The 114,205-nt window shown below is 64.3% G+C and carries 105 protein-coding genes and 1 pseudogene (2 of these 106 running past the window's edge); 57 read left to right on the plus strand and 49 right to left on the minus strand.

The window, feature by feature from the left end; all coding sequences use genetic code 11:
- The 3 genes from ENHY17A_RS06840 to ENHY17A_RS06850 form a co-directional block, all read left to right on the plus strand.
- Positions 1–1,385 carry the 3' portion of a type I secretion system permease/ATPase gene (locus tag ENHY17A_RS06840; protein WP_159711287.1) on the plus strand. The gene continues 406 nt to the left of window position 1, outside the view, so 1,385 of the gene's 1,791 nt are visible here — the last part of the coding sequence; the start codon falls outside the window, past its left edge; its stop codon occupies positions 1,383–1,385.
- A gap of 4 nt (positions 1,386–1,389) precedes the next feature.
- Positions 1,390–2,712, plus strand: coding sequence for an HlyD family type I secretion periplasmic adaptor subunit (locus ENHY17A_RS06845; protein ID WP_159711289.1), 1,323 nt, complete (start codon positions 1,390–1,392; stop codon positions 2,710–2,712).
- 650 nt (positions 2,713–3,362) lie between these two features.
- The gene (locus ENHY17A_RS06850; protein ID WP_159714261.1) at positions 3,363–3,890 is read left to right on the plus strand and encodes a FecR family protein; all 528 of its coding nucleotides are present in this window, start codon (positions 3,363–3,365) and stop codon (positions 3,888–3,890) included.
- A 30-nt stretch (positions 3,891–3,920) separates the two neighbouring features.
- Here ENHY17A_RS06850 and ENHY17A_RS06855 read toward each other — a convergent pair whose 3' ends face one another.
- Positions 3,921–4,934, minus strand: a complete 1,014-nt coding sequence (locus ENHY17A_RS06855) for a glycosyltransferase family 4 protein (RefSeq protein ID WP_159711291.1) — start codon at positions 4,932–4,934, stop codon at positions 3,921–3,923.
- Positions 4,931–6,502: an alpha-amylase family glycosyl hydrolase gene (locus tag ENHY17A_RS06860; protein WP_159711293.1), complete on the minus strand. Its 1,572-nt coding sequence runs from the start codon at positions 6,500–6,502 to the stop codon at positions 4,931–4,933. The genes ENHY17A_RS06855 and ENHY17A_RS06860 overlap by 4 nt, the downstream gene beginning before the upstream one ends.
- A gap of 143 nt (positions 6,503–6,645) precedes the next feature.
- On the opposite strand from ENHY17A_RS06860, the gene ENHY17A_RS06865 reads away from it, so the two are divergent.
- A complete protein-coding gene (locus tag ENHY17A_RS06865; RefSeq protein WP_159711295.1) occupies positions 6,646–7,062 on the plus strand; it encodes a CopG family transcriptional regulator in 417 nt (138 codons plus the stop codon).
- 41 nt (positions 7,063–7,103) lie between these two features.
- Positions 7,104–8,156, plus strand: a complete 1,053-nt coding sequence (locus ENHY17A_RS06870) for an extracellular catalytic domain type 1 short-chain-length polyhydroxyalkanoate depolymerase (protein WP_159711297.1) — start codon at positions 7,104–7,106, stop codon at positions 8,154–8,156.
- Between the two features lie 64 nt (positions 8,157–8,220).
- On the opposite strand, the gene paoC is transcribed toward ENHY17A_RS06870, so the two are convergent.
- Genes paoC through paoA form a run of 3 tightly spaced genes read right to left on the minus strand, consistent with a single transcriptional unit; the run spans position 8,221 to position 12,007 of the window.
- Complete coding sequence (gene paoC, locus ENHY17A_RS06875) at positions 8,221–10,422, minus strand: aldehyde oxidoreductase molybdenum-binding subunit PaoC (RefSeq protein WP_159711299.1); 2,202 nt, start codon at positions 10,420–10,422, stop codon at positions 8,221–8,223.
- Positions 10,419–11,372 carry an FAD binding domain-containing protein gene (locus ENHY17A_RS06880; protein WP_159711301.1) on the minus strand — a complete coding sequence of 318 codons (954 nt, stop codon included), beginning with the start codon at positions 11,370–11,372 and terminating at the stop codon, positions 10,419–10,421. The genes paoC and ENHY17A_RS06880 overlap by 4 nt, the downstream gene beginning before the upstream one ends.
- Positions 11,369–12,007, minus strand: coding sequence for an aldehyde dehydrogenase iron-sulfur subunit PaoA (gene paoA, locus ENHY17A_RS06885; RefSeq protein WP_159711303.1), 639 nt, complete (start codon positions 12,005–12,007; stop codon positions 11,369–11,371). The genes ENHY17A_RS06880 and paoA overlap by 4 nt, the downstream gene beginning before the upstream one ends.
- Positions 12,008–12,303: 296 nt before the next feature.
- Between paoA and ENHY17A_RS06890 the strand changes: the two genes are divergently transcribed.
- The 10 genes from ENHY17A_RS06890 to ENHY17A_RS06935 all read left to right on the plus strand — a co-directional run bounded on the left by ENHY17A_RS06890 (position 12,304) and on the right by ENHY17A_RS06935 (position 23,938).
- Positions 12,304–12,747 carry a DUF2231 domain-containing protein gene (locus tag ENHY17A_RS06890; protein WP_159711305.1) on the plus strand — a complete coding sequence of 148 codons (444 nt, stop codon included), beginning with the start codon at positions 12,304–12,306 and terminating at the stop codon, positions 12,745–12,747.
- The gene (locus ENHY17A_RS06895) at positions 12,744–14,075 is read left to right on the plus strand and encodes a PQQ-dependent sugar dehydrogenase (protein WP_159711307.1); all 1,332 of its coding nucleotides are present in this window, start codon (positions 12,744–12,746) and stop codon (positions 14,073–14,075) included. The genes ENHY17A_RS06890 and ENHY17A_RS06895 overlap by 4 nt, the downstream gene beginning before the upstream one ends.
- A 42-nt stretch (positions 14,076–14,117) precedes the next feature.
- Entirely contained in the window at positions 14,118–15,788 is a 1,671-nt protein-coding gene (locus tag ENHY17A_RS06900; protein WP_159711309.1) for an MFS transporter, read from the plus strand.
- A gap of 73 nt (positions 15,789–15,861) precedes the next feature.
- Positions 15,862–17,415 carry an N-acyl-D-amino-acid deacylase family protein gene (locus tag ENHY17A_RS06905; protein ID WP_159711311.1) on the plus strand — a complete coding sequence of 518 codons (1,554 nt, stop codon included), beginning with the start codon at positions 15,862–15,864 and terminating at the stop codon, positions 17,413–17,415.
- 78 nt (positions 17,416–17,493) lie between these two features.
- Positions 17,494–18,564, plus strand: coding sequence for an ABC transporter ATP-binding protein (locus tag ENHY17A_RS06910; protein ID WP_268894006.1), 1,071 nt, complete (start codon positions 17,494–17,496; stop codon positions 18,562–18,564).
- Positions 18,565–19,485, plus strand: coding sequence for a carbohydrate ABC transporter permease (locus ENHY17A_RS06915; RefSeq protein WP_159711315.1), 921 nt, complete (start codon positions 18,565–18,567; stop codon positions 19,483–19,485). It begins immediately after the preceding gene.
- The gene (locus ENHY17A_RS06920) at positions 19,485–20,309 is read left to right on the plus strand and encodes a carbohydrate ABC transporter permease (RefSeq protein WP_159711317.1); all 825 of its coding nucleotides are present in this window, start codon (positions 19,485–19,487) and stop codon (positions 20,307–20,309) included. Before ENHY17A_RS06915 ends, ENHY17A_RS06920 begins: the two co-directional genes overlap by 1 nt.
- Positions 20,306–21,607 carry an extracellular solute-binding protein gene (locus tag ENHY17A_RS06925; protein ID WP_159711319.1) on the plus strand — a complete coding sequence of 434 codons (1,302 nt, stop codon included), beginning with the start codon at positions 20,306–20,308 and terminating at the stop codon, positions 21,605–21,607. The genes ENHY17A_RS06920 and ENHY17A_RS06925 overlap by 4 nt, the downstream gene beginning before the upstream one ends.
- Before the next feature lie 18 nt (positions 21,608–21,625).
- Complete coding sequence (gene arfA, locus ENHY17A_RS06930; RefSeq protein ID WP_159711321.1) at positions 21,626–23,134, plus strand: arabinosylfuranosidase ArfA; 1,509 nt, start codon at positions 21,626–21,628, stop codon at positions 23,132–23,134.
- A gap of 45 nt (positions 23,135–23,179) precedes the next feature.
- Positions 23,180–23,938: a FadR/GntR family transcriptional regulator gene (locus ENHY17A_RS06935; RefSeq protein ID WP_159711323.1), complete on the plus strand. Its 759-nt coding sequence runs from the start codon at positions 23,180–23,182 to the stop codon at positions 23,936–23,938.
- 3 nt (positions 23,939–23,941) lie between these two features.
- On the opposite strand, the gene ENHY17A_RS06940 is transcribed toward ENHY17A_RS06935, so the two are convergent.
- From ENHY17A_RS06940 to ENHY17A_RS06950, 3 genes are read right to left on the minus strand one after another with little or no spacing between them, the layout of a single operon-like run.
- Positions 23,942–25,249: a sugar MFS transporter gene (locus ENHY17A_RS06940; RefSeq protein WP_159711325.1), complete on the minus strand. Its 1,308-nt coding sequence runs from the start codon at positions 25,247–25,249 to the stop codon at positions 23,942–23,944.
- Between the two features lie 14 nt (positions 25,250–25,263).
- On the minus strand, positions 25,264–26,280 hold the full coding sequence (locus ENHY17A_RS06945; RefSeq protein WP_159711327.1) for an arabinan endo-1,5-alpha-L-arabinosidase: 1,017 nt from the start codon (positions 26,278–26,280) through the stop codon (positions 25,264–25,266).
- Positions 26,277–29,093 carry a TonB-dependent receptor gene (locus ENHY17A_RS06950; protein WP_159711329.1) on the minus strand — a complete coding sequence of 939 codons (2,817 nt, stop codon included), beginning with the start codon at positions 29,091–29,093 and terminating at the stop codon, positions 26,277–26,279. Before ENHY17A_RS06950 ends, ENHY17A_RS06945 begins: the two co-directional genes overlap by 4 nt.
- Positions 29,094–29,360: 267 nt before the next feature.
- Between ENHY17A_RS06950 and ENHY17A_RS06955 the strand changes: the two genes are divergently transcribed.
- From ENHY17A_RS06955 to ENHY17A_RS06975, 5 genes are read left to right on the plus strand one after another with little or no spacing between them, the layout of a single operon-like run.
- A complete protein-coding gene (locus ENHY17A_RS06955) occupies positions 29,361–30,935 on the plus strand; it encodes an aldehyde dehydrogenase (NADP(+)) (RefSeq protein WP_159711331.1) in 1,575 nt (524 codons plus the stop codon).
- A gap of 39 nt (positions 30,936–30,974) precedes the next feature.
- Positions 30,975–31,964 carry an AraD1 family protein gene (araD1, locus tag ENHY17A_RS06960; RefSeq protein WP_328799150.1) on the plus strand — a complete coding sequence of 330 codons (990 nt, stop codon included), beginning with the start codon at positions 30,975–30,977 and terminating at the stop codon, positions 31,962–31,964.
- On the plus strand, positions 31,961–32,887 hold the full coding sequence (locus ENHY17A_RS06965; RefSeq protein ID WP_159711335.1) for a Gfo/Idh/MocA family protein: 927 nt from the start codon (positions 31,961–31,963) through the stop codon (positions 32,885–32,887). The genes araD1 and ENHY17A_RS06965 overlap by 4 nt, the downstream gene beginning before the upstream one ends.
- Positions 32,888–32,911: 24 nt before the next feature.
- A complete protein-coding gene (locus ENHY17A_RS06970; RefSeq protein ID WP_236547792.1) occupies positions 32,912–34,450 on the plus strand; it encodes an alpha-N-arabinofuranosidase in 1,539 nt (512 codons plus the stop codon).
- Positions 34,447–36,765 carry a glycoside hydrolase family 127 protein gene (locus tag ENHY17A_RS06975; protein WP_159711337.1) on the plus strand — a complete coding sequence of 773 codons (2,319 nt, stop codon included), beginning with the start codon at positions 34,447–34,449 and terminating at the stop codon, positions 36,763–36,765. Before ENHY17A_RS06970 ends, ENHY17A_RS06975 begins: the two co-directional genes overlap by 4 nt.
- A 71-nt stretch (positions 36,766–36,836) precedes the next feature.
- Here ENHY17A_RS06975 and ENHY17A_RS06980 read toward each other — a convergent pair whose 3' ends face one another.
- The 10 genes from ENHY17A_RS06980 to ENHY17A_RS07025 form a co-directional block, all read right to left on the minus strand.
- The gene (locus tag ENHY17A_RS06980; protein ID WP_159711339.1) at positions 36,837–37,709 is read right to left on the minus strand and encodes an SMP-30/gluconolactonase/LRE family protein; all 873 of its coding nucleotides are present in this window, start codon (positions 37,707–37,709) and stop codon (positions 36,837–36,839) included.
- An 11-nt stretch (positions 37,710–37,720) separates the two neighbouring features.
- The gene (locus ENHY17A_RS06985) at positions 37,721–39,526 is read right to left on the minus strand and encodes an IlvD/Edd family dehydratase (RefSeq protein ID WP_159711341.1); all 1,806 of its coding nucleotides are present in this window, start codon (positions 39,524–39,526) and stop codon (positions 37,721–37,723) included.
- A 19-nt stretch (positions 39,527–39,545) separates the two neighbouring features.
- Complete coding sequence (locus tag ENHY17A_RS06990; protein ID WP_159714267.1) at positions 39,546–40,643, minus strand: aldose epimerase family protein; 1,098 nt, start codon at positions 40,641–40,643, stop codon at positions 39,546–39,548.
- Positions 40,644–40,821: 178 nt separating this feature from the next.
- Positions 40,822–41,442: a LutC/YkgG family protein gene (locus tag ENHY17A_RS06995; protein ID WP_159711343.1), complete on the minus strand. Its 621-nt coding sequence runs from the start codon at positions 41,440–41,442 to the stop codon at positions 40,822–40,824.
- Entirely contained in the window at positions 41,439–42,833 is a 1,395-nt protein-coding gene (locus ENHY17A_RS07000) for a lactate utilization protein B (RefSeq protein WP_159711345.1), read from the minus strand. Before ENHY17A_RS07000 ends, ENHY17A_RS06995 begins: the two co-directional genes overlap by 4 nt.
- Positions 42,830–43,591 (minus strand): (Fe-S)-binding protein, encoded by a 762-nt coding sequence (locus ENHY17A_RS07005; protein ID WP_159711347.1) that lies wholly within the window; start codon positions 43,589–43,591, stop codon positions 42,830–42,832. Before ENHY17A_RS07005 ends, ENHY17A_RS07000 begins: the two co-directional genes overlap by 4 nt.
- Entirely contained in the window at positions 43,588–44,541 is a 954-nt protein-coding gene (locus ENHY17A_RS07010) for an alpha/beta hydrolase (protein ID WP_159711349.1), read from the minus strand. Before ENHY17A_RS07010 ends, ENHY17A_RS07005 begins: the two co-directional genes overlap by 4 nt.
- On the minus strand, positions 44,538–45,293 hold the full coding sequence (locus ENHY17A_RS07015; protein WP_159711351.1) for a rhamnogalacturonan acetylesterase: 756 nt from the start codon (positions 45,291–45,293) through the stop codon (positions 44,538–44,540). The genes ENHY17A_RS07010 and ENHY17A_RS07015 overlap by 4 nt, the downstream gene beginning before the upstream one ends.
- Positions 45,290–46,054: an SDR family NAD(P)-dependent oxidoreductase gene (locus ENHY17A_RS07020; RefSeq protein WP_159711353.1), complete on the minus strand. Its 765-nt coding sequence runs from the start codon at positions 46,052–46,054 to the stop codon at positions 45,290–45,292. The genes ENHY17A_RS07015 and ENHY17A_RS07020 overlap by 4 nt, the downstream gene beginning before the upstream one ends.
- Before the next feature lie 25 nt (positions 46,055–46,079).
- Complete coding sequence (locus ENHY17A_RS07025) at positions 46,080–46,919, minus strand: IclR family transcriptional regulator (protein WP_159711355.1); 840 nt, start codon at positions 46,917–46,919, stop codon at positions 46,080–46,082.
- Between the two features lie 153 nt (positions 46,920–47,072).
- On the opposite strand from ENHY17A_RS07025, the gene rhmD reads away from it, so the two are divergent.
- From rhmD to ENHY17A_RS07055, 6 genes are all read left to right on the plus strand, one after another.
- Positions 47,073–48,293: an L-rhamnonate dehydratase gene (gene rhmD, locus ENHY17A_RS07030; protein ID WP_159711357.1), complete on the plus strand. Its 1,221-nt coding sequence runs from the start codon at positions 47,073–47,075 to the stop codon at positions 48,291–48,293.
- A 13-nt stretch (positions 48,294–48,306) separates the two neighbouring features.
- Positions 48,307–49,164: a fumarylacetoacetate hydrolase family protein gene (locus tag ENHY17A_RS07035; protein WP_159711359.1), complete on the plus strand. Its 858-nt coding sequence runs from the start codon at positions 48,307–48,309 to the stop codon at positions 49,162–49,164.
- Positions 49,161–49,907 carry an SDR family NAD(P)-dependent oxidoreductase gene (locus ENHY17A_RS07040; protein WP_159711361.1) on the plus strand — a complete coding sequence of 249 codons (747 nt, stop codon included), beginning with the start codon at positions 49,161–49,163 and terminating at the stop codon, positions 49,905–49,907. The genes ENHY17A_RS07035 and ENHY17A_RS07040 overlap by 4 nt, the downstream gene beginning before the upstream one ends.
- Before the next feature lie 75 nt (positions 49,908–49,982).
- Entirely contained in the window at positions 49,983–50,927 is a 945-nt protein-coding gene (locus ENHY17A_RS07045; protein WP_159711363.1) for an amidohydrolase family protein, read from the plus strand.
- On the plus strand, positions 50,924–51,982 hold the full coding sequence (gene rhaT / locus ENHY17A_RS07050) for an L-rhamnose/proton symporter RhaT (protein ID WP_159711365.1): 1,059 nt from the start codon (positions 50,924–50,926) through the stop codon (positions 51,980–51,982). Before ENHY17A_RS07045 ends, rhaT begins: the two co-directional genes overlap by 4 nt.
- Positions 51,983–51,994: 12 nt before the next feature.
- Positions 51,995–53,077 carry a glycoside hydrolase family 43 protein gene (locus ENHY17A_RS07055; RefSeq protein ID WP_159711367.1) on the plus strand — a complete coding sequence of 361 codons (1,083 nt, stop codon included), beginning with the start codon at positions 51,995–51,997 and terminating at the stop codon, positions 53,075–53,077.
- A gap of 3 nt (positions 53,078–53,080) precedes the next feature.
- Here ENHY17A_RS07055 and ENHY17A_RS07060 read toward each other — a convergent pair whose 3' ends face one another.
- Genes ENHY17A_RS07060 through ENHY17A_RS07070 form a run of 3 tightly spaced genes read right to left on the minus strand, consistent with a single transcriptional unit; the run spans position 53,081 to position 57,611 of the window.
- A complete protein-coding gene (locus ENHY17A_RS07060) occupies positions 53,081–54,478 on the minus strand; it encodes a rhamnogalacturonidase (RefSeq protein WP_236547793.1) in 1,398 nt (465 codons plus the stop codon).
- Between the two features lie 35 nt (positions 54,479–54,513).
- Entirely contained in the window at positions 54,514–55,743 is a 1,230-nt protein-coding gene (locus tag ENHY17A_RS07065; protein WP_443018291.1) for a rhamnogalacturonan acetylesterase, read from the minus strand.
- The gene (locus ENHY17A_RS07070; RefSeq protein WP_159711371.1) at positions 55,740–57,611 is read right to left on the minus strand and encodes a rhamnogalacturonan lyase; all 1,872 of its coding nucleotides are present in this window, start codon (positions 57,609–57,611) and stop codon (positions 55,740–55,742) included. Before ENHY17A_RS07070 ends, ENHY17A_RS07065 begins: the two co-directional genes overlap by 4 nt.
- Positions 57,612–57,845: 234 nt before the next feature.
- Between ENHY17A_RS07070 and ENHY17A_RS07075 the strand changes: the two genes are divergently transcribed.
- From ENHY17A_RS07075 to ENHY17A_RS07085, 3 genes are all read left to right on the plus strand, one after another.
- On the plus strand, positions 57,846–60,575 hold the full coding sequence (locus tag ENHY17A_RS07075) for a TonB-dependent receptor (protein ID WP_236547794.1): 2,730 nt from the start codon (positions 57,846–57,848) through the stop codon (positions 60,573–60,575).
- Between the two features lie 124 nt (positions 60,576–60,699).
- Positions 60,700–61,341 carry a DUF6250 domain-containing protein gene (locus ENHY17A_RS07080; protein ID WP_159711373.1) on the plus strand — a complete coding sequence of 214 codons (642 nt, stop codon included), beginning with the start codon at positions 60,700–60,702 and terminating at the stop codon, positions 61,339–61,341.
- 24 nt (positions 61,342–61,365) lie between these two features.
- Entirely contained in the window at positions 61,366–64,017 is a 2,652-nt protein-coding gene (locus tag ENHY17A_RS07085; RefSeq protein ID WP_159711375.1) for an exo-rhamnogalacturonan lyase family protein, read from the plus strand.
- Here ENHY17A_RS07085 and ENHY17A_RS07090 read toward each other — a convergent pair.
- The 3 genes and pseudogenes from ENHY17A_RS07090 to ENHY17A_RS07100 all read right to left on the minus strand — a co-directional run.
- Positions 64,014–64,301, minus strand: a pseudogene (locus tag ENHY17A_RS07090) (SDR family oxidoreductase); the annotation flags it as partial. The gene ENHY17A_RS07085 and the pseudogene ENHY17A_RS07090 overlap by 4 nt on opposite strands.
- A gap of 43 nt (positions 64,302–64,344) precedes the next feature.
- Positions 64,345–65,286 (minus strand): methylenetetrahydrofolate reductase [NAD(P)H], encoded by a 942-nt coding sequence (gene metF / locus ENHY17A_RS07095; protein ID WP_159711377.1) that lies wholly within the window; start codon positions 65,284–65,286, stop codon positions 64,345–64,347.
- Entirely contained in the window at positions 65,283–66,242 is a 960-nt protein-coding gene (locus ENHY17A_RS07100; RefSeq protein WP_159711379.1) for an ArsR/SmtB family transcription factor, read from the minus strand. The genes metF and ENHY17A_RS07100 overlap by 4 nt, the downstream gene beginning before the upstream one ends.
- Before the next feature lie 208 nt (positions 66,243–66,450).
- Between ENHY17A_RS07100 and ENHY17A_RS07105 the strand changes: the two genes are divergently transcribed.
- The 4 genes from ENHY17A_RS07105 to ENHY17A_RS07120 all read left to right on the plus strand — a co-directional run bounded on the left by ENHY17A_RS07105 (position 66,451) and on the right by ENHY17A_RS07120 (position 68,809).
- Complete coding sequence (locus tag ENHY17A_RS07105; RefSeq protein ID WP_159711381.1) at positions 66,451–66,762, plus strand: hypothetical protein; 312 nt, start codon at positions 66,451–66,453, stop codon at positions 66,760–66,762.
- An 89-nt stretch (positions 66,763–66,851) separates the two neighbouring features.
- A complete protein-coding gene (locus ENHY17A_RS07110) occupies positions 66,852–67,025 on the plus strand; it encodes a hypothetical protein (protein ID WP_159711383.1) in 174 nt (57 codons plus the stop codon).
- A 2-nt stretch (positions 67,026–67,027) separates the two neighbouring features.
- A complete protein-coding gene (locus ENHY17A_RS07115) occupies positions 67,028–67,963 on the plus strand; it encodes an aldo/keto reductase (RefSeq protein ID WP_159714276.1) in 936 nt (311 codons plus the stop codon).
- Between the two features lie 87 nt (positions 67,964–68,050).
- Positions 68,051–68,809, plus strand: a complete 759-nt coding sequence (locus ENHY17A_RS07120; protein ID WP_159711385.1) for an energy transducer TonB — start codon at positions 68,051–68,053, stop codon at positions 68,807–68,809.
- Here ENHY17A_RS07120 and ENHY17A_RS07125 read toward each other — a convergent pair.
- A complete protein-coding gene (locus ENHY17A_RS07125) occupies positions 68,775–69,842 on the minus strand; it encodes a DUF2332 domain-containing protein (RefSeq protein WP_236547795.1) in 1,068 nt (355 codons plus the stop codon). The genes ENHY17A_RS07120 and ENHY17A_RS07125 overlap by 35 nt on opposite strands.
- 90 nt (positions 69,843–69,932) lie before the next feature.
- On the opposite strand from ENHY17A_RS07125, the gene hisG reads away from it, so the two are divergent.
- From hisG to nusB, 3 genes are all read left to right on the plus strand, one after another.
- A complete protein-coding gene (hisG, locus tag ENHY17A_RS07130; RefSeq protein ID WP_159711387.1) occupies positions 69,933–70,595 on the plus strand; it encodes an ATP phosphoribosyltransferase in 663 nt (220 codons plus the stop codon).
- On the plus strand, positions 70,592–71,881 hold the full coding sequence (gene hisD, locus ENHY17A_RS07135) for a histidinol dehydrogenase (protein WP_159711389.1): 1,290 nt from the start codon (positions 70,592–70,594) through the stop codon (positions 71,879–71,881). The genes hisG and hisD overlap by 4 nt, the downstream gene beginning before the upstream one ends.
- Positions 71,882–71,994: 113 nt before the next feature.
- Positions 71,995–72,453: a transcription antitermination factor NusB gene (nusB, locus tag ENHY17A_RS07140; RefSeq protein WP_159711391.1), complete on the plus strand. Its 459-nt coding sequence runs from the start codon at positions 71,995–71,997 to the stop codon at positions 72,451–72,453.
- Positions 72,454–73,099: 646 nt separating this feature from the next.
- On the opposite strand, the gene ENHY17A_RS07145 is transcribed toward nusB, so the two are convergent.
- The 3 genes from ENHY17A_RS07145 to uvrB form a co-directional block, all read right to left on the minus strand.
- A complete protein-coding gene (locus ENHY17A_RS07145) occupies positions 73,100–73,612 on the minus strand; it encodes a hypothetical protein (RefSeq protein ID WP_201296355.1) in 513 nt (170 codons plus the stop codon).
- A gap of 90 nt (positions 73,613–73,702) precedes the next feature.
- Positions 73,703–74,833 carry a sensor histidine kinase gene (locus tag ENHY17A_RS07150; protein ID WP_159711393.1) on the minus strand — a complete coding sequence of 377 codons (1,131 nt, stop codon included), beginning with the start codon at positions 74,831–74,833 and terminating at the stop codon, positions 73,703–73,705.
- A 64-nt stretch (positions 74,834–74,897) separates the two neighbouring features.
- Positions 74,898–77,087, minus strand: a complete 2,190-nt coding sequence (uvrB, locus tag ENHY17A_RS07155; protein ID WP_159711395.1) for an excinuclease ABC subunit UvrB — start codon at positions 77,085–77,087, stop codon at positions 74,898–74,900.
- A gap of 67 nt (positions 77,088–77,154) precedes the next feature.
- Between uvrB and ENHY17A_RS07160 the strand changes: the two genes are divergently transcribed.
- Entirely contained in the window at positions 77,155–77,709 is a 555-nt protein-coding gene (locus ENHY17A_RS07160; protein WP_159711397.1) for a DUF3617 domain-containing protein, read from the plus strand.
- Between the two features lie 137 nt (positions 77,710–77,846).
- On the opposite strand, the gene ENHY17A_RS07165 is transcribed toward ENHY17A_RS07160, so the two are convergent.
- Positions 77,847–79,022: an MBL fold metallo-hydrolase gene (locus ENHY17A_RS07165; protein ID WP_159711399.1), complete on the minus strand. Its 1,176-nt coding sequence runs from the start codon at positions 79,020–79,022 to the stop codon at positions 77,847–77,849.
- 7 nt (positions 79,023–79,029) lie between these two features.
- On the minus strand, positions 79,030–79,530 hold the full coding sequence (locus ENHY17A_RS07170; RefSeq protein WP_159711401.1) for a hypothetical protein: 501 nt from the start codon (positions 79,528–79,530) through the stop codon (positions 79,030–79,032).
- A gap of 102 nt (positions 79,531–79,632) precedes the next feature.
- Between ENHY17A_RS07170 and ENHY17A_RS07175 the strand changes: the two genes are divergently transcribed.
- The 4 genes from ENHY17A_RS07175 to ENHY17A_RS07190 are packed head-to-tail and all read left to right on the plus strand — an operon-like array spanning position 79,633 to position 81,391.
- Positions 79,633–79,869 carry a helix-turn-helix transcriptional regulator gene (locus ENHY17A_RS07175; protein ID WP_236547796.1) on the plus strand — a complete coding sequence of 79 codons (237 nt, stop codon included), beginning with the start codon at positions 79,633–79,635 and terminating at the stop codon, positions 79,867–79,869.
- Complete coding sequence (locus ENHY17A_RS07180) at positions 79,869–80,384, plus strand: hypothetical protein (protein ID WP_159711403.1); 516 nt, start codon at positions 79,869–79,871, stop codon at positions 80,382–80,384. The genes ENHY17A_RS07175 and ENHY17A_RS07180 overlap by 1 nt, the downstream gene beginning before the upstream one ends.
- Positions 80,385–80,879: a hypothetical protein gene (locus ENHY17A_RS07185; RefSeq protein WP_159711405.1), complete on the plus strand. Its 495-nt coding sequence runs from the start codon at positions 80,385–80,387 to the stop codon at positions 80,877–80,879.
- Positions 80,876–81,391: a hypothetical protein gene (locus ENHY17A_RS07190; protein WP_236547797.1), complete on the plus strand. Its 516-nt coding sequence runs from the start codon at positions 80,876–80,878 to the stop codon at positions 81,389–81,391. The genes ENHY17A_RS07185 and ENHY17A_RS07190 overlap by 4 nt, the downstream gene beginning before the upstream one ends.
- A gap of 10 nt (positions 81,392–81,401) precedes the next feature.
- Here the strand turns inward: ENHY17A_RS07190 and ENHY17A_RS07195 are convergent, their stop codons facing one another.
- Positions 81,402–82,922, minus strand: coding sequence for a fumarate hydratase (locus tag ENHY17A_RS07195; protein WP_159711409.1), 1,521 nt, complete (start codon positions 82,920–82,922; stop codon positions 81,402–81,404).
- A gap of 149 nt (positions 82,923–83,071) precedes the next feature.
- Between ENHY17A_RS07195 and ENHY17A_RS07200 the strand changes: the two genes are divergently transcribed.
- From ENHY17A_RS07200 to ENHY17A_RS07210, 3 genes are all read left to right on the plus strand, one after another.
- A complete protein-coding gene (locus ENHY17A_RS07200) occupies positions 83,072–85,153 on the plus strand; it encodes a putative bifunctional diguanylate cyclase/phosphodiesterase (protein ID WP_443018306.1) in 2,082 nt (693 codons plus the stop codon).
- Positions 85,154–85,187: 34 nt separating this feature from the next.
- Positions 85,188–87,305: an NAD-dependent DNA ligase LigA gene (ligA, locus tag ENHY17A_RS07205; RefSeq protein WP_159711412.1), complete on the plus strand. Its 2,118-nt coding sequence runs from the start codon at positions 85,188–85,190 to the stop codon at positions 87,303–87,305.
- Positions 87,306–87,444: 139 nt separating this feature from the next.
- Positions 87,445–89,934 (plus strand): TonB-dependent receptor, encoded by a 2,490-nt coding sequence (locus ENHY17A_RS07210; protein ID WP_159711414.1) that lies wholly within the window; start codon positions 87,445–87,447, stop codon positions 89,932–89,934.
- Between the two features lie 84 nt (positions 89,935–90,018).
- Here ENHY17A_RS07210 and ENHY17A_RS07215 read toward each other — a convergent pair whose 3' ends face one another.
- Entirely contained in the window at positions 90,019–90,615 is a 597-nt protein-coding gene (locus ENHY17A_RS07215) for an HD domain-containing protein (RefSeq protein ID WP_159711416.1), read from the minus strand.
- Between the two features lie 275 nt (positions 90,616–90,890).
- Between ENHY17A_RS07215 and ENHY17A_RS07220 the strand changes: the two genes are divergently transcribed.
- The 7 genes from ENHY17A_RS07220 to ychF all read left to right on the plus strand — a co-directional run bounded on the left by ENHY17A_RS07220 (position 90,891) and on the right by ychF (position 97,015).
- Entirely contained in the window at positions 90,891–91,985 is a 1,095-nt protein-coding gene (locus tag ENHY17A_RS07220) for a sensor histidine kinase (protein ID WP_159711418.1), read from the plus strand.
- Complete coding sequence (locus ENHY17A_RS07225; protein ID WP_159711420.1) at positions 91,982–92,788, plus strand: LytR/AlgR family response regulator transcription factor; 807 nt, start codon at positions 91,982–91,984, stop codon at positions 92,786–92,788. The genes ENHY17A_RS07220 and ENHY17A_RS07225 overlap by 4 nt, the downstream gene beginning before the upstream one ends.
- Positions 92,789–93,195: 407 nt before the next feature.
- Entirely contained in the window at positions 93,196–93,885 is a 690-nt protein-coding gene (locus tag ENHY17A_RS07230) for a 50S ribosomal protein L25/general stress protein Ctc (RefSeq protein WP_159711422.1), read from the plus strand.
- A 201-nt stretch (positions 93,886–94,086) separates the two neighbouring features.
- Entirely contained in the window at positions 94,087–94,656 is a 570-nt protein-coding gene (gene pth / locus ENHY17A_RS07235) for an aminoacyl-tRNA hydrolase (protein ID WP_159711424.1), read from the plus strand.
- 65 nt (positions 94,657–94,721) lie between these two features.
- The gene (locus ENHY17A_RS07240; protein WP_159711426.1) at positions 94,722–95,174 is read left to right on the plus strand and encodes a hypothetical protein; all 453 of its coding nucleotides are present in this window, start codon (positions 94,722–94,724) and stop codon (positions 95,172–95,174) included.
- A gap of 55 nt (positions 95,175–95,229) precedes the next feature.
- The gene (locus ENHY17A_RS07245) at positions 95,230–95,835 is read left to right on the plus strand and encodes a TIGR02466 family protein (RefSeq protein ID WP_159711428.1); all 606 of its coding nucleotides are present in this window, start codon (positions 95,230–95,232) and stop codon (positions 95,833–95,835) included.
- 79 nt (positions 95,836–95,914) lie between these two features.
- Positions 95,915–97,015 carry a redox-regulated ATPase YchF gene (gene ychF / locus ENHY17A_RS07250; RefSeq protein ID WP_159711430.1) on the plus strand — a complete coding sequence of 367 codons (1,101 nt, stop codon included), beginning with the start codon at positions 95,915–95,917 and terminating at the stop codon, positions 97,013–97,015.
- Between the two features lie 3 nt (positions 97,016–97,018).
- On the opposite strand, the gene ENHY17A_RS07255 is transcribed toward ychF, so the two are convergent.
- Positions 97,019–97,531 (minus strand): hypothetical protein, encoded by a 513-nt coding sequence (locus ENHY17A_RS07255; RefSeq protein WP_159711432.1) that lies wholly within the window; start codon positions 97,529–97,531, stop codon positions 97,019–97,021.
- A gap of 245 nt (positions 97,532–97,776) precedes the next feature.
- Here ENHY17A_RS07255 and ENHY17A_RS07260 point away from each other — a divergent pair, with 245 nt between their 5' ends.
- A complete protein-coding gene (locus tag ENHY17A_RS07260) occupies positions 97,777–99,030 on the plus strand; it encodes an alkaline phosphatase family protein (RefSeq protein WP_159711434.1) in 1,254 nt (417 codons plus the stop codon).
- Positions 99,031–99,062: 32 nt separating this feature from the next.
- Positions 99,063–99,512, plus strand: coding sequence for a MaoC family dehydratase (locus ENHY17A_RS07265; protein ID WP_159711436.1), 450 nt, complete (start codon positions 99,063–99,065; stop codon positions 99,510–99,512).
- 41 nt (positions 99,513–99,553) lie between these two features.
- On the opposite strand, the gene ENHY17A_RS07270 is transcribed toward ENHY17A_RS07265, so the two are convergent.
- From ENHY17A_RS07270 to petA, 5 genes are all read right to left on the minus strand, one after another.
- The gene (locus ENHY17A_RS07270; RefSeq protein WP_159711438.1) at positions 99,554–100,081 is read right to left on the minus strand and encodes a hypothetical protein; all 528 of its coding nucleotides are present in this window, start codon (positions 100,079–100,081) and stop codon (positions 99,554–99,556) included.
- A 170-nt stretch (positions 100,082–100,251) separates the two neighbouring features.
- Entirely contained in the window at positions 100,252–100,797 is a 546-nt protein-coding gene (locus ENHY17A_RS07275) for an adenine phosphoribosyltransferase (RefSeq protein WP_159711440.1), read from the minus strand.
- A 7-nt stretch (positions 100,798–100,804) separates the two neighbouring features.
- Positions 100,805–101,671 (minus strand): cytochrome c1, encoded by an 867-nt coding sequence (locus ENHY17A_RS07280; protein ID WP_159711442.1) that lies wholly within the window; start codon positions 101,669–101,671, stop codon positions 100,805–100,807.
- 16 nt (positions 101,672–101,687) lie between these two features.
- Positions 101,688–102,983: a cytochrome b gene (locus ENHY17A_RS07285; protein ID WP_159711444.1), complete on the minus strand. Its 1,296-nt coding sequence runs from the start codon at positions 102,981–102,983 to the stop codon at positions 101,688–101,690.
- A gap of 5 nt (positions 102,984–102,988) precedes the next feature.
- Entirely contained in the window at positions 102,989–103,579 is a 591-nt protein-coding gene (gene petA, locus ENHY17A_RS07290) for a ubiquinol-cytochrome c reductase iron-sulfur subunit (protein ID WP_159711446.1), read from the minus strand.
- A gap of 190 nt (positions 103,580–103,769) precedes the next feature.
- On the opposite strand from petA, the gene ENHY17A_RS07295 reads away from it, so the two are divergent.
- Positions 103,770–104,219, plus strand: a complete 450-nt coding sequence (locus ENHY17A_RS07295; RefSeq protein WP_159711448.1) for a tRNA (cytidine(34)-2'-O)-methyltransferase — start codon at positions 103,770–103,772, stop codon at positions 104,217–104,219.
- Positions 104,220–104,230: 11 nt separating this feature from the next.
- Here the strand turns inward: ENHY17A_RS07295 and ENHY17A_RS07300 are convergent, their stop codons facing one another.
- The 7 genes from ENHY17A_RS07300 to ENHY17A_RS07330 are packed head-to-tail and all read right to left on the minus strand — an operon-like array spanning position 104,231 to position 109,736.
- Positions 104,231–105,478 carry an adenosylmethionine--8-amino-7-oxononanoate transaminase gene (locus ENHY17A_RS07300; RefSeq protein ID WP_159711450.1) on the minus strand — a complete coding sequence of 416 codons (1,248 nt, stop codon included), beginning with the start codon at positions 105,476–105,478 and terminating at the stop codon, positions 104,231–104,233.
- Positions 105,475–106,104, minus strand: a complete 630-nt coding sequence (gene bioD / locus ENHY17A_RS07305) for a dethiobiotin synthase (protein WP_159711452.1) — start codon at positions 106,102–106,104, stop codon at positions 105,475–105,477. The genes ENHY17A_RS07300 and bioD overlap by 4 nt, the downstream gene beginning before the upstream one ends.
- On the minus strand, positions 106,101–107,213 hold the full coding sequence (locus ENHY17A_RS07310; protein ID WP_159711454.1) for an 8-amino-7-oxononanoate synthase: 1,113 nt from the start codon (positions 107,211–107,213) through the stop codon (positions 106,101–106,103). The genes bioD and ENHY17A_RS07310 overlap by 4 nt, the downstream gene beginning before the upstream one ends.
- Positions 107,214–107,268: 55 nt before the next feature.
- A complete protein-coding gene (locus tag ENHY17A_RS07315) occupies positions 107,269–107,730 on the minus strand; it encodes a DUF1178 family protein (protein WP_159711456.1) in 462 nt (153 codons plus the stop codon).
- Entirely contained in the window at positions 107,727–108,554 is an 828-nt protein-coding gene (locus tag ENHY17A_RS07320; protein WP_159711458.1) for a carbon-nitrogen hydrolase family protein, read from the minus strand. The genes ENHY17A_RS07315 and ENHY17A_RS07320 overlap by 4 nt, the downstream gene beginning before the upstream one ends.
- A gap of 7 nt (positions 108,555–108,561) precedes the next feature.
- Positions 108,562–108,816, minus strand: a complete 255-nt coding sequence (gene grxC / locus ENHY17A_RS07325; protein ID WP_159711460.1) for a glutaredoxin 3 — start codon at positions 108,814–108,816, stop codon at positions 108,562–108,564.
- 32 nt (positions 108,817–108,848) lie between these two features.
- Positions 108,849–109,736 carry a ComF family protein gene (locus tag ENHY17A_RS07330; protein WP_236547798.1) on the minus strand — a complete coding sequence of 296 codons (888 nt, stop codon included), beginning with the start codon at positions 109,734–109,736 and terminating at the stop codon, positions 108,849–108,851.
- Between ENHY17A_RS07330 and ENHY17A_RS07335 the strand changes: the two genes are divergently transcribed.
- Positions 109,725–110,474 (plus strand): methyltransferase domain-containing protein, encoded by a 750-nt coding sequence (locus ENHY17A_RS07335; protein WP_236547799.1) that lies wholly within the window; start codon positions 109,725–109,727, stop codon positions 110,472–110,474. The two genes, ENHY17A_RS07330 and ENHY17A_RS07335, sit on opposite strands and share 12 nt — an antisense overlap.
- 49 nt (positions 110,475–110,523) lie before the next feature.
- On the opposite strand, the gene ENHY17A_RS07340 is transcribed toward ENHY17A_RS07335, so the two are convergent.
- Complete coding sequence (locus ENHY17A_RS07340) at positions 110,524–110,913, minus strand: (deoxy)nucleoside triphosphate pyrophosphohydrolase (protein WP_159711466.1); 390 nt, start codon at positions 110,911–110,913, stop codon at positions 110,524–110,526.
- A gap of 89 nt (positions 110,914–111,002) precedes the next feature.
- Here ENHY17A_RS07340 and ENHY17A_RS07345 point away from each other — a divergent pair, with 89 nt between their 5' ends.
- Together ENHY17A_RS07345 and ENHY17A_RS07350 are read left to right on the plus strand one after the other, a co-directional pair.
- Positions 111,003–111,179 carry a Flp family type IVb pilin gene (locus ENHY17A_RS07345; protein ID WP_159711468.1) on the plus strand — a complete coding sequence of 59 codons (177 nt, stop codon included), beginning with the start codon at positions 111,003–111,005 and terminating at the stop codon, positions 111,177–111,179.
- A 131-nt stretch (positions 111,180–111,310) separates the two neighbouring features.
- A complete protein-coding gene (locus ENHY17A_RS07350; RefSeq protein ID WP_159711470.1) occupies positions 111,311–111,472 on the plus strand; it encodes a Flp family type IVb pilin in 162 nt (53 codons plus the stop codon).
- Positions 111,473–111,538: 66 nt separating this feature from the next.
- On the opposite strand, the gene ENHY17A_RS07355 is transcribed toward ENHY17A_RS07350, so the two are convergent.
- The 3 genes in view from ENHY17A_RS07355 to ENHY17A_RS07365 are tightly spaced (at most 13 nt apart) and all read right to left on the minus strand, a layout consistent with a single transcriptional unit that may run on beyond the window.
- A complete protein-coding gene (locus ENHY17A_RS07355; RefSeq protein ID WP_159711472.1) occupies positions 111,539–112,486 on the minus strand; it encodes an acetyl-CoA carboxylase carboxyltransferase subunit alpha in 948 nt (315 codons plus the stop codon).
- 13 nt (positions 112,487–112,499) lie between these two features.
- On the minus strand, positions 112,500–113,420 hold the full coding sequence (locus ENHY17A_RS07360; protein WP_159711474.1) for a tyrosine-type recombinase/integrase: 921 nt from the start codon (positions 113,418–113,420) through the stop codon (positions 112,500–112,502).
- Positions 113,417–114,205, minus strand: partial view of a hypothetical protein gene (locus tag ENHY17A_RS07365; protein ID WP_159711476.1) — the 3' portion only. The gene runs 1,008 nt beyond the window's last position; the window shows 789 of its 1,797 coding nt (coding positions 1,009–1,797); its start codon lies beyond the right edge, outside the window; it ends in the stop codon at positions 113,417–113,419. The genes ENHY17A_RS07360 and ENHY17A_RS07365 overlap by 4 nt, the downstream gene beginning before the upstream one ends.

The raw sequence follows: 114,205 nt of genomic DNA on the forward strand, positions 1-114,205 counted from the left end.
CGGGCAGGCGCAACGCGCAGCCGTTGCGCGATCTCGACCAGTTCCGCGCGGCGCTTGCCGGACAAGGCGCGCAGTTCTTTTTCGACGTCCCCTGGATGCCTTTGTTTATCGGCGTGCTGTTCCTGCTCCACCCCTGGCTCGGCTTTGCGGCGCTTGTGGGGGCGGCGGGACTGATCGGGCTGGCTTTCCTCAACGAGCGCACGACGCGCGCCGATAACAAGGTGTCGCAGGAAGCGGCGCTACGCAGTTACCAGTTCACCGATTCGATCGCGCGCTTTTCCGATCCCGTGCATGCGATGGGGATGGATCGTGCGCTCGAACGCCGCTGGCGCGCCGATCGCGAGACGATGATGGCGCGTCAGGGGGCGGGCAGCGACCGCAACGCCGACTATGCCTCGGCGATCCGTTTCCTGCGGCTGGTGATGCAGGGCGTGATGCTGGGGCTGGGTGCGTGGCTGGCGCTGCAGGGATCGATCCTGCCGGCTGCGATCTTTGCTGCCAACATGATGCTGGGCCGCGCGCTCGCACCGATCGAGGTTGCGGTCGGTGGCTGGCGTCAGATCGAGCAGGGACTGGCAGCGGGCCGACGCGTCCAGAAAGTGCTCAACGCCGCCCCCGTCCGGCCCAAGCGCGTCGAGCCGCCGATCGCGGGGGCGGATGTGCGCATCGACGACGTGCGGTTCGTACCGCCGACCGCAAAGCGCGAGGCGTTGAAAGGCATCGACCTGAAGATCGCGGCGGGTGAGGCGATCGGCATCGTCGGCCCGTCGGGCGCAGGCAAAAGCTGTCTGGCGCGGTTGATCGTTGCGGCGCAATCACCGACGAAAGGCGTGGTCCAGATCGGCGGGCTCGACACGCGGCACTGGTCGCGGTCGATGCTGGCGAAGAATATCGGTTATCTGCCCCAGAATGTCGGGCTGTTTCCCGGCACCCTGCGCGACAATATCGCGCGGTTCTCTGACTGCGACGACGCGCTGGTGGTGGAGGCGGCGATGCGCGCCAATGTCCATCAGATGATCCTCGATCTGCCGGAAGCCTATGAGACGCGCGTGGACGAAGGCGGCTCTGGGCTCTCAGGTGGGCAACGCCAGCGCATCGGACTGGCGCGCGCGATGTTCGGTAGTCCCAAGCTGCTGGTGCTCGACGAACCCAATGCGCATCTCGACGCCGATGGCGAACAGGCGCTGGCCGACGCGTTGCAATATCTGAAACGCCAGGGCACCACGATCGTGCTGATCGCACACCGGTTGAATCCGGTCGCCCATGTCGATCGCGTCGTCGTGCTGAACAAGGGCGAATTGCAGCTCGACGGCCCGCGCGCGCGCGTGTTCCGCAAGGTGAAGACCGATCTGGTGCGGTCGATCGCTGCAGAGCCGGTGGGGTGACGCCATGAAACTCGATTTCCTCCAATCTGGCGGCGCGAGTCCGGGCGGCAAGGGTAGCTTCACCCTGTTCGAGCCCGCCAAGCCCAAACGGCTCGACGACGCGTCGCGCGTAATCCGTGTCGGCCTGATTGCGGCGGGGTTCTTCTTCGGCATTCTGCTGCTGTTCGCCGCACTCGCCCCCATTTCCGGTGCGGCGGTCGCCCCTGGCGAGGTGACGACCAGCGGCGGGCGCGTCGTCATCCAGCCCGCGACAGGCGGTGTCGTCACACGGTTGCTGGTTCGTGAGGGGCAAGCGGTGCGCGCAGGCCAGCCGCTCGCCGAGTTGAACGGTGTGCGGACCGGTGCCGCGCTCGAACAAGCGCAGGCGCGCCGCGACGGGCTGCGCGCGTTGCAGGCCCGATTAATCGCTCAGCGTGACGATCTCGACGCCATCGCATTCCCTTCCGACCTCACCGTCCGCAGTACGGCGCCAGCGGTCGCATCGGCGCTTGCCGCGCAATCGGCGATCTTTGCCCGCCACCGCGAAATCCGGCGTGCCGAACAGGGCATGGCCGCCGCCGAAACCGATGCCGCGTCCGCGCAACGCACCGGTGCCGCGCGCCAGCTTGCGCTCATCAACGACGAATTGCGGGTGATGCGCGAGCTTTACGCCAAGGGCTATGCCCGCCGCACCCAGGTCCGGGCGCTCGAACGCGCCGCCGCCGACCTTCAGGCGCAGACCGCGAGCGGTAGCGCAGGCGTCGCCAAGGCACAGCTCGAACAGGCGCGGCTCGGACAGACCCAGATCGGCGATATCGTTGCCGAACTCGGCCAGGTCGAGGCGCAACTGGCACAGGTCGATCCGGCACTGCGCGTCAGCCGCTACGACGCATCGCTGTCCCAACTCGCTTCCCCGGTCGATGGCCGAGTCTCGGGCGTCGCGTCGATTGGGCCGGGCAGTGTCGTCGGCGGCGGCACCGCGTTGATGGAGGTCGTCCCCAACCGTCGCGCGATGGTGATCGAAGCCCGCATCCGCCCCGAGGATATCGACGATGTGGCGGTGGGGCAGACGGCGATGCTCCGCTTCACCACGGTCAACCCGCGCGGCCAGTCCAGCGTGGACGGCCGCGTGGTCACGCTTTCTCCGGCACGCATTCGCGATTCGTCCGGCGATTATTTCCTGGCCCAGATCACCGTCGCCGATCCGGTTCGGTTGCAGGCAAGCGGGATTTCGCTCCAGCCCGGCCTGCCCGTGTCGGTAACAGTCGAAACCGAGTCCCGGACGCTGCTCGATTATCTGTTTGCTCCGCTAGGCGACGCGTTCAACGGTGCGTTCCGGGAGGAATAATGTGCGTTGGCCCCACTGTTGAATTATTGGCCCCCCTGTTGAATTACGCGCAAAGCTCCGCCCGAAGGCGATGCGAACGGCGTGATTTCCGATTGCGGGTTCGACTTGCAGGCCCAATCATCGATGTAAGTCGGACCTGCGGGCAGAACAGTTCGAAAGCGCCTGCGCCGTGTCAGGGCATTGGCGATGGAGATATTTTCTTCCCGCGTTCCTGTAGCGTTGCTTATCCTTGAAGTCGCCGCTGTGGCGACTGGTTCGATCGGAATGGCGCGCGCGCAAGGTGCGCCGCCATAGGCGGTCTTTGATGTGCCTTGGGGGCTAATCTCGGACAAGTGCGCGCCCTTGGCGCTGCGCGACCGGAAACGACGATCAACGCAATGTGTCCATCGGAAATCTACCGGGCACCGATCATGTCAGCATTGCGAGTTCCTGGGCTGAGTTCGACGGTCGAACCGAGCAGTTTGCGTTTCATTTTACTGGGCCGCAGGGCGACGGTCGGGCTTGGATGGGCGGTACGATCCAGACCTTTGGCCGACCATGACGCCGTCGGCACAGGCACCGCTGACGCGGTGCGTTCTCGCCGCGCTGAACGCCCGATATGGTGTACCCTCCCTACAGCAGCGGCGGTCAGCATTACGTAGTTCTGGGACATCGACGGCACGCTCGCGCCGTCGAGCGAGGTCGAAACTCGTTATGCCGACAGCGAACGCAGGGTTCGGCTGGTCCGCGGCCAGAGCCTGTTCGAAGTCGCCGCCGATGCAGCACGCCCCTTCGTCGTCGAAGTGCCGCAGGGCGAGGTGCGCGTGTCGCTCGTCTCGGCGGCGGGCGAACGCAGTTCCGTCGTTCGGCAAGCGCGCATGGGCGACGTCGTGCGGTTCGGCACCAGCGGCAGCGGTAGCGTCGGCGACGCGGTCGGTTTTGTCGCCCAGTCAGCGGGAGCGGATATCGAGCGCGCCACCGCCTGGACACGCGGCATCCTGATCTTTCGCGGGGAGCCGCTTGGCCAGGCCATCGATACCGTCAATCTCTATTCGCGCGAAACTCTGCGCCTCACCGATCCACGTTTTGCCAGGATTCCGGTCTACGGCGTGATCAACCAGGGCGACACGACCGCGCTTTGCGAATTGATCGCGCATCCCGACCGGCTCGAAATCGCAACGGGAGACCCGGTGCGCTGAGCGTGTCGCCGAGTAGCGATGACGACGACCTCACTGCGATGCCAGGATCCGGCGATAGAGCGCCACATAATCGTCGGCCATCCGATCGACGCTGAACCGATCGACTACTGCCTGTCGGACCGACGCACGGTCGATGTCACGTACGCGTTCGATCGCGGCGATCGCCTGGGCCATGTCATCGACCAGAAACCCGGTGACGCCATCGACGATGATCTCCGCCATCGATCCGCGCCGATTGGCGATGACGGGTGTGCCGCATGCCATTGCCTCGATCACCGATAGCCCGAACGGCTCGTCGAAATTGATGAGATGCAGGAGCGCGCGGGCTTGTCCCAACGCGTCGAGCCGCGCCTGACCGCCGGTCACCCCGTGATAGCGTATCGATATGCCGTCCACGGCGGGGACCACCTCTCGCTCATGATAGTCCGCATCCTGCACGATGCCGTAAAGGTCGAGGGCCCTGCCGCTGGCGCGCGCCGCGGCGATTGCTTCGCTTGCGCCCTTGTCTGGATGGATGCGACCAAAAAACAACAGGTTTTCGCTCCCGGTCGGGTCGAACGGAAACTCGGTGATGGGAATGCCGTGATGGATGGTTGCCGCATAGCGAAGCTCGGGATGGCGATCGGCGGCGCTGATCGCGACATAATGGACGCGATCCTGATATGGCGCGTACATGGGCAGGATGCGGTCGGACGAAAATCCGTGGATGGTGGTCACGATCGGCGTGGTCGTCAGCGGGGAGAACGCGTGCGCGGGGAAATCGGCCTGGTTGTGGATCAGGTCGAATTGGTCGGCACGTTCGAACAGATAGGACAGGTGCCGGAACTCCCAGACCTTGGCATCGATCGCCGGGTCTTCGGAATAGGATCGCGGCACCACGCCATTGAGCTTTCCTGCGGTCTCGCTGTCGAGCGTTGCGAACAGCGTGACGTCGACGCCGCGCGCGACAAGCGCCTCTGTCAACAGACTCGTGACGAGCTCCCATGGGCCGTAATGTCGCGGCGGGGTGCGCCACGCGATCGGAGCGAGCATGGCGATTTTCAAATCAGGATAATCCCTTCGTTGGCGCGAAGCATCCCAGGTTCGGGATCGCCATCGAGCGTCGACAGCAGTGGCGTTCCCTGCCAGTCGATCGTCGCCGCATTCGACGTAAGATTGAGCAGGATCGACAGGCGGCGTCCGTCGCTTACGCGTTCGTACGCCAGGACACCATCGGGTGCGTCGAGCAACGTCATCGCACCGACTGACAGCGCGGGTTCCGACCGCCGAAGCGCCAGCAGCGCGCGATACAGCGTCAGTATCGAGTCCGGATCGTCGTTCTGCGCGGCAACGTTCCGCGTCGGCCAGTCGGGATTAAGGGGTAGCCAAGGCTCGGTCGTGCCGAACCCTGCATTGGCGGACGCATCCCACGGCATCGGCGTGCGCGACCGGTCGCGGCCGATGTTCAGCGTCGGCTGGCGAAAATGCTGGGGGTCGCGGATGCGGTGAGCCGGAATTTCGATTTTGCCGATGCCGATTTCGTCGCCCTGATACAGCGTTGGCGTCCCGCGCAGCGTGAGCAGCAGCATCCCAGCCACCCGCGCTTGCGCTTCGCCGATGCGGGCGGCAATGCGCGGCGCATCATGGCTGCCGATCACCCAATTGGGCCAGCCATGCGCCGGAAGCGACGCTTCGTAATCGCCAATCACCCGCCGCAGGACGGCCGCGTCCCAGTCGTTTTCGTTGAGCTGAAAATTGAACGGCAGATGGACCTGCGGTCGATCGGGGGGGCCGTACCAGCGCGCATGGGCGTGGTTGGGCAGGAAGATTTCGCCGATCAGCACGCGGTCGCCATAGCCGTCGGCCAGCGCGCGGAACTCGGCGGAGATCGCGTGCGCTTCCGGTTGGTCGGTCGAATGACGCTGGATCAGCCGATCGCGCTCGGTCTGCATCGGCGTCCAGTCGGGATTGACCGGGTTGTCGGGCAGACCTGGTGCCTTCACGATGTGCCACAGCACGTCGATGCGAAACCCGTCCACGCCGCGGTCGAGCCAGAAGCGCAGCACGTCCATCATCGCGCGGCGCAAGTCGGGATTGCGCCAGTTGAGGTCGGGCTGTTCCTTCAAAAAGGCGTGGAGATAATATTGCCCCGTCGCCGCGTCCCATTCCCAGGATGACCCGCCGAAATCGCTGATCCAGTTATTGGGCGGCCCGCCGTCGGTTTCCGCGTCGCGCCAGATATACCAGTCGCGCTTGGGATTACTGCGCGACGACCGGCTCTCGATAAACCAGGGATGCCGGTCCGAACTGTGATTGGGCACGAAATCGAGCAGCAATTTCAATCCGCGCGCATGGACCGCGGCCAGCAGCGCATCGAACGCCGCAAGGTCGCCGAACAACGGGTCGATTCCGCAATAATCCGCCACGTCATAGCCGAAATCGGCCATCGGCGACGGGAAGATCGGCGACAGCCAGATCGCATCGACGCCCAGGCGCTCGATATGGTCGAGTCGAGCAGCGATCCCCGCCAGATCGCCCACGCCGTCCCCGTCGCTATCTTGGAACGACCGCGGATAGACTTGATAGATCACACCCCGTTGCCACCAGGGCGCGGTTCCGCGTTCGTCGCTCATGGCGTCGGTCCTATCAGCGTTCGCCCGGAACCGAGAGCGAAACCCCGCACGCAACGGTAAGCGATTTATCCGAAGACAATCGCGCTCGGCTCTTGAACAGGCGATAATCTGATCCATATACCATCCACACGGATGGTATATGGATGGATAACGTGCGAGAGCATCGAAGGGCATCGGCCGATAGCGAAAAAATCACCATCAATCTCGGCTTTGTCGATCTGGGCCATATCGATCTGCTGGTGCGCGACGGTTTCTATTCGAACCGCACCGATTTCATCCGCACTGCCATTCGCAGCCAGATCGCACGTCATTCGGATGAAGCGGGCAAGGCGGTGCGCCGTGCCGAACTTGATCTGGGCATATCGCATTTCGACCGCTCCCGGCTGGAGGGGATCGAAGCGTCGGGTGATATGCTCGACATTCGCGTGCTCGGTCTGGCCAGTATCGCCGAGGATGTTTCCCCCGAACTGGCGCGCAAGACGATCCGCAGCCTGACCGTATTGGGTGCACTCCATGCCAGCGCCGCGGTCAAGGCCGCGCTGGCCGACCGCCTCGCCTGAACCTAGCGACCAATCCTCAATTCCTTTTGCGAAAGTGCGCCATGAACCTCTCCCCCCACATGCTCGATGCGATGCGATCGATGCGCTCGGGCGACCTCGCTCGCGCGACGGCGACACTCCAGGCGGCGTTGTCGCCAATCTCGGCGTCCGCGCCTGCTCAAACCATGCATAGCGACAACAATGTCATCGACCTGACGCCGACGCGCGTGACGGTGCGAGAATCCGCGAACGATGGCGATGCGAAGACCGCGTTGCGGCCGAGCAGATTCTCCAACGAGCGGCATCATTCTATGGAGTATCGCCTTTACGTCCCCGCAGACGCGGCGGCGGGGATGCCGCTAGTGGTGATGCTGCATGGCTGCACCCAAACGCCGGAGGATTTCGCCATCGGCACCGGCATGAACGCGCTGGCCGACGAACTTGGTTTCATCGTCGCCTATCCGCGCCAGCCGCAATCGGCCAATGCGCAAAAATGCTGGAACTGGTTTCGCCCCGGCGACCAGCAACGGGGACGTGGCGAGCCTGCGTTGATCGCGGGCATCGTTCAGGACGTTCTGCGCCGTGAAAATGCTGATCCGGGGCGCATCTATGTGGCGGGGCTTTCGGCAGGGGGAGCGGCTGCTGCAATCATGGCGGCATGCTATCCAGATGTGTTTGCGGCGGTCGGCATCCATTCCGGGCTCGCCTGCCGATCGGCGAAAGACCTCCCTAGCGCGCTGTCCGCGATGCGACGCGGGGGAGGTTTGCGCGCTGCCAGAAGCGACGCGAAGGTCGTCCCCGTCATCATCTTTCACGGCGACCGCGATCCGACCGTCCACCCGATCAACAGCGCCGAAATCGCCGCGGTCGCAGCGGCGGGTCTGGATCGGTCGTTGGAAATCCGAACCGAGCGTGGTCGCGCGTGCGATGGCCGTCCCTATACGCGGGAAACAAGGGCAGACTCGTCTGGTCGCGTGTTCGTCGAACAGTGGACCGTCCATGGCGCGGGCCATGCCTGGTCCGGTGGCGCATCGACCGGATCATACACCGACCCGGCCGGCCCGAACGCGTCGCGTGCGATGCTCGATTTCTTTCTCCGGCATCGATTGGCGTGAGCCAGCAAACAGGCGCGAGCCCCGGCGGGAAGGGATCGAAGACGTCCCAATCCTTCATTTTCGATCAGGTCAAAGCAGGAAGCTTGTCGAGATATTTGTCTAGCGTGATCGGATAATCACGCACGCGGACACCCGTTGCGTTGTAGACAGCATTGGCGACCGCCGCGCCGACACCGCACAGGCCCAGTTCGCCAACACCCTTGGCCTTCATCGGCGACACCTTGTCGTCGGCCTCGTCGAGGAAGATCACGTCCTGATGCGGAATATCGGCATGGACCGGGACTTCGTAGCTGGCGAGGTCGTGATTGACGAACAGGCCGAACCGCGTGTCGACCGCCAGTTCCTCCATCAGCGCACCGCCAACGCCCATCGTCATGGCGCCGATCACCTGGCTGCGCGCCGATTTGGGGTTCAAAATCCGTCCCGCGGCACAGACCGCCAGCATCCGCCGGATGCGCGTCTCGCCGGTATAGGCGTTGACCGCCGCCTCGACGAAATGCGCACCAAAGGTCGATTGCTGATATTGCTTGCCCAGATCGCCAAACTCGATCTTGTCTTCGGCGATCAGGTCTCCGTCGCGCGTGGCATCCGTCAGCGGGGCGGTGCGCCCACCGGCGCTGATCCGGCCATCGGCGAACTCCGCCGTTTGGGGATCAAGGCCCAGCTTGGTGGCCACGGCCTCACGCAGCTTGACGCATGCCGCATACAGTCCGGCGGTCGAACTGTTCGCCCCCCATTGCCCGCCCGAACCGGCAGATACGGGAAAACTCGAATCGCCAAGCACCACGCGCACCCGCTCGATCGGCACGCCCATCATCTCCGCCGCCGTCTGCGCCAGGATGGTATAGCTGCCCGTGCCGATGTCGGTCATGTCGGTTTCGACCGTGACGATGCCGTCGCGGCCCAGGCGCACCCGCGCAGCGGACGTCATGTTGATATTGTTCCGGAATGCGGACGCGACACCCATTCCGATCAGCCATTGGCCGTCGCGCCGCTGGGCGGGCTTCGCATTGCGCTTGTTCCAACCGAACCGATCCGCGCCGGTGCGCAGGCATTCCACGAACTGGCGCTGCGAAAACGGACGCTCGGGGGCTTCGGGGTCGACCTGGGTATCGTTTAGGATGCGGAACTGTACCGGATCGATGCCCAGCTTTTCCGCCATCTCGTCGACTGCGATTTCCAGCGCCATCAGCCCGGGTGCCTCGCCCGGTGCGCGCATCGCGTTCGCCTCTGGCAAGTCGAGTACGGCAAGCCGCATCGCGGTCAAGCGATTCGCCCCGGCATAGAGCAATCGCGTCTGCTGGGTTGCAACTTCGGGCCCACCACCGGGCAGATCGCCCGACCAGCTTTCATGGCCGATCGCAGTAATCTGTCCGTTGGGCGTCGCACCGATGCGGATACGCTGGATGGTCTTTGGCCGGTGCGTCGAATTGTTGATCGAAAAAGGCCGCGTCATCGCAACCTTCACGGGTCGCTTCGCCGCACGCGCACCGAGCGCGGCTAGGATCGCATCGCTGCGCACGAACAGCTTTCCGCCGAACCCACCGCCGATATAGGGCGCGATCAGCCGAACCTTGTCCTTGGGGATACCCAGCGTTCGGGCGACATCGCCGCGACCCCAGTCGATCATCTGGTTCGCGGTCCACAGCGTCAGGCTGTCGCCGTTCCACGCTGCGGTCGATGCGAAAGGCTCCATCATCGCATGGCTCTGATCGGGCGTCGTATAACGCGCGTCGAGCTGCACTGGCGCTGCGGCGAACGCGCCTTCGAAATCGCCGGTGCGGGTATCGGCATTGCCGTCGCCACTGGGTTCGGTCGCGCTCGGCATGGCCTTTTCGAGATCGTAGCGACCCTCAGCACGCGCATACTCGACGCGCACCAATGCGGCGGCTGCGCGCGCCTGTTCAAACGTCTCGGCGACGACCAGCGCGATCGCTTGATGATAATGGTCGATGTCCGGCCCGCCGAGCAACTTGGCGGTGTTGAAATTACCTTTGGTCAGCTTGCCGGCATTGGCGGCGGTAACCACCGCAAGCACGCCGGGGGCCGTCTCGGCATCGCCGGTCTCGATGCGGGCGATGCGGCCCTTGGCAATCGCAGCGCCGACGATCTGGCCATATGCCGGATTGGTGACCGCGTCGTGCCGTTCATAGGCATAGGCGGCCAGCCCGGTCGTCTTGAGCGCGCCGTCGATGCGGTCGATCGGCTTTCCGACCACTGTCATCCGGTCGATCGGGTTGGGGCCTGCGGGGGTATCGAACCTCATGCGGTCCTCGCTTCGTTCATCACCGAGGCTAGCGTACGCTCGACCAGCGGGACTTTGAATTCATTGTGATGCGTGGGCTTTGCGCCCGCCAGCAACTGCGAAACCACGGGTCCGGCACCGCGTCGAAGCTCGCCTTCCGCGGCTTCGCTGCGCCAAGGCTTGGGCGCGACGCCGCCGACCGCGACCCGGCCCGATCCATCGCGGCGAATAATCGCCGCAACCGAGATAAGCGCAAAGGCATAGGACGCCCGGTCGCGGACCTTGTGATAGAAATGCTCGCCCCCGAGCGGTTCGGGAAGCGTCACTGCGGTGATTAGTTCGCCGGTCGCGAGTGCGGTTTCGACATGCGGCGTGCTGCCGGGTAACAGGTGGAACTCGGCGATCGGAATCGCACGCGTCGCCCCGTCGGGTCGCACCGTCTCCACCTGCGCGTCAAGCAAGCGCAGCGCGACGTTCATGTCGCTGGGATTGGTGGCGATGCACGCGTCGCTGGTGCCGATCACCCCCAATTGGCGGCTATATCCGCCGATCGCAGCACAGCCCGATCCGGGTTTGCGCTTGTTGCACGGCAGGTTGGTGTCGTAAAAATAGGGGCATCGTGTCCGCTGGAGCAGATTGCCGGCGGTGGTCGCCTTGTTGCGCAACTGGCCCGATGCGCCCGCCAGCAAGGCGCGCGACAACACGCCATAATCGCGCCGCACCCGGTCGTTCGCCGCCAGATCGGTGTTTCGCACCAGTGCGCCGATGCGAAGCCCGCCGCCCGAAACGCGCTCGATCCGGTCGAGCCCCAGGCCGTTGACATCGATCAGGTGAACGGGCGTTTCGATCTCAAGCTTCATCAGGTCGAGCAGATTGGTGCCGCCCGCGATGAACTTCGCGCCCTGGGTGCGGGCAGCGGCGGCAGCGGCATCGGCGGCGCTGGTCGCGCGTTCATAGGTGAACGGCCTCATGCGTCGGCTCCTGCGACTTCGGTCATCGCGTCGAGGATGTTCGAGTACGCACCGCAGCGACAGATATTGCCGCTCATCCGTTCGCGCATCTCGTCGTTGGTCACGCGCGGGCGACGGGTGATGTTGCCGCTGACATGGCTGGGGATCCCCGCCTTGATTTCGTCGAGCACCGCGACGGCCGAACATATCTGCCCCGGCGTGCAATAGCCGCATTGATAGCCGTCATGCTTGATGAAGGCCGCCTGCATCGGGTGCAGGCGATCGGGCGTGCCCAACCCCTCGATCGTTGTGATCTCGTCATCCTGATGCATCACCGCCAGCGTCAGGCAGCTATTGATCCGCCTGCCGGCGACCAGCACGGTACACGCGCCGCACTGGCCGTGATCACAGCCTTTCTTGGTCCCGGTCAGGTTCAGATGCTCGCGCAGGGCGTCGAGCAAGGTCGTGCGGGTGTCGAGCGTCAACGTCCGCGCCTGGCCATTTACCGTCAACCGCACCGGGAGTGTCGTGGGCAAGGATTGCGTGCGGGGGGGCGTCGCCGACTGCGCCCTGGCCGTCGGTACTGCAACCGTAGCGGCCGATGCGGCACCGCCCGCCAGCAGCGCGCGCCGAGAAACTTCGAGATCGGTGGGCATGAAGCCGGTGTCCTCCAAAAAATGGCGTGTCGCGAAGGCCCGCGGCCGGGGGCCTTTCTGCGGTCGTTTCGCATGATAACCCGATATGGCGACCCATGCCTAGCGACATGAACGCGTCGAGGCGTAAAGTCCGCACGGGGCGATCGGGTTCCATCCGCAATGCCTCTCGGAGGCGCGATCGAATGACCGCAGCGGAGGTGAGGTAGTAATAAAGGTCGCGGCTGCAACCATCGGGCATCTGGCACATTAGACGGGAAGAACGTCCGCGCCGTCCGGCGCGCCACGGGAGACCGCCATTGCCCCCTCATGTCACCCGCCCCCACCTGCATCCGGTCCACGCGATCCTGTTGTCGTTTCCGATCGCCCTGTTCGCGGCTGCGCTCGCATCGGACATCGCCTATCTCAATACTGCCGAAATCCAGTGGTCCAACCTGTCGCAATGGGCGATCACGGGCGCGCTGGTGTTTGGTGCAGCCGTCGTTATTTGGGCCGCGATCGACGGCGTTCGCAGCCCGGTCCGGAGCATCCGGCACGGTCCGATACTCTATCTGGTGCTGGTGGCAGTCATGTGGCTGTTGGGGCTGATCAACGCATTCAAACACAGCCAGGATGCCTGGAGTTCGGTCGGCACGACGGGCGTGTTGCTGTCGGTGCTTTGCACCGCGCTCGCGCTGGCCGCAGGCTGGGTGGCGCATGCCGGTGTCGGACGCACCAATCTCGTCGCGGGAGAGCATTCATGATCATCGCACGCTGGGCCGCCGCGAGCGCCCTTGCCCTGTCGCTTGCCGCGTGTGGCGGTGCCAACGACGTTCGGGAAACCGGTCCTGATCCGCAATTGCCCGCGATCCAGCAAAGCCTGGTGCCGACGATCAAGATCGCATCGCCCGCCGGGTGGGAAGGCGCTGTGCCGACGGTGCCCGAAGGGTTCGCCATCGTGCCGCTGGCGACCGATCTGCGCATTCCGCGCCAGATGCTGGTACTGCCCAATGGCGACCTGCTGGTGTCCGAAGGACGCGGCGGCAACGCGCCCAAGCTGCGTCCCAAGGACGTGATCGCAGGCTATATCAAGGCGCTGGGAAATACGCAGGTGGAGGGTGGCGATCGCCTGACGCTGTTGCGCGATGTCGATGGCGACGGGACGCCCGAAGTCCGCACCGTATTCATCGACGGGCTCGATGCGCCTTACGGCCTCGCCTTCGTCGATGGGGCGCTCTACGTCGCCAATCAGGATGCGCTGCTGCGCTTTCCCTATAGCGACGGCCAGACCGCGATCCCGCGTTCGACCGGCGTCGAGGTGACCAAGCTGCCTTCCCAGGTCAACCATCACTGGACCAAATCGCTGGCGGCCAGTACCGACGGCACCAAGCTTTATGTCGGCATCGGATCGAACAGCAATGTCGGCGAGCGTGGCATGGCAATCGAGGAAGAACGCGCCGTCATCTGGGAAATCGACCGAGCGACCGGTGCGCGGCGAACCTATGCCAGCGGTATCCGCAACCCGACCGCGCTGGCGATCAACCCCTGGACCAACGGGTTGTGGGCCGTGGTCAACGAACGCGACGAGATCGGCCCCAATCTAGTGCCCGATTACCTGACCTCGGTTCAGCCGGGGGCCTTTTATGGCTGGCCGTGGAGCTATTGGGGCAAGAATGTCGATCCACGCCCGCGGCCGGAGCGCCCCGATATGGTCGCGCGCGCGATCGCGCCGGATTACGCGCTGGGTGCGCATGTCGCGGCATTGGGCCTGACATTCGTTGGCAACGGGGCGCTGGGTTCGGGCTATGGCGACGGCGCGTTCGTCGGGCAGCATGGCAGCTGGAACCGGCCCGACCTGTCGGGATACAAGGTCAGCTGGGTGCCCTTTGCGAACGGTCGTCCTTCGGGCACGCAACGCGATTTCGTCACCGGCTTCCTGGTCGATGGCAAGGCGCGGGGGCGGCCGGTCGGTGTGGTGTTCCATGCCCCGACCCGGGCGCTTTATATCGCCGACGATCTGTCCAACACGGTGTGGCGGGTGACTCCAACCGGCTTGGCTCGGCCCGGAATGGTCGCGCCGTCGGCGCCATGACCGAGCTTGTCTGACGCAAGGGATAGGCTTGGCAGTGAAGCGATGAGCGCGCATTCGGAAACGATTGCCGATGCCGCGCCTTCAGCCCCGTTATCGATCCCCGTGTTCCGCGCCGTGTGGATCGCCAGCATGGCGTCCAATTTCGGCGGATTGATCCAGTCGGTCGGCGCGTCGTGGCTGATGACATCGCTGACGCCGTCGTCGCAGATGGTGGCGCTGGTCCAGGCGTCGACGGCATTGCCCATCCTGCTGCTGTCGCTCTGGTCGGGGGCGGTGGCCGACAACCTCGATCGCAAGCAGGTGATGCTGGGCGCGCAAGCATTTATGCTGCTGGTATCGATCAGCCTGGCGATCGTCACCTATGTCGGCTGGATCACCCCCTGGGTCTTGCTCGTCTTCACTTTTCTGATCGGGTGCGGCGCGGCGATGAACGGCCCCGCGTGGCAGGCATCGGTGGGTGACATGGTGCCCCGGGCCGCGCTGCCCGGTGCCGTCGCGCTCAATTCGATGGGGTTCAACATCGCGCGCAGCGTCGGACCTGCGATCGGCGGCGCGATCGTCGCGGTGGCGGGGGCAGCTGTCGCCTTTGTGGTCAATGCGTTGAGCTATGTCGGGCTGATCGCGGTTCTTGCGCGATGGAAACCGGCGAGACGCGAACGCGTGTTGCCGCGCGAGACGCTGGGCCATGCGATGATCGCGGGTATCCGCTATGTCCGCCTGTCGCCCGACATCCGGACAGTTCTGCTGCGTGCGTTGCTGTTCGGGTTTGGCGCGAGTGCGGTTCCGGCGATGATGCCGCTGGTCGCGCGCGATGTGATCGTCGGAAATTCGCTCACCTATGGCGTGCTGCTCGGTGCATTCGGCATCGGCGCGGTGGTCGGCGGACTGCTGGTGCGTTGGCTTCGCGCGCGGATGACGGTGGAGACGATCGTGCGCGCTGCCGCGGCTGCGCTGGTGATCGGCAGCGCGGTGACGGGGCTGAGCGACACGATGTGGCTGACGATCCCCGCCCTGGCGCTGGCGGGCGGCGGCTGGGTGCTGGCGCTTTCGACCTTCAATGTGACGGTCCAACTGTCGGCGCCGCGATGGGTGGTTGCACGCGCGCTCTCGCTCTATCAGATGGCGGCGTTCGGCGGATTGGCAAGCGGCGCGATCCTGTTCGGGGCGGTCGCCGATGCGCAGGGCGTGCAGGTCGCGCTGCTGATCGCGGCACCCGTCCAGGCGCTGACGATCCTGGCGGGTTTTGTCTTTCCCCTGCCAGCCGCCCGCGACCTCAACCTGGCGCTCAGAGAATGGGAAGAGCCCGAAACGGCGGTTTCGGTTGACGAGCGCAGCGGGCCGATCGTGGTGACGATCGAGTACCGCATTGCCCCCGGCGACATCCCCCGGTTCCTGAATGTGATGCACGAGCGCAGACGGATCCGGCGGCGCGACGGTGCTCGGCACTGGACGTTGCTTCGTGATCTGGGCGAGCCCGAAAGCTGGGTCGAACGCTATCACGTCGCCACCTGGCTCGATTATGTCCGCCACAATCAGCGGCGCACCTATGATGATGCGCAGAATACGCGCGACATCGTCGCGCTGCATATCGGCCCCGCCAAGCCGGTGGTTCATCGTATGATCGAGCGTCAGACGAGCACGCTGCCCGGTATGCGCGATACGTCGCCGCGCGAACTTGCCGATCCGATGACCGATACCGCACGCCAGAGTTGACGGGCGCGCGGCATTTGATCTCGCCCGCCCGCTTCGCCATGCTTCTTTTCGGTCGCGGCAAAGGGAGGGTTTCATGGTCGGGAATTTGACGCGGCGACAGATGGTTGGCGGCGTGGTTGGAGGAGGGGCGCTGGCGACGCTACCTGGTCGTGCGCTCGCGCAACGCGAGTCGGCAATCTATTTCCGCGACATCCTGCTGGTCGACGGCAGCGGTGCGGCGCCTCGCCGGGCAGATGTGGCCGTCCTCGGCGACCAGATTGCTACCATCGCCCCGCCGGGCGGCACGGCCCCCCGCAATGCACGGCTGATCGAAGGGGAAGGGCGGGTGCTAGCCCCCGGATTCATCGATACCCACACACATGGCGATCCGCTGACCCAATCCTATGACGGGTTCCTCGCCATGGGGGTGACGACCGTGTTGCTGGGCATGGACGGCAGCGGACCGCGCCTGGGGGACGATCTGGATTTGCGACCCTGGCTGGCCGCCGCCGATCGCGCCCCGCTTCAGTTGAACGTCGCGACATTGGCCAGCCACGGCACCGTGCGCCGCGCGGCCGCGATTTCCGATTCGGTGCGACGTCCCGACGACGCTGCGCTTGCCCGGCTGTCGGCGCGGCTCGATGCGGAACTGGCCGCGGGTGCGTTCGGTCTGTCATACGGGCTGGAATATGTGCCCGGCATTTATGCCGAGGCGCGCGAGCTTGCGACGCTCGGGCAGACGGTCGCTCGCCATGGCGGCGTCGTCATGAGCCATATGCGGTCGGAGAATGACGAGGATATCGAAGCCTCGATCGACGAACTGATCACCTCCTCCAATCCTGCCCGCTCGCACATCTCGCACCTCAAAGTGGTGTTCGGGAAAGGAGAAGCCCGCGCCCGCGCGCTGCTCGACTATATCGCTGCGAAGCGCCGCGCCGGGATCGATCTCACCGCCGACGCCTATCCGTACAATGCGGGCTATACGGGCATCGCGCTGCTCTTTCCCGAATGGGCATTGCCGCCGACCGACTACGCTGCGGTCGTGGCATCTCGCAGGCAGGCGCTGCGCGATCACCTGATCGCGCGGATGACGCGGCGCGGCGGACCCGACGCATTGCTCATCGGCACCGAGCCCTATGCGGGAAAGACGCTCGCCCAGGCCGCGGCGGGGGCCGGGATGCACTATGCCGATTTCCTCATCAGGATCGGGCCGCAGGGCGGGTCGGGTGCGCATTTCACCATGGACGAGGCGCTGCAGGGTGTACTGGTGCTCGATTCCGATGTGGCGATCTCAACCGATGGCGGCCCCGGTATGCGCCACCCGCGCGCCACCGGCACCTATGCCAAGCTGATCGAGCATTATGTGGTCGACGGCAAACGGCTTTCGATCGAACAGGCGGTGCGCAAATCCGCGGCGCTGCCTGCGCAAATCCTTCGCCTGCCCGATCGCGGTGTTGTGCGGGTCGGTGCCAAAGCCGACCTCATCCTGTTCGCACCCGACCAGGTGAAGGCGCGTTCGACCTATGTCGATCCGTTCGCGAGAGCGGAAGGCTTCGACATGGTGCTGGTCAATGGACAGCTGGCGTTCGAGGGTGGCGACGCGGTGGGCCGCTCGGGAGCGTTGTTGCGCTCTGACAGCCGGACCTGACTCCTCGCCCGGTTGACATAACGCATCACGCGCGCGATTACTCAGACAAATAATGTCTGGGAGGATGGTTTGGCCGGGGTGACGCTGCGCGACGTCAGCAAGCGATTCGGTGGCGTCGAGGTGATCCGCGGTCTGTCGCTCGACATTGCCGAGCGTGAATTCGTGGTGTTTCTCGGGCCATCCGGGTGCGGAAAATCGACGCTGTTGCGGATGATCGCGGGGTTGGAAAGCGTCGACGAGGGGGCGATTCATATCGGCGAGCGACGCATCGACGCGCTCCCGCCGGGCGACCGCGGCGTCGCGATGGTGTTCCAGCATTACGCGCTCTACCCGCATATGTCGGTCCGCGATAATCTGGCGTTCGGGCTGAAGAATATCGGCACACCTGGGAACGAGATCGCCGCCCGGATCGATACCGCGGCGCAGAGCCTGGAGATCGGGCATCTGCTCGACCGCAAGCCCGGCCAGTTGTCTGGCGGGCAGCGGCAGCGGGTGGCGATCGCGCGGGCGATCGTCAAGCAACCGCAATTGTTCTTGTTCGACGAGCCGCTGTCCAACCTCGACGCCGCGCTGCGGGTCCGCACGCGCCTGGAATTGGCGCAGCTTCACCAGCGGCTGGGCACGACGATGATCTTCGTCACCCACGATCAGGTCGAAGCGATGACGCTGGCGGACCGGATCGTCGTGCTTAACGAAGGGCGGATCGAGCAGGTCGGCACGCCGATGGACATTTACTTGCGGCCCGCAAGCCGGTTCGTCGCGACCTTCGTCGGATCGCCGACGATCAACCTGTTGCCGGTGACGCTGGCGGAGGAGGACGGGCGTGCGATCGCGACGCTTGGCGACGGCACGACGCTTCGAACGGCGGTGGCGATGGCGGGCATGGCCGCGGGGGACGCGCAGATCGGGTTGCGGGCCGAGCATGTCCGCATCCGCACCGATGGAGCGGTCGCGGCGAACGCGCGCGTCGTCGAGCGGCTGGGCGAGCGCACTTTGGTCCACGCCCAATTGGCCGACGGGTCGGCGCTGGTCGCCGAGGATGCGGGGATTTCGGCGGTACGTGCAGGCGATGCCATCCGTCTGTCGATCGACGGGTCGGCCGCGCATCTGTTCGACGCTGACGGGCGCGGGCATCACACGAGTCTTTAGATGGCGACCGCGCTTCCCTCGCAAGCGGCACCGGTTGCCACCCACGCGTCGCGCGCCCGGCGACGCACCGACTGGTCGGGTGCGCTGTTCGTGCTGCCCTATCTGGTGTTCTTCGTCGCGATGATCGTCGTGCCGCTGGGCATGGGGATGTGGCTGTCGACGACCAAGGGCGATCTGTTCGGGGTCGAGGCGCAAGTCGGCCTCGACAATTTCGTCCGGCTGTTCGGCGATCCGATCTTTCTGGAGACGGTGACCAACACCTTCTATTTCGTGCTGCTGACGGTGCCTGCGCTGACGCTGATCGGGCTGGGCCTTGCGCTGGTGCTAAATACGCCTGGGCGCTGGGCGACGGTGTTGCGAACGATCTTCTTTGCATCGACGGTCTTGTCGGTGACGGTCGTCACGTTGGTCTGGCGACTGGTGTTCCTCCCCGATGGCGGGCTGCTCGCGGTCGTCGCCGAGGCGTTGGACCGAACGCCGATCGCATTCCTCAACGATCCCGACTTCGCCATGCCCGCGATCGCGGTGACGACGATCTGGTGGTGCATCGGGCTGCCGATGGTCCTGTTTCTGGCCGCGCTCCAGCAGGTGCCGCGCGAGCTGTACGAGGCCGCCGCGCTCGACAATGCGAGCCGCTGGACGCGCCTGACGCGGATCACGCTCCCTGCGATCAGCCGAACTTTTGTGCTGGTCGTCATTATCGAGATCATCCTGCAATTCCAGCTGTTCGGCCAGCCGCAGTTGATGACGCTGGGCGGTCCCAACAACGCAACGCGGCCGATCGTGCTGTTCATTTACGAGACCGGATGGCGGCAATGGGAGCTGGGCTATGCCGCTGCCGCCGCCCAAGTGCTGTTCGCGATGATCCTGGTCGCGGCGATGGCGCAATATTTCGTCACCTCGCGCAAAGGGCGCAGCTGATGGGCGCCCGCCAGCCAAACCGTGTCGCCAACGCGCTGGTAGTGATCGCGGCGATCCTGATGCTGCTGCCGATGCTGTGGGTCGTCGCGCTGTCGTTCAAATCGAACGCAGCGCTGATGGCGGACACCAATGCGGTGTTTGACGGCGCGTTCACGCTGGAGAATTACGGCGCGATCCTGGGCAACGGACAGGTGTTCCGCTGGATCGGTAACAGCCTGATCGTGTCATTGGGCATGACCGCGGGTGTGCTGATACTGGCAAGCCTGGCCGGATACGGCTTTGCGCGGCTCGAGTTTCCGGGGCGAAATGTGCTGTTCGTGATCGTGCTGCTGGGGTTGGCCGTGCCCGAGCAAGCCGTCATCATCGCGCGGCATCAGATGTTCAGTTGGGCCGAGTGGCACAACACGTACCCCGCGCTCATCATCCCCGGCCTGTCGGCACCGTTCGGTGTGTTCCTGATGACGCAGTATTTTCGCGCCATTCCGAAGGAACTGGACGAGGCGGCGATGCTCGATGGCGCGTCGCGCTTCACCATCTTCTGGCGGGTGCTGTTGCCGCTGACGATCCCGGCGCAGGCCACGCTCGGCATTTTCACCTTCCTGTCGGCATGGAACGATTATTGGTGGCCGCTGATTTCGGCGACCAACAAGGAGATGTTCACGCTGACCGTCGGCATCGCGTCCACGCAGATGAATTTCGCGCAGACCGAGGGGCTGGGCTTTTTGATGGCGCAGGCGGTGTTTGCGGGCGCGCCGATCCTGATCGTCTATCTCTTCTTCCAAAAATATATCGTCCAGGCGGTCGCCGGAGCGGCGGGTCGATGAGGTTTGTCGCGCTGATCCTCGCGCTGCTGCTCGCCGGTTGTGGCGGGGAGCGAGACGAACGCACCGAACTCGTCGTCCAGCGTTTCTTCGGCGCGTGCGAGGCCGAATATGGCCGCTCCACCGATGTCGCCGCCGCCCAAGGCGAATGCGGGATCATGACCGCGATCATCAACAAGTTCGAGGCCGAGAACCCCGACATCCGCGTGGTCGAGAATGTCGTGTTCTGGCCCGGTTACGACCAATTGACCGCGCAGCTGGCATCCAACGACACCCCCGATCTGGTGACGATGCATGGGTCGGTGATCGCCGATTATCAGGCGCGCGGGTTGCTGAGCCCGATCGGCGAGGATCTGGCGGCAGCGGGAATCGCACCCGACGCCTTCACCGACGCGGCGCGCGCGGCAGTGACGATCGACGGCGAGATCTGGGGGATGCCGATCGATACATGGGCACCGCTCTGGCACATCAACACCAACCTGTTCCGCAAGGCAGGGCTGATGCGCGGCGATCAGCCGATCCTGCCGACCAGCCCGGAGGAATTGTTCGCGCAGGCCGAGCAGTTTAGCGCGCGCACCGGCAAACCCTATTTCGTGCAAGGCACCGCGAACGAATATGCGGGCTTCACGCGCAATTTCTACACCTTCGTCATGCAGCAGCAGGGCGATTTGTTTGTGGGCGGTCGCGCCAATTTCCGGACTCCAGAGGCGGCCGAGGCGCTGCGGCTGTTCAAGCAAATCCACGACCGCGACATGACGACAAAGAACCAGGATTATAGCGCTGCGGTGTCCGGATTCCTGCGCGGCGATGGCGGCGTGTTTCTGGTCGGCACCTGGATGGTCGGCGATTTCGAGGCGGAGGCGCAGACCACGGACCGCGCGCTGTCGGGCGGCTATGCGGTCGTGCCCTATCCGCGGCTATACGCGCGCGACGTCACCTTTGCCGATGGGCATGGCTTCGTGATGCCGACCGATGCCGATCGCACGCCCAAGGAACGGGAGGCGGCGATGCGCTTCCTGAAATTCTTCGCTGCCCACGAATATGACTGGTCGCGCACCGGGCATTTGCCGTCGTTGCAAGCGGTGATCGACAGCCCCGAATGGCGCGCGTTGCCGCATCGCGGTGCGCTGGCTACGCTCGCAACTAACGCCGCGCCGCTGCCCAAGGAAGTGCGCCGTCAATTCCCGATCGAAACCATCGTCGGCCAGGAAGCCGCCGCCGCGATTTCCGGCGCCAAACCGATACCGCAAGCGCTTGCCGACATGGAGCGGCGCGTGAACGCGATCCTCGACCAACTCTAGATTTCACGGACCCCAGCCATGCTCAAATCCCGCATCATCGCCGACAAGGACTTCGTCGTCGCCCCGCTCGACCGGCGCGTGTTCGGGACGTTCGTCGAGCATATGGGGCGCTGCGTTTACGGTGGGATCTACGAGCCCGGTCATCCCACCGCTGACGCGGATGGCCTTCGCGGCGACGTGCTGGCGCTGACCAAAGAGCTGGGCGTCACCATCGTCCGTTATCCTGGTGGCAATTTCCTGTCCGGCTATAACTGGGAGGATGGCGTCGGACCGAAGGAGGATCGCCCCGTCCGGCTCGACATGGCCTGGGGGTCGACCGAAACCAACCAGTTCGGCACCAACGAATTCATGACCTGGGTCGACAAGGCCGGGGTCGAGCCGATGTTCGCGGTCAATCTGGGCACGCGCGGCCCGGCCGAGGCGCAGAACTTCATCGAATATTGCACCCATCCGGGCGGCACCAAATATTCCGAGCTGCGCAAGTCGCATGGTCGCGCGGAGCCCTATGCCATCAACTTCTGGTGCCTGGGCAACGAGATGGACGGGCCGTGGCAGACGGGTGCCAAGACGGCGTACGAATATGGCCGCATCGCCACCGAAACCGCCAAGGTGATGCGCTGGACCAAAGGCGACCTGACGCTTGCCGCCTGCGGATCGTCGGCGCGGACGATGCCGACCTATGGCGCGTGGGAATATGAGGTGCTCGACCAGTGTTTCGATCAGGTCGATTTCATCTCGCTCCACCAATATTTCGAGAATCACGAAAGCGAGGTCGTCCGCTTCCTGACCGTTGTCGACGACCTCGAACACTTCATCGTCGAGGTTGCGGCTATCGCCGATGCAGTCGCCGCAAAGCGCCGGTCACCCAAGCGCATCATGTTGTCGATCGACGAATGGAATGTCTGGTATCGCGCGCGGTCGGGGGAACAACTGCGCTCCGCCACCTGGGAACAGGCACCCAAGCTGCTCGAGGAAATCTATAATTTCGAGGACGCTTTGGTGATCGGCGGCGCGCTGATCGTGATGATGAACCATGCCGACCGGGTAAAGGCCGCGTGCATCGCGCAGTTGGTCAACGTAATCGGGCCGATCATGACCGAAACCGGTGGTCCGGCATGGCGGCAGACAATCTTTCATCCTTTCGCCCAGTCCGCGCGCTATGCGCAGGGCGAGGTGCTGCGGCTGAATGTCGATACCGGCAGCTTCAAAGCGGGTAATCAGGATTCCGCGCCCTTGTTGCTGACGACTGCGGTGCATGACCCGGACACCGGGCGGGTGACGATCTTCGCGCTCAACCGCTCGACGGATCAGGAAATGCAGCTTTCCGTCGAGTTGCGCGGGTTAGGTGCGCGTTCGCTGGTAGAGGCGCACGAGCTGCACCATGAAGACATCAAGGCGATCAATAGCAAGGACGATCCCGATCAGGTCGCGCCGGTCGCGCATGATCGGGTGGCAGTTGAGGGCGAAACGCTAACCGCGACGCTGAAACCGCTGTCGTGGAACGTGTTCATCACGGATCGCGCCTGACCAGCGGCATTGTATCGACCCGCGCCCGCGCTAAAGATGAGGGAGATGGCGACGAAAGCGAAACCGACCAAGGCACCTGATGCGCGTGCGCGGCGCAAGTCGCTGCGCATCCACGGGACGATTGCGCGCGACCTGGGGATTCATATCGTCACTGGCCGTTACAAGCCCGGCGAAGTGCTGAACGGAGAGATTGCGGCAAGCGATCGCCTGCACGTCTCGCGCACCGCGTATCGCGAGGCGCTCAGGATGCTGGCCGCCAAGGGACTGGTCGAATCGCGGCCCAAAACTGGTACGCGGGTTTCCGCGCGTGAGAAATGGCACATGCTCGATCCGGACGTGCTGTCGTGGATCTTCGAATTCGAACCTACCGACGAACTGCTCGACAGCCTGTTCGAACTGCGCAAGATCGTCGAGCCGGAAGCCGCAGCGCTGGCCGCCGAGCGCCGCACCGACGCGCATATCGCGGCGATGGCCGAGGCGCTCGAGGGGATGGAGAAACACACGCTCGCGGTCGAGGAAGGCCGTGTCGCAGACCAGAATTTCCACGCTGCATTGCTCGATGCGTCGGGCAATCCGTTTCTACTGACGCTGACCAGCGGGGTAGGGGCAGCGGTCGCGTGGACCACGATCTTCAAACAGCGTAACAGCCCGCTGCAACGCGATCCGCTGCCCGATCATCGCCGCGTATTCGAAGCGGTGGCAAAGGGCGACCGCGCGGCGGCACATCAGGCGATGTCCGATCTGGTTGATATGGCGCTGGAGGATACCCGCCGGTCGCGCGCGCCCCGCCGCGCGCGGGTGTAACGCTTAATCGAGCCGCGCTTCGGGTTCTGCGTTCGTGACCTTGCAGCCCCATAGTGCATAGAACAGCACATAAAGCTCGCACGCCGCGGTCAGCAGGAACGACCATTGCAGGCCGTACATATCCGCGAGCCAGCCCTGCACGATCACCAGCGCACCGCCCGCGATCGCCATGATCAGCAGCCCCGACCCTTCCTCGGTCAACGGGCCAAGCCCGCGGATGCCGAGCGTGAAGATTGTCGGGAACATGATCGAGTGGAACAGCCCAACCAGGATCAGCGACCACATCGCGAGTGGCCCGCTTGCGAACACGGTGACCATCATCACCACGAACGCGCCGATGCTGAACCAGGCGAGCACCTTTTCGGCCGCGACTTTCTGCATGATCGCCGCACCCGCAAAGCGCCCGACCATCATCCCGCCCCATAGCAGGAATAGATAGTTGGACGCCTGTTGATGCGTCATGTCGCCGATTTCGGGCTGGGAGATGAAGTTGATGAACAGGTTGGAGACGCCGATTTCGGCGATCAGATAGATGAAGATCGCGGGCACACCGAACACCAGATTGCGGTGCCGCCATAGCGAATGGCCGCTGCGGTCCGCCGCCGATGCCCGCCGTGTCGCGGCACCCATGTCGGGCAGCTTGTAGCGCGCGATCATCACCGCCAGCGCGACCAGCACGACGGCGACGATCAGATAGGGGAGCTGGACCGACTGAGCATCGGCAAGCCGCTCCGCCTCGGTCAGCACGGTGCCGACTTCGGACGTGCCGCCCGTCGACCTGCCGAGGATCAGGTAGCCGCCGAACAGGGGCGCCAGCGTCGTCCCCATCGAGTTGAACGCCTGGACGAAATTCAGGCGGGCAGGTGCGCTTTCGGCAGGGCCGATCACCGCGACATAGGGATTGGCCGCGACCTGAAGCAGGGTGATGCCGCTTGCGACCACGAACAACGCGACCAGCACCACCCAATAGGACGGGATCATCGACGCCGGGATCATCATCAGCGCCCCGACCGCCATCGCCAGCAGGCCGTACACCATCGATTTCTTGTACCCGACCCGCTCGATCAGTTTGGCCGAGGGGATCGACGCAACGAAATAGGCGAAGAACCACACGCTTTCGATCAGCGTGGTCTGGGTATAGCTGAGGTCGAAGACGCTGCGCAGATGCGGCAACAGCGTGTTGTTGATGACGGTGATGAAGCCCCAGATAAAGAATAGCGAGGCCAGCACCCACAGCGCGCCGCGATAGATCGGGACCGTGCGCGCGCCTGACGGGGTTGCGGTCGGATCGGCGGCGGCGGGTGCGGGCATCAGTTCATTCCCCTCTACAGCGCGACCGGCCAGCCATCGGGCGTCCAGCCTAACGGCTGGATGCGCAAAGTCGGCGCGCCGTCCTTCTTGGTGTCGTACGCGTGATAGACGATGTAATCGCGCGCGCCATCGCGCAGGATCGCGACATGCCCCGGTCCGACGAAGCGCTTGGTGTCGTCGAGGCTGGCGTGGAGCACGACGAGCCCGCCGCCGTCCATCATCGATCGGCCCTTGTAATCGACATAAGGCCCGGTGATCGCGTTGGATCGTCCGACGACGGTGAAGTAGCTGCTCTTGGCCCCGCGGCAGCAGAAATCGAACGAGACGAACTGATAATAATAGCCGTCGCGCTTGATGATGAAGGGTGCCTCGACCGCGCCGGGGGTGGGGCGTTCGGCGATCGCATGGAGCTTGGTTTCCTCGGCGGATCGCTTGCCGGTCGCCGGATCGACGCGGAACAATTTGATCCCCGACCAGAAGCTGCCGAAGCTCATCCACTGGCTGCCGTCGTCATCGACGAACAGATTGGGATCGATCGCGTTGTAATCGTCGCCGCTGTCGGAAGCGAACACCATGCCTTCGTCGCGCCACGCATAATCGGGCGAGGCGGGGTCGAGCGTCGCGTTGGTCGCGAGCCCGATCGCCGATCGGTTCTTGCCGAAGGTCGAGATCGAATAATAGACGCGGTAACGGTCGCCGACCTTCGCGACATCGGGCGCCCAGATGCCGACCGTCCCCGGCACCGCCTTCTTCGCCCAGTCCGGCATCGCGTCGAACACCGCGCCGCTGCGCTTCCAGGTGACGAGATCGGTCGAACTGCGGATATGGATCAGCCCGCCGCCGTCCTTTTCCTGAGCGGTGGTGAACAGGTAATAGACGCCGTCCTGTTTGATGATGACGGGATCGTGGACGGGCACGAGGTCGCCGGTCATCCGGTCGTTGATCGATGCCTGCGGTGCGGTCGCGCTTTGCGGCGCGGCGCCCAGAAGCGCCACGCCGCACAGGCCGATGAGGAAAATCCGTGCGATCATCGATCGAAGGAATAGCGTACGCCGAGCGCAAATGTCCGCGGCAATAGCGTCGTGCCCAAATTATGCGTCTGCGGCCCGCCCGCATCGCCGAAGCGATAGTAGTTCTGCTGAACCTCGTTGGTCAGGTTGACCGCGTCGAAGGTGATGCCGAGCCGCGGGGTGGCGGCAATGGTGAGCTGAAAATCGAGGCTGCTTTCGGGCCGCCGCCACACGCCGATCGGATTGGCGAACAGCCGCGCTTCGTTGTTGGCGAGGAACTCCTTGCGCCAGACATAGGAGAGCCGCGCGCCGACGGGACCGCGTTCATAGGCGGCAGTGACGTTGTACGACAGGTCGGACACGCCGAAAAAGGCCGATTCGGTCTGGCCGGTGATGTTGCCCGCACTGTCGGTCAGCGGGATGTTTTGCGACGAATCGAGCAGAGTCAGGCTGCCCTGCAAGCCGAAGCCGTTGAAAATGCCGGGCAGACGCGGGAACAGCGTGACGCCGACCTCGATCCCTTCGAGCACACCGTTGGAGGCATTCTCGGGACGGGTAATGCCGAAGCGCGTGGTTTGCGCCGCGTCGTTGAGCGGCGGCGTCGCGAATTCGATCAGCGAGGTGATCGGCACCACCAGCCCCTCGATCTCACGGCGGAAGACCGTCGTGTAGATCGCGCTGTCGCGCGCGAAATACCATTCGAGGGCAAGATCGTAATTCTTCGAGGTGGTCGGCTGCAAATCGACATTGCCACCGCTGCCCGACCCGCGCCCGATCCCGGTCAGATCGCCGACGAGATTGAGATTGGGATTGAGGTCGGCAAAGCCCGGACGCCGCAGCGTCTGGCCATAGTTGAACCGGATCCGGAAATTGTCGAACAGCTCGTAACGCAGCGTCGCGCTCGGCAACAGACGGCTGGTGGTCTGCGATCCCGAGGTGGTTACGCCCGAAATGCGATCGGTGAAAACCAGATCGGTATCGACATCGACATAGCGGGCACCGGCCTGAATTTGCAGCGGACGCCCGAACAGATCGACTTCGAAATCGCCCTGAACATAGGCCGCCATCGACACTTCGTTGATGTCGAAAATGTCGGTCAGCGAAAGGTCGCCGCTGAGCGGGAGGTTGTAGAGGCTGCGGATCGCATCGGTATTTTGGGCGATGTAATAGCCATTGGGCGCGATCCATGACGTCGGAACATTGGCGCGACCCTGATAGAAATCGTCGTTCTGAAAGACGAGGCCGGGGTCGAGCGTCTCGAACCCGACGCCGAGTCCGCCTGCCGATTGTTCGCGCACCGAATCCATCGCCGAGCGGTTGTCGTACCGGATGCCGGTCTTGAACTTGCGAAGGAATCCGGCGTCGAATTCCTTTTCGTAATCGAGGTGGCCGGTCATCGCGTCGCCCCGCGACCGGTTGGCGTTGTCGAAGAACTCGCCGACATCCCATTGCGATGGATCGGTCAACAGCGCGTTGTCGTTGAAATTATAGGCCGGGATGCCGTCATTCGCGTTGAAATCGACGTCGATCATCGACGCCACGCGGCTGATCCGCATGGCCAGAAATTGCGAGTTGAACTCGCTGTTCTGGTACGACAGGTCGGCATTGATACGACCGCCGTCGATGGTTTCCCATTTGCCATTCAGCGCATAGACGAAGCTGTCGGTCTTGCTGCGGTTATAGTCGCCCGAGTTGAAACCGAACACATCGCCCGCGCGACGCGACTTGATGATGTTGGTGCCGTCGAACAGCTCGAACGTGCTGCCGGGATTGGGGCCAAGCGCTCCCCAGAAATCGACGAAGCTGAAAAACAGGTTGTTGAAGGTGGTCTGTTCGAACTGGTTCCAGAAGAATTCGAACGTATAGGTCGAACTGGAATTGGGCGACCATTGCAGCGCGGCATTGACGGCAGGGCGCGTCCGCTTGCCCGCGACATCGGGGCTGAACACCGCGTCGCGCGACAGATAATAGGGCACCTGTTGACCGTTCAGCAGAAAGGTCGATCCCGGTTCGGTCGGCAGACCGAGTTCGGTGCCGGGCTGCCATGCGCCGGTTTCGGGAAAGACGCGCTGGAGCGGCGCAAATCCCGGCGGCGGATTTTCGGTGACGAACGGCACCATCGCGCCCGCCGTCACGCTTTGCTCGCGAAAGTCGGTCTTCGCATAGCTGCCGTTGATCAGGATGCCGACATCGCCGATCCCGGTTTCCCACCGCTTGCTGATCAGCGCGGACAGGTTGGGATTATAGCTGTCGGCCTGTTCGTTGTAGATGCCGCGCGCGACTCCCGATATCGCGAAATCGTCGAAGTCGAACGGACGGCGCGTGAACACGTCGATCTGGCCCGCGATTCCCGTCTCGATCTGCTCGGCGGCGCGCGTCTTATAGACGTCGATCCGGCGGACCAGATTGGCGGGGATGTCCTGCAACGCAAAGGCGCGGCCCGATGCGGTGAAGATGTTGCGACCGTTCATCGTCGTCAGCGCATCGGGCAGCCCGCGGATCGAGATGCCCGAGGCTTCGCCCGCGCCGCGATTGGTGACCTGGATCCCGGTAACCCGCTGCAAGGCTTCGACGACATTGTTGTCGGGCAGCTTGCCGACATCCTCCGCAACCACCGAATCGACGATCTGAACCGATTCGCGCCGGATGTCGATCGCTTCGGTGATCGCCGCGCGGATGCCGGTAACAACGATGTCGCTGCCCTCTTGCGCAGGCGCGGGCTCGCCCTGCGCGGGCGGTGGCTGGGTGGTGCTGGTCTGTGCCTTTGCCGAGGCGGAAGTCAGGGCCAACGTCGTCAGCGACGCGGCACACAGGATTGCGGCCTTGCGATTCATCGGTTCCATCCCCTGGGTCGCGGCGCAGACTTTTGATGCTGCGCTCTTATTACTCAGACAAAAAGCTATCGCGGGCGATTGCGGGATGCAAGCGCTTATTCCGTAATTCTCAGACATTTCGATTTTCGGCAGCGCGTAGATCCGAAATGCTGCCGGTATTGCTGGGTTTTCGGTTAGAGCTGGCATTTGGTAGTGCGATAGGATTGGAGATGGCGGGTTGATCGAACATCCTGCCGTCGATATGTCTGAGTTAATCAGGAGAGTGGAATGACCCCAAGTGGTGCTTTGTTCATCGGCCGTGATCGTCCGCGGACCGACCAGCTGTTTCAAGCGGTCGATCCGGCGACCGGCGAGATGCTGGAACCGCCTTTCAGCGCCGCGGGGCAGGACCATGTAGAGCGCGCCTGTGCCCTCGCCGCCGATGCCGCGCGCGATTATGCGGCGACCGACCGTGGGACGCGCGCCGCGTTCCTCGAATCGATCGCCGACAATATCATGGCGCTGGGCGAAGTTCTGCTCGATCGCGCGCATCGCGAATCGGGATTGCCGCTGGCCCGATTGACCGGCGAACGTGGTCGCACCGTCGGCCAACTCCGCCTGTTCGCTGCGGAAGTGCGCGACGGCGGTTGGCTGGGCATTCGCATCGATCCCGCCTTGCCCGAACGCCAGCCGCTGCCGCGTCCCGACCTGCGGCTGCGCAAGGTGCCGGTGGGGCCGGTCGCGGTATTCGGCGCGTCCAATTTCCCGCTCGCCTTTTCGGTGGCCGGGGGCGACACGGCCTCGGCGTTGGCGGCGGGGTGCCCCGTCGTGGTGAAGGGCCATCCCGCGCACCCCGGCACGTCGGAGATGATCGCGTCCGCCATAGCCGATGCGATTGCGACCGCGGGTTTGCCCGAGGGGGTATTCTCTCTGCTGAACGGCGTCTCGAACGATCTGGGCGCGGCGCTGGTCGGCGATCGGCGGATCGCGGCGGTCGGCTTTACCGGATCGCGGGGCGGCGGGCTTGCATTGATGCGCCTAGCCGCCGAACGCTCGGTGCCGATCCCGGTCTATGCGGAAATGAGCGCGATCAACCCGGTGGTCTTGCTTCCAGCAGCGCTCGACGCGCGGGCAGAGGCGCTGGGCGCGGGTTATGTGGCGTCGCTGACGATGGGGGCCGGACAATTCTGCACCAATCCCGGCTTGGTGATCGCCATCGACAGCCCCGCACTTGACCGTTTCGTCGATGCCGCGCGCGGCGCACTGGGTGAGGCACCCGCCAGCGTCATGCTTACTCCCGGTATCCATCAGGCCTATGGTCGCGGCGTCGATCGGCTGGCAGGCCATCCGCGTGTCTCGACCCTCTCGCGTGGTCAGGCGGGCGATGGTCCCAATCGCGGGCAAGCGGCGATGTTCGCGATTTCGGCCGAGGATTTCGACGGCGATGCCGATGTCGCGGAGGAAGTGTTCGGGGCATCGTCGGTGCTGGTGCGATGCCGCGACACGCAAGCCCTCGCACGCGTGATCGCCGGGCTGGAGGGTCAGTTGACCGCGACGCTTCACCTGGACGACGAAGATTTGTCGATGGCGGCGGACTTGCTGCCGATGCTGGAGGCCAAGGCTGGTCGCATCCTGGCCAATGGCTGGCCGACGGGAGTCGAGGTCGCCCATGCGATGGTGCATGGCGGGCCGTATCCGGCGACGTCGGACGGGCGATCGACCTCGGTCGGGACGCTCGCGATCGACCGGTTCCTGCGCCCGGTTTGCTATCAGGATCTTCCCGACGCGCTGCTGCCGCCCGAATTGCGACAGGGCGGCCAGTCGGGGCTGCCGCACCGGATGGACGGCACCCACACGCTTTGACAACCACGGCGAAGAAACGCTTCACATAAGGGGAGGATGATGGCGATACGCCTGGTTCAATTGCGCGATGCGGAGGGCACGCGACGGGTCGCAGCGGTGGACGATACGGGCGCGGCGACGCTGGTCGATGGCGTCGACCGCGTGCACGCGCTGGCGCTGGCGGCGATCGATGCGGGGCAGTCGCTTGGCGATGCGGTCTCAGCGCGCGCCGGCGCTCCGGTCGATCTGAACGCTGCTGCGCGTGAGGGGCGATTGCTGGCCCCGATCGACCATGACGATCCTGCACATCTTTCCATGACGGGGACGGGGCTCACGCATCTCGGCTCGGCCGAAGGGCGCGACAAGATGCACCAGCCTGCATCGGGTGGCGCGATGACCGACTCAATGCGGATGTTCAACATGGGACTCGAAGGCGGCAAGCCTGCGACGGGCGAACCCGGCGTCCAGCCCGAATGGTTTTACAAAGGCGATGGGTCTTGTCTGGTCGGCCCCGGCGCGCCGCTCGTCTCGCCGGAATTCGCGCTCGACGGCAGCGAGGAGCCCGAGATTGCGGGCATCTATATCATCGACCGCGACGGCAATCCGCGGCGACTGGGCTATGCCCTCGCCAATGAATTTTCGGATCATATCGTCGAACGCGGCAATTATCTGTGGCTGGCGCATTCCAAGCTGCGGCCCGCGGCGCTTGGCCCCGAATTGCTGATCGGCGATTTGCCCGATGACGTCCGTGGCACCAGCCGCATCGTGCGCGACGGCGCGGTGCTGTGGGAAAAGCCGTTCCTGTCGGGCGAAGCGAACATGTCGCACAGCATCGCCAATCTGGAGCATCACCATTTCAAATACGGCCTGTTCCGCCGCCCCGGCGACATCCATGTCCATTTCCTTGGCACAGCGACCTTGTCGTTCGCCGACGGAATCGAAACGCGCGAAGGCGATGTGTTCGAGGTGGAGGCCGCGCCCTTCACGATGCCGGTGCGCAATCCGCTGGCGCGCGCCGAGCCCGCGCCCGTGACGGTGACGCCGCTATGAGCGCGACGCGCATTGCCCTGATCGGCATCGGCAAGATCGCCCGCGACCAGCATGTCCCGCATATCGCCGCCAGCCCCGATTTCGAACTGGTCGCCGCCGTCACCGGTCATACGCCCCCCGAAGGCGTGCCGGGTTTCGCCACCATCGCCGAAATGATGGCCGCGATGCCCGACGTGCAAGCAGTGTCGATCTGCACCCCGCCGCGCGGGCGGCTGGCGCTGATCGAACAGGCGGTGGCGCACGGGCTGGACGTGATGATCGAAAAGCCCCCCGCCGCGACGCTGAGCGAAGCGCAGGCATCGGCGCGCATCGCCGAGAAGGCGGGCCGTGTCTTCTACACCACCTGGCATTCGCGCGAGGCGGCGGCGGTCGAGCCCGCCCGCCTCTGGCTGAGCACGCGCACCCTCCGCCGGGTGGAGGTCAACTGGAAGGAGGATGTCCGCGTCTGGCATCCCGGACAGGCCTGGATCTGGGAACCGGGCATCGGGGTGTTCGATCCGGGGATCAACGCGCTGTCGGTCATCACCCGCATCCTGCCGCGGCCCCTGCTGCTGGAGGATGCCGAGTTGCGCTTCCCATCCAACCGGGATGCGCCGATCGCGGCCAGCCTGCGCTTTGCCGATACCGTAGGGGTGCCGGTCGCGGTCGAATTCGATTTCGACCAGCGCGGCCCGCAAAGCTGGGACATCCATGTCGAAACCGACGACGGCCAACTGACGCTAAGTCTGGGCGCGTCGAAGATGGCGGTGGACGGTGCCGCCGTCGATGTCGGCGACGAGGCCGAATATGCGCGGCTTTATCGCCGCTTTGCCCAATGCCTGGCGACACGGACCAGCGACGTCGACCTGACCCCGTTCGCGCATGTCGCCGACGCCTATTTGCTGGGTCGTCGCGTCGAAGTGGGGCCGTTTCACGAAGCATAAGAACAAGAAAACAGGGAGCAGGATATGAAGATGCTGGGCAAAGGATTGGCTGCCCTCGCGGCGATTTCACTGGCGCTGCCCGCGGGCGCGCAGACCGTGCCCGTCACCGTGTCGATCGACACGTCGAAGCCCGGACCGGTGATCGAACGCGACGTATATGGCCAGTTCGCGGAGCATCTGGGCCGCGGCATCTATGAAGGCGTGTGGGTGGGTGAGGATTCTCCGATCCCCAACACGCGCGGCTATCGCACCGACGTGGTCGAGGCGCTGCGCAAGATCAAGGTGCCGTCGATCCGCTGGCCCGGCGGCTGTTTCGCCGACGAATATGATTGGCGCGACGGCATCGGTCCGCGCGCTGAGCGCCCGACGCGGGTCAACACCCATTGGGGCGGCGTCACCGAAAACAACGCGTTCGGCACCCATGAATTCCTGGACTTCGTCGAGCTGATCGGGGCGGAAGCCTATGTCGCCGGCAATATGGGGTCGATGGACCCGCTCGCGATGGGCCAATGGGTCGAATATATGACCTCCGACAGCCAGTCGTCGCTGGCCAACGAGCGCCGCAAGAACGGCCGCGACAAGCCCTGGAAGATCAAATATTTCGGCGTCGGCAATGAAAGCTGGGGCTGTGGCGGCAACATGCGCCCCGAATATTCGGCCGACCTCCACCGCCGTTACCAGACCTTCGTCAAGGCACCGCGCGAGATGGGGATGAAGAAGGTCGCGACCGGCGCAAACGTCGCGGATTACAATTTTACCGACGTTCTAATGGACCGCGCACGGGGCCAGATGGATGCAATCAGCCTCCACCATTATACCTTCACCACGAGCTGGGAGAGCAAAGGCCCGGCCACCGGCTTCGCCGAGCCAGCCTGGGCATCGGTGATGAAGAATGCGCTGCGCATGGACGAACTGGTCACCAAACATTCGGCGATCATGGACAAATATGATCCCGAAAAGCGCGTCGGGCTCTATGTCGACGAATGGGGCACCTGGTACGACAGCGAGCCGGGATCGACGCCGGGTTTCCTCTATCAGCAGAACTCGCTGCGCGACGCGCACGTGGCGGCGCTCACCCTCAACATCTTTCACCGCCATACCGACCGGGTGAAGCTCGCCGCGATCGCGCAGATGGTGAACGTCCTTCAGGCGATGATCCTTACGAATAAGGACAAGATGGTTCTGACGCCGACCTATCATTTGTTCGACATGTATGTGCCGTTCCAGGGGGCGACCCCCTATCCGGCGACGGTATCGAACGTGCGTTACACCTCGGGCGGGATCGACTTGCCGATGGTCGATGTATCGGCGGCCCGTGCGACCGATGGGGCGCTGTGGGTGTCGCTTACCAACCTCGATCCCAATCGCGCGACGCGAGTGACCACCAACCTGTCGGGTAGCGCGAGCGGACGCATCCTGACCGCCAGGGCGATGGACGCGCACAACACGTTCGATCGACCCGAGACGGTCAGGCCCGCGGCCTATTCGGCGAAAAGCGTCGGCGGCAGGTTGAGCTTCGACCTGCCCGCCAAATCGATCGTGGTGGTCAAGGTCGCCGAGTGATCGACCGCCGCGCCTTTCTCGCCTCGGCGAGTGCGGCGGCGCTGCTCGCGCCATCGCTGGCGCGGGCAAATGCGGATGCCGGGCGGATCAAACTCCGCCCGGTTCCGCTCACTTCGGTTCGGCTGAGGCCATCGATCTGGGCCGACGCGGTCGAGGCCAATCGCCGCACATTGATGGCGCTTTCGCCTGACCGCTTGCTCCACAATTTCCATGTGAGCGCCGGGTTGCCGCCCAAGGGCGAACTCTACGGCGGCTGGGAAGCGCGCGGCATCGCCGGGCACACGCTCGGCCATTACCTCTCCGCCTGCGCACTGATGGTCGCGCAGACCGGCGACGTCGCGATCCGCCAGCTTCTGGCCGACACGGTCGCCGAACTCGCGCGCATCCAGGCGGCGCAGGGCGACGGCTATATCGGCGGAACCACCGTGGAACGCGACGGCAAGACGGTCGACGGCAAGATCGTCTTCGAAGAAATCCGCCGCGGCGACGTGCGGTCGGGCGGCTTCGACGTCAATGGCGGCTGGGTGCCGCTCTATAGCTGGCACAAGGTCCATGCCGGGCTGATCGATGCCGAGCGCCATGCCGGGATCGCGGCGGCGCGGCCGGTGATGCTGGGCATGGCGGGCCATCTCGCGACGATTCTGGAGGGGCTGGACGATGCGACGATGCAGCGGCTGCTCGCGGCCGAATATGGCGGGTTGAACGACAGCTACGCCGAGACTTACGCGCTGACCGGCGATCCGCGCTGGCTGCGGCTGGCGCAGCGCATTCGCGACCGCAAGATCCTCGATCCGCTGAGCGCCGGGCGCAACATCCTGCCCGGTCTCCACGCCAATACCCAAATTCCCAAGCTGATCGGGCTGGCGCGCCTGTACGAGCTGACCGGCGAACAGCGCCACGCCGACGCCGCGCGCTTCTTCCACGCGACCGTCACGGATAAGCACAGCTATGTCATCGGCGGCAATTCGGAACGCGAGCATTTCCGCGACCCCGGCGTCATTGCAGAGGCGATCACCGAGCGGACGTGCGAGGCGTGCAACAGCTACAACATGATGAAGCTGACCGCGCACCTGCATGGCTGGGCACCCGATGCGACGCTGTTTGACCAATATGAGCGCACCCACCTCAACCACATTTTGGCGCACCAGCATCCGAAGACCGGGCATTTCGTCTATTTCATGCCGCTCAGCGCGGGCGCGCGGCGGACCTATTCGACGCCCGAGGACAGTTTCTGGTGCTGCGTCGGATCGGGGATAGAGAGCCATTCGAAACATGGCGAGGCGGTGTGGTGGCAGGGGGACGACGTGCTCCAGCTCAACCTGTTCATCCCCTCGACGCTTGAGTGGCAAGGCAACCAGGTGACGCTCGACACCGGCTATCCGTTCGCCGACGCGGTGACGCTGCGCGTGGAGGCGCTCGACCGCCCACTGGCGATCCGCCTGCCCGGCTGGTGCACGCGGCCTACGCTGGCGGTGAACGGCGCGCCCGTCCCGTTAGAGCGTCGCGACGGCTATGCGCTGATCGACCGCGAATGGGCCGCGGGCGACCGGGTGACGCTGACGCTGCCGATGGCCTTGCGCGCGGAGGCAACGCCCGACGATCCCGACATGATCGCGTTCGTCCACGGCCCCGTGTTGCTGGCGGCCGACCTTGGTCCCGCCGACCGTCCGTTCGATCAGCTGCCGCCCGCATTGGTGAGCGATCATCCGCTGGGCCGCGCCCGCGCGGTCGATGCCACCGCGCACCGCTTCACCATCCCCGACGCGCGACCCGCGCCGCTGTCGCTGGTGCCATTCTTCGCGCAGTATGACCGGCGCACTGCGGTCTATTTCCCGCGCTTTACCGAAGACCGCTGGGCACGCGAGGAAAGCGCGTTCGTCGCAACCCAGCGCGAGCGCGCGGCGCTGGAGGCGCGGACGATCGACCAGATCAACCTGGGCGAGATGCAGCCCGAACGCGATCACGACTATGCGTCCAACCATAGCGACCTGTTCTCGTTCGCCGGGCGCAGCGCGCGGCAATTGCCGTGGGGCGAGGGGCACTGGCTGGAATTCGACATGGCCGTGCGCGACGGCCCACTCGTGTTGCGCCTGCTCTATTGGGGTGAGGAAGTGGACAAGCGCTTCGACATCTCGGTCGATGGGACTTTAATTGCCAGCGAGCGCCGGGCCGCGAAACCGGAGAAGCGGTTCGTCGGGGTGGACTATCCGCTGCCGGTGGCGCTGACGCGCGGCGATAAAACGGTGCGGGTCCGATTCGAGACGCGCGGGACCGATGCCTTCATCTACGAGGTGCGTACGCTGACGGCGGAGTAAGCTGAATACCCCAACTTCGTTTACAAGCTCAGCACGAACGGGAGGATCAGGCTGGATTACCCCCATGAGGATCATCCCCCGAATTTCCCCGTCGGCAATCCTCGAACGCCGGACTCCACCTCGAACAAATATCCGGCATGTTCTTCATGCGGCACCCCGTCAGCAGCGGAGGTCACGAACATGCGGTCGAGATCATCGCCTGCGAAGCAAATGTTTGTGATCTGCGAAGCCGGGAGTTCGATCGAGCGGTCGAGCAGGCCATCGGGCGTGAAGCGGCTGATCCGCGAACCACCCCAATGCGCGATCCACAGATACCCCTGTGCATCGACGGTCATGCCGTCGGGATAGCCCCAGTCCTTCTCAAACCGGATGAACGGCGTCCTGTCATGGGCACCATCGGCATCGAGTGCGAAGCGATAGACCTGCCGTGCAGGCGTGTCGGTGTGGTAGAGCCAGTCCTGGTCGGGGCTGATCGCGGGACCGTTGGCGACCGAATAGTCGCTGTCGACATGCGTCAGGCTGCGGTCGGGATCGAAGCGATAGAGGTTGCCGCTCGGCCGGTCGGCAGTGAGCGGCATCGACCCTGCCCAGATCCGTCCCCATTGGTCGGCCTTGGCATCGTTCAGCCGGTTGTCGGGCAAATCGGGTTCGGGATCGACGATCGGGATGATCGTCAGCGGATCGAGTGCCGAAGAATCGATCAAAAGTTCGGCGAACCCGCTGCGAAAACCGGCGATGAAGCCGGGCGCGTTTTGGCGTTCGATCACCCAGCCGATCATCTCGGGCATCGGCCAGCGTGTCACCGCCCCGTCGGCAAGCGACAGCCGGTTGAGCGCGGGCGCCAGGATGTCGGTCCAATAAACGGCCTGGTCGCGGGCGGACCATAGCAGCCCTTCGCCCAGCAGGTCGCGCGTGTCGCGTTCGACGATGCGGTATTCGGCCATCCGGCGTTCCATCAATGATTATGCCGCGGGACGCCAACATTCTGGGCGAGCTTTTGATATTCTTCCGCGCCTTCCAGGATGGCACCGGTATCGGCCTGGCCGACGACGCTGCGCTGCATCTCCTGCCACGGCGTCTGGCTCGCGGGGAAGGCGTAGCCGCCCGCCGCATTCAACGCCGCAAGACGCTGGGCCAGTTCGGCGTCGGACACCAGCATGTTCGCTTCTCCCTTGCGCAGGTCGATCCGCACCCGGTCGCCGGTGCGCAGCAGCGCCAGGCCCCCCCCCGCCGCCGCTTCGGGTGAGGCATTGAGGATCGACGGACTGCCGCTGGTCCCCGACTGACGCCCGTCGCCGATGCACGGCAGCGCGTGGACGCCCGCTTTGATCAGGTTGACCGGCGGGCGCATGTTGACGACTTCGGCCGCGCCCGGATAGCCGATCGGCCCGGCACCGCGCATGATGAGAAGCGTGCGATCGTCGATGCCGAGCGCGGGGTCGTCGATACGCGCGTGATAATCCTCCGGCCCGTCGAACACCACCACCGGTCCTTCGAACGCATCGGGATCGGCGGGATCGGAAAGATAGCGGTCGCGGAATTCAGGTGTGATCACCGACAATTTCATGATCGCACTATCGAACAGATTTCCACGCAGCACCGACAGTCCGGCGGCGGGCAGGATCGGGTCATCGAAGCGACGGATAACGCGCGCATCCTCGATTTCTGCGTCGCGGCAATTGTCGCCGATGCTGCGCCCGTTGACGGTGAGCGCGCGCTCTTCGATCAGGCCCTGGCCCATCAACTGCGCGACCACCGCAGGGACGCCGCCTGCGCGGTAATAATCCTCGCCCAGATATTCGCCCGCGGGTTGCAGATTGACCAGCAACGGCACGTCGCGACCATGCACTTCCCAATCGTCGATCGACAGTTCGACGCCCAGATGCCGGGCGATCGCGTTCAGATGGATGGGTGCGTTGGTCGATCCCCCGATCGCGGAGTTCACCCGGATCGCGTTGAGGAACGCCGCGCGCGTCATCACGTCGGACGGCTTGCGGTCGGCATGGACCATCTCGACGATCTGTTTGCCCGTCAGATAGGCACATTCCTGACGGTCGCGGTACGGCGCGGGGATCGCCGCCGATCCGGGCAAGCTCATGCCCAGCGCCTCGGTCAGCGAGTTCATCGTCGTCGCCGTACCCATCGTGTTGCAATAGCCGGTCGAGGGCGCCGACGACGCGACCAGTTTGATGAAGCCCTTATAGTCGATCTCACCCGCCGCGAGCAGTTCGCGCGCTTTCCAGACGATCGTGCCCGAACCGGTGCGCTCGCCCTTATGCCAGCCGTTGAGCATCGGCCCCACCGACAGCGCGATCGCCGGAATGTTGACCGTCGCTGCCGCCATCAGGCAGGCAGGCGTGGTCTTGTCGCAACCGATCGTCAGCACGACGGCATCGAGCGGATAGCCGAACAGCAGTTCGACCAGCCCCAGATAGGCGAGGTTGCGGTCAAGTCCGGCGGTCGGGCGCTTTCCAGTTTCCTGGATCGGGTGGACCGGAAACTCGATCGCGATCCCGCCCGCCTCGCGAATCCCCTCGCGCACGCGTTCGGCCAGCACGATGTGGTGGCGGTTACAGGGCGACAGGTCGCTGCCGGTCTGGGCGATGCCGATGATCGGCTTGCCCGATTGCAGTTCGTCGAGCCCCAGACCGAAATTCATGTACCGTTCCAGGTACAGTGCGGTCATGTCGGCATTGTCGGGATCGTCGAACCAGGCGCGCGACCGGAGCGGTTTGGGGGTCGTTGGCGAAGAGTCGCTCATGCGGAAAGATGCCTGTCGATCAATTGGCGGCGGTGGAGAAACGCAGCACCATGCGGTTGGAATAGGTTTGGCCGGGGTCGAGCCGCGCCGAGGGAAAGGCGCTTTGGTTCGGGGCGTCGGGAAATATTTGCGGTTCCAGACACAACCCGTCGCCCTGGCGATAGATCCAGCCGCCCTTGCCGGTCACCGACGCGTCGAGGAAATTGCCAGAATAGAATTGCACGCCCGGCGCGGTGGTCAGTAATTCCATCACCCGGCCCGATCCGGGATCTTCCAGCTTGGCCGCGGGGCGCAACGTTCCGATCGCGCCGTCGATCACGTAATTGTGATCGTAACCGTGCCCGATCCGTAACTGGGCATCTTCGCCCTGGCGGATGCGGCTACCGATCGCGGCACTTCTTCGAAAATCGAACGGTGTGCCGTCCACCGGCGCGAGCGTGCCGGTGGGGATCAGCGTGTCGTTTACCGGCGTATAGCGCGCGGCGTTCAGCGTCAGCCGCTGCGCCATAACGTCGCCTTTGCCCGCCAGGTTGAAGAAGCTGTGATTGGTGATGTTGACGATTGTCCGCCTGGTCGTCGTCGCGCGGTAATCGATGGTCAGTTCGTTGCTATCGCTCAACGCATAGGTCGCGGTGACGGTCAGCGCGCCGGGGTAGCCGCCTTCGCCATCCGCACTGACATATTCCAGCACAACGCGTGCGGTGGGGCCGCTTTCGACCGACCGGATCGTCCAAACCCGCTTGTCGAAACCACGCACGCCGCCGTGCAGATGGTTGACGCCGTCATTCGCCTCCAGCCGATGTGTGGTGCCGTCGAGATCGAATGTGGCGCCGGCGATGCGGTTGGCATAACGCCCCACGGTCGCACCGAAATATTGCGGCTGGTCGAGATATTCTTGCGCGCTGTCATAGCCGAGCACCACGTCCGCCAGCGTGCCCGCATGGTCGGCGACGTGCAGCGCCTGAAGCGATGCGCCGAGCGTCATCACTACCGCCTTCGTGCCGCTGGCATTGGTCAACTCGACCTTTTCGATCGCGGTGCCGTCAGACAGTGCGCCGAAGCTCGAACGCACCGCAGTTCCGGCCAGTGCCGGGGTGGAAACACTCGCCAGAGCCATGAAGATCGCTGCCTTGAAGCCTGTATGCACATCCGCCCCCTGTTTTATACTCAGACAAATGCCAAAATTTGCGAGCGTGCACAAGTCGTATGTCGCCAAGGAGAACTTGGATTTTCGTCGGTTCCGGTGCGCGCGGTGCCTCGCGTCGTTCGCGATCGATGGGTTCGATCGGAAACGCTCATCGTGGTTGCGGACCGATCAGGATAACATGAAGGAAGCGCGGGCCATGTGCGCCGCGGATATATTGCCCCTCGATGTCGGTGGTGCCCGATACGCCGGTGATCCAGAAGCGGCTGCGCGGGATCGCAGCGGGTTCCGGGATGTCCTCTAGCTGAGCGACGAGATCGGCGGCGTGGACGATGACGATGTGGTGTAGCGCCAGGAAATGCGCGAGCATCGGGCGGTCGGGACCGGTGTCGATAACCAACGTCCCACTTTCCGCCACCGCGGACACGGCACGCGCCACCACCACGCCGCCATCGATCGACAAGTGTTGCGTGGTCGCAAGCGGTGCCCAGTCGGTTTCGATCATCGGGCAGGCGATATGGACGAGGGGCGGGAGGGCGTGTTGGGCCAGATAGCGCGCGACGGCGGCAGGCACGTCGTGGTTGTTCGCAACGTGATCGAAACTGGCCCCGACCGACGGTTTGGCAAGTGCGTCGGCGAAGGCCTCGGCGAGCATGCCCGCGGGGGCAGGGCGTTCGACCTGCCCGACCAGCGCAGCCGCGTGCGCGGCGATGGCGTCGGGGGTCGCGGTATCGCCCGACAGTGCCGCCAGGATCGCGTCGCGCGCGGTCATCGCTCGCCCCTGGCATAGCGTTCGACGAAGCTCGCATTCGATTGCGGCGCAGGGAAGTCGCGGTGACGCGTCCAGCCGCTGGCGAAGGGGATTGCGTGCAGCCAGCGTTTGCCGATCCGCCTGAGCAGCCAGTTGCCCAGCCCGACCGCTCGGCGATAGACCCAGGGGTGCCCCGCCAGTCGCGACCATGCGCCGATCCCCATGCGGGCTGACACCGGCTCCAGCCCCTCGCGCCAGCTTTTTTCGCGCCAGCCGCGCAGCAGGGTGGGGAGGGGAATGTCGACCGGGCATACTTCGCGGCACTTGCCGTTCAGCGTGCAGGCATGGGCAAGGTCGCGGGTTTCGGCATTCAGCCCGTCGATCGCAGGCGTGATGACCGCCCCCATCGGGCCGGGATAGGTGCTGCCATAGGCATGGCCGCCCACTTGGCGGAACACGACGCAGTGGTTCATGCACGCGCCGCAGCGGATGCAGCGCAGCATCTCTGCCAAGCCGTGGCTGCGCATCCGCGTGCGGCCGTTGTCGACCAGAACGATGTGCATCGCGTCGGGGCCGTCGGCGTCGGCCGCGCGCTTCGGCCCGGCGTAGAAGGTCGTATATTGGGTCAAGTCCGCACCCGTCGCCGATCGCGCGAGCAGGCGAAGCAGGTGGACGGCGTGGGGCATCGACGGCACCAGCTTCTCGATACCCGCGGTGACGATATGCATCCGCGGCGGGACCAGCGAGAGTTCGGCATTGCCTTCGTTGGTGACGGTGCAGACCTGCCCCGAATCGGCGATCAGGAAATTGGCGCCTGAGATGCCGACATCGGCTGCGAGCATCTTGTCGCGCAGGTGCCGACGCGCACTCTCGGCCATCGCCGCGATCGTTTCCTCGACATGCGGGTCGGCGTGGCGGGCACGGAACAGCGCGGAGACCTGCTCGCGCGTCTTGTGCATCGCCGGCCAGACGATGTGCGACGGCGGTTCGTCGGCCAGCTGGATGATGTGTTCGGCAAGGTCGGTCTCGACCCGCTCGATCCCCGCTTCGGCCAGCGCATGCGGCAGGCCGATTTCCTCGCCGAGCATCGATTTGGAGCGGGCGACGCTTTTCGCGCCTGCCTGTTGGCAGAGATTGATGACGATGCGACACGCCTCATCGGCATCGCGTGCCCAGTGGACGACGGCACCGGCCGCGGTCGCGTTGCGTTCGAACTCGACCAGATAGTGGCCGAGATGCTCGATCACATGATCCTTGATCGCGGCGGCGCGCTTTCGGGCGGCGTCGAAATCGGAGAATGCGGCCACAGCGGTTGCGCGTTTGGCTTCGGCGGTTCCGGCGGTGCGTTCCACCGCGATCTTCAATTGCCGGTCGGCAAGCGCGGCATCGACGCGGTCGGTGAAGGCGCTCACCGGTCTTCGCCGATCGCGGGGCCGTCGCCCATTCCGGCGATGATCTCGACTGCATGCATGGCGCGGACGGGGGAACCATCGCGGTGGAGTTTGCCCGCCATGTTCATCAGGCAGCCGAGATCGCCGCCCAGCAATAGTTCGGCACCGCTGGCGGTAATGTCCTCAGCCTTTTCGCCGACGATCGCGTTAGAGATCGCCGAATATTTGACGCAGAAGGTGCCGCCGAAGCCGCAGCATTTCTCGTCGTTGGTGAGGGGCAGCAGTTCGAGGCCGTCTATCGCGCCCAGCAACTGGCGCGGCTGGCGCTTGATGCCGAGTTCGCGCAAACCCGAACAACTGTCGTGATAGGTGGCGCGGGTGGAAAGCGAGAGGCCGTCGGGCTTCCAGCGCATGACCTGGTCGAGAAACGACAGGATTTCCCACGTCTTTGCCGCCAGCGCCTCGGCGCGCGGCCTCCATTCGGGGTCGTCCTCGAGAATTTTGGGATAATGGACGTGGATCGTCGCGGCGCACGAGCCGCTGGGGATGACCGCATAGTCATAGGGTTCCAGCAGCGCGATGGTGCGGCGCGCTTGCGCGGCAGCCTCGTCGCGCGCGCCCGAGTTGAGCGCGGGCTGACCGCAACAGGTCTGCGCGAGCGGGACATCGGCGTCGCACCCTGCGGCCTCCAACGTGCGCAGCGACGCGAAGCCGACCGACGGGCGCATCGCATCGACCAGACAGGTCGCGAACAAGGCGACGCGTGGCCGCGCGGTCATGTCAGCCCGTGGGTCTTCGCCCAGCCCAGGAAAAGTTCGGGCCAGGGGGAGGGGGCACCCGCCGCCTCAAGCCCGAAGCCGTGGCCGCCGCGTTCGAACAGATGCAATTCGGTCGGAACGTTCGCGGCGCGCAGTGCCGTCATCATTGCGATGCCGTTTTCAGGCGGCACGACGCGGTCGTCGATGGCGTGCGCCATGAAGGTCGGCGGGGTGCCGGGGGCGATGCGCGCATCGGCGGCAAAGGGCGCGGCGCGTTCCGGTGCGACGCCCTTGCCGAACATCTCGTCGCGCGATCCGTCATGGACATGCGCGCCGGTCATCGAGACGACGGGGTAGAGCAGGCCTGCGACTTTGGGCGCGAGCGGCAGGCGATCGGTGGCATCGACGGCGCGAAAGCTCGCGATGTCCTGCCGTGCAGAGAGGCGCGCGGCCAGATGCCCGCCCGCTGAAAAGCCGAGCACGCCGATGCGGTCGGGGTCGTAATCCTTCGCGCGTGCCCGGACGAGCCTGAGTGCGCGTTGTGCATCCTGAAGCGGCGCGTCCGGCCCGGCAGCCCAGCCATCGGCAGGCAGGCGATACACCAGGATATGCGTAGTGAAACCGCGCGCCGCGAACCATTCGGCGATGGCGAAAGTGCCAAGGCCGACTGCGACCCGGCGATAGCCCCCGCCGGGAATCAGAAGCAACGCCGCACCGTTCGATTTGGCGGGACGTACCGTGGTGAGGGTCGGGCGCGTCACGTTGACGAAGGCGGTATCGGCGGCGGGGCCGGTGGGGGAGCGCGGGATTTCGCGTTCGGTGACGGTGACACGCTCACCACCGGGCGCTGCGCCGGGCCAGAGGGCGATGCGTTCGTGTGTCGCCTGCGCCGCCGCCAAGCGTGCCGCCGCGGGAAGTGCGGCGAGCGACGCGCCAGCGCCGATTAGCGTGCGGCGGTCGAAACACGTCACTGGCAGGTCCAGTCGCCCGCAGGCGTCTCTCGCGCGAGTGCAGGACGATCGGCCTTCACGCTCGACGATACGGGCAGGTTCAGCCGCGCCAGTTCGCCCGCGATCAGGTTTGCCACCTGACGCGCCCCCAGTTCGCTGAAATGGGTATCGTCGGTGATGCCGTTCGGAAATGCCGCCTGCTGGCCCTTTTCGTAATGCAGGAAATAGGCCTTGGCCCGCTCCGGACCCGCTTGCGTCAGCCAGCGCCGCGATAGTGTTTCCAGATCGAGCAACGTGGTGTTCGTTTCACGCGCGACGACGCGCGCAACCGAGCTATAATCGGCGAAATCGGCCTTGGCCTCCGCACCGTCATAGGAACGGCGGGCGACCGGAGTCAGGATGACGGGCGTCGCGCCCTTCGCCCGGACATCGGCGACGAAGCGGGTCAGGTGCTGGCGGTAATCGGTGGTAGCGGGCGCATAGCGTGCCGGGCGATTGCGATTGGCGTCGTTATGGCCGAACTGAATGAGCACGGTGTCGCCGGGCTTCAGGTCGCCGATCAATTTCGCCCAGCGGCCTTCGGAAACGAAGGTGCGCGTGCTACGCCCGCCGATCGCACGATTGTCCACCGCCACGCCGTTCAGGCCGCATTGTAGCACCTGACCCCAACCGCTCTGCGGATAGCGGTCGCGATTATAGGTCTGGGCGGTCGAATCGCTGGCGATGAACACCGTCTGCCCGGCCAGTGCGAGCGCAATGAGTCCGCCGATCACTGGAGGTTCACGAACATGCCGCCATCGACGAGCAACGCTGCGCCGGTGACATAAGCCGCCATGTCGGAGGCGAGGAAGACGATCGGCCCGACCATATCCTCGGGCTGGCCCAGCCGTCCGAGCGGCACGCGGCTTTCCATGTAGGTGCGCTTCTCGTCGTCGGCGAGGTCGTCCTTGTTGATTTCGGTCAGGATCGTGCCGGGCAGCACCGAATTGCAGCGGATACGGTGCTTGCCGAGCGCAATCGCGGTCGACTGCATCAGCGAATGCACCCCCGCCTTGGTCGGGGTGTAGTGCGTCTGATATTCCCCACCGACGAGCGCGGATATCGATGACACTGCGACGATCGCACCGCCATCGCCCTGATCGACCATCGCCCGCGCCGCGGCCTGCACCATGTAATAGGCACCGTGGAGATTGACGCGCAGCGTGCGCTCCAGCGTTTCGGCAGGCATGTCGAGAAAGCCGTGGAACGGGCAGATGCCGGCGTTGGAAACCATCACATCGACGTGGCCCAGTTCGGCCTTTGCGCGCGCGACGAAATCGGTCGCGGTCGCTGCATCGGCGACATCGCCCTTGATCGCGATGCCCTTGCGACCCAGCCCGCGGATCGCCTCGACCACGGCCTCTGCATCGTCATCGCGGCTGTGATAGTTGATCGCGACATCGGCACCATGTTGGGCCGCGCCGATCGCCGCGGCGCGACCGATCCCGGTCGATGCCCCCGTCACGAGCACGGTTTTGCCATCGAGCAATTTCACAGGCGTCCTCTCCTCACTTATCGTTCTACTTCGGTTTGCGGCGGACCGGAGTCGCTCCCTCCACCCAGCCCAGATCGGTGCTGATCGCGCCCGCGGTCGCCCGCACGTCTGCGCTCAGCGCCGCCATCCGGGCATCGTCCATATATTGCGCCGCGCTCGACACGCTGATCGCGCCGACGATGCGGCCCGATGCGTCGCGGATCGACGCGGCGACGCAGCGGATCAGATCCTCGTTCTCTTCAAGGTCATAGGCGCGGTCGGCGGCGACATAGCCCCGCATCCGTTCCGCCCAGACCTTGTAATCGGCTTGCGGCGCGCCGCGCTGGCGATCGGCGTTGAACAGGTTTTCCCATCCATTTTCGGGATCGTCGAGCAGCAATGCCTTGCCCAGGCCCGTCGAGGTCAGCGGCTGGCGGTCGCCGACGCGGCTGGAAATTTCGACCCGGCGGCGACCCGGAATCTTGTCGAGATACAAAGCCAGATCGGCGTCCCGACGCCCCAGATGCACCGTATCCTCGGTCGCGGCGGCCAGCGATTCGAGATGCGGACGCGCGAGTTGCACCAGATCGGCCTGGCTCTGCGCGAGGAAGCCCAGATGGAGCAGCTTCGGCCCCAATTGATAGCCTTCGCGCGGTAGAAACGTCAGAAACCCGCGATCGACCAGGGCATTGGCGAGCCTGTGCGTGGTCGAACGGGTCAATTCCATCCGCGCCGATAAATCCGCAAGTTTGATGGGGCCGTCGATCACTTGGTCGAGCATGTCGAGGCCGCGAAGCAGCGTCTGGCTGCCCTGCACCTTGTTGCCGCCGGAATTGCCGGTCTCCGAGCCGCTGCTCGAATCTTCGTTTGACGCCTGTTGTCTCATCTAGTAATACCCTATCCCATAAAGTGAGAAAGTAAAGCGGTTACGCGATCCAGCGACCGTGACACGGACGTGGCGCTTCTGGCGTCCTTCGTATCATATGCTGGAACGAGTGTCCGCGATGCAATTTTACGTATCCTGGCCGTCGGGGGCGGCATGGGAAAATTGAGGGAGGGGCGCCCGATGGGCGGTGCAGCGTTGCCCAAGATCAAGCAGGTTCGTGCCTATACCGTGCGCGGTGGCGGGGCCGATTACCACGATCAGGGCGAAGGCCACTGGATCGACAATCACATCGCGACGCCGATGTCGCGCTATCCCGAATATCGTCAATCGCGGCAAAGCTTCGGCATCAATGTGCTGGGGACGCTGGTGGTCGAAATCGAGGCCGATGACGGCACGATCGGGTTTGCGGTGACGACGGGTGGAGAACCGGCGTGCTTCATCGTCGAAAAGCATCTCGCGCGCTTCCTCGAAGGGCGCAGCCCCACCGAATATGAGCGCATCTGGGACCAGATGTATTTCTCGACCCAATATTACGGGCGCAAGGGGTTGGTCGTGAACGCGATCTCGGGCGTCGATCTGGCGCTATGGGATTTGCTGGGCAAGCTGCGCGGCGAGCCGGTCTATCAGTTGCTGGGCGGCGCGGTGCGCGACGAGTTGCAATTCTATGCGACTGGCGCGCGGCCCGATATCGCCAAGGAACTGGGCTTTATCGGCGGCAAGATGCCGCTGCACCACGGTCCTGCCGAGGGCATCGAGGGACTGAAGAAGAACATCGCCGAACTCGCCGAGATGCGGTCGCGCGTCGGGCCGGATTTCTGGCTGATGTGGGATTGCTGGATGGCGCTCGACGTCGATTATGCGACGCGCCTTGCCATCGCCGCGCACGAACACGGCCTGAAATGGATCGAAGAGGCGATCAGCCCCGACGATTATTGGAGCTATGCCGAATTGAAGCGCAACGTGCCCAAGGGGATGTTGGTCACAACCGGCGAGCATGAGGCGACCCGCTGGGGCTTTCGGATGCTGATGGACATGGACTGCTGCGACATTATCCAGCCCGATGTCGGCTGGTGTGGCGGCGTGACCGAACTGCTCAAGATTTCCGCGTTGGCGGACGCGCGCGGCAAACTGGTCGTGCCGCACGGATCAAGTGTTTACAGCTATCATTTCGTCATCACCCGGCACAATTCGCCCTTTGCCGAATTTCTGATGATGCATCCCGGCCCGACGGAAGTCGTGCCGATGTTCCACCCGCAATTGATCGGCGAGCCGGTGCCGGAGAACGGACGGCTCAGGGTCACGGCGCTCGACAAGCCTGGCTTCGGGGTCGAGCTGAACCGCGATCTCGACATGCATCGCCCCTATACGCACTAAGGACTGGCTGCCCATGAAACTCTGCCGTTACGGCGCCGCGGGCGCCGAAAAGCCCGGACTGATCGATGCGGACGGGCGCATCCGCGACCTGTCCGCTCATGTATCCGATATCGGTCCCGACACGTTGGGCGGCGATATACTAACCAAGCTCGCCGCGATCGACCCGGCCTCGCTGCCTCTGGTCGAGGGCCATGAACGGTATGGCCCCTGTGTCGGCGGCACGCGCCAGTTCGTCGCGATCGGCCTGAACTATGTCGATCACGCGCATGAATCGAACCTGCCGATCCCGGAAGAGCCGGTGGTGTTCAACAAATGGGTCAGTTGCATTCAGGGTCCGAACGACCCCGTGACCATCCCGCGGGATTCCAAGAAGACCGACTGGGAAGTCGAACTCGGAATCGTCATCGGCACCACGGCATCCTATGTCGATGAACCGGCGGCGCTGGATCACGTCGCGGGCTATTGCGTCGTCAACGACGTGTCCGAACGCCATTGGCAGACCGAGCGCGGCATGACCTGGGACAAGGGAAAGGGCTTTCCGACCTTTGGCCCCGTCGGCCCATGGCTGGTGACGCGCGACGAGGTGGGCGACGTCCAGAACCTGTCGATGTGGCTGTCGGTCAATGGCAAGCGCGTACAGAACGGCAACACCAAGACGATGATTTTCAACGTCGCGCAGATCGTGTCCTATCTATCGGGCCTGATGACACTCCTGCCGGGCGACATCATCACCACCGGCACGCCGCCGGGCGTGGGGTTGGGCCAGAAGCCCGAGCCCTGGTATCTGAAGGCCGGGGACGTGGTCGAACTCGGCATCGAAAAGCTGGGCGAGCAGCGCCAGGACTTCGTCGCATGGAGCGCAGCACGATGAGCGTGTTTGGGGGGCGCTTTGCCGGGCGCGGGGCGATCATCACCGGCGGCGCGTCGGGGCTGGGCTATGCGGTGGCCGAACGGATCATCGCCGAGGGCGGCAAGGTGTCGCTGTGGGACATGAATGGCGGGCTGGAGGAATCGCGCGAACGACTGGGCGGAGTCCACGGCGTCTCGCTCGACGTGGCGGACGAGGCTGCGGTCGTTCGCGCCGCGCAGGAAAGCGCCGATGCGCTGGGCAGTATCGACATCCTGATCTGTTCGGCGGGCATCACCGGCGCCACCGCGCCGGTCCACGAATATCCGCTCGATAGCTGGCGGCGCGTAGTCGATGTCAATCTCAACGGGTTGTTCTATTGCAACCGCGCGGTTGTGCCGTTCATGCTGGAGCGCGGCTATGGCCGGATCGTCAACGTGGCATCGGTCGCGGGCAAGGAAGGCAATCCCAACGCATCCGCCTATTCGGCGACCAAGGCGGGGGTGATCGGGCTGACCAAGAGCCTGGGCAAGGAATTGGCGGGCAAGGGCGTGATCGCTAACGCGCTGACCCCCGCGACCTTCGAAAGCCCGATCCTGGAGCAACTGCCGCCGAGCCAGGTCGATTACATGCGCTCGAAAATTCCGATGGGGCGGCTGGGCGAAATCCACGAAAGCGCCGCGATGGTGTGTTTCATGGCCAGCGAGGAATGCAGCTTCACCACCGCATCGACCTTCGACACGTCGGGCGGACGCACGACCTATTAGAATCAGCCGTCATTCCCGCGCAGGCGGGAATCCATAATCGATAAGATCAAAGATAGAGGCGCTTCGGTAGCGCATATGGATACCCGCCTTCGCGGGGATGACGGGAGGAGAGGAGGACAGGTGAACCGCATCCCCTTCATCGACGCACACGTCCATCTGTGGGATCTGTCGCAGCTCCGCTATCCGTGGTTGACGCCGCCCTTTGCCGATGATGGTCCCAACGGTTCGGTCGAGGCGATTGCCCGCGATTACGGCCTCGACGATTATCTGGCCGATGCCAGCGGGTGGGACGTGCGCGGGATCGTCCATGTCGATGCGGGTGCCGATCCGCGTCATGCGCTGCACGAAACGCGCTGGCTGCAACAGATGGCCGATACGCGCGGGATGCCGAACGGTATCGTGGCGTTCGCCGACCTGTCCTATCCCGATCTCGACGCGTTGCTTGAGGCGCATACCGCGCACGCCAACGTTCGCGGCATTCGTCACATCGCCAACTGGCACGCCGATGCAAAGCGGAGCTACACGCCACGCGATTTCACGCAAGACGATGCCTGGCGGCACGGGTTCGCCCGGTTGGCGCATCACGGGCTCAGCTTCGACCTTCAGGCCTATCCCGGCCAGTTCGCCGCGCTTGCTGCGCTGTTCGAGCGGCATCCCGACATCCCCGTGATGATCAATCACGCGGGTATGATGCTGCCGGGAGAGGAAGACGAATGGCGCGTCGGCATCGCGCGGATGGCGGCGCTGCCGCAAGTCGCGATCAAGCTGTCGGGGTTCGGTTTCACCCGTCGCCCATTCGATGTCGAGATTGCACGCGGCATCATCCTGTCGGCAATCGACGCGTTCGGCACCGACCGCGCGATGTTCGCCAGCGATTTTCCAACCGACAAGCTGTTCGGCGGCTTCGATGAGATGCTTTCCGCTTATGCCGATATCGTCGGCGATTTCACGGACGGCGAGCGCCGTGCGCTGTTCGCGGGCAATGCCAACCGGCTGTACCGACTGGGGATCGCATTATGACGCCCAATCCGCTGATGGGGGTATTCTATCACTGGCTGGGCGGCTTCGCCTCGGCGAGCTTCTATGTTCCCTATCGCGGGGTGAAAAGGTGGAGCTGGGAAATCTACTGGCTGACCGGCGGTATCTTTTCCTGGCTACTCGCGCCCTGGTTCTTCGCTGCGCTCCAGACCGAGGATTTGCTCGGTGTCTTCGCGCGAACGCCCGCCGCGACGATCGGTTGGCCGATCTTTTTCGGGCTGCTCTGGGGTTTTGGCGGGCTCGGTTACGGGCTGGTCATGCGCTATCTCGGGCTGTCGCTCGGCATGGCGGTGGTGTTGGGGCTGTGTACCGTGTTCGGCACGCTGATTCCGCCGATCTTTGCAGGCGAGTTCGCCGAGAAATTGCTGTCGAGCGTATCGGGGCTGATCATCCTGGCGGGCATCGCGTTGACGCTGGTCGGCATCGTCGTCGTGGCGATGGCGGGCGCCCGCAAGGACGCGGCGCTGAGCGACGAACAGAAAGCCGCCGCGGTCGCCGAGTTCGATTTCCGCAAGGGTATCATCGTTGCGATCTTTGCCGGGATCATGTCGGCCTGTTTCGCATTTGGATTGGCAGCGGGCGAGCCGATCAAGGCGTTGTCGGCACAGGCCGGAACGGGGCCGCTGTGGACCGGCCTCCCCGTGTTGTGTCTGGTGATGTTCGGCGGCCTCATCACCAACCTGATCTGGTGCAGCTTTCTGATCCTGCGCAACAAGACCGCATCCGAATGGGTCGGACGGGGTGGGGCGGTCGGCGCGCCATTGGCCCGCAACCTCCTGCTCTGCGCAATCGCCGGCGTGGCGTGGTATTTCCAATTCTTCTTCTACACGATGGGCGAAAGCCAGATGGGGTCGCTCGGCTTCTCCAGCTGGACGCTGCACATGGCGAGCATCATCATCTTCGGCACGCTCTGGGGCTTCGCCTTTCGCGAATGGAAGGACGCAGCACCCCGTGTCCGGGCGATGGTATGGGGCGGGGTCGCGATCCTGATCCTGGCGACGGTGATCATCGGATACGGCAATCTTCTGGCATCCTGACGGAGTGAATTCATGCGCACCCTGATCCTGTCGGCCATGCTGGCCACCGCCGCGATCCTCCCCGGATCGGCGCAGCAAGCCAATGCGCCAGTCGAGGCGAGCTTGCTGCTCCCCCAGATGCAACTCCACGACCCGTGGATCGTCGCGGACGAGGCGACCAAGACCTATTATCTTTTCAACCGGAATGAGACCGCGATGTCGGACGATCCGCGTCTGGGGACGATGGTCTATACCAGCAAGGATCTGAAACACTGGACCAAGCCGAAGGTCGTCTTCGCACTGCCGACGAGCGGCGTGTGGGCCAAGGCCGGAAGCTGGGCGCCCGAAGTCCACCAGTGGAAAGGCAAGTGGTATTTGTTCACCACCTTCCATGACGAGGCCGCGAAACTGCCGGTGCAGGGCAATCGCAAACCCTATCGCCGCGGCACGGTGATGGCGGTCGCGGACCGGGTCGATGGTCCCTATACGCTGGTCGACAAGGGCGAGCCGGTTGCGCCCAAGGAGTTGATGACGCTCGACGGGACGCTCTATGTCGATCGGCAAGGCAAGCCCTGGTACGTCTATGCGCATGAGTGGCTGCAAACGACCGTCGGCACGATCGCGGCATTCCCGCTGACCGAAGATCTGAAGCGCGCGGGTGAACCGCGGACGCTGTTCAAGGCGGATGAGGCAAGCTGGGCGCGGGGCCAGCTTCAACCCGATGGCGACCGGGTATGGGTGACCGACGGGCCGGAGTTTTTTCGGACCAAGACAGGCACCTTGCTGATGCTATGGTCGAGCTATGGCGAGCGCGGTTATGTCCAGTCGATTGCGCGATCGAAAAATGACGAGATCGACGGGCCGTGGGAACAGCTAGACCCGCTGGTACGACGCGACAGTGGCCATGGTATGCTGTTCCGCCGGTTCGATGGGCAGTTGATGATGGTGCTCCACCGCCCCTTCACCTACGCGCTCGGAAAGCTCTACGAAATGCGCGACGATGGCGACGAGGTGACCGTGGTGCGCGAGGCGACCGAACTGGACCTGGAGGCGTATCCAACGCATCCGTGCAGTACCAAGGAATCGCCGACGGGGAATCCGCTGCCCGAATGCTGAGCCTCAACCCGACGGTTCGGTATCCTCGTAGAGGATCGGCGCGCGCGCATCGGGTGTGTCGGTCCTGAGCGTGAGCCCATCGACCACCAGCCCGCGGACATGGCGACACCATAGCCCCCAAGCGGGCGTGGAGCCGAACATGCTGGGTTCGGGATAGGCAGTGGCGAGCAGCGCAGGCGCATCGTCACGCACCGTGCCACCGCCGAGATAGGACAGGGTGATATCGCGCAGCGTCACGTCCTCGATCCGGTGATCGGGTAACGCGGCGAGCGTCGCGGCGTAGCGCGGGTCGATGCCGGTTGCGCACACGCGCTGAATCGTGATGCGGCGGATCGCGCCGACGCCTGTCCCGGACGGCCCGCGCCCGCGATCGCCAAGGCGGATGAACAGCGGCGCGGTGGTGACGTCCTCCATGTCCAGGTCGCACGCTGTCATATCCTCGATCGTCCCGCCGTCCACCGTCTCGATCGCGAGGCCGCGCGAGCGTTCGAAGCGGCAGCGTTCGATCGTGATGTGGCGGAAGTCACCATTGCTCTCGGTGCCGATCTTGATGCGGCCGGTCACGCGGTCCCGGTCGGGGGCGAGGTGCTGGGTGCGGCCATAGCTACCGTCCAACATCGTCCGCTCGTCCCAGCCGCTGACCACGCAATCGCGGATCGCGATATCCTCGCTGTGTCGGATCTCGCCGAGCGCCAGGCTCGATTTGATGCAGATCGCATCGTCGTTCGGAGTGTTGACGCGACAGCGTTCGATCACCGCGCGACTTGTGCAGTCCAGGTCGATGCCGTCGCGATTGGTATCGATCATGCAATCGCGGATCGCAATATCCTCGCAACCGCTTGCCAGGATCGCGAAATGTCCGGCGCGGGTGATGGTCAGGTCGGCGATCTGGATGTCGCGGCAATGTTTGAGTGCGATTGCCTTGTTACCGCGTCCGATCATGGCTTCAGCGGGCGGTTCAAGGTCGGCGATCTCGGCGTCGCTCATCCCCGCCATCGACAGTGGGCGCTCTCCGGTCTGCGCAGTCCAGCGCGCGCCTGGGCCGTCGCGAGTCAGGCCTTCGCCGTCGATCGCGCCGGGGCCGAGAATTGCGACGTGTTCGATATTCTCGCCCCAGATCAGGCTGTTGTGCCAGTGGCTGTGGCCGAAATCCTGGTAAAGCAGGCCCGCGCCGTCCTCCGGTGGGTCATATGCCCCCCCATGTCGGGCCGGATCGGCAGCGACGATCGTCGCCCCCTCTTCAAGCAGTAAGGTGATGTTACTTTGCAGGCGGATCGAAAAGCTGAGATATCGACCCGGCAGGAAGACCACCGTGCCGCCGCCGGCCGCTGCGGCAATGGCCGAATTGATTGCCGCCGTATCGAGCGTCCGGCCGTCGCCCACCGCACCATGATCGTGCACGTCGATACGTCGCGCCGTGTGAGCAGGGAAGGGCATCAGTCGCCGACGGGACGGGTGTTGCTGCGCGCAATGCTCGGTTCGATCGTCACGGCCTCCGGGAGCGGCGGGCGTGCGGGGTCGAAGCGGGGAGCGACGACATGTGGCGCGAGTTCCACGATGCCGCGCATCTGTTCGGCGACCGCATTGGCGAGCAACCAAGCGCCGTAATTATTGTGGTGCGTCGCGTCGCGCCCGCCATCGTTGAAGGCAAGCGGCGCGCGCTGCGGACCGAGCGCTTCGTAGATCGCGGTGCTGGCGGCGTTCAGGTCGATCAGCGGAATGCGTTCTTCGGCGGCGACGCGTTTTGCTGCGGCGACGTAATCGGCAAGCGTGGATCTGATTCGCGTGCCCTCGAATGTGCGGCGTTCGGGTGAGGTTACCAGCACCGGATGCGCACCCCGCCGCTGCGCTTCGGCGATATAGGCGCGTAGATAGGCGGGATAGGTGTGGGTGGGGTCGACATGGGTTTGCGGCCACCCTTCCTTCTGGTCGTTATGGCCGAACTGGATGAACAAATAATCGCCCGGCTTCATCCGCGACAGCACCTTGTCGAACCGCAGGCCGGTCAGGAAGGATTTGAGCGTCTCCCCCGATTCGGCATGGTTGGCGACCGCGACCCGATCGTCGAGCAGCGCGGGCAGCATCTGGCCCCAGCTTGCCGCCGGTTCGCTGCGCTGGTCGGTCACGGTCGAATCGCCGACCAGATAGAGGGTGGGGACATCGACCGGTTCGATGCGGAGGGATGCGACAGCGGGACCCCCAAGCCATTCGATCGTCAGTCGGTCGTCCCAACTCGGACTGCCCGCTTCGCGATCGAACAGGCGGACGCGGTCGCCGCCGGGGGCGTTTTTGGGTGGAGCGGGAAGTGCGGCATCGCGGACGTTGACGACGAAGCTGCGCGTTTCGAACTGGCCGCGCCGGGTGCGGATGTTGCGCAGCATCAGCCGCCGTGTCTCCGCCTTGACGCTGGTATCGGCGGCGCGAGCACGGTCGCCGATCCGCATCGTCACCCGGTAATTGCCCTCGGGCAGCGCGACCGAGAAAACGCGCGATACGCCATCCGTCGTACCTTCGAACCCGTGATCGCCGTCATACATCTTGTCGGGCGAAACCGCGGTGCTGTCGCCTGATCCGTCGAAGCTGAAGCTGCGCGGTACGGCCGATTGTGCAGCGGCGGGCACGGCCATGCCGATCAATGCTGCCACCACGATCGCCCGGCCGATCATTCGGTGTTCCCGGCCTCCGTGATCGCGAAGGACGGATGCGGCGGCTGGTTATAGGCGGTGTTCTGCCATGCGATCGCCTGCGCATATTGCCGGTCCTGCATCAGCCAGGGCAGCGCGATTTTCGTCGGGATCGACGTGGTGTAGATGCGCAGCTCGCTGCTGTCGTCGCTGCGCAGCACGACCTCCTCGCGCCAGTCGCCCATGATGTCGCCACTCAAAGCAGGCGTCGCTTTGGTGCTGTTGTTCGAATTTGCGCCTTCGGCCTTCAGCAGCACGACCTCGGCTCCCTTGTTCCAGTCCCATTTGGTGATGGTGTTGCCGCTGAGCAGTTCGCGCAAGGCATCACCGTCCCACCAGACCGCGAAATTGGCGTTGCGCGGCTTGCCGCCGGGGATCACCCGTCCGCGCACGTCGTGCAGGCCGGGGGTGTTGGATGCCCAGGTTTCGGAACCGGGATGACGGGGGTCGATGTCGGCTGCCAGCCCGCGTCCGGTGTCGCGCTCGGCAGGTGTGGTCCACAGGATTTCGCCGGTACGCGCGTCGATCATCGCCGCGCCGATCCCGCCATTGCTGCGCACGCTTTCATGCACGCCGTATTTTTCCAGGCCGGGGCGGGCAGGGTCGAGGTTGCCGACATGCATCGCATCGCCGTGCCCAAGTCCCGTGGTCCACAACCCCTTCCCATCATCGTCCAGCGCCATCGCGCCATAGATAATCTCGTCGCGGCCATCGCCATCGACATCGGCAACCGATAATTGGTGATTGCCCTGACCGCCGAATTTCTCGTTCCCCGGCACCGCGCTGTCGAATAGCCAGCGCATCGTCAGCTTGCCCCCACGCCAATCCCAGGCGGCGACCGTGGTCCGTGCGTAGTAACCACGCGCGAAAATCCCGCTGGCGCGCTTGCCATCGAGTTGCGCGACGCCTGCCAAATAGCGGTCGCTGCGATTAGCATAGCCGTCGCCCCAGCGCTTTGTCATCGCCTCTGGGGTCGGGCTGTGGGTGTCGGGGTCGCGCGGTGGGGCGTAGGGTGCGGTGGCGAGCGCCCGTCCGGTGCGGCCATCGAACACGGTCATGAATTCGGGGCCGCGCAGGATGCGGCCTTCGAGCGGGGCGACCTGGCGCCCGTCCGCCAGCGTCTTGGCACCGGTGCGGTCCGACTGCGGGACTTCGCCGGTCGTGCCGCGCCAGTCGGCTTGCGCATCGCCGATCACCTTGCCGGTGCCGTCGATCGTGCCGTCGGCGGTTTTCATCATGATCTCTGCCCGGCCATCGCCGTCGAAGTCATAGACCATGAATTGGGTATAATGCGCGCCCGAACGGATGTTGCGGCCCAGATCGATGCGCCACAATCGCTTGCCGCCCATCGTATAGGCGTCGATCAGCGTCTCGCCGCTATAGCCGGGAAAGGCGTTGTCCTTGGAAATCGAGGGGTCCCATTTCACGACGACCTCTAGCGTGCCGTCGCCGTTGAGGTCGCCGACGCTGACGTCGTTGGCGGTGTAGCCGTAACGCTCGCCCTTGGGGGTGGTCCGGTCGGCGGGCTTGTCGAGCGGGATCGGGAGATAGCCGCGCGCCCAGGGCGTGAAGGCGGGCGAAGGGTGCCTGCCCTCGACCGCCAGCGTATAGCGGGATTGCGGCGTGCCTTCGGAATCGATGAAGCTCGGCACGGTAACGCGCGCGATCTGCTTTCCGTCGCGGTTGACGATGAAGCGCTGACCGGGACGATCGGCCTGTAATTTGCGCCAGCTCAGGTGATTGCCGCCCTCCGATGCGGGGACGGCGACGGGTGCGCGGTCCTGCGCGATCGCGATCCCGGATGTGCTGGCGGCACCCAGCATGATGGTCGCCGAAACGATTGCCCGCATTTCATCCCCTCCGGTTGCTGTTCCATATGGTGGAACTTAAAACCACAATATACGACAATTCCAGGCTCGACCAGAGGCATCGTGACAGCCAAGTCAAGTACCAACATACGGGACGACATGTCGTAATATGAAAAAATGCTTGCACCCATCCCTTGGGGCATGAAATAACGCGGTCAAATCAGGCGACGTTCGAATCGCTAGTCAGACCACAACCCACGAGATGGGAGGGGAAACATGACCAATCCAATGGCAATGCGTACAGTGCGCTGCACCGCTTCCATGTCGGCGCTGGCTGCGTCGCTTTTGCTCGCAGCGACATCGTTCGCGCAAACCGCCCAGACCCCGCCGCCCGCTGAAGCGCCAACCGCTCCGCCCCAGGAAGAGGATGCGGGGAGCGACATCGTCGTCACCGGGATTCGCGCGTCGCTACAAGGGGCGCTCGACGCCAAGCGCAACGCTACCCAGGTGCTCGACGCAATCTCTGCCGAGGATATCGGCAAATTCCCCGACAAGAATATCGGCGAAGCGTTGCAACGCGTGACCGGCGTCCAGATCAGCCGCTTTGACGGTGAGGGCGCAGGGGTCACGATCCGCGGCGCCGATCCGTCGCTGAACCGCGTCGAGGTCAACGGCACCAGCGTACTGTCGACCACGGTCGCGGGCGGTCGCGACGTCGATTTCCGCGACTTGCCCGCCGAATTCGTCAACCGGCTTGAGGTCGTGAAATCGGTCACTGCCGACATGACCGAAGGCGGTCTGGGCGGCACCGTGCGGATCATCACGCGGCGTCCGTTCGACAATGGCGGCGAAACCTATCTGGCGGGGTCGGCACAGACGATCTTCAACCAGCTCGCCGAAAGCTTTGATCCCAAGGCCGCGCTGATCGGCAGCACCACGTTCGGCGACGGAAAGTTCGGCATCCTGTTGTCGGGCACGTACGAAGATCGAACGGTCGAAAGCCATCAGGCGCGCACCACCGGCTGGCGTCAGATCGACGGTAACCCCGCGGTCGCCGGACTTCAGCCGCTCGACCTCGACGGCAACGGCGCGGGCGATTTCTTTCCCGACATTCCCCGCTATGTCATCAATCGGCTGAATACCGAACGGATCGCGTTCAACGGCATTCTGGAATGGCGCCCCGACGACCGGACCAACGTCTATGTCGAGGGGAATTACACCCAGTCCGATCAGGAAGTGTCATCGCAATTCCTTCAGCTGTCGACTGCAGGTTCGGGTGTCTCACTCGATCTGGCGAATACGACGATCGGCGAGGATGACACCGTCGACCGCGTGACGTTCGTCAACAATCCCGCGGCACCCGCGGGACAGCAGCTTCAGGTCGCGTATCGCAACATCCTCGGTAATATCGAACGCAAGACCTATAACCTCGCGGTCGGCGGCGACTGGAAGACCGATACCTTGGTGCTGTCGACCAAGATGTCCTACGCCAAGGCCGAGGCGTATAATAACGAGATCAACGCGACCGCCGACGCCGTCGGGCTGAGCCGCGTCACGATCGATTACAGCAACGACCAGGCCGGGCCGAACATCCAGTTGCCGGTCGATCCGCGCACAACGCAGGGCGTCAATCGCCTGACCGTGCTGCGCCGCCCGCGCTATAACGACCAGCGCGAATTGGCGGCGAAGGTCGATCTGGAATGGAAGCCGCTGGGCAGCTTCATCACCTCGATGAAGACCGGCGCACAGGTTCGCGAACTGACTGCAGACAGTCTGTATTTCAACACCTCGACCGTGCTCGACGGCATCGCCCCAGCCAATGCGGCGGTGCGGAGCAACATCCAGAACATTCTGGCCGCGAACGCAACGCTGGGCGACGTTCCGTTCTTCAAAACGGGCGATCTGGGCTTTGGCGGTCCGGGCACCTGGCTCAACCTGCTGACCCCGGTCGCCGATGCGGTGGGTGTCCCCGATCCGTTCAACTCTCAGGTGTTCACCGACACCTGGGACGTAACCGAACTGAACATTGGCGGCTACGCGCAGGCGGCATTCGCGTTCGATCTGGGTTTCGACTTGACGGGTGTCATCGGTGCGCGCGTCGTCAATACCAAGACGACGAGCAACGGCTTCCGCAGCGCAGGGACGCCCGCGGTCATCACGCCGGTCAGCTTTGATGGCGAGACCACCGAATTCCTTCCCTCGCTCAACTTGCGCGCGGAAATGATCCCCGACCGGCTGTTCCTGCGCGCAACCGCGACCGAAGTGATCGCGCGTCCGTTGCCGCAACAATTGGCACCGCGCTTCACGCTCGACGTCGTCGGCCTGTCGGGTTCTCGCGGCAATCCCGAGCTGGAGCCGTTTCGTGCGCGCCAATATGATGCAGGCGTCGAATATTACATCAACAACACCAGCTTCGCGTCGGTGACCTATTTCCGCAAGGAGATCGGCTCGTTCATCCAGAATACGCTGGTCCCCGAGGTGATCGACGGCGTCACCTACAACATCAACCTGCCGACCAACGGCACGCAAAAAGTGACGATCAACGGCGTCGAGGCCGGGTTGCAACTCGCGCTCGATTTCCTGCCGGGTCCGTTCCTGAACAAATTGGGCGTGATCGCGAACTACACCTATTCGAAGGACAGCGGTTACGAAGGCCGCGATTTCTTCACCGGCGGCGCGCTGCCGTTTCCGGGCCTGTCCGAGCACAGCTACAACATATCAGCCTATTACGAGGACGAGGTGTTCAGCCTGCGCGGCGCGTATAACTGGCGATCGGACTATCTGATCGTGCCCGTCGGGCGCGGCAACAACCCCGAATTCGGCGAGGCTTACGGCCAGTTCGATGCGTCCGCCAATCTGAACCTGAACGACGACGTGTCGGTGTTTTTGGAAGGCGTCAATTTGACCGATGCGACCCGCGCGGAAAACGCCAACAGCATCTTCCGGCGGACCATTTTGGAAACATTCGGTCGGCGGCTTTACGCCGGTGTCCGGTTCCGGTTCTGAGGGCCGGGCAGGCGAATATGCGACGCATCCATACACCAATTTTCGGGTCGTGAATCTCATCAACCGCTCTCCCCTTGCCCGGTCGTCCTTGTGGCGACCGGGTCTCTTTTTATGGGGCGCAGCGATGGTCGCGGGATGTGCTCCGGTCGAGCGCGGAACGCCGGGCGAGGCGGTGCCGATGACACAGAGCGCGTGGCGGATCGAAGCGGAATCGCCGGACGCGACGGTTACGTTTTCGAGCGGGATCATCGACATCGACACGCCCCAGGGATTGTCGCTCTGGTATCGCCAGCCGGTCACCGGTCCGGTCGAAATCCGCTTCGAGGCAATGGCGGTATCCGAAGGCGGACCGAACGATCAGGTCAGTGACCTCAACGCATTCTGGATGGCGACCAACGCCGATGGATCGCCGGTCGACACGCGCCCCCGCAGCGGCGCGTTCGCCGAATATGACGATCTGCGCACTTACTATGTCGGGATCGGGGGCAATCGGAACACGACGACGCGCTTCCGTCGCTATATCGGCAAGCCTGGCGATCGCCCGATCCTGCCCGAACACGACCGCAGCGGCGCAAACGATATGCTGGTGCCGGGTCGCTGGACCGAGATCGCGCTCATCGCCGATGGCCGCCAGATTGCAGTGAAGCGCGACGGCAAGCCGCTGTTCGCACTCGACGATCCCGCGCCCTATGCGCGCGGCCATTTCGCGCTGCGGACGACTTGGAGCCATTTGCGCATCCGCAACGTCCACATCACGCCACTTTAAGCCGAATCTGGGGGAGTCGACGCCATGCACATCAGCCGCCGCGCCGTGATGAAAGGGGCGCTGCTCACCACCGCCGCCACGATGCTTCCGAGCGAGTTGCTCGCCCAGCGTGCGGCCGCACGTGCGGCGAATATCGGCTGGATCGACGGAGCGACCCCCGAATGGTCGTCGGGCCAGACCTTTGGCGTGGCATGGCCGCAGGGAAGCGTGCGCGATGCTGCCCGACTGGGTGCGGGTGATGTGCCGGTGCAAAGCTGGGCCACCGCCTATTGGCCCGATGGCTCGATCAAATGGAGCGCGCATGCGCTGCCCGGCGGCACAACGCCCGATCAGGTGACGATCGCGCCCGGTCGCGCCGCGCGGCCCCGCAATCCGCTGCGCGTCGAGGAAGGGCGCGACGGCATACGCATCACGAGCGGCGATGCGGTGTGGGACATCGGCAAACAGGGCGCGGCACTGGTCCGTCGCGCCAGCCGCGATGGGCGCGAAGTGCTCGGTCCCGTCAGGTTGGTCGCCTCGATCGCCAGCGACGACACTGGCGCGAACGCCGCGCCGCTGCAAAGCGCGATCGAACGCGTGACGATCGAACAGCGCGGACCCATTCGCGCAGTGGTGAAGGTCGAGGGCTGGCATTCAGGGGAGGGGCGGCGGATGCTGCCCTTCGTCGTCCGCCTGTATGCCTATGCGGGCAGCGACGCGCTGCGCATCGTCCACAGCGTCATCCATGACGGCGACCCGGCCAAGGATTTCGTCGCGTCGCTCGGCGTCGAGGCGAGCGTGCCGATGGCGGGCGCGATGCACGACCGTCACGTCCGTATCGCAACCAGCGATACCGGACTGTTCGCAGAGGGCGTCCGTCCGCTGACCGGGTTGCGCCGCGACCCCGGTCGCGCGTTCCGCGAAGCGCAGGTGGCTGGGCGCGCAGTGCCGCCGCTGGGCGAGATGGCGGCCAGCGTGCGCGACACACTGGAGCGGATTCCGACCTGGGGCGATTTCAGGTTGAGCCAGTTGAGCGCGAACGGCGCGACGCTGACAAAGCGCACCAGAGAAGGCCAGGCATGGATCGATGGCGACGAAGCCAAGCGCGCGCCGGGACTGGCCTATGTCGGATCGCCTGAGGGGGGTGCGGCGATCGGCGTGCGCTATTTCTGGGAACGGCATCCGACCGGCATCGACATCGCCAATGCCGCGAGCGATAGCACGACGCTCACTGCTTGGCTCTGGTCCCCGCAAGCCTCGCCGATGGACATGCGATCCTATCGCGGGGTCGACGGCATGGAAGGTTATGACGCCCAGAACGAAGGGCTGGACGTCACCTATGAGGATTACGAACCGGGTTGGGACGATGGGCGCGGCATCGCGCGGACCAGCGAGCTGACCTTGTGGGCGTTGCCCGCAACGCCTGTGTCGGAAGATCTGATGAAGATGGCGCGCGGGGTCGCCACCCCGCCGCAATTGATGGCCGACCCCGCGCATCTAAAGGCGGCAGGGGTGCTGGGCATCTGGGGGCTGCCCGACCGGACCACGCCCGCACGCGCACGGATTGAGACACAGCTTGCTAACCTGACCGAATTTTACGCCGACGAGGTCGATCGCCGGTCCTGGTACGGGTTCTGGGATCATGGCGACGTGATGCACACCTATGACCGCGACCGGCGGCAATGGCGCTACGATATCGGCGGCTTCGCTTGGGCGAACAGCGAACTCTCTCCCGATCTGTGGCTCTGGTATCAGGCGCTGCGCACCCGCGATGCGCGAAGCTGGCGGCTGGCGGAGGCGATGACCCGCCACACCGGCGAAGTCGATGTCTATCACCTCGGCCGGTTCAAGGGGTTGGGCACGCGCCACGGCGTCCAGCATTTCAGCGACAGTTCCAAACAGCCGCGCGTCAGCACCGCTGCCTATCGCCGCATCTATTATTACCTGACTGCCGACGAGCGAACGGGCGACCTGATGCGCGATCTGCTCGAATCCGACGCCATTCTCCAGACTGTCATCATCAACCGCAAGGTGCCCGGCGGCCCGCCCGAAGCGATGCCGCCGGGCGTCGTCGGCATGGCTTTCGGCACGGTCTGGTGCAGCCTGGCCGCGGCCTGGCTGACCGAATGGGAGCGGACGAAGGATACGCGCTGGCGCGACCGGCTGGTGGCGGGAATGCAGACCATCGGTATGATGAAGACCGGTTGGTTTGCCGGTAGTGCGCCGTTCGAACTCGCCACGGGGCGGTTCCGCGACCCAGGCGAGCGGATCAGTTTCTCGCACCTCAACGCGGTGTTCGGCGCGGTCGAGGTCAATGCGGAGTTGCTGCAATTGCTGGACGTGCCGGGATACCGCAAGGCATGGCTCGATTATTGCCGTTGGTACAATGCCCCGCGCGCCGAATTCGAAGCCGCGATCGGGCGACGCAACGGATCGAGCAACCTGCGCGAGGGCCATTCGCGTTTGACTGCCTATGCTGCCCACGCTGCCGATGATCCGGCGTTGGCCGCGCGCGCAGCGGAGGAATTCTACTCGGGCGATGCGGGATTGGGCATGGCCGATGGGGATCCGCGCGTCGAAGTCGCGCCCGGCATCGTCGAATGGCCCGGCGTATCGACTAACGCCGCCTCGCAATGGGGACTAGCGGCAATCCAGAACCTGGCGTTGATCCCGGAGGCGCTCGACCGGGGCAGCTAGCGCGCCAGCCACCCGCCATCGACGGCGAGGATGTGACCCTGGACATAAGCGGCGGCGTCGGACGCAAGGAACACAGCTGCACCGCCGAGGTCTTGGGGATCACCCCAGCGGGCGGCGGGGATACGGTCCATGATCTGGCGGTTGCGGGTCTCATCGGCCTGGAGGGCGGCGGTATTGTTGGTCGCGATATATCCCGGCGCGATGGCGTTGACGTTGATGCCCTTTGCGGCCCATTCGCAGGCGAGCAGCTTGGTCAGCCCGCCAATCCCCGATTTGGACGCGGTATCACCCCCGGCCCCTCCCCTGAGGGGGAGGGGTGAAATATCGTCAGGCCGCAACCACCCCCGCCAGCCGCTTCACCCGCAGGCCCAGCAGATGACAGATCGCGAAGCTCAACTCGGCCCGGTTGAGCGTGTAGAAGTGCAGATCACGCACGCCGCCCGCATAGAGTTTGCGGCACATCTCCGCTGCGATCGTGGCGGCGACCAGCGACCGCGCGCCGGGATGATCGTCGAGCCCTTCGAACAGCCGGTCCATCCAGGCCGGAATCTCCGCCCCGCACATCCCGGCGAATTTGCGTGTCTGCGCGACGTTCGACACCGGCAATATGCCCGGCACGATGTCAGCGGTGATCCCCGCCGCGGCCGCTGCATCGCGAAACCGGAAAAACGCTTCGGGCGTGAAGAAGAATTGCGTGATCGCCCGCGTCGCGCCTGCATCGATCTTGCGTTTCAGATTGTCGATGTCCGATGCCTGATCGACCGAATCCGGATGGCATTCGGGATAGGCGGCGACCGAAATTTCGAACGGGTGCAGCTTCTTCAGTCCCGCCGTCAGTTCGGCCGCATTGGCATAGCCCTGGGGATGCGGCACGAACTTGTCGCCCATCGTCGGCGGATCGCCGCGCAGGGCGACGATATGACGTACGCCCGCTGCCCAATACTCCTCTGCCACCGCATCGATTTCTTCGCGCGACGCCTCGACGCAGGTCAGATGCGCTGCCGCCGCCAGCGAGGTTTCCCGCGCGATCCGCGCCACCGTCGCGTGCGTACGTTCGCGCGTCGATCCACCTGCGCCATAGGTGACGGAGACGAATTTCGGCCCCAGCGGCTCCAGCGTCTTGACCGCATCCCACAGTGATTCTTCCATCTTCGCGGTCTTGGGCGGGAAGAATTCGAACGACACATTCAGGTCGCCGGCGACATCGGCGAACAAGGGCGCATCCAGCGCGCGGCGCGCTTCCTCGAGTTGACCCATCGAAACGCTCATGCCGCCTTCACCTTCATGTCCGTCGTATCGGCCTTGCGACCGAGCCATAATTTCACGGTCAATTCCCCGCCTTCCAGCGTTTCGGACCGCACCGGGACCAGCCCCGCGCCCGCGAACCAGCCGAGCATCTGTTCGTCCGAGAAGCCCAGTCGAGCATGCGCGTCCTGACTGCGAAGTTCCTCGCGTTCATGCGGGGCGAAATCGGCGATCAGCAACCGCCCGCCCTCACCCAATACCCGTGTGGCCTCTGCGATTGCGGCATCGGGGGCCTGCGCGAAATGCAAGACATGATGGATGATCGCCAGGTCCGCTGCGCCGTCCTCGATCGGCAGCGCGTACAAATCGGCCTGGCGCAGTTCCGCCTTGTCGAGCCCACGTTCGGACAGCTTCGCGCGCGCCAGCCGCAGCATTTCGGAAGACCGGTCGATCCCGATCGCGGCATCGGCACGCGGTGCGAATAATTCGAGCATCCGCCCGGTGCCGGTGCCGATATCGACCAGCCGCCGCACGGGCAGATCGCCCAGCACCGCCGCCATCGCGGCCTCGACCTCGCTTTCGGCAATGTGAAGCGACCGGATCGCATCCCACTGCCCGGCATTCACCTCGAACCAATGCGCCGCCGCCGCCGCGCGATCGGCACGCACGGCTGCCAGTCGCGCGGTATCGGCGCGGGTCCAATGGTCTTCCTTGCCAGCATCCCAACCGTCGATCGTCGCCAGTGCCGCCTCGACCGCCGCCCCCGACTGGATCGCGACGAACACCCAGCTACCTTCCTTGCGGCGTTCGGCAAGCGCGGCATCGCACAGAATCTTGACGTGACGGCTGACCCGCGGCTGGCTTTGCCCCAGCACCTGCGCCAATTCGCCGACCGATAACTCCATCCGGCGCAGCAATGCGACGATCCGCAACCGGGTGGGATCGGCAAGGGCACGGAAAAGATCGAGCGCGTCGGCCATGTCGACATCATATAAAGATTTCTTTATATGAGGTCAACGTCGTGCGCGTATCCGCATCGAAGTGGCCGCAATGGAACCGAACGCCGCGGTCACAGTTTTGCCATGTTCTTGCACCGGGCGAAACGAGCGCCTAGCGTCTGCAAGTCGCGCGTCTGTGAGGGGCAGTCCGAACCGCGCGCGCCACGGGTTTTGATAAAAGGATTTCGTTATGAAAAAGGCTTTCATCCTCGCGACCACCGCCGCCGCCGCACTGGGCCTCGCCGCCTGCTCGGACAATGCGCAACAGGAATCGGCCGAAGCGGCCAACGCGATGGCAGCCGATACCGAAGCAACGATGGGCGAAGCGGCCGACGATATCGAATCGGCCACCGATTCGGCGCTGGGATCGGCCGAAGCCGGTATCGATCAGGCTGGCCAGTCGATCGAAAACGGGGCGGATGCGACCGGTCGTGCCGTCGGCGACACGATGAGCGAAGCCGGTCAGGAAATGCAGGAAGCTGGGAACGACGTGGCCAATTAAGGCCGTCGTTCTTCGGAACCGAAATCGAAAGGGCCGCGTTCGGGAAACCGGGCGCGGCCTTTTTTTTCTTGTCAGATGGGGGACAATCGATGCGAAACATCCTGCCGTTCGTCCTGCTGGCGCTCGCCGCATGTGGCGGTGCCGAACCAGTTCCCGGCGGCGTGTCCGCGGACGAGGCCGCCGCCCTCAACGACGCTGCGATGATGCTCGACGCCAACAGCGTATCCGCCGACCAGATCGACAATGAAGAGGCCGAAGAATGACGATGCAACACCGCGCGCTGGGTGCCAGCGGCCTGACGATCGCCCCGTTGGTGCTTGGCGGCAACGTGTTCGGCTGGACCGCAGACAGGGCGACCAGCTTTGCCGTGCTCGATGCGTTCGTCGGTGCCGGCGGCACGATGATCGACACCGCCGATGTCTATTCGGCGTGGGTCGATCGCCATAAGGGCGGCGAATCCGAAACCGTGATCGGCGAATGGCTGAAACAATCGGGCAAGCGCGACGATGTGCTGATCGCCACAAAGGTCGGAATGATGCCCGGCGGGTTACAGCCCGAAACGATCGAGCGCGCGGTGGAGGGGTCACTCAAACGGCTCGGCACGGATCGCATCGACCTGTATTTCGCGCACAAGGATGATGCGGAAACCCCAATCGATGCGACGCTGGAGGCCTTCTCGCGGCTGATCGATGCGGGCAAGGTGCGCAGCATCGGCGCCTCGAATTACTCGGCGATGCGGTTGAAGGCAGCGCTCGATGCAGCGAAGGCGTCGAGCCTCCCGCATTACACGGTGCTGCAACCCGAATATAATCTGGTCAGCCGCACCGGCTTCGAAGGCGAATTGCAGGACCTGGCCGTCACCCAGAACATTGGCGTCATCCCCTATTACGGGCTGGCCTCGGGGTACCTGACCGGCAAATATCGCTCCTCGGACGATTTCGGCAAAAGCGTGCGCGGCGGCGGCATGGCAAAATTGCTCGAAGGCAAGGGCGGCAAGGTACTTGCCGAAATGGACGCGGTCGCCGCCGACACCGGAGCGACTTTGGCCCAGATCGCACTGGCCTGGCTGGCGGCACAGGACGGCGTTACCGCTCCGATCGCCAGCGCCACGTCCGTCGATCAGGTCACCGAATTGATGGGCTATCTGTCGGTCGACCTGTCGCGCGACCAGATCGATCGCCTCACCAACGCAGGGATTTGACGAAAGCGGGCGTCGTCGGGATCAAGCCGCCATTCATCCGCGTTCTCCTATCGGCCCATCGCAGACCGATCAGGAGAAGTCCGCACTATGGCGTTCGCCCGCCCCGACGCCCGCACCCGCATCATCGCCGCCAGCGCCGCCATCGCGCTGCAGGCCTTGTTTGCGTGGGTGCTGATTTCGGGGCTTAGCGTGACCTTCGCGGAAAAGCTGAGCGAAAGCCTGAACGTCTTTGACATCGCGCCCGAACCCGATCCCCCGCCTCCCGTCACGATCGAGCCCAATCCGGTCGCCGACACCCGACCTGAGGGCGAAGCCGCGCCCCCCAATCTTCGCAGCCGCGCGACCGAGATCGAGGCACCCGTGCCGATCGTCCAGATCCCCCTGCCCCCTCCCCCCGTCATCACTGCGCCCGTGGCAGCCGTCGGTAACGACGCGTCGTCCGGCAATGCCGACATTCCCGGTCCCGGCACGGGTGCAGGCGGCGTCGGCGACGGCACGGGCAGCGGCGGCCGCGGCGACGGCGACGGCGCGGGCGGACGCGAGACCCCACCGCGCCAGATCGGCGGGCGTCTGTCCGACCGCGACTTCCCCCGCGCCGCCGCCAATGCGGGCGCAGGCGGAACGGTCGAGATCATCTTCAATGTGGAGGCCGACGGCCGCATCACCGATTGCGGCATCGAGCGATCGAGCGGCAATCGCGAGTTGGACGAAACCACCTGCCGCCTGGTGGTCCAGCGCTATCGCTACCAGCCCGCCCGCGACGCAAGGGGCCGTCCGGTGCCTTCGACGATCATCGAAAGCCACGAATGGGTCAATCGCGTGGTGCCCGCGGAGCCGGGTGAATAGGGTCGCTGACCTCCACCCAAGCCCCGTGCGCGTGCGCGAAGCCGATCCGCCTGGCCCCCTCGCCCGGCCATGTCTCCACCCAGATCTCATGTCGTGCCAGATCGCGGTCCGGCTCCATCCGTACCCAGGCCAGGGGATGCGCTGCATCGGCACGCGAACCCGCCCCCTGCATCGCCGCCGCAATCCGCGCCTGCCGCTCCGTCCCCAGATATTGCCACACCACCGAATGCATCAGCACCCGCGTCGTCCCCGCTGCCTGCGGTCGGGCGAGCTGCGCCTCCACCCAGTCGGCGGCGTCGCCCACCTCCAGCGCTACGGGCCGTTTGCGCAGCATCGCGATCGCCGCATCGAGTTTTGCCAACCGTTCGGGCTTTTCGGCCCAGACATAGCTGCGCAGCCGCGTCGCCTGTGCCGGATCGGTCGCATCGATCGGCGCAACATCGACGCCGCGGATCGACGCGAAGCTGGGTTGCGCGGGTTCGGGGGATGGCCCACGCCAGTCGGGCGCGATGACGATCGGCAAATCCTGCGGCCCCACCCGCACCCCGCCCAGATCGAAACCGAACCGATCGATCAACAGGTTGAGCCCCGCGCTCGATCCGATTTCCAGCAACTCGATCGGATGCCCCAATGACCGCGACACCGCCATCAGCCCCAGCATCAGCGCCGCCGACCGCCCGACTTCGTTGGTCTGGGGCGGTCCGTCGAGCCAGGGCAGGATCGCCGCGTCGTGCCGAGCAAGCACCGCCCGCAACGCCGCGATCGTCTGCGACGGTGAAGTTTCCGCGGCGAACGCCGCCTGCGCCTCCGCATCACCGCTCAGCCGCATCGCGTTCAGCCCGCCCACCAGCCGCAACGGCAGGGCATCGTCGATCGGTTGCCCCACCCATCCGAGCACCCTCCGCCCGGTCGCTGTCGTTCGGTCGAGCGCCCCGGCCAGCGCTTCGCACACCCGCGCGGTGACGGGCGCATCCATCGCCGTGCAGAAATCGCGCTGGGTCAGAAATGCCTGTCGCACTGCCGCTTCGCCCAACGGTCGCTCCTTTGCAAACGGAGCGTTTCGCCGCCCCAGGCGACCCCTTGTTGCGCCGCCGCGCGTGCCCAAGTAAAGCCCCGCAACCTCATGTCCGATCCGATCCTCCTCGCCGTCCCCAAAGGACGCATCCTCGATGAAGCGCTGCCGTTGCTGGCGGGCGCAGGAATCGTACCCGAAGCTGCCTTCACCGACCCTGATAGCCGGGCGTTGCGCTTTTCGACCACTCAGCCGCATGTCGACATCATCCGTGTCCGCGCGTTCGACGTCGCGACCTTCGTGGCGCACGGTGCCGCGCAACTGGGAATCGTTGGATCGGACGTCCTGGCCGAATTCGATTATTCCGAACTTTATGCGCCCGTGGACCTGGGCATCGGCGCATGCCGCCTCTCGGTCGCTGAGCCCGCCAGCCTGGCCGAAACCGACGATCCACGCGGATGGAGCCATGTCCGCGTCGCCACCAAATATCCGGGCCTGACCAGCCGGCACTTCGCAGCACGCGGCGTCCAGGCCGAATGCGTGAAGCTGAACGGCGCGATGGAGCTGGCACCGCTGCTGGGCCTCGCCCCGCGCATCGTCGATCTGGTGTCGTCGGGGCGCACGCTCAAGGAAAACGGGCTGGTCGAGGTCGAGCGGATCATGAACGTCACCAGCCGCCTGATCGTCAACCGCGCTGCGTTCAAGATGAAGAGCGCCACCCTCGGCCCGCTTGTGGACCAGATGCGGGCGCTGGTCGGGGCGCAGGCAGCATGATCCGCCTGTCCACCGCCGACGGATCGTTCGAACGCGATTTTCGCGCTCTGGTCGAAGCGCGTCGCGAGCCGGATGTGGATGTGGCGCGCGACGTGCGGATGATCGTCTCCGCCGTCCGCGACGAAGGCGACGCGGCAGTACGCGCCTTCACTCAGAAATTCGATCGCCACGATCTCGACGCCACAGGCTGGCGAATTGAACGCGCGGATCTGACCGCCGCGCTCAACGGGTTAGAGCCTGAACTTCGCGCCGCGCTCGAACTCGCGCGCGACCGGATCGCCGCCTATCACGAGAAACAGCGCCCGGCGGACAGCGACTCCACCGACGCCGACGGCATCCGCACCGGCGCACGCTGGAATGCGGTCGATGCCGCGGGGCTCTATGTCCCCGGCGGCCGTGCGGCCTATCCCTCGTCGGTGCTGATGAACGCCATCCCCGCCAAGGTCGCTGGCGTTTCGCGGTTGGTAATGGTGACGCCGACCCCGGATGGCGAGATCAATTCGCTGGTCCTCGCCGCCGCCGAACTGGCAGGCGTGGACGAGGTGTGGCGGGTGGGCGGCGCGCAGGCAATCGCCGCGCTCGCTTACGGCTCCGGTCGGATCGCGGCGGTCGATGTAATCTGCGGCCCCGGCAATGCCTGGGTCGCAGAGGCGAAGCGCCAGCTTTACGGCGTGGTCGGCATCGACATGGTTGCAGGACCGAGCGAAATCCTGGTCGTCGCCGACGGCCGGAACGATCCCGACTGGATCGCCGCCGATCTGCTCAGCCAGTCCGAACACGATCCCACCAGCCAGTCGATCCTGATCACCACCGATGCCGGGTTCGCGGATCAGGTCGCGCACGCGGTGGACCGGATGATCGGCACGCTGTCGACGGCGGATGTCGCGCGGCAAAGCTGGGACGCCAACGGTGCGATCATCGTTGCAGGCAGTTTCGACGAGGCTCCCGCGCTCATTAACGCACTCGCGCCCGAACATCTCGAACTGGCGATCGACGATGCGGAAGCGATGTTCGCGCGTGTCCGCCATGCCGGGTCGGTGTTCCTGGGACGCCACACGCCGGAGGCCGTCGGCGATTACGTCGCCGGGCCGAACCATGTCCTGCCCACCGGCCGCCGCGCGCGTTTCGCCAGCGGGCTGTCGGTGCTCGATTTCATGAAGCGCACGAGCTTCCTATCGCTCGACGCCGCGGGTCTGGCGAAAATCGGCCCCGCCGCGGTCGCGCTCGCAACGGCGGAAGGGCTCCCCGCTCATGCCCGATCGGTCGCGATCCGATTGGGGGACTGAACTCACCACCGTTCGCCCTTAGCTTGTCGAAGGGCTGTCCTTCTTTCTAAAGAAGAAGTGCAGGGCTTCGACAAGCTCAGCCCGAACGGTCTTTTGTCGAACCGGAACCGAATATGCCAAGCAAGACATCGAAAACCCGCACTCAGGCCCGCGCCGCCGCCCGTCTCGGTGCCGTCCAGGCGCTGTATCAGCACGATATGGAGGGGACGGCGATCCCCGCCTTGCTCCACGAATTTCACCAGCACCGACTGGGCGCGACCATCGAGGACGTCGAATATGCCGACGCCGACATCATGCTGTTCGACGATATCGTGAAGGGCGTCGACGCGCGCCGTGACGAGGTCGACGCCGCGATCACTGCACGCCTGGCGTCGGGCTGGACGCTGGAGCGCCTCGACAAGCCTATGCGTCAGATCCTGCGCTGCGGCACCTACGAACTGATCGCCCGCCACGACATTCCCAAGGCCGCGATCATCAGCGAATATCTCGACGTCGCCCACGCCTTTTACGACCGCAAGGAAGCGGGCTTCGTCAACGGCGTGCTGGATGCGGTGGCCAAGGCGGTTCGGTAAACCCCTGCCTCTCTCCCGTCCGCTTGTTTCGAGCGAAGTCGAGAAACGTGGCTCGGCGTTAGGAATGCGTTTCTCGACCTCGCTCGAAACGAACGGATGTTTGAGGACAGCCCAAGGGACGGTTGAAATGTCGTCCAGGTGGGGCTGCGAAGGGTGATCTTTCGAACATCGCAGCGCAGCGTGCTTCCGGCACGTGAGCACCGAAGCGCAGAAAACCGCGCTTCCAAGCTCCGCATGGGCGGCATTGCGGCCGTCCCATGAAATGAGAGAGGTCGCCGAGGCCGTCTCCCGACGGTCCCGGCGACCCCAAACATGGTCAGCGGCCGGAGAGCTCCAGCCCGGGAGACCATGCGGACCGCTAATTCAAATGCTTCGATGCGTTGGCTGGAGGAGAATACCTCCCGCATCGTCACGGACGGAGGGCTTCCGTCCGTTGCACCAAATTAGCGGCGCGTCTCCCGAACGAACTGAACCGACCCCATTGCTGAACCATGAGACATCGGATCACCTCCTTTCGCTAGTTGAAGCTAATGTGCTTGAGCACGGGTAGAAGGTGAATCAAACCGGCGTGCAGAACAAGTCTTGTTTTACGTCGCGAATTATACGACCTTCATCGGTCTGGGCTGAACGATCGGCATCCGCCGCATCAGCGCCGACAATCCTCCACGACGCGTTGCACCTCGGCCCAGGTCGGCAGGATCAGGCCCGGCGTGCCTGCGACCTCGACCGCGAAACGCCCACGGCTGAATCCGATCGCGTCGAGCAAATTGTCGCGCGCGGGCAGCAGCGCGACGACGTTCCCGCCCTGAGCGCGCGCAGGCAGCGCACGCGTTGCACTGGTCGTTCGGATCGTCATCGCATTCGCGTTCGAACTTCCCGCCCGTTCGAGCGCGATCTGATTACCGCCCGTACAGCGCATCGCAAATTGCGTGCCGAAGCGCGCAACGCTGCCGCCACCTTCGCGCGCATAACGCCAGTTGCCGGGCGTCGCCGTGCGGTCGGCCCAGTTGGGCGCGGGCGGCGGCGCGGGCACCGGTGCCGGGGCGGGAGCAGGCGCGGGGCTCGGTTCGGGAGGCGGGGGTGGTTCGGACGGACGCACGCAGGCGGCAAGCAGAACCAGGGGCGCAATGGCGACGAGCGGAGAAAGACTGAAACGCATGGGAACCAGCATGGCCGATGCGCCGCGCGGGCTCAAGCCGCGATCAAGCCTGCGCGACCGAAAGACGCGCGGACGCGACCACCGCCCCCTTCAGCCAAAGGTCGCGTGCGGCAGCTCTAGCCGCACGATCAGCCCCTGCGCATCCCAGCGCCGTGTCATTGCCCCGCCCAGCTGACGCCGGACCACGGTATCGACCATGCGCGATCCGAAGCCGCTATGCGTCGGCTCCGCTCCATCGGTCAGCGCCCCGCCACGTTCGCGCCATTCGATCGACCAGGCATCGGCTTCACGCGCGACCTCGATTTCGATGCTGCCTTCCACTTGGGACAGCGCGCCGTATTTGGCGGCGTTGGTGGCGAGTTCGTGGAACACCAGCGACATCGGCGTGATCAAGTGCGCGCCCACCGACACGTCTTCCCCGCCGATCCGGTGCCGCAATGCCACCGCATGGCGATAGGGGGCCAGCAACGTGTCGAACAGCGCGTGGAGGCCGGTTACGCCCGACGACGACGGCCGGTCGGTATCGGTGATCAAACCATGCGCGCGCGCCAAGGCGGCGGTGCGATCGACCAGATCCTGATGACCGCCCGTGCCATCTGGCTGGCTTGCAGAGAAATGGATCAGGCTCTGGAACAGCGCGAACAGATTCTTGATCCGGTGCGCCAGTTCGTTGGCGATCACGTCGCGCGCATCGGCATCACGCCGCGCCTCGATGATCGTCATGACGTTGGACGCGAGCACGCGCATCGTTTCCGCCTGGATCGGCGTCAGCCCCGCGCGCGGCACCCGGTCGATCACGCACAGCGCTCCCAGCGGAATGCCCGCGGCGGTCACCAGCGGCGCGCCGGCATAGAAACGGATACCGGGTTCGCCGGTGACCAAAGGATTATCGGCAAAACGCGGGTCGAGCGTCGCATCGGAGACGACCATGATGTCAGGCATCCGCATCGCGTGCGCGCAGAACGACGTCGATCGCGGCGTCGCCTCCACCCCCAGCCCGATCCGTCCGAGAAAGCGTTGCTCCTCTTCCTCGACCAGGCTTACCAGCACGATCGGTGCGTCGCAAATCTTTGACAACAGCGCAACGACATCGTCGAACCGCCCGCCCCCGTCCCAATCGTTCAGCCCATGATCGACGATCGCGAGCGCACGCGCGGTTTCGCTTTCCGGAGGGAGCGCCGATGCCGGTGTTAGGGTAGGGTTGAACTTGTCCGCAGCCATACACTCGCGCGCTACACCGGCTTTCGCGATTTGGCTATCCCGCTCAAGGATATGGGCGACAACACTATCGCGAGCCGCCGCCAAATTTCCGCTGGGTCTTTCCGTAGCGCGTTTTGCGCGTGCCGGGCTTGCCCTCGTTGGAGCGGCCGATCACCGGCGCCTTGTGTTCGCCGGGCGGCAAGCCCAGTTCTTCCTGCTCCAACGAGCGGATTTCGTCGCGGAGGCGGCCGGCTTCCTCGAATTCCAGGTCGGACGCGGCCTTGCGCATCTTCTTTTCGAGTTCCTCGATATAGGCGCGCAGATTGTGGCCGACCATGTGCAGGCGATCGTCGTCCAGCGGCACCGTCACCTGATCTTTCGATGCGACGTCGGCGATAATGTCGCCGATGTTGCGGCGGATCGTCTGCGGGGTGATGCCGTTCGCCAGGTTATAGGCGTGCTGTTTTTCACGTCTGCGCCCCGTCTCGTTGAGCGCGCGTTCCATGCTGCCGGTGATGCGGTCGGCGTAAAGTATGACTCGCCCATCGACGTTGCGCGCGGCGCGGCCGATCGTCTGGATCAGCGAGGTTTCCGAACGCAAGAACCCTTCCTTGTCCGCGTCCAGAATCGCGACCAGCCCGCATTCGGGAATGTCGAGCCCTTCGCGCAGCAGGTTGATGCCGATCAGCACGTCGTACACGCCCATGCGCAGGTCGCGGATCAGCTCGATCCGCTCCAGCGTCTCGACGTCACTATGCATGTAGCGGACCTTGATCCCCGCTTCGTGCATATATTCGGTCAGATCCTCGGCCATGCGCTTGGTCAACGTGGTGACGAGCGAGCGATAGCCGAGCGCCGTGGTCTTGCCGACTTCGACGATCAGGTCCTGGACCTGTTCCTCGACCGGCTTGATCTCGACCGGCGGGTCGATCAGGCCGGTGGGGCGGATCACCTGTTCGACGAACACGCCGCCGGTCTGCTCCATCTCCCACCCGCCCGGCGTCGCCGAGACATAGGTAGTCTGCGGGCGCATCGCGTCCCATTCGTTGAAACGCAGCGGCCGGTTGTCGATCGCGGACGGCAAGCGAAATCCATATTCGGCCAGCGTGATCTTTCGCCGGTGATCCCCGCGCGACATGCCGTTGATCTGGCCCACCGTCTGGTGGCTTTCATCGACGAACAACAAAGCATTTTCGGGCAGATATTCGAACAAGGTGGGCGGCGGCTCGCCGGGCAGACGCCCGGTCAAAAAGCGTGAATAATTCTCGATCCCCGCACAGCTTCCCGTCGCCTGGATCATCTCCAGATCGAAATTGGTGCGCTGTTCCAGCCGCTGCGCCTCAAGCAACTTGCCTTCGACGATCAGTTCCTTCAGCCGCTCGTCCAGCTCGTGCTTGATCGCGTGCGTCGCCTGTTTCAGCGTCGGTCCGGGTGTGACGTAGTGACTATTGGCGTAGATGCGGACCGATGCCAGCGAGGCGACCTTCTTCCCCGTCAGCGGATCGAATTCGACGATCTCCTCGATCTCATCCCCGAAGAAGGACACGCGCCACGCGCTGTCCTCGTAATGCGAAGGGAAGATTTCGAGCGTGTCGCCCTTCACCCGGAAATTGCCGCGCTGGAACGCCGCATCGTTGCGCTTGTACTGCAGCGCGACCAGCTTGCGCACGATCTCACGCTGGTCGTGGGTCTGGCCCTTCTTCAAATCGAAGATCATCGCTGAGTAAGTTTCGACCGACCCGATGCCGTAAAGGCATGACACCGACGCGATGATGATGACATCGTCGCGTTCGAGCAGCGACCTTGTGGCGGAATGCCGCATCCGATCGATCGACTCGTTTACCGAGCTTTCTTTCTCGATGTACGTGTCCGACCGCGGCACATAGGCTTCGGGCTGATAATAGTCGTAATAGCTGACGAAGAATTCGACCGCATTGTCGGGGAAGAACGACTTGAATTCGCCGTAGAGCTGCGCGGCAAGGATCTTGTTGGGCGCGAGGACCAAGGCGGGTCGCTGAACCGCCTCGATCACCTTGGCCATCGTAAAGGTCTTGCCCGAGCCGGTGACGCCCAGCAGCACCTGATCCTTGTCGCCCGCATTCACCGCGGACACCAATTCCTCGATCGCCACCGGCTGGTCGCCGGCGGGGGTATAGTCGCTGACCAGCGTGAACGCCTTGCCCCCCTCGACCTTCTCGGGCCGCGCGGGGCGATGCGGAATGAAGCTCTGCCCGGTTTCCGGTTCGTCGAGCGTGGTGCGAATCTGGATTGCCATCGCTGCCGAATATGGGAAGGTCGCTGCGCACGCGCAACGCGCGAATGAAACATCTAAGGAACACTCGATGACCCGCGCGCTTGTCCTGGCCCTCCCCCTGTTCGTGCTTGCCGGTTGTGACAGCCTGGGAATCGGCGAACCCAGTGTCGATCTGTCCAACGCCAGCATGGCCGAGGTCGCTGCCGAAGCGGTCAAGGTTCAGCAGCAGCGCCCCGGCCAATGGGATGTCACCTCTCAACTCGTGTCGCTGAACGTCGAAGGCGTGCCCGCTGATTCGCCGATGACAGAAATGCTGAAACAGCAAATCGGTCAGGCGCGTACCGAAAGCCAGTGCCTGACCGAGGAGGACGCGAAAAAGGCGATGGTCCCGCAGGATGTCGATCCGAACAACAGCTGCCGTTTCGCGCATTTCCGCATGAAGGGCGGCCAGATCGATGCGGAAATGACCTGTGCGGCGCCCGATGGCCCCGGCACGCTGGCGATGACGCAAAAGGGCAGCTATTCGCCCGACAGCTATGACGTCACATCAACCCTGACCCGCGCGGGAGGCACCGCGCCGGGTGAGAACAGCACCATGACCATGAAGGTCAGCGCCAAGCGAACGGGTGAGTGCAAGGCGTGAGGCAGCATTAAGGCGACTTCACCGCAACCACGCACCCCCGCTTGTTTCGAGCGAAGTCGAGAAACGTGGCTTAAGCGCTGGCGACCGTTTCTCGACTTCGCTCGAAACGAGCGGGGCAGGAGGACAGATCGAGGGGCTTACCGCATCGCCCGCACGGCATCGGTATCGAGACACGCCATCAACGCCGCGCGATCCGTCGGCGGCGCAATACTCTGGTCCCCCGCCACCGCAATGCGAGCGGCTACCCCGATTGCCACGGTATCAATCGACCGCGGCAATCCCGCACAGGCCGTCACCGCATCCAGCAACCGCGGCGGCGTATCGTAAGCCTCCGAAGACAGCCGATACGTGCCCCAATGGATGCCGATCCCGCGGCTCGCGCCCATCCTCCGGAACAATTCGACCGCATCGATCGGCCCGATATGCGTCGCCGTCCCCATCTGTCCGGGCACGAAGCGGAACGCACCGATCGGCATCAGCGCCAGCCGCACGGGGCCGTAGCTCCGCGCCTCATCGGCCCATCGGTAATCCCCCGCGCCGGTATCGCCTGCGAAAAACAGGTTGCCGCCGGGCAGCGTCACGACGAAGCTCGACCACAACGCCCGGTTGCGATCGGCGAACCAGCGGCTACCCCAATGATGGTTGCGATTGACGACCACATCGATGCCTGGCGCAACCGGCACCCGTCCGCCCCAATCGACCGCGACCGATGGTACCCCGGCCTGCGCGATTACGCTGTCATTGCCAAGCGAGGTTACGACGCGCGGTCGGTCCCGCTCCCACAGTCGCTTCAATGTAGGCTTGTCGAGATGGTCGTAATGATTGTGGCTGACGAGCACGAGGTCGATCTTCGGCAGATCGTCGAACGCGACGCCGGGGCGCGTCACGCGCTGCGGCCCGAAAATGCCGAACGGCCCGGCGCGCTCGGCATAGATCGGGTCGGTCAGGATGTTGATCCCGCCCGCCTGCACCAACACCGTCGCATGACCAATCCAGGTGACCAGCATGTCGTCGCCCATCACCCGCGCGGGTGGCTTCGACTGCGCGACCGCAACGCTGGTCGGCCATTCGGGTCGCCCATCCTGACCGGTCGCCTGCCCCCAGATGAAGCTGCCGCGACTGCGACCGCCCGGCAGTCGATTGTCGTCCCCTGCATCGTCGGGATTGAAGAACCGCGCGCCGTCGAAATGATCGGTGACCACGCCCCGATAATAAATTCGGTCCAGAAAACGCGGCACGATCGTCACCGCCAGGCATAGCGCGACCACCAACCACAGCAGCACCGTCCCAGCCCATTTCAGTGCGCGTATCATCCCCGCCCTAACGCTCCGCATCGTCGATCGGGCGCGCATCCACCGTCCGCGCCAGAAAATCGAGAATGCGCGCCTCGTCCGTGCGCGCCGACCGCCTGCCGATCCACCAGATCGCACCCGCCATCGCCAGCATCGCCACCGGAATGGCGAGCATCGGCAGCGCCATCACCAATGGCAGTCGCGCGAAGATAAAGATCGGCAACCCGCCCAGCCCGAACATCGCCACCAGCCCCATCCAGAACCACAGGAACATCTGCGTCACCACATGCGGCCCCAACCGCCCGGCAATTACCGATCCTCCGCCTTGCACCTCGATCGATGCCGACAGCACCGATTTGAAGCTGTTGGCGAAATTGGGCCGGTGCGACCAGAGCGTCATCCGCGCTTCCGTCCCATAGCCCGTCACCTGTTCGGGCGCGCCGCTGGTCATCGTCGGCGGCAGTGCGGCCTTCAACCGCTCAGCAAGCGCGACCGGCGGATAGGGCGAATGAAGGCGGATGGCAGCCATGCCCCCCTTTGCCCGGCTCGTCCCGCAACGTCAAAGCCTCTTGCACTTGAACGCGATATGTTGTGTATAAACAACGAATCATCTGGACAAAGCACTCACCACTTGCACAACCGCATCGCCCTGTTCCGCGCAGAACGCGGTCTCTCCCGCAGAGAATTGGCGGATGCGGTCGGCGTCAATCCGCAAACGATCGGCTATCTGGAACGCGGCGACTACGCGCCCAGCCTGGAGTTGGGCATGAAGATTGCCGCCGCCTTCGACGTCCCCGTGGAGCTCGTCTTTTCCTTCACCCCCTTCCCCTCGGTTGCAGACGCGCTGCGCCGCGCAGGAGATGTTTGATGGCTGACCCCGCCAACCGCTACGACATGAACCGATGGGCCGCCAACGAAGTGGCCCGAATGCCTAGGCGCAAACATTGGCACTGGGCGCTCGGGCTAAGCATGGCGATGACACTGACGATCCCCGCCATCGCTTTGTTCTCGCCCATCGACCAGGGAGTTCGGTTTAGTCCGGTCTTCGTCTCGTCTCTCTTGCCGCTGATGGTGACTCTGCAACAATCTCCATTTGCTCGAGAGATGTGGTTTGGCCGTGACCTTGCGCAGTTGGACGAATTCGAACGAAACGCGCTGCTGATGGCCACGCGCTGCGCGTATCGCATCCTGATGCTACTCATTCTCGCCCTGTGCGTCTGGCTATGGGCCACAACCGCGCTGGATTGGCCGGGGCCCGCGACGATCGAACAATGGGCGGGCATCGCGATCAGCATGACCGCTATCGGAATCGCGCTGCCCATCCTGTTCGCGGAAATCATGGTTCCGCTGCCACCTCCGGGCGACGAAAAGGAAATCGCATAAATGTCCTACGACCCTATCAAATGGGACGCGAACGCGCGCCGGATGCCGCGTCGCCGCAACCTTGCCGCATTGATGGGGTTGGGCATCATCGCTGCAGCACTTGCACCTGCGATCGAGATTTTCACCGACAGTGAAAGCCCGGATGGGCTGGTGTCACCACTGTTCATGATGTCGCTGCTGCTGATCCTGTCGGTCATCCAGTCTCCCTTCGCGCGCACCACCTGGGTACGGGCGAAGGGGCTGGCGGCGTTCGACGAGTTCGAGCGCGCGGCACTGGTCGATGCCACCCAGCGCGCCTTCGCGGTGGTGCTAGTCATGCTCCTCGCGCTGTTCGCGTGGTTATGGGCGGCAAGCGCGGCAGGCTGGCCCATGCCGGTGCGTCCGCGACAATGGTACGCGCTCGGATGGGCGTTTCTGGTGATCGCGGGATCGTTGCCGGTGTTCTTCGCCGAACTGACGATCCCTTTTCCGCCGCGCGCTGAGGAAGAGGAATGATGACCCGCAAGACGATCCCCGAACGGCTCGACGACAGCGTGCGCTGGACCGGCATTCCGAGTGCGCTCGAAGTATTCGAACGTCAGGACGACAGCCAGCGACGCCATCTGCGCTGGCTACCGCTCCTCTTGCTAGTCGCGTATTCTGCGGGTGCCGGCATGATGTTGTTCGGCGAACGCCCGCAAATCGTGGGGCCGCTGGTGGCGTGGTTCGGATTTCTTGGCTCCGCGTTCATGCCCATCTTCGGACCCGTAAAGGCATGGGGCAGCCTGACGCTCGACGAATATGACCGCGACGTGCGGCGGCGGGCTTTCCTGTTCGCCTACGCCGCCTGCACAATGTTCGCGATGGCGGCGTTCATCGGCATCGCCGCGATCGTTGCGCCGGGCACGCAAGAGCCTCGCCGGATCGTCCATGCGTTGCTGCTGTCGCCGGGCGCGATCCTGACGATGCAGGCAACCTTGCCGACGCTTTACACGAGCTGGCGCACGCGGCCGGTCGAGGGGGAATGACGCCCCGCGCTCACGCCCCCTTCAACAACCCTTCCTTCGCGATCTTCTCCCGCCACACCAGCGGCGCGAGGTGGTGGACGTTTTCGCCCGCCGCATCGACCGCGACCGTCACGGGGAAGTCCTGCACCTCGAATTCGTAGATCGCTTCCATCCCCAGATCCTCGAACCCGACGACCTTCGATCCCTTGATGGCACGTGCGACCAGATAGGCGGCACCGCCCACTGCCATCAGGTACGCGCTCTTGTGGTCGCGGATCGCCTCGGTCGCGGCGGGGCCGCGTTCAGCCTTGCCGACCATCGCGAGCAGACCCTGCTCCAGCATCATCCGCGTAAACTTGTCCATGCGCGTGGCGGTGGTGGGACCGGCGGGGCCAACCACTTCCTCGCCCACCGGATCGACCGGCCCGACATAATAGATGACGCGGCCCGCGAACTCGACCGGCAGCGTCTCGCCCTTGGCCAGCATGTCGGCGATCCGTTTATGCGCGGCGTCGCGTCCGGTCAGCATCTTGCCGTTGAGCAACAGCCGGTCACCATGTTTCCAGCTCTGCACCACTTCCGGAGTCAGCGTGTCGAGATCGACGCGGATCGCGGCCTTGTCGGGCGTCCAGTTGACGTCGGGCCACACGTCGAGCTTCGGCGCTTCCAGATAGACCGGGCCGGAGCCGTCGAGCGTGAAATGCGCGTGGCGCGTGGCGGCGCAATTGGGGATCATCGCCACGGGCTTGCCCGCTGCATGGCACGGTGCATCCAGAATCTTGACGTCCAGGATCGTGGAAAGACCGCCCAGCCCCTGCGCGCCGATCCCCAGCGCGTTGACCTTGTCGAAAATCTCGATCCGCAATGCTTCCAGATCGTTTTGCGCGCCCCGCGCCTTGAGCGGCCCCATGTCGATTTGTTCCATCAGCGACTTTTTGGCGAGCAGCACGCAATGCTCGGCCGTGCCGCCGATGCCGATGCCCAGCATCCCCGGCGGACACCACCCCGCGCCCATCTGGGGGATCATCTCCAGTACCCAGTCGACGATCGAGTCGCTGGGGTTCATCATCTTGAACTTGGACTTGTTTTCGCTGCCGCCGCCCTTTGCCGCGACGTCGATCGATACGGTCGCGCCCGTCACCATTTCGACGTGCAGGACGCACGGCGTGTTGTCGCGGGTGTTGCGGCGGGTGAAGGCGGGGTCCGCCAGGATCGAGGCACGCAGCTTGTTTTCAGGATGGAGATACGCGCGACGAACGCCTTCATCGACGACTTCCTGAAGCGACATGTCGGACTCCAGCCGACACTCCTGCCCCCATTTGACGAACACATTGACGATGCCCGTATCCTGGCAGATCGGGCGATGCCCCTCCGCGCACATCCGGCTGTTGGTCAGGATCTGCGCGATCGCGTCCTTGGCGGCGGGCGATTGCTCCGCCTCATACGCCTCGCCCAGCGCGCGGATGTAATCCATCGGATGGTAGTAGCTGATGAATTGCAGCGCGTCGGCGACGCTTTCGATCAGGTCGGCTTCGCGGATGGTGACGGTCATGGGCTCGCTCGATTGGCTGGTGTCGCGACGGCCCTACCGCCCAGTGTCGCCGCTGTCCAAACCGCCGACAATTTTTATGGCGCATTGAATTTTATGGCGCATTGAAGATTTGGCAAACACTTGGCTGCTAATCATCGGCGATGGCGGGTATGCTGAAGGCAATCAGAAACGGTCTGAACGATCGGCGCGGCAGCGTGCGCGATTCCGATCAGCGTTCGGCGCGCGAAGAAGCCTTTGCGCGCGGCCAGCAGGCATTGTCGCTGGTCCGCGAGTTCGAGGAAATGGGGTCGGGCTGGTTCTGGCAGACCGACCGCGCCGGCCGCCTGACTTACCTGACTGCCAAAGTCGCCAGCGAAATTCGCGACAGCGCGAGCATCGATCCGCTGGGCCAGGTGCTGACCGATATTTTTCAGATCGACAGCGATTCGCCCGATACCGAACGCACGCTCGTCTTCCACATGTCGTCGCGCACTTCGTTTGCCGAATATTCGATCCGGCTTGCATCGGGGGACGAGGATCGCTGGTGGTCGATCTCCGGCAAGCCGCTGATCGATCCGCTCGGCCATTTTCAGGGCTTCGTCGGCCACGGCAGCGATCTGACCGCGAAACGCCGTTCCGAAGCCGAAATCACCAAGCTCGCGATGTTCGACGGCCTGACCGGGCTGGCCAATCGCCAGCGGATGCGGCTGTCGCTCGACCAAACGCTGGCGCAGGGCCGTGCCTCTTACCGATCGACGGCGATGTTTCTGCTCGACTTGGACCGGTTCAAGGCGGTGAACGACACGCTAGGGCACCAGACCGGCGACCTGTTGCTGCAGCAAGTGGCGCAGCGGCTGCAACGCGCGGTCGGCGAAATGGGACTGGTCGGGCGGCTGGGCGGCGACGAGTTTCAGGTCGTTATCCCCAATGGTCGCCACCGCGATGACCTCTCCACCCTATCGCGCACGATTATCGACGCACTGTCGCAACCCTATTTCCTGTCCGGATCGTCGATTTCGATTGGCTGTTCGATCGGCATCGCCGTCGCACCCGACGATGGCGAGATTTCCGAAATCCTGATCCGCAACGCCGATCTGGCGCTGTACGTCGCGAAGGCCGACGGACGCGGCGTCCATCGCTTCTACAAACCCGAAATGCTGGCGGGTGCGCAGGTCAGAAAGCGGCTGGAGGACGACCTCCGCCTCGCACTCACGCAAAACCAGTTGCACCTCGTCTATCAGCCCGTGGTTTCGATCCGCACCCAGCGGATCGTCGGCCACGAAGCGCTGATCCGCTGGGACCACCCCGTCCATGGCCCGATCAGTCCGAGCGACTTTGTGCCGATTGCAGAGGAATCGGGGCTGATCGAATCGATCGGCGAATGGGTGTTGCGGACTGCCTGTGCCGAGGCCGCGACCTGGCCCGACGACGTCCGCGTCGCGGTGAACGTATCGCCCATCCAGTTCGTAAACCCTGCGCTTCCCTCGATCGTCACAAATGCGCTCGCGCGGTCGGGCCTCTCACCCGATCGCCTCGAACTCGAAATCACCGAAGGCGTATTTCTGACCGACGATTCCTCGTCGGAAGCCATGTTCAAGGCGTTGAAGGGTGTCGGCGTGCGTTTGGCGCTCGACGATTTCGGCACCGGCTATTCCTCGCTCGGTTATCTGCGCCATGCGCCGTTCGACAAGATCAAGATCGACCAGAGCTTCGTGAAGGGTGCCGCCGTCCCCGGCAATCGCAACGCCGCGATCATCAAGGCGATCGTGACGCTGGCAGACACGCTCGGCATGGAAACGACCGCGGAAGGCGTGGAGATTCAGGATGAAATCGAGCTGATCCGCGACCTGGGCTGCACGCATATTCAGGGCTATGTTTACGGAAAGCCACGCAAGTTCGACGAAGTCATGGCGCATCTGAACGCGCATAACGGCATCGCGCAACCCGAAGGCTATCGCATCAGCCGTCCGCCGCGCGTGAAGATGCTGCGCCGCGCGATGCTGAAAGTGGGCGATCAGACAGGCGAGGTCCGTATCCGGAACATGTCCACGGCAGGCGCGCTGATCGACGGCATCGAGTTTCCGGAAAGCGCGGTCGGAATGCCCGTGCGGATCGAACTGATCGAAGGTCAGATGTTCGCCGCATCGGTGCGCTGGTCGCGCGGCGCACTCGCCGGAATCGGTTTCGACCAGCCCTTCAACCTCGACCGCCTCGCTCCCCAACAGCAGAGCCGTATCCTAAAGCGGGGTTGATCGCACCCCGCGCCCGGTTCTACCGCTGCCGGTCATGACGCAAGCGATCCCCACCAGCGACGAAGATGCCGCCGCCGAGCTTGAACGGCTGGCGCATGAGATTGCGCACCACAACCGCCGTTATCACGCCGACGATGCACCGGAAATTTCGGATAGTGATTACGATGTGCTGGTCCGCCGCAATCAGGCGATCGAGGCCGCGTTCCCGCATCTGATCCGCAGCGATTCGCCCTCCACACAGGTCGGCGCAGCAGTCGCCGCATCGCCGCTGTCGAAAGTTCAGCACGCGCGTCCGATGCTCAGCCTGGAAAACGCGTTCGGCGACGAGGAAGTCGTCGATTTCGTCGTGCGCATCCGCCGCTTTCTCAAACTGGGGCCTGACGAGCGCGTCGCCTTTACCGCCGAGCCAAAGATCGACGGCCTGTCCTGTTCGCTTCGCTACGAAAAAGGCCGCCTCATCATGGCCGCCACCCGCGGCGACGGCCAAATCGGCGAGGATGTCACCGCCAACGTCGCCCACATCGCCGATATCCCGCAGACGCTGACCGGCAACGCGCCCGACATCTTCGAGGTGCGCGGCGAAGTCTATATGTCGAAAGCCGATTTCGCCGATTTGAACGCGCGTCAGGCCGCGAACGGCGGCAAGATCTTCGCCAACCCCCGCAACGCCGCCGCCGGGTCGCTGCGCCAAAAGGATGCGCGGGTCACCGCCGCGCGGCCCTTGCGATTCCTCGCGCATGGCTGGGGCGAGGTCTCGGCGCTCCCCACCGACACCCAATATGGCGTGATGCAGGCGATCGCCGCATTCGGTCTGCCGGTCAGCGAGTTGCTGGTTCAGTGCAAGCAGATCGAACCGGCGCTTGCCCATTACCGCCGGATCGAAGCGAAGCGGGCCGACCTGCCCTACGATATCGATGGCGTCGTCTATAAGGTCGATCGGCTCGACTGGCAGGAGCGACTGGGCTTCGTCGCGCGCGCGCCGCGCTGGGGGCTGGCGCACAAATTTCCGGCGGAAAAAGCGCAGACGACTTTGCTTGGCATCGACATTCAGGTCGGGCGCACCGGAAAGCTGACCCCGGTCGCGCGGCTGGAGCCGGTCGGCGTCGGCGGCGTCATCGTCAGCAACGCGACGCTCCACAATGCCGACGAGATCGAGCGGCTGGGCGTGCGCCCCGGCGACCGCGTGGTGCTGCAACGCGCGGGCGACGTCATTCCCCAGATCGTCGAAAATCTGACGCGCGACGAAAAGCGGGCGCCTTATGTCTTTCCCACCGAATGCCCGGCCTGCGGATCGGCAGCGACGCGCGAAGAGGACGAGGTCGATTATCGCTGCGCCGGCGGGCTCATTTGCCCGGCCCAGCGCATCGAACGACTGCGGCATTTCGCCTCTCGCCACGCGCTCGACATCGAAGGGCTGGGCGCGACGCACATCGAGGCGTTCGTTGCCGACGGGCTTATTGCGGAGCCCGCAGACATCTTCCGCATCACCCGCGACGACCTGCGCAAGCGCGAACGCTGGGCAGAGGTGAGCGCCGACAATCTGATCGCCGCCATCGCCGCCAAGCGCACCGCGCCACTCGATCGCTTCCTGTTCGGGCTGGGCATCCGCCATGTCGGAGAAGTCACCGCGCGCGACCTCGCCCGCCGCTATACGAGCTGGGCGAATCTGACCGCCCGTATCGACGAGGCGCGCGAGATCCGCAGCGCCGCTCAACCTACCCCGGCGGAACCGGAGCGCAAGTTTCGGCAGCGCCGCGACAAGGCGGTGGTCGAGGCGATCGAAACGCCCGGCATCGGCCCGGAAGTCGCGAACGCGCTGATCGACTTCTTCGACGAAGCGCATAATCGCGACGCGCTGGCGCATTTGGAGCAAGCGGGTGTCGCGCCGTCCGACGTGGTCCACGAAACCCGCGACTCGCCCGTGTCGGGCAAGACCGTGGTCTTCACCGGCACGCTGGAGACGATGAGTCGCGATGAAGCAAAGGTTCAGGCTGAAACTCTGGGGGCCAAGGTATCGGGATCGGTATCGGCCAAAACCGACCTGCTGGTCGCCGGTCCGGGTGCGGGATCGAAGCTGAAGAAGGCGCAAAGCCTGGGGATCGAAGTGATCGACGAAGCCGCATGGGGACGAATCGTGGCCTCTGTGGGGTGATGCGTTTTTGCAACGCACCATGACAAAGCCCGTGAGCCCCTTGCCCGATGTCACAGAGTCGAAATAAATCGACCCCAAGGGGCCTGCCAGACGGTGAACCAAACACACCGCTGCTGATTCGCTCCATCAGGGGACTAACATGCGCACAAAGTTTTTCGTTGGCGTGGCATTTGCCGCGCTCACCATGCCTGCCGCCGCCTTCGCACAGTCGACCGGCTCGCTCGATTTTGAAGAAGGTGCCGACATCATCGTCACCGGCACTGCCGACCGCGACGTCGGCGGTATCGTCATTCCCGACAGCCCCAAGTCGAAGGTCCAGGTCGACCGCGAACTGATGCTTCGTCAGACGCCGGGTCAGACCGTCAACGAAATGATCAACCTGGTGCCGGGCGTCAGCTTCACCAACAACGATCCGTTCGGTTCGCAGGGCGGCAGCTTCACCATCCGCGGCTTCGGTGCCGACCGCATTTCGCAGACCGTCGACGGCATTCCGCTCAACGATTCGGGCAATTACGCGCTCTACACCAACCAGCAGCAGGATCCCGAAACGCTTGATTCGGTGACCGTTGCACTCGGTTCAACCGACGTCGACAGCCCGACCGCATCGGCCGTCGGCGGCACGATCAATATCCGTTCGCGCATCCCGACCGACCAGATGGGTGCTTTGTTCAGCGCCAGCTATGGCGACATCGTCGCCCGCGGCGATCCCGGCAGCCGTCCCTATCACCGCGTATTCGGCATGATCGACACCGGCGACTTTACCGGCTTCGGCACCAAGGCTTGGGTTTCGGCATCCTATGCCACCAACAAGGCGACCTTTGCCAATTACGGCAAGAACGAAAAGCAGCAATATAACGGTCGCATCTGGCAGGACATCGGCACCAATGGCGATTTCATCGCGGTGTCGGGCCATTACAACGAGAACCGCAACAACTTTAACGGTTCGCCGACCAGCAACCTGGCATTTGCTGATGGTCCGGAAGATCGTTTCTACACCATTGCGGGCGGCTTCCCGTGCGAAACCGATGCGCCTCAGACCGGCGTCGTCGATTCGACCAACCTGTGCGGCACGCCGTTCGAGCGTCGTTTCAATCCGTCGAACACCGGTAACATTCGCGGTAACTCGCGCTTCACGCTGACCGACGGTCTGACCCTTACGGTCGACCCGAGCTTCCAGTATGTGAAAGCCAATGGCGGCGGCACGGTTCGTGGTCGCGAGGGGTTCCGCACCATCGGCGGTCGCAATTATCTGGGCTTCATCGGCGGTCAATATTATTTCGGTCGCGACCTAAACGGTGACACCGACCGGCTCGACACCTGCAACACGACCGGCGCAAGCTGCTCCAGCGCGAACCTGACCGGCGTCACGGTGCTGGCACCCAGCCAGACCCAGACCCGTCGCTATGGCGTCATCGCCAACCTGTCTTACGAACTCGACGATAATAATCGTGTTCGTCTATCGTACACCTGGGATCGTGCCCGTCACCGTCAGACCGGTGAAGTCGGCTTCCTGTTCCGCAATGGCGAGCCGTTCGACGTGTTCCCGGTCAACGATCCGGTGACCGACGGCAACGGCAATGTCGTACAGAAGCGCAACCGCTTGTCCTATGCCACGCTACACCGGATCGCTGGTGAGTATCGCGGCGAGTTCTTGGATGACAACCTTGTCGTCAATCTGGGCCTCGGGGCACCGTTCTTCACGCGTGATCTGGACGAGCGTTGCTTCACCACCTCGGCTGGCGGTTTCCTCGATTGCGTCGCCGAAGCCGACGTCGCGGCCTATGCTGCAGCCAACCCTGGCTTTGCAGCACCGCAAGAACGCCAGTACCAGTATGACAAGCTGCTGCCGAACGTAGGCTTCACCTATCGCTTCACGCCCGAAGCGAGCGTCTATGCCAGCTATGCCAAGAACATCTCGGTTCCAGGCACCGACGCGCTCTATAACTCGCTGTTCTTCGACGAAAGCACGGGCACCGCGCAGCCTGATCCCGAACTGTCGGACAGCTTCGACGCTGGCGTTCGTTATCAGAGCGGCATCGTTCAGGCTCAGGTGGGCGGCTTCATGACCGTCTACAACAATCGTCTTGCCAGCGCGTACGACCCCGATTGCGATTGCTCGACGCAGCGCAACCTGGGCGAAGTGAAGAAGTATGGCTTCGACGGCAGCGTTTCGGTAACCCCGATTCCCGAGCTGACCGCTTATGTGTTCGGTTCGTACCTGAAGTCGGAAATCCAGGAAGACGTTCAGGCAGGCGTCGTCAACGGCGTGCCGACCTTCTTCCCGACCGCAGGCAAGTTCGAAGCCGGCAGCCCCTCGCACACCTTCGGTGCGCGTCTTCAGGGCACGCTCGGTCCGGTCGAGCTGGGCGGCCAGGTCAAGCGGACCGGCAAGCGCTTCCTGAACGACATCAACACCGTCGAACTGGATGGCTTCACGGTCGTCGACATCGATGTCCGCTACTCGCTGGCGAGTGCAGGCCTGGAACGCAGCTATTTCCAGCTGAACGTCACCAACCTGTTCGACGAACTCTATATCGGTTCGGCATCGGGCGGCATCACCACCCCGTCGACCTTCGTGAACATCGGCCCGCCCCGCGCGATCGTCGGTTCGTTCGTGGTCGGCTTCTAAGCCACTCAGAACGCATTAACAAAGAATCCGCCGTCCCAGCGATGGGGCGGCGGTTTTCTTTTGGGCGGTCGGTCGGGTGACCGATCAAGCGGCTTCGGTCGCCTTGGCATAGATGCTGTTGATCGGGCGCGCGAAGACGCGCTGGACCATCGGTTCGAAGAGGGACAGCGGCGCGCTATCGTACGCCGGGTCGAACGCCGATTGATCGTACTGGTGGCAGAATTCCGCCGTCGCCTCGAAATGCGGATGGCCGCGAAGGCCTTCGCGCAGGTCGCGGTCCATCCCCAGATGGTGGAAGAAATAATAGCCCTGAAAGATACCGTGCTTGTCGGCGATCCAGTGCAATTCCTCCGTCACGAACGGCCGCAGGATCGCAGCGGCGATTTCGGGGTGGTTATAGCTGCCCAGCGTATCGCCGATGTCGTGCAGCAGCGCGGTGACCACATAGTCCTCGCCGCGCCCATCGCGGTGCGCGCGGGTCGCGGTCTGCAAGCTATGCTCCAGCCGGTCGACCGGAAACCCTCCATAATCGCCGTCGAGCAGTTTCAGATGCGCCAGCACCCGGTCTGCCAGCCCGCGCGAGAATTGCCCGAAATGCCCGCCGATGATCGCCCAGTCTTCCTGAGTGCCATGCTCCATCGCGGTAAAGCCCGCGCGGTCGCCGCCATCCTGATGGTCCATGCCATCCTCTCCTTCTCGTTCGTGGCGAGTATCCGCCATCGCAACCTCGTCCACCAGGCCCCTCCCGGTCGTCCCGAGTAGCCTTCGAGCGAAGTCGAGAAGGCGTATCGAGGGAGGTTCGCCACACGACAGACTGTCTCGATACGAGTTCTCGACAAGCTCGAACCCTACTCGACACCAACGGGTTGGAGGGACGTTAGGGGCAGGATGACGCCTTTCTATGGCGCTGTCAGCCGATTTGTGGTTGGGAACCGCGCATGGATTGAAGGACGACGATGCGACCCGGACTGATCACCCGCCCGTTTTTCGAGGACAAGGCACGCGCCTTCTGGATGCTCCAGGCGATCGGCTGGTCGGGCTATCTCGTCCTGCGCACCGCCTCCAGCGTGTCGAACAATTTCAGCGTCGAGGGGCTGATCGCGGTCACGATCGAGGCGATTACCGGCTATTGCCTGACGATGCTGCTGTCGGCGCTCTACGGCTATTACCGCCGTCTGTCGCGCTGGTCGGGCATTTTCCTGACGATCGCGACGCTGGCCGCCGCGACATTCCTGTTCGCAGTCATCAACGCCTTCGTCTTCTCGCTGATCCGCAACGCCGATCCGGGGATCACGCTCAACCTGCTGCTGGGCACCGTTTTCCTGTGCTTCATGGTGCTGTCGGGCTGGTCGGCGCTCTATTTCGGGATCAACTTCTACCTGATCGTCGAGGAACAGATCGACCGGCTGGAAGCGCTGCAAAGCCAGGCGTCGTCGGCGCAACTCGCGATGCTGCGCTATCAGCTCAATCCGCATTTCCTGTTCAATACGCTCAATTCGATCTCGACGCTGGTGCTGCTCAAGCAGACCGAGCGGGCCAATGCGATGCTCAGCCGGCTGTCGTCCTTCCTTCGCTACACGCTCGCCAACGAGCCGACCGCCAATGTGACGGTCGCGCAGGAGGTCGAGACGCTGAAACTCTATCTAGAGATCGAAAAGATGCGCTTCGACGATCGCCTGCGTCCCCGGTTCGAGGTCGATCCCAGGGTGGAGCGCGCGCGCCTGCCCTCGCTTCTCCTCCAGCCGCTCGTCGAAAACGCGATCAAATACGCCGTTACTCCGCAGGAGGAAGGCGCCGAAATCGCGGTCGAAGCGCGGCTCGCCGGGGAACGGGTGCACATCACCGTATCGGACACCGGTCCGGGGTTGATCGGCCAGAAAAAGCGTCCAACCCTTTCAACCGGAGTGGGCCTTACCAATATCAGGGAACGGCTGATGCAGGCTTTCGGGCCTGATCACCGTATCGATACGCGATCGAACCCTGGGGGTGGTTTCCGCGTTGAGATTGAGATTCCGCTCCAGATTGAAGAGTCGAAACGCGAGGCAGCATGACCATCCGCACTATTCTCGTCGATGACGAACCCCTTGCGATCCAGGGACTTGAGCTTCGGCTCGCCGCCCATGAGGACGTAGAGATCATCGACAAATGCTCGAACGGCCGAGAAGCGATCCGTTCGATCAAGACGCACAAGCCCGACCTGGTTTTCCTGGACATTCAGATGCCCGGATTCGACGGTTTTTCCGTCGTTCAGGGGCTGATGGAGGTCGAACCGCCACTGTTCGTCTTCGTCACCGCCTATTCCGACCATGCGATTCGCGCGTTCGAGGCGCAAGCCGCCGACTATCTGATGAAGCCGGTGGAGGAATCGCGGCTCGCCGACACGCTCGACCGCATCCGCCAGCGCATGACCGAAAAGCGCGGCCAAGCCGAAGTGGAGAAACTGAAGGAAGTGCTTGCCGAAGTCGCACCTGAGACGGCAGGCGACATGGCGGCGGCATCGGGCGACGACCAGCACGCCGCCAATCGCTTCGAAAAGCTCATCAACATCAAGGATCGCGGCCAGATCTTCCGTGTCGATGTCGATTCGATCGAACGCATCGATGCGGCGGGCGATTACATGTGCATCTATACCGGCGACAACACGCTGATCCTGCGCGAGACGATGAAGGATCTCGAAAAACGCCTCGACCCGCGCCGTTTCCAGCGCGTGCATCGCTCCACCATCGTCAATCTCGACCTGGTCAAGCAGGTGAAGCCGCACACCAATGGCGAATGCTTCCTGGTGCTCGATTCGGGCGCCAGCGTGAAGGTATCGCGCAGTTATCGGGATGTGGTGGCGCGGTTCGTGCACTAACACGATCCCGCCATCACAATCGTCATGCCAGCGAAAGCTGGCATCTCAAGCCGCAAGCGCGCGCAATGCGACACGAGGCCCCAGCCTTCGCTGGGGCGACGAATTGAGGCATGGGTGGTTTCTCTCCCTTCCCTCCCCGTTCGTCCCGAGTAGCCTTCGAGCTTGTCGAGAAGACGTATCGAGGGAGGCCACCCCCCTGAACCCCTGTCTCGATACGGGCTCTCGACTTCGCTCGATCCCTACTCGACACCAACGGTTGGGGTATGGGGATAAGCAACGCCCCACCCTTGCCCCCGCCCCCCCGATCCCCTATAGGCGCGCGCTTGTCGTGTCCGGGTCATCCCTGGAGGCTGGGCGCGGCAGTGAACGATTGAAATCTTTTCAAGCGCAATTTCGGAGCAACGACAATGAGCGAACAGCTTAAACTGTCGGCCGAGACGCGCGAGCGGGTTGGCAAGGGAGCCTCCCGCGCGCTTCGTCGTGATGGCCGCGTCCCCGCCGTAATCTACGGCAACAAGCAGGAACCCGTCAGTATCCATCTCGAAGAGAAGGCGCTGATGAAGGCATTGATGACCGGTCACTTCATGAACTCGGTCGTCATGATCGACGGCGCGGCGAAATCCGCGATCCGCACCCTGCCCAAGGACGTGACCTTCGACGTTGTCACCGACCGCCCGGTCCATGTCGATTTCCTGCGCATTTCCGAACATGCCAAGGTCACCGTCGCGGTGCCCGTGGTGTTCACCAATGAAGACGCAGCCCCCGGCATCAAGAAGGGTGGCGTTCTGAACGTCGTCCGTCACGAGCTGGAACTGGTGTGCGATGCGTCGGACATCCCCGAGCAGATCGAAGTCGATCTGACCGGTCACGAAGTCGGCGATTCGATCCACATTTCGGCTGTCACCCTGCCCAAGGGCGTCGAATCGGCGATCACCGACCGCGATTTCACCATCGCAACCCTGGTCGCGCCGTCGGCGATGAAGAGCCAGGAAGGCGACACGACCGAGGAAGCTCCGGCTGCCGACGAAGTGCCCGCGACCGCTCAGTCGGACGAGGAAGCTTCGGCAGACGCGGGCGAGGAAGCCAAGGGCGAATAACGCGCTCGGCTATCGTCCCGGCGATATCGAAAGGGGGTCGGAGCCACACGCTTCGGCCCCTTTTTTATTCGCCACCCCAACCCGTTTGTTTCGAGCGAAGTCGAGAAACGCGATCCGGACGCTTGCGTGCGTTTCTCGACTTCGCTCGAAACAAACGGCTAGGGGATGGGATTATCTCAGCCCGTCACGGAGAACGAACCGATGCAACTCTGGGTAGGCCTGGGCAATCCCGGTCCCGAACATGCGATGCAGCGGCACAATGTCGGCTTCATGGCGCTCGACGCGATCGCGGCGGTCCACAACTTCTCCCCCCCGCGCAAACAATTTCAGGGCTGGACCCAGGAGGGGCGGCTGGGCGACGACAAGATCATCCTGCTTAAACCCGCCACCTATATGAACAAGTCGGGCCAGTCGGTGGGGGAAGCGATGCGCTTCTACAAACTGACCCCCGCCGACGTCACCGCGTTCCACGACGAACTCGACCTCATCCCCATGAAGCTGAAGGTGAAACAAGGCGGCGGCACTGCCGGGCATAACGGCCTGCGCTCCATGGACCAGCATATCGGCCCCGATTTCCGCCGCGTTCGCATCGGCATCGGCCATCCGGGGCACAAGGACCGGGTAACGGGCTATGTGCTCGGCAATTACCACAAGACCGAAATCGACGCCCTCTCCGACCTGCTGGGCGCGATCGCGGGCGAAGCCGACTGGCTGGCCAAAGGCGACGACGTGCGGTTCATGAACGACGTGGCGATGCGGCTGCAGGATTGAGCCGAACTCGGAGGCTGGCAGGCTCTCATTCCCGTGCTATGCAAAAGCGCATGAGCAGGACCGGAATGGCAATTTTGGCGCTGGTTGTAGCGGGAATGATTGCACCTGCCGCAAATGCTTGCCGGGTGGTCCGCTCCCCCGAACAGCGTATCTCGGACATTTACATCAGTCAGCCCGACATTCGGATAGCGCAAGTCAGCATCATTGAGGCGCGCCATTTGTCCAATGATATGGTCCGAGAGGTCAACCGTGTCTTTCCAGATAGCCTCATGCCTTGGCGAGCCACAGCGTCAGTTTCAGAGCTAATTGTTGGCGATGAGTCGCCAGAATTGCTGATTTTTGATCGTGGCTGGGGAAGCCCGGCCTGCGACGATGGCACGAAGAAGCCCGATCCAGGCGATAAGTGGGTCGTCTATTTCGTTTCCGCTCATTCGATCGCAGAAGCCGATGTCATAGAAAGCTACCCGCTCAGCGTCGCTCGTCGCGCTGATCGTCGGTTGGCTGAAAAGCTACGTTGAAAGCAGACGCCCCAATCGCTCGACACACTCGCGCCCCTCTGCAAATACCGTACCCATGCCCACCCGCAGCCTATTCGCCACCCGCTTTTACGAAGCCCCGCTCTCCGACGCCGACCTGATCGACGAACTCGACGACGCCATCCGCGAACTCTCGCAAGACGATCGCGCCGGGCGTGCATGGTCGAAAGATCACGGCTATCGCGGCTATACCAGCTATGCCTCGCTCGACGATCTCCCCACCCGCGATCCGCGGTTCGGCGACCTCAAACGCCATCTCGACCGCCATGTCGCCGCCTTTGCGAAGGAATGCGCGTTCGATCTCGGCGGTAAGCGGCTGAAGCTCGACAGCCTGTGGGTCAACCTCCTCAAACCCGGCGGCACCCATTCGGGGCATATCCACCCACACAGCGTCGTCTCCGGCACGCTCTACATCGCGGTCCCACCGGGATCCGGTGCGCTGAAACTGGAAGACCCGCGCCTGCCGATGCTGATGGCCGCACCGACGCGCCTGCCCGACGCGCCGCCGGACCTGGCCCCTTTCGTCTATGCCGAACCGGTCGAGGGCACGATCTTCCTCTGGGAAAGCTGGCTGCGTCACGAAGTCATGCCCAACGCCGCCAAATCCGAACGGTTGAGCATCAGCTTCAACTACCGGATGTAATGCCCGCAGCCTTGGCAAGACCGCCCAAGCCGCCTAGGGGAGCGGGTCTTCCCAATCCCCAAGCATTCAGGACACCCAGATGGGCTTTCGCTGCGGCATCGTCGGCCTTCCCAATGTCGGCAAATCGACGCTCTTCAACGCGCTGACGCAGACCGCGGCGGCGCAGGCGGCGAATTATCCGTTCTGCACGATCGAGCCCAATGTCGGAAACGTCGCGGTCCCCGATCCGCGCCTGTACAAGCTGGCCGAAATCGCCGGTTCGGCCAAGATCATAGAGACGCAGCTTGGGTTTGTTGACATCGCGGGCCTCGTTCGCGGTGCGTCGAAGGGCGAAGGGTTGGGCAACCAGTTCCTGGGCAACATCCGCGAAGTCGACGCAGTCGTCCACGTCCTGCGCTGTTTTGAAAATGACGACATCCAGCATGTCGATAACAAGGTCGATCCGATCGCGGATGCGGAGACGGTCGAGACCGAGCTGATGCTCTCCGATCTCGAAAGCCTCGAAAAACGTGTCCCCAACCTGATCAAGAAGGGTCAGCAGGGCGACAAGGAAGCCAAGGTCGCCGCCAGCGTGTTGGGCCAGGCGCTCGACCTGTTGCGCGAAGGCAAGCCTGCCCGTCTGACCGAGCCAAAGGATGCCGAGGAAGCCCGGCTGTTCGCGCAGGCGCAACTGCTGACCGCCAAGCCCGTCCTCTACGTCTGCAACGTCAACGAAGAAGATGCCGCGAACGGCAACGAATTGTCCGCGCGCGTCTTTGCAAAGGCCAAGGCAGAGGGTGCCGAGGCCGTCGTCGTCTCCGCCGCGATCGAATCCGAAATCGCGACCATGCCGGCGGAAGACCGCGCCGAATTTCTCGCCGAACTGGGGCTGGAGGAAACCGGCCTCGCCCGCGTGATCCGCGCCGGATACAGCCTGCTCCATCTGCTGACCTTCTTCACTGTCGGCCCCAAGGAAGCGCGCGCCTGGACGGTCGAGGTCGGATCGAAAGCCCCGCAGGCGGCTGGCGAAATCCACACCGATTTCGAACGCGGCTTCATCCGCGCGGAAACCATCGCCTATGACGATTACGTGTCGCTGGGTGGGGAAAGTCCGGCGCGCGATGCGGGCAAGCTGCGCCAAGAAGGCAAGGAATATGTGGTGGCGGACGGCGACGTCCTCCACTTCAAATTCAACGTCTGAACGTCACGCCCCGCAACTGAGCAAGCCGTCCTCGAACCGCTGGGTGGTCCCGCGTTCGACCGCAAAGGTCATCGTCGCGGGCCATTCCGCGTTTTCGTACTCGGTAAGGGTGGGATCGCCCTGCCCCCCGTCGATCGTGACGACATATTGCCCGCCGCGATAGATACTGCGCGCGTCGTAGCGCAACGCCGGCGACTGCGGATCGGGAAGCAACCGCACATAAGCCCCGTCGATCTTCACCACGCCGCTTTCCGAATTGATGACGAGCAGATTGTCCGCATCCGCCTCGGCACGAAACAGGCACCCCGCGCCCAGCATATTCGCGCTGTCGAAATCGGGGAACGCCATCGTCTGTAGGACCGGCGCAGCCGACACCGGTTCGCGATCCGGTTCCGGCGTGGGCGCGGTGACCGGTACGCCGTTATCGGCAAGCGCAATCTCAGACGCGTTCCCATCCTCCATCGAACAGGCAGCGAGCAATACGGGAAGCGCGACCAGCGCGGAGAAGCGAACCATCGCATCCCAACCCGCGATCGCATGGCCCGGTTCCGCTAAACCCTGTGAACCGCACCCAGCCTCGATACTCCCGTCACCCCGGCCGTAGTGCCGGGGTCCACCGCGCCGCGAATTTCCACATGTGATGCGCGCAGCCCGGTGGATGCCGGGACTAGCCCGGCATGACGGTGAAGAACTTGGCAATGGACAGGTCAAACAAGCCTTTGCCTTCCCACTGTCATCTTTCGATGCCAGGGGTGCGCGTCATGCGTAACATCCTCTCATCCGCGCTGCTTGCGGGCACCGCCACGCTCCTCTCCGCCTGCGCAACACCGCTGGCCGGTCCCGCCGTCGGACTGCCTGCCGACCGCGCCTTGCCGCGCGCCGCCACCGATGCGCGCGCGCCGGTCACCCTCCTCATTTCGATCGACGGGATGCACCCCGATTATCTGACCCGTGGGGTCACCCCCAACCTGTCGCGGCTTGCGCGCGAGGGCGTCTCCGCATCGCTCCGCCCCGCTTGGCCGACCAAGACCTTTCCCAACCATTATTCGATCGTCACCGGCCTAGTACCCGATCGCCACGGCATCGTCGGCAATCGCTTCATCGATCCCGATTTCCCGGAAGAAATCTTCACCCTGCCCCGGCTTGAGCCGCATTGGTGGGACGAGGCCGAACCGATCTGGGTGACCGCGGAAAAAGCGGGCATCCGCACTGCGACGATGTTCTGGCCGGGGTCCAATTCGAAGGTGCGTGGCACCTACCCCTCCGACTGGCAACAATTCAATCAGGAGGTGTCCGAGCGCCAGCGCGTCGATGCGGTGATCGACTGGCTGCGACGTCCGGCCGACACGCGACCCAAATTCGTAACGCTCTATTTCGACACGGTGGACACCGCCGGGCACCGCCACGGTCCGGACGCTGCGGAGACGAACGCCGCCATCGCCAATGCGGACGCACTGATCGGGCGGCTGCTGCGCGAACTCGAAGGACTGGGCCAACCCGCCAATCTGGTCATCACCGCCGACCACGGCATGGCCGCGACCAGCGCGTCGCGCGTGATCCCGCTTCAAACCGTCGCCGACCCGTCGCTCTACCGCGTGATCGAGGGCGGGCCATACGCCGCGCTGGAGCCGACGCCGGGCAATGAAGCGAAACTTGCCGCCGCATTGCTCCGCCCGCACGCCAACATGGAATGCTGGGCACGGGGCCAGATGCCTGCCCGTTTCCAATATGGCCGCAATCCGCGCACGCCTGCGTTCGTCTGCCTGGCTGACAGCGGCTGGACAGTGACCGACCGTCCGGTCGATCCCGATTATGGCGGTGGTGCGCACGGATACGACAATCTCGATCCGGCGATGCTCGCCGCTTTCGTGGCGCACGGCCCCGCCTTTGCGCGCGGCAGGACGCTGCCGACCGGCGACAATGTCGATGTCTATCCGCTGTTGCGCCGCCTGATCGGCTTGCCAGCCGCCACCGACATCGACGGCGATAACGATCTGATCGTTGCTTTGGATTGACGACCGATGGGTTTCGATGCGAAACCCATCTCATGCGATATTTCGAAGACCTGATCGTCGGGGAGAAAGCGAGCTTCGGCCGCTATGAAGTTACGCGCGAGGAAGTCATGGACTTCGCCCGCAAATACGATCCCCAGCCCTTCCATTTGTCGGACGAGGCTGCGGCCAAGACGCATTTCGGGCGGTTGTCGGCCAGCGGCTGGCATACCAGCGCGATGACGATGTCGATGCTGGTCGAACAGTTTCAGGCAAATCCGCAAGCCGGGCTGGGCGCGGCGGGGATCGACGAATTGCGCTGGCTGAAACCCGTCTATCCTGGCGACACGCTGCGCTGCGAAACCGAATTGCTCGAAAAACGCGAGTCACGCAGCCGCCCCGAAATGGCCAGCACCAAAAGCCGGATGACGGTGTTCAATCAGGACGATGTGCCGGTCATGACCTTCGTGGCCAATGGCCTGATCGGACGACGGCCGCAGGGCTGATGCCCCACGGCCGCCAGTCGGTCGTTCAAATCATGGTGTCGTTACCGCGGACGGCGACGATCCTGGCGATTCTCACGGCGTACTTCGCGGCGGTCCTGACGCGCATCGCGGCGGAATTCGCGACGATCGGTGCGACGCTCGGCGCGGAATTCGGGACGCGTCACTTCGCCACGACGGAATTCGCGACGATCGCCGCGGCGGTCCTGGCGAAATTCGCGCGTATCCTGGCGACGTTCGCGCGCGAACTCGTTCCAGTTTTGGCGGATTTCGCGGTTGTTGCCGCGATAGGCGCTGCGACGGCCTTCCCAATAGCGGCGCTGCGCATTGTTCCAGCGCACCGGACGGCGGTCGCGGCCATAGACGTAATAACCCGTACCCGGATAATAATAGCCGTTGTTCCAGCCATAATAGGACGACCCGCCATAGCCACCGGCATAATAGGGATCGTCATAATAGCCCGCCGAGCCATAGCCCAGCGATACACCCGAATAGCCATAGCCATCGGTGCAGGCGGCAAGTCCAAGGGCGGCGGCAACGGCCAGCCCGACGGTGCGGATACGCGGTAACATGTGGATACTCTCCCAGCGATGAGGATTATCCGGTGCATCCAAGCACATGCCTAGTGAACCGGCACTGAACCCTCTCAACCGGGATATAACGTCACGAGACGACGAACGGTTCCGAAACGAGGCTAGAATGGTGAGACTGTACCGCTTCGCTCGGCACGGATCGCTATCGGTCAGTCGCCCTCGAACGATACTAGTGCGTTGACCGCAATCCCTTTGGCCCGCAGCGCGTCCGCGCCACCCAGATCGGGCAGATCGATGACGAAGCTTGCCTGCGTCACCCGCGCGCCTGCCTTGCGCAACAGCCGTACTGCCGCCCGCGCCGTCCCGCCGGTTGCGATCAGATCGTCGACCAGCAGCACGCGCGCACCCGGCGCGAAGGCATCGACATGGATCGCGATACGGTCGACGCCATATTCCAGTTCGTAATCCTCGGCGATGGTCGCCCCCGGTAGCTTGCCGTCCTTGCGGATCAGCAGCACGCCTGCGCCCAGTGCCAGCGCCAATGCGGGCGCAAAGACGAAGCCGCGCGCCTCGATTCCCGCGACCAGATCGACCGGGCCGTCGATCGTCGCCAGCAACCGCTCGGTGGCCAGCGCCAATCCTTGCGGATCGAGCAGCAATGTCGTGATGTCGCGGAACTGGATGCCCGGCTTCGGGTGATCCGGGATGGTGCGGATCAGCCGACGGAGGTCCGCATTCCGGTCTCCGTCGGCCATATCGTGATTACTGCTGATATTTGATGTCGCGCCAGATGCTCTTGTAAGCACCCCAGGTCAGCGCGATGAAGATGATCAGGAAGCCGATGACCGCCAGGCCCGCCTGCTTGCGCGCCTGAAGCTTGGGCTCGGCGGTCCAGGTCAGGAACGCGGTCACGTCCTTCGACATCTGGTCCACGGTCGCCGTCGTGCCGTCGGCATAGGTCACCTGACCATCGGCGGTCAGCGGCGGCGCCATCGCCAGGTTCACGGTCGGGAAGTACGGGTTGTAGTACAACCCTTCCGGCGTCGCGAATTCGGGATGGTCCGCCAATGCCGCCGGATCGGGCTGCTGCCCGTAACCGGTCAGCAATGAATAGACATAAGCCGGGCCGTTCTCACGCGCCTTGGTGATCAGCGAAAGGTCGGGTGGAACCGCGTTGTTGTTGGCAGCACGCGCGGCGACGTCGTTGGCGAACGGCTTGGGGAAGCGATCGGCGGCCAAGTTGGGCCGCGTCGCTGCTTCGCCGGTTTCCGGGTTGATCGACGGTGTCTCGATTGCCCATTGCGCGGCGATCGCCTTCACTTCGGCGTCACTATAGCCAAGTGCGGTCAGGTCGCGGAACGCGACATATTTCAGCGAGTGGCAGGCTGCGCACACTTCCTTGTACACTTGAAGCCCGCGCTGCAACTGCGCGTTGTCGAACCTGCCAAGCGGCCCGTCCGAAGGCAGATGCGCCTCGCGCGCTTCCTTGTGCAGCGCATATTCCGCCGACTTCTCCGCCGCTTCCGACCCCAATGTGTCGATGAAGCTGAACAACAGAACGAATGCAAAGCCGAGTCCGATCAGGACTGCGAAGCCCTTCACGCCGAGAAAGTTCAAAATCCCACGCATGGTTCTATCTCGTCCCTTACTCGGCAGGCTGTGCGACGGCGCTATGCGTCGGGCTGGTTCCGCCCTTGCCCTTCAACACCGCTTCGGTGATCGAATTGGGCAACGGCAGCGGCTTTTCCATCGAAGAGATGAGGGGAAGCACGACCAGGAAGTGGAGGAAGTAATATGCCGTCGCGATCTGCGTCAGGCCGATCACCAGCGGCGTCGGGTTCGCGCCGCCCAGATAGCCAAGCAGCAGCACGTCGAGCACCAGCACGATCAGGAACCAGCGATAGGTCGGGCGGTAATTTGCCGACCGCACCGGCGACTTGTCGAGCCACGGCAGGAAGAACAGCAGCAGGATCGACCCGAACATCGCGATCACGCCCCACAGCTTGGCGGGCATGATGAAGTCGATCGTGAACGCCTTCAGGATCGCGTAGAAGGGCAGGAAATACCATTCGGGCACGATGTGCGATGGCGTCGAAAGCGGGTTCGCCTCGATATAATTGTCCGGGTGCCCCAGCAAGTTCGGCGCGAAGAATACCAGCGCGGCAAAGATCAGAAAGAACACGCCCACGCCCACGCCGTCCTTGGCGGTGTAATAGGGGTGGAACGGCACCGTATCCTGCTTGCCCTTCACCTCGACACCCGTCGGGTTGTTCGACCCCGGAATGTGCAGCGCCCAGATGTGGAGGATGATAACGCCCGCGATCACGAACGGCAGCAGATAATGGAGCGAGAAGAAGCGATTGAGCGCGGCATTGTCGGGGACGTACCCACCCAGCAGCCACACGCGCAGCGTTTCGCCGACGCCCGGGATCGCCGAGAAGAAGCCGGTGATGACCTGCGCACCCCAGAAGCTCATCTGACCCCAGGGCAGCACGTACCCCATGAACGCGGTTGCCATCATCAACAGGAAGATGACGACGCCCAGCAGCCACACCATCTCTCGCGGGGCCTTGTACGAACCGTAATAAAGCCCGCGGCCGATATGGATGTAGACGACGATGAAGAACATCGACGCCCCGTTGGCGTGCGCGTACCGCAGCAGCCAGCCTGCGGGGACATCGCGCATGATGCGCTCAACCGAATAGAAGGCGACGCCCGCTTCGGCAGCGTAATGCATGGCGAGGACGATGCCGGTAACGATCTGAATCGCCAGCGCTGCCCCTGCGAGCACGCCGAAATTCCAGAAATAGTTGAGGTTGCGCGGCACCGGATAGCCCGCGCCGACTGCATTATAGACGAACCGCGGCAAGGGCAGCCGGCTGTCCATCCACTGCATGAACGGGTTTTTTGGCTGATATTGCTCTGCCCAGGGAAAGCTCATGGTACTTAGACCTCACCGACCAGGATCGTCGTGTCCGACGTGAATTCATAAGGTGGCACGACCAGATTGGTCGGTGCCGGCCCCGAACGGATGCGGCCCGCCGTATCATAGGCGGATGCGTGGCAGGGGCAGAAATAACCGCCGAACGGCCCCTTATTCTCACCCTCGCCCGCGCCCAGCGGCACGCAACCCAGATGGGTACACACGCCCAGCGTGATCAGCCATTCGGCCTTGCCCGCCTTGGTGCGATCGGCCAGCGACTGCGGATCGCGCAGATCGGCGAGCGACACCGCGTCGGCCGCAGCGATTTCGGCGGGCGTCAGGTGGCGGATGAACAAAGGCTGTTTGCGAAAGGTCGATTTGACCGACTGGCCAGGCTCGATACCGGTGATGTCCAATTCGGTGGTGGACAGCGCCAGCGTATCGGCGGCGGGGCTCATCGAATTGATCAGCGGCAGGACGATGACCGCAGCGCCGACGCCCGCGAACGATACCGCGCCGATCGACATATAGTCGCGGCGGCGGGGATTCTGGAGCGTATCGCCATCATGAGCGAGCGATTCGCCCGTTGCGACAGGTTGGTCAGCCGTTGCCATCAATCAGCCCTTGCACTTCGTTTTCATCCAGCGCGGGGGCGAAAATCCGGATTCCCGCGCGACGAACGCCACGCGAAGCCCCCCGGTGCCCCCGGTGGCTTGGGGCGCTGATAGACGGGGATGCGCCGTTTTGCCAACACCCTTTTGCCGCGCTTGTGACGGACACGTGACGGGGGATATGTCGGGCACCATGCGGATCGCCCTTTATCAACCCGACATCGCCGGGAATGTCGGCACCATCCTGCGGCTGTGCGCCTGTATGGGCGTGCCGCTCGACCTGATCGAACCGATGGGATTCCCGTGGGGCGCAAGCGCGATGAAACGCGCCGGCATGGACTATGGCGATGCCGCTCATGTCACCCGCCACGCTGATTGGGACGCTTTTTTGGAGCAAGTCGAAGGACGTATCGTGCTGGCGACGACGAAGGGTGCGGAGCGGCTCGACGCGATGCGGTTTCGGCGCAATGACGTCCTGCTGTTCGGTTCGGAAGGCGCAGGCGTTCCCGACGATGTGCACACCCGCGCCGATTGCCGTGTGCGGATACCGATGCGCGCCGGCTTTCGCTCGCTCAACATCGCGGTCAGTGCGGGCATCATCTTGGGCGAAGCAGTGCGTCAGACCGAGAGGTGGCCCGCCTGATCGGCAATCGGTCAGGCCGAAGCCTCGTCGAGAAAGTGCTCGACCATGGCGTACACCGCGTCCAGATCGGCTTCGTCGATGCAATAGGGCGGCATGACGTACACGGTGTCGCCCAGCGGACGCAGCAGCACGTTATTTTCACGGGCATAGCGGGTGAGCAGCGGCGCAATGTCGGCGAGATAGCCTTCGCCGCCGCCGATTTCGAAGGCGGCGATCGTACCCGCCCGCCGCGCACCGGTGACGCTGGGATGCGCGGCGATCCGCGCCAACCGATCGGCCTGACGCGTCGCTAGCAAATCGATGCGGGCGATCACCGGCTCATCGCGCCAGATCGCAAGATTTGCATTTGCGGCGGCGCACGCGATCGGATTGGCGGTATAGCTGGACGAGTGGAAAAACATCCGCGCGCGATCGGTGGCGTAATGTGCATCGAATATTTCTGGGGTCGCCATCGTCACCGCCAGCGGCACCGCACCCCCGGTCAGTCCTTTCGACAGGCACAGCAGATCGGGCACCACCCTTGCCTGCTTGCACGCCAGCAACGTGCCGGTGCGACCCCAACCCGTCATCACTTCATCCGCGATGAACAACACCCCGTAACGTGCACAAATCGCGCGCATTTCAGTCAGAATTTCGGGGGCGTAGAATTTCATGCCGCCCGCGCCCAGCACCAGCGGCTCGACGATCAGCGCGGCTGCTCCGGCGCGCGCCTGGGCTTCAAGCGCGTCGAGCGTGGGTTGCGCATCGGCGCCGGGAAACGGGATGGTCCCCACATCGAACAGCAACGGCGTGTAACTGCGCGTAAACACGCCGCGCGCGCCCACCGACATCGCGCCGATCGTGTCGCCGTGATAGCTGTGCTCCATCACCAGAATACGGTCGTGCGGCTCGCCGCGATTGGCCCAATAGCCGAGCGCCATTTTCAGCGCGACTTCGACGCTGGTCGACCCTGAATCGGAATAAAACACATGCGCGAGCGGCGCGGGCATCAAATCGACCAGCGCCTGCGCCAATGTCTCGGCGGGCTCATGTGTCCACCCGGCAAAAATAATCTGGTCCAGCCGCTGCGCCTGGTCGGCAATCGCCGCCGCGATCCGCGGATGATTGTGGCCGTGCGTCGTCACCCACCAGGACGAGATCGCATCGACGATGCGTGCGCCGTCGGCGGTGTGGATCGCCGCGCCGTCAGCATGGGTGACAAGCGGTATGGCCTCGCCCAGTCCGTGCTGGGTAAAGGGATGCCAGACCGGCGAGGTCATGGTGCGAAGTCCGCCAGGGAGAAATTCGCGGCAAAGGCGTCCGCCAGCGTCCCGCGATCAAGCGGGTCGAGATAGGGAAGCCGTCCGAGGCGCTTCACGCCGCCCATTGCGATAATCGTCGCCTCGCTATCGGGCACGGCATCGCCGACGAACGCGACCCCCAAAATAGCAATGCCGCGCGACCGCAGCGCTTCGATCGACAACAGGCTGTGGTTGATCGTGCCGAGCGCCGTGCGCGCAACAAGCACCACCGGAAGCCGCCAGCGCGCGAACAGATCGGCATAGAGCAGCTCGCGCGTCACCGGCACCAACATACCCCCTGCCCCCTCGATCACCAATGGCCCCTCCACCTGCGGCGGGATCAGGCGGTCCGGGTCGATCGTGACGCCATCGATTTCGGCGGCGCGGTGCGGCGAACACGGAGTGGTCAGGCGGTAGGCTTCGGGCAGGATATGGGCGGCCGTCAGCCCGGAGAACGCCGCCACATTCGCGCTGTCGCTGCCATCGTCCAGGCCCGCCTGTACCGGCTTCCAGTAATGGCCATCGAGCGCACCCACTAATGCGGCAGCGAAGACGGTCTTGCCGACATCGGTGTCGGTTCCGGTGACGACGATGGTGCGGTTCATGCCAGTGCCTCTGCCAATGCTTCGATATCGTCCGGTGTCGTGTTGAGCGTGATCGACAGCCGCAACCGCGCGGTGCCGGTGGGGATTGCTGGCGGGCGGATTCCACGAACGTCGAAGCCTGCCGATTGAAGCGACGCGGCGCGGGCCATCGTCGGTGCGTCTTCGCCAATGATGACCGGCATGATCTGCGAACCAGTATCGCTTGCCCCGCGCGGTACGAGCAGCCGATGCGCAAGGTCGATGCGCGCATGGAGTTCGGCCCGGCGCTCGGGCTCGCCCGCAACGATACGCAATGCGGCACGCACAGCACTTGCCATCAGCGGCGAGGGTGCGGTCGAAAAGATGAAACTGCGCGCCCGGTTGACGAGGAAATCGACGAAGATCCGCGGCGCCACCACCAGCGCCCCTTCGCATCCCAGCGCCTTGCCGCAGGTATGCAGCGTGATCAGTTTGTCGCGGCGTTCAAGATCGGCGCACAAACCGCGGCCGTCCCGCCCGAATACCCCGGTCGCGTGAGCTTCGTCGACGATCAGCACGGCATTAGCGGCATCGGCAAGTTGCGCGAGATCGTTCAGCGGCGCGCGGTCGCCGTCCATGCTGTAAAGACTTTCGACCACCAGCCAGACGCGCCCGCGCCCGCCGGACGTGCGCCATTGGCCGATCGCGTCCGCGAAAGCCGCGACGTCGTTGTGCGCGGCCGCGACACAATCGGCGCGGCCAGCCCGCATGCCCTCATGCGCGCTGGCGTGGATCAGGGCGTCGTGCACGACCAAATCGCCGCGCTGGGGCAGCGTCGCCAACAACGCCGCATTCGCTGCATAGCCGGTGGAGAAGAACAGGCTGGCCTCTGCGCCGAAGAACGTCGCTGCCTCGGCCTCAAGTGCCTCGTGCTCGGCGTGGTTGCCGCGCAGCAATCGCGATCCGCCGGATCCGACCGGCACACCCCGCTCCAAAGCGTCACGAACGGCAGAGCGTAACGCTTGCGATCCGCCGAGCCCAAGATAGTCGTTGGACGAAAAGTCTCGCCCGGTGCGCGGCGAAAGTGTGCGCAACCGATCGCGTCGGCCCAGCTGTTCCAGATCGCGCAAATGGTCGGGAAATACCGTCATCCGCGCGGCCTTACGGTGTCATGCGCGAACCGGCAACGTGGCCGACCGGTCGAGCCTAGTTTCGCTTTTCCGGTGGGACGAATGGGACCAGCAGCGGCATCACCGAGACGCCGTCCTCCACCAATTCGCGCGCTTCCTGGGGGGTGGCCTGCCCGTGGATCAATGCGCTGGCTTCGTCTCCGTCGTGCATCGCGCGGGCGCGGGTTGCAAAGCTGCCCCCGACCCATTCGGATTTCTCCAACGTCGCGGCCTGCGCTTCGGCGATCTTGGCAAGCACGGCCTTGACCAGCTCGGGCGTCGGCTCGGCCGCGCCCGGCTTTTGCGACGTGGCCAGCTCGGGCCGCCGATTGCCCTTGGCTGCGACATTGGGGGCCATCACCGCCTTTTCCACGCCGGCATCGCCGCAGATCGGACAAGCAAGCAACCCACCAGCACGCTGGCTTTCATAGGCTGCACTCGACCCGAACCACGCCTCGAATATATGGCCGCCACTACACCGCAGATCGAATACGATCACCGCACCACCTCTGCCGCCGGGATGGTGCGACGGTGGTCGATTACGGGGATGCGCGCACGGATATCGCCAACCGCTTCGACGTCGATGTCCGCGAAGCCGAGCCCTGCGTCCGTTCCCATATCGAGCAGCATGTCGCCCCACGGGCCGATCGCCACCGAATGGCCGTGGGTGTTGCGCCCGTCGTCATGCTCGCCGCTTTGCGCCGCCGCGACGACGAACGCGGCATTCTCGATCGCCCGCGCGCTCAGCAGCGTCGCCCAATGCGCTTCGCCGGTAGGCCGCGTAAAGGCGGCGGGCACCGCGATCACGGTCGCGCCCGCCGCGCTCAACGCCTGGTACAGCGCGGGAAAGCGGATGTCGTAACAGATGCTCAGCCCCAGCATCCCGACCGGCGTTTCGACGACGACGCTACGCGACCCGGGCGAATAGGCCGCCGACTCGCGCCACTCCTCTCCGGTCGATAGCGACACGTCGAACATATGCATCTTGTCGTACCGCGCAGCGATCTCGCCCGCATCGTCGATCACGAAGCCGCGATTGGCGAGCCGCTCGCCTGCGCCGCGTACCGCCAGCGATCCCACATGCACCCACAGACCCGCATCGCGCGCGGCGGCGCGGACCGCAGCCAGCACGGGGTCGTCATGCTCGTCGACGATATGCGCAGCCGCCCGTGCGCGATCACGGTCGAGCAAGCCAGACATTTCGGGCGTGAACAGCATCGCCGCCCTGCCCGCCTTGGCCGCATGGATGGCCTCGACCAGCGTCGCGGCATTGGCGGCGGGATCGATGCCGCTCGTCATCTGAAGGAGTGCGATTCGGGTCATGGGCGGGTCACCCGATCAACGGGTCGAGCCTCCCGTCGCGTTCCAGCGCGGCCAGATCGTCCGAACCGCCGATATGACGGTCGTCGATGAAAATCTGGGGCACGGTGCTGCGGCCGCTCGCGCGCTGGATCATCTCCTGCCGCTTTGGCCCGCCCATGGTGATATCGTGTTCGTCGAACGCTGCGCCCTTTTCATCCAACAGCCGCTTGGCGCGGGTGCAATAGGGGCAGAACGCCTTGGTGTAGATTTCGATTTTAGCCATTTTCCCGACGTGGGGATGCGAAGGGGGCTTTGTCAATCGACCTCGGGCATCTCAAGCCCGTCTGTGTGCAGGACACGCGCCCAACAGAGCATTGTCACACGCGCCGCACCGCCACGCTTCAACGCGCGCGCACACGCATTGGCGGTCGCGCCGGAGGTGTGGACATCGTCGACCAGCACGACATGCCGCCCCGCCAATCGCGCCCGCGCTTCCGCCGTCACGACAAATGCATTCCGGACGCTCGCGGCGCGCGCTTTTCGCCCGCGCCCACGCAGCGATCCGCCGCCCTTTATCCGCACCAGCAGGTCGTGCGTGGTCGGAACGGCGCTACGCGTCGATATCCCTTGCGCAATCAGTTGCGCCTGATTGAAGCCGCGCGACCATAGCCGCCAGCGGTGCAGCGGCACGGGGACGAGCAGGTCCGCATCGTGCGGCATCAGCCGTTCCATCAACCGCGCGATCGTGTCGGCATAGGCCAGCCGCCGTCCATATTTGAGCTTCAGCACCACCGCGCGCGCCACGTCGCCATAGGCGACCGCAGCGCGCACCCCGTCATGGACCGGCGGGTGCGCCAGGCATTCGCCACACAGGCTGTCGCCGCGATCGATTTCGAACGGGCGTGCGCATCCGGCGCACCACGGCTCGCCCAGAAAGCGCAATCCGTCCCAGCATATGCCGCAAAACCGGTGATCGTCCCCGGTCACCGTGCCGCATCCCGGACAGCGCGGCGGCAAGGCGAACGCGGCAAGCCGGGCGAGCGGCGCAAGAATATCGGGTCGCACGCCCCCTTGTCGCGCGCGCAACAGGACGGCACAAGCCGCGGCGTGAACCCATCGGAAATCTTCGACCGCCATGCCCGTATCCGGGCGCGAGATCGTGCCGCGCGGAGGCGCGACGATGCCGATTTCGTGCGCGATCACATGCTGAGCGGCATCGTCGAACGGCTTGAGGATAGCGGAGCCAGGTTCGCAGACGTGCTCGATGTGGGGGCGTGGCGGGGCAATTTCGCGTGGCCGAACGCGCGGATCGTGCGGATCGATGCGGGTACGCGATTCGCAGCGATGAACGGCGGGTTGCAGATGGCGGAGGACCGGCTTGCGGTGGGCGATGCGCAGTTCGATCTGGTCGTCTCCGCCGCCAGCCTCGACCAGGTGAATGACTTGCCCGGCGCGCTGACCCTGAGCCGCCGAACGCTGCGCCCAGGCGGCATGTTCGTCGCCGCCTTTCTCGGGGCCGGAACGCTGGCGACGCTGCGTCAGGCGTTGCGCATCGCCGAGCCCGAACCGCTCGCTCCGCGGCTGCATCCGCAGATCGACGTTCGTTCGGCAGGCGACCTGCTGAGCCGTGCGGGTTTCGTGCGTCCGGTTGCCGATACCGAGACGTTATGGGTCCGCTATTCGGGGCTGTCGCGCCTGATCGACGATCTGCGCGGGATGGCCGCGACCAATTTGTTGCGCACCCGGCGGGCGATGTCGCGCGGGGTGCTGGTCCGCGCGACCGACGCCTATGCCGCGCTGGCAGAGGCAGACGGCAAAACGCGTGAGCGATTCGACATCATCTATGTCACCGGATACGCGCCCGATCCGGATGCCAAACCCCTTCGCCGCGGGGGCGCTGCGTTTGCCGCGATCACGGCAGGGCTGCCGGAGCAGCAATGACCATGGTCGCCCCGGGCGACGTGACGATAATGATGGTCGACACGGCCCCCTAGACCAGCGCTTCCAGCAACCCGATCAGCGGTCGATCTGCGGGTGGCATATCCAGCCGGTGCAGTTCGACCGGCCGCCGCCATTCGAGCGCGCTGGCATGGCGCGGTTCGGGTATGCCGGGCCATTTCCGCAGCACGTAAAGTAACAACAGCAAATGCCGGTCGCCCAGCGATTCGCTGGCGAACACGGCGGGGGCCAGGCACGACGTGTCGATCGCGATACCCAGTTCTTCGTGGAGTTCGCGGCGCAATGCGGCTTCCGGCGTTTCGCCGGGATCGATCTTGCCGCCGGGGAATTCCCACAAACCAGCCATCGGCTTGCCCGAAGGACGTTGTTGCACCAGCACGCGCCCGTCCGCATCGATCAGCGCGGCGGCGACGACCAGCATCAGATCCGATCTTTTCTGAGGCGAGCCTAGGGTTTCCTTAACCGACACTTGTTACCGATCCGACAGTCTGGAGTGAAAAGGGGGAAGCGGTGCGCAAACGGCTACGCGCTTTGTTGATCGACCGAAAGGCCGCGACAGCCGTCGAATACGGCCTGATCGTCAGCCTGATCGTGCTCGCCATGATCGCTTCGCTCAACGGCGTCGCGAATGCCACCATCGAGATGTGGAATTATGTCGAGACATCGACGCTCAATGCATCGAGTTAAGTCATAACACCACGCTAACCATTGCTGTTTAAGCCTTTTTCAATCGACTGCCCGTAAAGCCAAGAGGCTGACCGGGCTCCAACCCGGACCAGACGGGTAGAGTGAAGTTTTGGAAGAGATGGAGACCGGACATGAAGAGCATTCGTAACATTTTGCGCAACAACAAGGGCGCGACCGCAATCGAGTACGGCCTGATCGCCGCGCTGATCGCCGTTGCAGCCATCACCGCCATGGGCGCGCTGGGCAACAACCTGTCGGGCACGTTCAACGAAGTGTCGAACGAACTGGGTTAATCCTCGTTCGATCGAGCGCGAAGAGCCGGCGAAGCACCCTTCGCCGGCTTTTTTCGTTTTAGTGGCTTAGCCCCGTCCCATCGCCAGGAATTTCTCGCGGCGATCGCGGCGCAGATCCGCCGCATCGCGCCCCACCAATTCCTCAAGTGCCGCTTGAATCGCATCGCCTAGCGTTTCGATCGCAAGCTTCGGATCGCGGTGCGCGCCGCCCAGCGGTTCGGGGACGATCGTGTCGATCACCCCCAGCGCCAGCAGATGCTGCGCGGTCACCTTCATCGCCTCCGCCGCATCGGCGGCCCTGTCGGCGGTGCGCCACAGGATCGATGCGCAACCTTCAGGTGAGATCACCGAATAGACCGCGTGCTCCATCATCAGCACCCGGTTGCCGGCCGCCAGCGCGACCGCGCCGCCCGATCCGCCCTCACCCAGGATCGATGCGACCAGCGGCACGCCTAGATTGAGGCACGCTTCGGTCGAGCGAGCGATCGCTTCCGCCTGGCCGCGTTCTTCAGCCTGCACGCCCGGAAATGCGCCCGACGTATCGACCAGAGTGATCACCGGCAGACCGAATCGGTCGGCGAGCTCGACCAGGCGAATCGCCTTTCGATACCCCTCGGGCTTGCCCATACCGAAATTATGTTTGAGGCGGCTGGCGGTGTCGTCGCCCTTTTCATGGCCGATCACCATGACGCTGCGCCCGCGAAAATTTCCCATCCCGCCGATGATCGCCTGATCGTCGGCAAAGGCGCGGTCGCCGCCCAGCGGCATGAAGTCCTCGATCAGCCCGGTCACATAATGGTTGAAGTGCGGGCGCTCGGGATGGCGCGCCACCTGCGTCTTCTGCCACGGGGTCAGCCGCGCATAGGTGTCGCGCAGCATCCGGTCCGACTTCACCTGAATCTTCGCGACCTCCGCGTCGATGTCGAGCGCACCGTCGGCGGCGGTATCGCGCAGTTCGTCGATCCGGCCCTGAAGCTCGGCGATCGGTTTTTCAAAGTCGAGAAAGCTAGCCATATGGGCTTGGCGGTTAGGACCGGACGCGCTTGGCGTCAACGAGCGGGTGGCGGGTGTTCACCAACTCGACCAACCGTTTCGAGTCGACATGGGTGTATATTTCGGTGGTCGCGATGTCGGCATGGCCCAGCATGGTCTGTAGAGCACGCAGGTCCGCGCCGCCCTCCAGCAGGTGTGTGGCGAACGCATGGCGCAGGACATGCGGACTGATCCGGTCGGGCGGGATCCCCGCATCGGCGGCGAGGGCCTTCAGCAATTGATACAAGCGGATGCGCGACAGATGCGACTTGCCCGACGGAAAGAGCCAGGGCTGGCCAGCGGGCACGAATTCGCGCCACCGCGCCACCGCTTCGCGCGCACGGTCGGACAAGGGCACCATGCGTTCGCGCCCGCCCTTGCCCTTCAGGATCAGGAACGGCCGGTCGCTGACGATGGCATTGCGCGGCAGCGACATGAGTTCGGTCGCGCGCAGGCCCGATCCGTAGAGCAATTCGATCAGTGCGGACAGGCGGTAATCGGCATGCGCGACGTCGGCCGCGGCCAGACGCTCAGCGATCGCCGCAAACAGCCGATCGACGTCGGCGACCGACAGCGTCTTGGGCAAACGGCGCGCGGTGCCCGGGCGCGGCAGAGCGTCGGACGGGTCGTCGCCACGCAATCCGTCGTCGAGCATAAAGGCATAGAAGCGCCGCAACGACGCCGCCTTTCGCGCAACGGTCGCGCGCGCCAGATCGGCCCAGCCGTCGGCCAACTTCGCCAGATCGTCGCGAGAGGCAGTCGCGATGCCCCCCGGCACCGCATCGCACGCGAGCCGCAAATCGCTGGCATAGGCCATCAGCGTATTGCGCGCCGCGCCCGATTCCGCCGCCATCATCTCCAGGAAACGCCCGATCAGCGCGGTATCCGAACCGCTGCCGAGCGGCTCCGCCGTCATGACCGCGACAGGGCCTCAGCCGCGATCATCCTCGCATAGCCTTCCAGCCCCGCCACGCGCAGCGCGCTGACGATGTGGAACAACGTTTCGGGCGGGACGCCGCGCCAGTCGGGCGTCTGCATCCCGGTTCCCGCCAGCAGCATCACCGTCGCGGGTTCGCCATTCTGCGCGGCCTGCGCGATAGCACGGGTCCAGCTATTTTCCGCACCCACCGCCAGGTCATAGCTTTGCGCCGCCGATTCGATATCGCCTTCGCTCAACCGCCCAAGCCCTGCGAGCCCCGCGAGGAATAGCTGCGTCCGCCGTGCGTCGCCCGCCGCTCCTGTGCCATTATACGCATCGACCAGATCGCCACTGAACCGCACGCGCGGGTTGGGATCGGCCAGCGCCAGCAGCGCCTGTCCCAGCGACCCTTGAGCCGCGGTCCCGCGCCATCGCATCGCCGCACGGTCGAGCCCTGCGGTCAGCATCGACGCGATCAACCGGTCGGCATCACCCACCAGTTCCGCGCTCGGCGGCAATTGCGACGCCGCCCTCGCGGTAAGGATCATGCGCGACCAGTTGTCGCCGGGCAGGCCGGGTTCGTCCCACAAGGTCCGCATCGCCGCGATTCGATCGGCGGCGTTCTGCGCGACATAAGCGGTTCGCAGGTCGCGCGCGACGGTGCGGATGCCGCTGGTCCCCTCCCCGCTTTCGTCGATCGCGGCGTAGAGGTCGATCAACGCCGCGTTTGACAGCACGCCCGCGCGCGCCGCGGGTTCAGCGAAGACGACGCGACTTTCGGG

The sequence above is a fragment of the Sphingomonas sp. AX6 genome, assembly GCF_902506605.1.
GTDB lineage: Bacteria > Pseudomonadota > Alphaproteobacteria > Sphingomonadales > Sphingomonadaceae > Sphingomonas.

Bases quoted from the DNA above. Each gene is read 5' to 3' on its own strand.
- ENHY17A_RS06845 (WP_159711289.1), top strand. From the start codon at position 1,390: ATGAAACTCGATTTCCTCCAATCTGGCGGCGCGAGTCCGGGCGGCAAG.
- ENHY17A_RS06860 (WP_159711293.1), bottom strand. From the start codon at position 6,502: ATGAGCGACGAACGCGGAACCGCGCCCTGGTGGCAACGGGGTGTGATC.
- ENHY17A_RS06865 (WP_159711295.1), top strand. From the start codon at position 6,646: ATGGATAACGTGCGAGAGCATCGAAGGGCATCGGCCGATAGCGAAAAA.
- ENHY17A_RS06870 (WP_159711297.1), top strand. From the start codon at position 7,104: ATGAACCTCTCCCCCCACATGCTCGATGCGATGCGATCGATGCGCTCG.
- paoC (WP_159711299.1), bottom strand. From the start codon at position 10,422: ATGAGGTTCGATACCCCCGCAGGCCCCAACCCGATCGACCGGATGACA.
- ENHY17A_RS06880 (WP_159711301.1), bottom strand. From the start codon at position 11,372: ATGAGGCCGTTCACCTATGAACGCGCGACCAGCGCCGCCGATGCCGCT.
- paoA (WP_159711303.1), bottom strand. From the start codon at position 12,007: ATGCCCACCGATCTCGAAGTTTCTCGGCGCGCGCTGCTGGCGGGCGGT.
- ENHY17A_RS06895 (WP_159711307.1), top strand. From the start codon at position 12,744: ATGATCATCGCACGCTGGGCCGCCGCGAGCGCCCTTGCCCTGTCGCTT.
- ENHY17A_RS06900 (WP_159711309.1), top strand. From the start codon at position 14,118: ATGAGCGCGCATTCGGAAACGATTGCCGATGCCGCGCCTTCAGCCCCG.
- ENHY17A_RS06905 (WP_159711311.1), top strand. From the start codon at position 15,862: ATGGTCGGGAATTTGACGCGGCGACAGATGGTTGGCGGCGTGGTTGGA.
- ENHY17A_RS06915 (WP_159711315.1), top strand. From the start codon at position 18,565: ATGGCGACCGCGCTTCCCTCGCAAGCGGCACCGGTTGCCACCCACGCG.
- ENHY17A_RS06920 (WP_159711317.1), top strand. From the start codon at position 19,485: ATGGGCGCCCGCCAGCCAAACCGTGTCGCCAACGCGCTGGTAGTGATC.
- ENHY17A_RS06925 (WP_159711319.1), top strand. From the start codon at position 20,306: ATGAGGTTTGTCGCGCTGATCCTCGCGCTGCTGCTCGCCGGTTGTGGC.
- arfA (WP_159711321.1), top strand. From the start codon at position 21,626: ATGCTCAAATCCCGCATCATCGCCGACAAGGACTTCGTCGTCGCCCCG.
- ENHY17A_RS06935 (WP_159711323.1), top strand. From the start codon at position 23,180: ATGGCGACGAAAGCGAAACCGACCAAGGCACCTGATGCGCGTGCGCGG.
- ENHY17A_RS06940 (WP_159711325.1), bottom strand. From the start codon at position 25,249: ATGCCCGCACCCGCCGCCGCCGATCCGACCGCAACCCCGTCAGGCGCG.
- ENHY17A_RS06945 (WP_159711327.1), bottom strand. From the start codon at position 26,280: ATGATCGCACGGATTTTCCTCATCGGCCTGTGCGGCGTGGCGCTTCTG.
- ENHY17A_RS06950 (WP_159711329.1), bottom strand. From the start codon at position 29,093: ATGAATCGCAAGGCCGCAATCCTGTGTGCCGCGTCGCTGACGACGTTG.
- ENHY17A_RS06955 (WP_159711331.1), top strand. From the start codon at position 29,361: ATGACCCCAAGTGGTGCTTTGTTCATCGGCCGTGATCGTCCGCGGACC.
- araD1 (WP_328799150.1), top strand. From the start codon at position 30,975: ATGGCGATACGCCTGGTTCAATTGCGCGATGCGGAGGGCACGCGACGG.
- ENHY17A_RS06965 (WP_159711335.1), top strand. From the start codon at position 31,961: ATGAGCGCGACGCGCATTGCCCTGATCGGCATCGGCAAGATCGCCCGC.
- ENHY17A_RS06970 (WP_236547792.1), top strand. From the start codon at position 32,912: ATGAAGATGCTGGGCAAAGGATTGGCTGCCCTCGCGGCGATTTCACTG.
- ENHY17A_RS06980 (WP_159711339.1), bottom strand. From the start codon at position 37,709: ATGGCCGAATACCGCATCGTCGAACGCGACACGCGCGACCTGCTGGGC.
- ENHY17A_RS06985 (WP_159711341.1), bottom strand. From the start codon at position 39,526: ATGAGCGACTCTTCGCCAACGACCCCCAAACCGCTCCGGTCGCGCGCC.
- ENHY17A_RS06990 (WP_159714267.1), bottom strand. From the start codon at position 40,643: ATGGCTCTGGCGAGTGTTTCCACCCCGGCACTGGCCGGAACTGCGGTG.
- ENHY17A_RS06995 (WP_159711343.1), bottom strand. From the start codon at position 41,442: ATGACCGCGCGCGACGCGATCCTGGCGGCACTGTCGGGCGATACCGCG.
- ENHY17A_RS07005 (WP_159711347.1), bottom strand. From the start codon at position 43,591: ATGACCGCGCGGCCACGCGTCGCCTTGTTCGCGACCTGTCTGGTCGAT.
- ENHY17A_RS07025 (WP_159711355.1), bottom strand. From the start codon at position 46,919: ATGAGACAACAGGCGTCAAACGAAGATTCGAGCAGCGGCTCGGAGACC.
- rhmD (WP_159711357.1), top strand. From the start codon at position 47,073: ATGGGAAAATTGAGGGAGGGGCGCCCGATGGGCGGTGCAGCGTTGCCC.
- ENHY17A_RS07035 (WP_159711359.1), top strand. From the start codon at position 48,307: ATGAAACTCTGCCGTTACGGCGCCGCGGGCGCCGAAAAGCCCGGACTG.
- ENHY17A_RS07040 (WP_159711361.1), top strand. From the start codon at position 49,161: ATGAGCGTGTTTGGGGGGCGCTTTGCCGGGCGCGGGGCGATCATCACC.
- ENHY17A_RS07045 (WP_159711363.1), top strand. From the start codon at position 49,983: ATGGATACCCGCCTTCGCGGGGATGACGGGAGGAGAGGAGGACAGGTG.
- rhaT (WP_159711365.1), top strand. From the start codon at position 50,924: ATGACGCCCAATCCGCTGATGGGGGTATTCTATCACTGGCTGGGCGGC.
- ENHY17A_RS07055 (WP_159711367.1), top strand. From the start codon at position 51,995: ATGCGCACCCTGATCCTGTCGGCCATGCTGGCCACCGCCGCGATCCTC.
- ENHY17A_RS07065 (WP_443018291.1), bottom strand. From the start codon at position 55,743: ATGATCGGCCGGGCGATCGTGGTGGCAGCATTGATCGGCATGGCCGTG.
- ENHY17A_RS07070 (WP_159711371.1), bottom strand. From the start codon at position 57,611: ATGCGGGCAATCGTTTCGGCGACCATCATGCTGGGTGCCGCCAGCACA.
- ENHY17A_RS07075 (WP_236547794.1), top strand. From the start codon at position 57,846: ATGACCAATCCAATGGCAATGCGTACAGTGCGCTGCACCGCTTCCATG.
- ENHY17A_RS07080 (WP_159711373.1), top strand. From the start codon at position 60,700: ATGGTCGCGGGATGTGCTCCGGTCGAGCGCGGAACGCCGGGCGAGGCG.
- ENHY17A_RS07085 (WP_159711375.1), top strand. From the start codon at position 61,366: ATGCACATCAGCCGCCGCGCCGTGATGAAAGGGGCGCTGCTCACCACC.
- metF (WP_159711377.1), bottom strand. From the start codon at position 65,286: ATGAGCGTTTCGATGGGTCAACTCGAGGAAGCGCGCCGCGCGCTGGAT.
- ENHY17A_RS07100 (WP_159711379.1), bottom strand. From the start codon at position 66,242: ATGGCCGACGCGCTCGATCTTTTCCGTGCCCTTGCCGATCCCACCCGG.
- ENHY17A_RS07105 (WP_159711381.1), top strand. From the start codon at position 66,451: ATGAAAAAGGCTTTCATCCTCGCGACCACCGCCGCCGCCGCACTGGGC.
- ENHY17A_RS07110 (WP_159711383.1), top strand. From the start codon at position 66,852: ATGCGAAACATCCTGCCGTTCGTCCTGCTGGCGCTCGCCGCATGTGGC.
- ENHY17A_RS07115 (WP_159714276.1), top strand. From the start codon at position 67,028: ATGCAACACCGCGCGCTGGGTGCCAGCGGCCTGACGATCGCCCCGTTG.
- ENHY17A_RS07120 (WP_159711385.1), top strand. From the start codon at position 68,051: ATGGCGTTCGCCCGCCCCGACGCCCGCACCCGCATCATCGCCGCCAGC.
- hisG (WP_159711387.1), top strand. From the start codon at position 69,933: ATGTCCGATCCGATCCTCCTCGCCGTCCCCAAAGGACGCATCCTCGAT.
- hisD (WP_159711389.1), top strand. From the start codon at position 70,592: ATGATCCGCCTGTCCACCGCCGACGGATCGTTCGAACGCGATTTTCGC.
- nusB (WP_159711391.1), top strand. From the start codon at position 71,995: ATGCCAAGCAAGACATCGAAAACCCGCACTCAGGCCCGCGCCGCCGCC.
- ENHY17A_RS07145 (WP_201296355.1), bottom strand. From the start codon at position 73,612: ATGCGTTTCAGTCTTTCTCCGCTCGTCGCCATTGCGCCCCTGGTTCTG.
- ENHY17A_RS07150 (WP_159711393.1), bottom strand. From the start codon at position 74,833: ATGGCTGCGGACAAGTTCAACCCTACCCTAACACCGGCATCGGCGCTC.
- uvrB (WP_159711395.1), bottom strand. From the start codon at position 77,087: ATGGCAATCCAGATTCGCACCACGCTCGACGAACCGGAAACCGGGCAG.
- ENHY17A_RS07160 (WP_159711397.1), top strand. From the start codon at position 77,155: ATGACCCGCGCGCTTGTCCTGGCCCTCCCCCTGTTCGTGCTTGCCGGT.
- ENHY17A_RS07165 (WP_159711399.1), bottom strand. From the start codon at position 79,022: ATGATACGCGCACTGAAATGGGCTGGGACGGTGCTGCTGTGGTTGGTG.
- ENHY17A_RS07170 (WP_159711401.1), bottom strand. From the start codon at position 79,530: ATGGCTGCCATCCGCCTTCATTCGCCCTATCCGCCGGTCGCGCTTGCT.
- ENHY17A_RS07180 (WP_159711403.1), top strand. From the start codon at position 79,869: ATGGCTGACCCCGCCAACCGCTACGACATGAACCGATGGGCCGCCAAC.
- ENHY17A_RS07185 (WP_159711405.1), top strand. From the start codon at position 80,385: ATGTCCTACGACCCTATCAAATGGGACGCGAACGCGCGCCGGATGCCG.
- ENHY17A_RS07190 (WP_236547797.1), top strand. From the start codon at position 80,876: ATGATGACCCGCAAGACGATCCCCGAACGGCTCGACGACAGCGTGCGC.
- ENHY17A_RS07195 (WP_159711409.1), bottom strand. From the start codon at position 82,922: ATGACCGTCACCATCCGCGAAGCCGACCTGATCGAAAGCGTCGCCGAC.
- ENHY17A_RS07200 (WP_443018306.1), top strand. From the start codon at position 83,072: ATGCTGAAGGCAATCAGAAACGGTCTGAACGATCGGCGCGGCAGCGTG.
- ligA (WP_159711412.1), top strand. From the start codon at position 85,188: ATGACGCAAGCGATCCCCACCAGCGACGAAGATGCCGCCGCCGAGCTT.
- ENHY17A_RS07210 (WP_159711414.1), top strand. From the start codon at position 87,445: ATGCGCACAAAGTTTTTCGTTGGCGTGGCATTTGCCGCGCTCACCATG.
- ENHY17A_RS07215 (WP_159711416.1), bottom strand. From the start codon at position 90,615: ATGGACCATCAGGATGGCGGCGACCGCGCGGGCTTTACCGCGATGGAG.
- ENHY17A_RS07220 (WP_159711418.1), top strand. From the start codon at position 90,891: ATGCGACCCGGACTGATCACCCGCCCGTTTTTCGAGGACAAGGCACGC.
- ENHY17A_RS07225 (WP_159711420.1), top strand. From the start codon at position 91,982: ATGACCATCCGCACTATTCTCGTCGATGACGAACCCCTTGCGATCCAG.
- ENHY17A_RS07230 (WP_159711422.1), top strand. From the start codon at position 93,196: ATGAGCGAACAGCTTAAACTGTCGGCCGAGACGCGCGAGCGGGTTGGC.
- pth (WP_159711424.1), top strand. From the start codon at position 94,087: ATGCAACTCTGGGTAGGCCTGGGCAATCCCGGTCCCGAACATGCGATG.
- ENHY17A_RS07240 (WP_159711426.1), top strand. From the start codon at position 94,722: ATGGCAATTTTGGCGCTGGTTGTAGCGGGAATGATTGCACCTGCCGCA.
- ENHY17A_RS07245 (WP_159711428.1), top strand. From the start codon at position 95,230: ATGCCCACCCGCAGCCTATTCGCCACCCGCTTTTACGAAGCCCCGCTC.
- ychF (WP_159711430.1), top strand. From the start codon at position 95,915: ATGGGCTTTCGCTGCGGCATCGTCGGCCTTCCCAATGTCGGCAAATCG.
- ENHY17A_RS07255 (WP_159711432.1), bottom strand. From the start codon at position 97,531: ATGGTTCGCTTCTCCGCGCTGGTCGCGCTTCCCGTATTGCTCGCTGCC.
- ENHY17A_RS07260 (WP_159711434.1), top strand. From the start codon at position 97,777: ATGCGTAACATCCTCTCATCCGCGCTGCTTGCGGGCACCGCCACGCTC.
- ENHY17A_RS07265 (WP_159711436.1), top strand. From the start codon at position 99,063: ATGCGATATTTCGAAGACCTGATCGTCGGGGAGAAAGCGAGCTTCGGC.
- ENHY17A_RS07270 (WP_159711438.1), bottom strand. From the start codon at position 100,081: ATGTTACCGCGTATCCGCACCGTCGGGCTGGCCGTTGCCGCCGCCCTT.
- ENHY17A_RS07275 (WP_159711440.1), bottom strand. From the start codon at position 100,797: ATGGCCGACGGAGACCGGAATGCGGACCTCCGTCGGCTGATCCGCACC.
- ENHY17A_RS07280 (WP_159711442.1), bottom strand. From the start codon at position 101,671: ATGCGTGGGATTTTGAACTTTCTCGGCGTGAAGGGCTTCGCAGTCCTG.
- ENHY17A_RS07285 (WP_159711444.1), bottom strand. From the start codon at position 102,983: ATGAGCTTTCCCTGGGCAGAGCAATATCAGCCAAAAAACCCGTTCATG.
- petA (WP_159711446.1), bottom strand. From the start codon at position 103,579: ATGGCAACGGCTGACCAACCTGTCGCAACGGGCGAATCGCTCGCTCAT.
- ENHY17A_RS07295 (WP_159711448.1), top strand. From the start codon at position 103,770: ATGCGGATCGCCCTTTATCAACCCGACATCGCCGGGAATGTCGGCACC.
- ENHY17A_RS07300 (WP_159711450.1), bottom strand. From the start codon at position 105,478: ATGACCTCGCCGGTCTGGCATCCCTTTACCCAGCACGGACTGGGCGAG.
- bioD (WP_159711452.1), bottom strand. From the start codon at position 106,104: ATGAACCGCACCATCGTCGTCACCGGAACCGACACCGATGTCGGCAAG.
- ENHY17A_RS07310 (WP_159711454.1), bottom strand. From the start codon at position 107,213: ATGACGGTATTTCCCGACCATTTGCGCGATCTGGAACAGCTGGGCCGA.
- ENHY17A_RS07320 (WP_159711458.1), bottom strand. From the start codon at position 108,554: ATGACCCGAATCGCACTCCTTCAGATGACGAGCGGCATCGATCCCGCC.
- grxC (WP_159711460.1), bottom strand. From the start codon at position 108,816: ATGGCTAAAATCGAAATCTACACCAAGGCGTTCTGCCCCTATTGCACC.
- ENHY17A_RS07340 (WP_159711466.1), bottom strand. From the start codon at position 110,913: ATGCTGGTCGTCGCCGCCGCGCTGATCGATGCGGACGGGCGCGTGCTG.
- ENHY17A_RS07350 (WP_159711470.1), top strand. From the start codon at position 111,311: ATGAAGAGCATTCGTAACATTTTGCGCAACAACAAGGGCGCGACCGCA.
- ENHY17A_RS07355 (WP_159711472.1), bottom strand. From the start codon at position 112,486: ATGGCTAGCTTTCTCGACTTTGAAAAACCGATCGCCGAGCTTCAGGGC.
- ENHY17A_RS07360 (WP_159711474.1), bottom strand. From the start codon at position 113,420: ATGACGGCGGAGCCGCTCGGCAGCGGTTCGGATACCGCGCTGATCGGG.